We start from the raw sequence: 108,715 nt of genomic DNA on the forward strand, positions 1-108,715 counted from the left end.
CAGCTATAACAACTACCTGTCGCCAATAGCTATGGAGCAACAGGCAGCGTGATCACCGTAATCGGTGTCCGGCAAAACTTGACCAGAACACCTTGCCGGCGATAGGGCCCTTGAATGTTACTCGGGCGGCAAGACCAACCGTTGCCCGGCCATCAACAACGACAACCGCGACAATCCTGTCCACGGCGATCCTTCGGCTTGCCCTTTGATCTGCGCATCGATGCGCTGGGCATCCTGCAGCAATTGCGCCCAACGCTGTGCGGAAAGCCGTTGCAGGGCCTTGCTGACCAACGGTCGACGCTTGTCCCACACCGGCGGCCGGGCCTGGCTGAAGGCCTTGTCCAGCGGCACGCCCTGGCTGAACTGTTGGGCCAAGCCAGCCAGCAGCCGCAGTTCACGGGCAAGCGCCCAGAGGATCACCGGTGGCTCGACCCCTTCGCCACGCAGGCCCTCGAGCATGCGCAGGGCATGCGCGGCTTCGCCATTGAGAATGGCATCGACCAGGCCGAAGACATCGAAGCGCGCACTGTCGGCTACGGCGCCCTGGACCGTTTCCACGGTGATCTGGTTGCCCTCGGCAAGCAGCTTGAGCTTTTCGATTTCCTGGGCAGCGGCCAGCAAGTTGCCTTCTACCCGCGCGGCGATCAGGTCGACCGCATCGCGTTGCGCAGAAAGGCCAGCCTGGGCCAGGCGCTGGTTGATCCACTGCGGCAACTGCTGGGCATCCACCGGCCAGATCTGGATGAACTGGCAGTGAGCGCCTTCGATCAGCGCCTTGCCCCACTTGGTCTTCTGCGCGCTGCCATCGAGCTTGGGCAGGCTGATCAGCAGCAGCGTGTCTTCGGCAGGCCTGGCGCAGTATTCCATGAGCGCTGCAGCGCCCTTGTCGCCGGGCTTGCCGGACGGCAACCGCAGTTCCAGCAAGCGGCGCTGGGCAAACAGGGACAAACTGGCACCGGCCTGGAGCAGGGTGCCCCAGTCGAAGTTGGCGTCGGCACTGAACACCTGGCGTTCGTCGAAACCTTGCTGGCGAGCAGCATTGCGGATGGCGTCGGCGGCTTCCTGGCACAGCAGCGGGTCGTCGCCGCTGACCACGTAGACCGGGGCCAGGCCACCTTGCAGGTGCTTGTTAAGTTGGGCGGGGGCGAGTTTCATGGGAAACAGGCGGGGCACCGAAGTGCCCCGCACGGGCTTACTGGCCCGGGATTTCCAGTGGAGACTGTTGAGGCGTTTCCGCCTGCTGGCGGCGCGCGGCCTCCAGTGCCTCGGCTTCGGCCTTGGCGCGTTCGTCGGCCTTGCGCTGCAGCTCGTCCAACTGAGTTGGCGTCAGGACCTGCAGGCGCGCGACCATCGACTGCACCAGGTCGCGACGCATTTCCGTGCGTGCCTGGGTGGCTTCCTGGTCGGAACCTGTGATGTTGGAGCTGTCACGCACGTAGATCTTGCGTACTTCAACCTTGTCGTTGAGCAGTTCGAGGTTGTTCAGGCCCAGAATGCTGTACTTGAGCGTGGTGGTGAGCTCGTATTCGGCGGTACGGCTGCCGCCACCGTAACTGGCGGCACGCTGATTTTCCTGTTCGTCGGTCAGCACCAGGCGGTAAGGCGCGCCTGCGTGGACGTTGACGCCGCTATGCTCCAGCACCTGGCGCAACTGAACCACCGTCTGGCCGTAGGCGTTACGCGCGCTGACGTCCATTTCCTTGATGCTCAGTTCGTTGGTGCCGGTGCCGCGCAGCTGGAAACCGCAGGCGCTGAGCATGATGGCCAGGCCCATTACCAGCAGATTGCGTTTGATCATGTTGTTGCTCCCTTGTGGGCCGATACCGCCCACCCGCATTGGCTGCGGGTGGGCGTTGCCATCAGTTGGCGACGATGTTGACCAGTTTGCCCGGTACCACGATGACCTTGCGGATGGTCAGGCCATCGATGAAGCGCAGGACATTCTCGTTGCTGCGGGCGGCGGCTTCGACTTCTTCGCGGCTGGCAGCGGCAGGCATCTCGACCTGGCCACGCAGTTTTCCGTTGACCTGTACCACCAGGGTAATGGTGTCCTGCACCAGCGCTTGTTCGTCGACGCTTGGCCAGGTGGCATCGATGACCGACTCGGCGTGGCCCAGCGCCTGCCACAGTGCGTGGCTGATGTGCGGGGTGATCGGCGCCAGCAGCAGGGTGACGGCCTCCAGGCCTTCCTGCAGCAGGGCACGGTCTTGCTCGCTGGCCTGCGGCGCCTTCTCCAGCACGTTCATCACGGTCATCACCTGGGCGATGGCGGTGTTGAACTTGTGGAACTGGCCGACATCGGTGCTGGCCTGCTTGATCGCGGCGTGGATAGCCCGGCGAATGACCTTCTGCTCGTCGCTCAGGGCGGCGATGTCCAGTTTCCCCGGCAAGCCTTGGCTGACGTGGCCCTGGGCCAGGCGCCAGACGCGGCGCAGGAAGCGGCTTGCGCCTTCGACGCCGGAGTCGGACCACTCCAGGCTCATGTCGGGCGGCGAGGCGAACATCATGAACAGGCGGCAGGTATCGGCGCCGTAGGCTTCGATCATCGACTGTGGGTCGACGCCGTTGTTCTTCGACTTCGACATTTTCTCGGTGCCACCGATTTCCACCGGCAGGCCGTCGGTCATCAGGCGTGCGCCAATGATCTTGGCCTTGGCATCCCGTTCCACTTCGACGTCGGCCGGGTTGAACCATTCACGGCCACCATTGCTGGCGGTGCGGAAGTAGGTCTCGGCGACCACCATGCCTTGGGTCAGCAGATTCTTGAACGGCTCGTTGGAGGTGACCAGGCCTTCGTCACGCATCAGCTTGTGGAAGAAGCGTGCATACAGCAGGTGCAGGATCGCGTGCTCGATACCGCCGATGTACTGGTCGACCGGCAACCAGTGGTTGGCCGCTTTTGGATCGACCAGGCCCTTGTCGTAGTTAGGCGAGGCGTAGCGGGCGAAGTACCAGGACGACTCGACGAAGGTGTCCATGGTGTCGGTTTCACGCTTGGCCGCGGTGCCGCATTTCGGGCAGTTGCAGTCGTAGAACTCAGGCATGCGCGCCAGTGGCGAACCGGCGCCGTCCGGCACCACGTTCTCCGGCAGCACGACCGGCAGTTGGTCTTCCGGCACTGGCACGTCGCCGCACGACGGGCAGTGGACGATCGGGATCGGGCAGCCCCAGTAGCGCTGGCGGCTGATGCCCCAGTCGCGCAGGCGGAACTGGGTGCGCGACTTGCCCAGTTCCTTGCGGATCAGGGCAGCTTCGATAGCGTCGAACGCACCGGCGAAGTCCAGGCCGTCGAACTCGCCAGAGTTGATCAGCTGGCCGTGCTCGCCGTAGGCGGCCAGCCACTCGCTGCCGACTTCATCGCCAGCGCTGGTGCGGACCACCGCCTTGACCGGCAGGTTGTACTTGTGGGCGAACTCGAAGTCGCGCTCGTCGTGGGCCGGCACGGCCATCACGGCGCCATCGCCGTAGTGCATCAGCACGTAGTTGGCGACCCATACCGGCAGCTTCTCGCCGGTCAGCGGGTGCTCGACCAGCAGGGAAGTGGCCATGCCCTTCTTCTCCTGGGTGGCCATGTCGGCTTCGGCGACGCTGCCGCTCTTGCACTCGTCGATGAACGCCTGCAGCGCCGGGTTGCCCTGGGCAGCCTGGGTGGCCAGCGGGTGTTCGGCGGCCACGGCGACGTAGGTCGCGCCCATCAGGGTGTCCGGACGGGTGGTGAAGACTTTCAGGGTGCCTTCATGGCCGATGCTCGCCTGGTCGTACGGGAACTGCACTTCCATGCCGCGCGACTTGCCGATCCAGTTGCGCTGCATGGTCTTGACCTGCTCAGGCCAGCCCGGCAGCTCGTCGAGGCTTTCCAGCAGCTCGTCGGCGTAGTCGGTGATGCGGAAGTAGTACATCGGGATTTCGCGCTTCTCGATCAGCGCGCCCGAACGCCAGCCGCGGCCGTCGATGACCTGCTCGTTGGCGAGCACGGTCTGGTCGGCCGGGTCCCAGTTCACGGTACCGTTCTTGCGGTAGATGATGCCTTTCTCGAACAGGCGGGTGAACAGCCACTGTTCCCAGCGGTAGTAATCCGGCTTGCAGGTAGTGACTTCACGTGCCCAGTCGACGGCCAGGCCCAGGCTCTTGAGCTGGGTCTTCATGTAGTCGATGTTTTCGTATGTCCACTTGGCCGGGGCGACGTTGTTTTTCATCGCCGCGTTTTCCGCGGGCATGCCGAAGGCGTCCCAGCCCATCGGCTGCAGGACGTTCTTGCCCAGCATGCGCTGGTAGCGGGCAATCACGTCGCCGATGGTGTAGTTGCGCACGTGGCCCATGTGTAGCTTGCCGCTCGGGTACGGGAACATCGATAGGCAATAGTAAGTGTCTTTGCCTGGCTGTTCGGTAACAGCGAACGATTGTTGCTCGTCCCAGAACTTCTGGGCGGCGGCTTCGATATCACGGGGCGTGTATTGTTCGTGCATGGCTACTTTTTGGCTGAGAGATAAGAGACCTTGTTCCAGGCAGCGGAACCTCGCTGCGTCCGGCACTCCGGTGTCGTGAGGGTGAACGCCGTAGCATACAGCAGCGCCGCGTATCGTGGGAAACCCTGATTGCGAATGGCCGCTGGTCGCTGCAACCGGCTGCTTTTTGCAGCGACGCTAAGCTCATGTGTGGGGGGAGATATTCTTTATCTTCAATGAGGTGAACGGATGGGAGAGACGCAGCTACCCGCAATCAAACCGGAGCTTTACGAACGCCTGATCGACCGTCTTGGCCTGGCACTGGAAGTCGCCAGAACTTCGGTGCGATTACGCGACGAGATGCCAGCCGAGCTGGAGTTGCGTGGCCTGAGCCATGCAGAGTTCGAAGTGATCAAGGCCTACCTGGATTCCCTCCCGGAACGCCGAAATGCCTGCGCCGGTACTTACCCAAAAGCGGAACCGAGCACGGCAAAGATCATCTGGCTCAAGGACAAGCAACGCCCCGCCAATACGGCGAGATCCAGGACGCTGCCGCATCGCTAGCCGTTCAGGACGCCAGGCGCAGGCCATCGCGCGCCGGTTCTTCTACACACTTCTCACGATCGGCGCCTGCCGCCTACTTGTTGGCTGGCGCCGATCCTCTTAGGCTGCACGCCGTCCATGGAGGTGTAGCCGATGCCAATTCGATACTTCATCAAGCAATGGTTGATGCCGCCGGGCGTCCTGTTCCTGCTGTTGCTGCTTGCCTGGTGGCTGCGCGCACGGCGGCCCCGGCTGGCGGCGTTGTGCTTTGCGCTGGGGCTGGGCGGTTTGTGGCTGATGAGCCTGCCGCTGGTGGTGCAGCAGGCTGCTCGCCTGCTGGAGACCGAACCCGCCGTGCCGGTGAACGAGTGGGCGGGCCTGGCGGGCAGGGCGGACGCGATCGTCGTGCTGGGAGCGGGGCGCGAGCGCGGTGACCCGGCCTGGGGTGGTGCCGACCAACCCACCGCTACGGCGCTGGAGCGCATGCGCTTTGCCGCAGCGCTGGCCAAGGCCTCGGGCTTGCCGGTGCTGACCAGCGGCGGGCTGCACTTTGGCACACCGCCGAGCGAGGCGCGGCTGATGGCTGACCGCCTGCGTGAGGATTTCGCTGTCGAGGTCAAATGGCAGGAGGGCGCTAGCCGCACTACCTGGGAAAACGCCCTGTTCAGTGCCCAGATTTTGCAGCCGCTGGGGATTCGCCGAGTGATCGTGGTCACCCAGGCCTGGCATATGCAGCGCTCGCGCTGGAGCTTCGAGCGCGCGGGTTTCGAGGTGGTACCTGCGCCGGTGGGGTTCCTAGGGCGCGATCATGCGCGGCCGTTTGGCGGGTTGCTGCCGGAGAGTCGGGCGATGTGGCAGAGCGGACAGTTGCTTAATGAAGCGGTGGGGTTGGTGGGGTATCGGTTGTTTTATTGAGAGTTGTATTGCCTGTACCGGCCTTATCGCCGGCAAGCCGGCTCCCACAGGTACGGCACAGCTTTCGAATCCTGTGCTGTACCTGTGGGAGCCGGCTTGCCGGCGATGAGGCCAAAACAGTCAACTTCAAACGGTCTTGGCGATACGCCCCGCCAGCAGCGCCCACCCCAGCAGCAGCACACAGACGATCGCCAGCGGCCACGAGCGCCATTGCAGATAAGGCGTCAGCTGCTGCATCGGCACCACTTCCCCATACAGCACCGCCCGCTGGAACTGCGGCACTTCGACGGTGATCTTGCCAAACGGGTCGATCAAGGCGGTCACACCGTTGTTGGTGGCCCGAATCATCCAGCGCCCCGCTTCAAGCGCCCGCATCTGAGCCATCTGCAAATGCTGCAGCGGGCCGATGGAGGTGCCGAACCAGGTGTCGTTGCTGATGGTCAGCAACAGGTCGCTACGCGCGGCAAGGCCTGCGGCGAACTCTGGGTAGACCACCTCGTAGCAGATGTACGGGGCGATCTGGTAGCCCTTGGCCTGCAGCAGCGGCTGGTCTTCAGGGCCACGGGCAAAGTCCGACATCGGCAGGTTGAAGAACTCGATCAGGCCGCGGAGCATGTCCTGCAGCGGCACGTACTCGCCGAACGGCACCAGCTTTTGTTTGAGGTAGGTGCCGTCGCCTTCGCCGGTGACGGTGATGCCGTTGTAGTAACGGCGCTGGTGGTGCACCACCTCACGCACGGGCACGCCGGTGATCAGCGCCGAGTGGCGGTCGGCGGCAAAGCGGCCCATCACATCGATGTAGCCCTGGGCCTGATCCTTGAGGATCGGCACCGCCGTTTCCGGCCAGATCAGCAGGTCCACCGGCTTGGAGCTGAAGCTCATGTCGCGGTACAGGGCCAGCTGCGCATCGATATGTGCCGGGTCCCATTTCAGTTCCTGCTCGACATTGCCCTGCAGCGCGGCGACCTTCAGCGGATCGCCAGCGGGCTTGGTCCAGGCGTGGCCTTTGAGGGCCATGCCCACCACCCACGGCGCCAACAGCAGCGCGACGCCTACGGCCAGGAACGACGGGCGGGCGCGCAGGCGCTGCAGGTTGCACAGCAGTGCCGCGCTCAATGCCAGGGTAAACGAGATCAGCCACACGCCACCGAGTGGCGCCAGGCCGGCCAGTGGGCCGTCCAGCTGGCTGTAACCGGCATACAGCCAGGGGAAACCGGTCAGGAACCAGCCGCGGAACGCCTCTTGTAGCAACCACAGGGCCGCGAAGCACAGGGCGTCGGCCAGGGGCGCTTCGTTGCGTCGCAACCAGCGCGCCCAGAGCCAGGTGGGCAGGGCGAAGAACCAGGCCAGGGCGGCGAAGAACGCCAGAAGCAGCACGATGGCCAACAGCGGCGAGGCGCCGCCGTAGGTGTTCATGCTGACGTAGATCCACCAGGTGCCGGCACCGTACAGACCGAAGCCGAACCACCAGCCGCGCCACATGGCCTGACGCGGGCTGAGCTCGCGCAGGCCGAGGTAGAGCATGGCGATCGATAGCAAGGCCAGCGGCCAGATGTCGAATGGCGCCAGGGCCAGGAGGGTAGATGCGCCGGCCGCCAAGGCCAGCAGGTTACCGGGCCAGCCGGGGCGGGTGATCCAACGCATGTTTGTCCTTAGCGGGTGATCGGTGTCAGGCGCAGCAAGTGTATCCGCCGGCTGTCGGCGTTGAGAATACGGAACTTGTAGGCGCCGATCTCGGTGGTTTCGTTGCGCTTGGGCAGGTGGCCGAAGGCGCTCATCACCAGGCCGCCAACGGTGTCGAATTCGTCGTCGGAGAATTCGCTGTCGAAGAACTCGTTGAAGTTCTCGATCGGCGTCAGGGCCTTGACCAGGAAATCGCCGCTGGGCAGTGGCTTGATGTAGCTGTCTTCCTCGACATCGTGCTCGTCTTCGATGTCGCCGACGATCTGTTCGAGCACGTCTTCGATGGTCACCAGGCCCGCCACGCCGCCATATTCGTCGATGACGATGGCCATGTGATTGTGGTTGGCGCGGAACTCGCGCAGCAGCACGTTCAGGCGCTTGGACTCCGGCACGAAGGTGGCCGGGCGCAGCAGGTCCTTGATGTTGAAGCTGTCGCCGTTCTCCTTGAGGATCAGCGGCAGCAGGTCCTTGGCCAGCAGGATCCCGAGCACATCGTCATGGCTTTCGCCGATCACCGGATAGCGCGAGTGCGCGGCGTCGATCACCGCTGGCAGGAACTCGCGAGGCGACTGGGTAGCCTTGATGCTCATCATCTGCGAGCGCGGGACCATGATGTCGCGCACCTGCAGGTCGGCGACCTGGATGGCGCCTTCGACGATGGTCAGCGCTTCGCTGTCGAGCAGCTTGTTCTGATGGGCTTCGCGCAGCAGCTCCAGTAGCTGCTGGCGGTTTTTCGGCTCATGGGCAAAAGCCTGGGTCAGTTTACCCAACCAGGACTTCTGCCCGTTGCTCGATCGATCTTCGCTCATGGCGGTTCTCGTGATCCTTGGTGTATCAGTGTGTGATTGATTCGGTTTCATCGTCGGCATACGGGTCAGGGTGACCCAGTTCTGCCAGCAATTCCCGTTCCAGCGCTTCCATTTCTTCGGCCTCATCGTCCTCGATGTGGTCGTAGCCGAGCAGGTGCAGGCAGCCGTGGATGACCAGGTGTGCCCAGTGCGCTTCCAGCGCCTTGCCCTGTTCGGCGGCCTCGCGCTCGACCACTGGCACGCAGATCACCAGGTCGCCCAGCAGCGGGATATCGAGCAGTTCGTCGGGCACGTCGGCAGGGAAGGACAGCACATTGGTCGCGTAGTCCTTGTGCCGGTAAGTGTGGTTGAGCTCGCGGCCTTCGGCTTCGTCGACCAGGCGAATGGTCATTTCCGAGTCGGCGGTGCGCTGGCGCAAGGCCAGCTCGCACCAGCGGCGGAAGGCAGCGTCATCCGGGGCAGCGGCATCCGTGGCCCGTTGCAGGTCAAGTTCAAGCATCTTTGCCGGGCGCCTCGGGGTTGGCCTGGCGTCCCTCGAAGCGGTCGTAGGCTTCGACGATACGCTGCACCAGTGGGTGACGAACCACATCTTTGGGTTGGAAGTGGGTGAAGCTGATCCCCGGAACGTCCCGCAGGACCTCGATCACATGGGCCAGGCCCGACCTGGTGCCGCGGGGCAGGTCGACCTGGGTGATGTCGCCGGTAATCACCGCGGTGGAACCAAAACCGATGCGGGTGAGGAACATCTTCATCTGCTCGAGCGTGGTGTTCTGGCTTTCGTCGAGGATGATGAAGCTGTTGTTCAGGGTACGACCGCGCATGTAGGCCAGCGGGGCGATTTCGATGACCTGGCGCTCGATCAGCTTGGCCACGTGTTCGAAGCCGAGCATTTCATACAGGGCGTCGTACAGCGGGCGCAGGTACGGGTCGATCTTCTGCGCCAGATCGCCGGGCAGGAATCCAAGCTTCTCGCCAGCCTCGACCGCCGGGCGTACCAGCAGGATGCGGCGGACTTGCTCGCGCTCCAGGGCGTCCACGGCGCAGGCCACGGCCAGGTAGGTCTTGCCGGTACCGGCCGGGCCGATGCCGAAGTTGATGTCGTTGGCCAGGATCTCCTTGACGTAGCGCTGCTGGTTGACACCGCGCGGGCGAATGTTGCCCTTGCGCGTGCGCAGCGAGACGCTGACCTCGTTGACGGCCGGGTTGTCGATGTTCTCGACGGTCGACTCCTGCAGGTACAGGTGCACGGTCTCCGGCGACAGCTCGGTGGCCTTGGCTTCGCGGTAGAGGCGGCGCAGCAGTTGCTCGGCAGCGGAAGTGGTCTTGGGTTCGCCGATCAGCTCGAATTGATTGCCGCGGTTGCGGATCTCGATAGCCAGGCGTTGTTCGATCAGGCGCAGGTGCTCGTCGAACTGGCCGCACAAGTTGGCGAAACGGTGGGCCTCGAAAGGTTCGAGGATGAAGCGATGAGGTTGTATGGGTGCGTTCAAGGTCGTTTTTAGCCGCTCGACGGCAATGTAGGTGAACTCAAGAATAACCCTTGAAGGGCAGTGGTGAAAGCACTGAAACGTTCAACGGTAGTGCAACCTGTGCGGGCCTCATCGCCGGCAAGCCGGCTCCCACAGGTACAGCACCGCGCTTCAGGCCTGTGCTGTACCTGTGGGAGCCGGCTTGCCGGCGATGAGGCCAGTACGGGCAGCCCAGCTCAACAGGCCTGTCTGCTATGATGCGCGACTTTTCTTACGCATGTGTTATCCCGCCCACCATGAGCAAACGCGAACCCGCCATCTATAAAGTGATCTTCCTCAACCAGGGGCAGGTCTTCGAGATGTATGCCAAGCAGATCTACCAGAGCGACCTGTGGGGTTTTCTGGAAATCGAGGAATTCGTCTTCGGTGAGCGCACCCAGGTGGTGGTCGATCCGAGCGAGGAAAAGCTCAAGAACCAGTTCGAAGGCGTGATCCGCAGCTTCGTGCCGATGCATTCGATCGTGCGTATCGATGAGGTGGAGCGCCTGGGGACGGCAAAGATCAGCGAGGCCAGGGGGGGCGGCAATGTCATGCCGTTCCCGGTGCCGATGCCCGAGAAGTGATCAGGGGAGGGGCGAGAACGGCGTGCGCCCTTCGGCGCTCTGCAGTTCCAGCAGGTATTTGCGGAAGATCTGGCCGAGTACCTGGGTGGCATGCTCCAGCTCGTCGCGGGGCATTTGCTCGGTCACTTCGTCGGCCATGTCCAGCGCATCTTCTGCGCCGTTGACCGCGGCCATCTTCAGCAGGATATAGGCCTGCACGTTGTTGGCCTTGACCCCTTCGCCATGAAAGAACATGGCACCGAGGCGGTACTGGGCTTCGGCATGGCCTTGCAGCGAGGCTTTCTCGAACCAGTCCAGGGCCTTTTTCAGGTCCTTGGGCGTTTGCGTGTAGTAGTACTCACCCAATTCGAACTGCGCCTGGGCATCCCCGGTCGTCGCCGTCTGTTCGCATGCCTTGAGGGCATTTTCCAGGTCTTCTGGCTGAACATTGAGCGTGCAGCGGCCCGTTGCCGGAATCAGCAACGAGTTACCGCCCTCCGCCAGGGCCAGCAGAGGCGAAAGAAGCAACAGGCAGCCCAAGGTCAGGGCGCGGCCGGTGCGGTTCATGGGGATCGACTTACCTCTGCAAAGCTGCGGCCAATGTCTCTGGTGGCACATTATGGGATAAGCAGCGCCAACCTTACAAAGTTTTACTCGAATTTCTGTGTTGGTGGGGAAACTTGCTCATGGCTGAAGGACTTTTATTGCCCTGACCGGCCTCGTCGCCGGCAAGCCGGCTCCCACAGGTACCCCACATATTTCAGTAACTGTGGGTCATCTGTGGGAGCCGGCTTGCCGGCGATGAGGCCGGTACAAGCGCCAAATTACTTCAGTTTGGCAAACGCCCGCTCAGCCGCATCCAGGGTGATCTGCAGCTCTTTTTCGCCGTGAGCGATAGAAGTGAACCCTGCCTCGAACGCGCTCGGTGCCAGGTAAACCCCGCCTTCGAGCATCAGGTGGAAGAACCGCTTGAAGCGCTCGGCATCGCTGGCCATCACGTCATCGAAGGTGACGATGTCGTCGGCACCGCTGAAGTACAGGCCGAACATGGCACCTGCCTGGGTAGTGACGAACGGTACGCCAGCGGCATCGGCGCGCTGCTGCAGGCCATCGAGCATGCGGCTGGTGTAATCGGTCAGCTCGGCATGGAAGCCTGGGCGGCTGATCAGCCTCAGGGTGGTCAGGCCGGCGGCCATGGCCAGCGGGTTACCCGACAGCGTGCCGGCCTGGTAGACCGGGCCGAGCGGGGCGATGCAACCCATGATCTCGCGCTTGCCGCCGAAGCAGCCGACCGGCATGCCGCCACCGACGATCTTGCCGAAGGTCGACAGGTCCGGCTTGATGCCGTAGTAGCCCTGGGCGCCACCGAGCGAGACGCGGAAACCGGTCATCACTTCGTCGAAGATCAACACCACGCCGTGCTTGTCGCACTGCTCGCGCAGGCCTTCGAGGAAGCCCGGTGCCGGGGGAACGCAGTTCATGTTGCCGGCCACGGGTTCGACGATGATGCAGGCCACGGTCTGGCCGACCTCGGCCAGGGTCTTCTCGACCTCGGCGATGTCGTTGAACGGCAGGGTCAGGGTGTGCTTGGCGAAGTCCGCCGGTACACCGGCCGAGCTCGGTACGCCCTGGGTCAGCAGGCCCGAGCCGGCCTTGACCAGCAGGCTGTCGGAGTGACCGTGGTAGCAGCCTTCGAACTTGATGATGGCGTCGCGGCCGGTGTAGCCACGGGCCAGGCGAATGGCGCTCATGGTCGCCTCGGTACCCGAGCTGACCATGCGCACCATTTCCATCGACGGCACCAGCGAGCAGACCAGGTCGGCCATCTCGGTTTCCATGGCGGTCGGTGCGCCGTAGGACAGGCCGTGCTGCAACTGGTTGCGCACTGCATCGAGCACGTCCGGGTGGCCGTGGCCGAGGATCATCGGGCCCCAGGAGCCGACGTAGTCGACGTAGCGCTTGTCGTCTTCATCGACTACATAGGCGCCTTCGGCATGCTTGAAGAACAGCGGGGTGCCACCCACGCTCTTGAAGGCGCGGACCGGCGAGTTGACGCCGCCCGGGATGTGCTTCTGGGCTTGGGCGAACAGGGTTTCGGAACGGGACATGGGATCTTCTCTCGAAATCAGGAAGCGAACAGGGCGTTGAAGGCGCGGGCGCGGCGGGTGACTTCCTGCGCGCTGTCGGCACCGAACAGGCCATGGATCACCGCCAGCAGGTCAGCGCCATGGGCGACCAGCGGGGCGGCGTTGTCGAGGGTGATGCCGCCGATCACGGCGATCGGCAGTTTGACCTCGGCGCGGGCCTGCTCCAGCAGCTCGACATTGGCGGCGGGTGCGCCCGGCTTGGTCACGGAATTGAAGAAACGGCCAAAAGCCACGTAGCTGGCGCCTTCACTGGCGGCCTGCCGGGCCAGGTCGAGCTGGGCATGGCAGGTCGAGCCGATGATGGCCTGGCGGCCGAGCAGGGCACGGGCCGGGGTCAGCGGGCCGTCGGTCTGGCCCAGGTGAACACCGACGCCCAGGCGCGCGGCCAGCTCGGCATCGTCGTTGATGAGCAGCTGGGTGCCGTAGCGCTCGCACAGCTTCATCAGGGCTTCAGCCTCGCGCAGGCGACGGGCAGCGTCGTCACTTTTGTCGCGGTACTGCAGCAGGCACACGCCGCCTTCCAGCGCCGCTTCGACATGGGACAGGAAACGGCCGGCGAGCAGCTGGCTGTCGGTGATCGCGTACAGACCGCGTAGCTTCATCTGAAGGCCTCGTATCAGGAGCAGAAGTCCAGGGGCAGGCGGCGCGGGACGAACTGGCCTTTGCCCAGTTGTTCTGCGTCACGCAGGGTGCGCCAGGTGTAGTCCAGGGCGCTGCGTACTGCGCTTTGCAACTGCTCGCCCAGGGCCAGGCGGCCGGCCAGGGCGCTGGCCAGGGTGCAGCCCGAGCCGTGGTAGCTGCCGGGCAGGCGCTGGCAAGTCCAGGTGTGGCTTTGGCCGTCGCGGCTGTACAGGCGGTTGTGGATTTCGTCTTCGTCGCCGTGACCACCGGTAATCAGCAGGTGTCTACAGAACGGCAACAATTTTTCTGCACATTCGTCTGCCGTACCTTCAGGCAGCTCGGCGAGGATGCGTGCTTCGGGCAGGTTCGGCGTGGCGATGGTCGCCAACGGCAGCAGGCGTTCGCGCAAGGCATAGCCGACTTCGTCCTTGCCCAGGCGGCCACCGCCACCGGCACGCAGTACCGGGTCGCAGACCAGCGGCAGGTGCGGGTGGGCAGCCAGCAGTTCGGCGACGGTGTCGACCATGTCGATCGAACCGAGCATGCCTAGCTTGACGGCAGCGACCCTGGAGTCGGCCAGCACGACGTTGGCCTGGGCCAGCACCCACTCGCGGTCGAGCACGCGGAAGTCGGAAACATTGACGGTATCCTGCACGGTCAGGGCGGTCACGGTCGGTGCGGCGTGACAGCCTTGGGCGATCAGGGCTTCGATATCTGCCTGCAGGCCGGCGCCGCCACTTGGGTCGTGGCCGGAGAGACAGAGGACAACGGGGCGGGAGCTGTAGGTATTCATGGTCGGCGAGCTTACCACCAATCCCATTTGTGCGGATCGTCCTACAAGCGAGATTTGTTGATCATGCGGTCAGCTTTAATCGTTAATATTGTCTGAAAGCATTGCCCTAGAGCCTTTTCGTTAAAAAACGAGGTGCCCCATTGCGACGCTTGAAAGCTATGTTAGAGTGCGCGGATAACTCGACAAACGGGCGCTGCTGGATTTCGTCGTCTCACAAGGATCAGTGGCCATTGCGACGCAACCGGACAGGCCATGCTGGGGCTGTATGCGCTATTTGCTGATTGTGCTTCTAGGTTTGCTGCCCGTGCTGGCCACTGCGGTCGAATTCAACGATGCCACCCGGTACCTGCCGCTGGGCAAAACCATGCAGGTTTATGAAGACCGCGATGGCAGTGCCAGCATCGCTCAAGTCAGCGCACCCACCTTTGCCAGTCGTTTTCGCACCCACCACGAAGACGTCCTTAATGCGGGCTATTCGACTTCGGTGTTCTGGCTGAAGCTCGACCTGCACTACCTGGCCTCTGCCAACGCCTCGCCCCGCCCATGGCTGCTGGAGCTGGCCTACCCGCCACTGGATCACCTCGAGCTGTACCTGCCCGGCAGCGATGGCGTCTATCGCCTGGCCCAGCGTACCGGTGATGCGTTGCCCTACGACAGTCGGCAGATCCGCCAGAACAACTACCTGTTCGAATTGCCCATGCAGCCTGGTCAGGCAACCACGGCCTACCTGCGTTTGCATAGCCAGGGCTCGGTGCAGGCGCCGCTGGCGCTGTGGTCTGCCGAGGCTTACCTGGAAGAGCAGCCCACCCGACTGTACGTGCTGGGGATGATCTATGGCGTGTTGCTGGTGATGCTGGTGTACAACCTGTTCATCTTCATCAGCGTGCGCGACGTCAGTTATCTCTATTACATCCTCTATATCGCCTCGTTCGGCCTCTATCAGGTGTCGGTCAATGGCGCTGGCGTGGCCTACTTCTGGCCGGACAGCCCTTGGTGGGCGAACGCTGCGACGCCGCTGTTCATTGGCGCGGCAGGTTTGTTCGGTTGCCAGTTTGCTCGCCACTTCCTGCGCCTTGGCCAGATCAGCCGGGGCTTGGATCGCTTGCTGCAGCTGTTGATGCTGGGCGGCGTGCTGGTCATGGTGCTGTCGGTGAGCATGCCCTATGGCATTGCCCTGCGCATGGCCACGGTGCTGGCGTTGTTGTTCACCGTGAGTATTTTTAGCGCAGGGCTGTACGCCTGGAACCGGGGCTTGCGCGTGGCGCGCTGGTTCATCATTGCCTGGACGGCGTTCCTGCTCGGAGGGCTGGTCAACACCTTGATGGTGCTGGGCTACCTGCCGAACGTGTTCATCACCATGTATGCCAGCCAGCTCGGTTCGGCACTGGAAGTGGCGCTGTTGTCACTGGCCCTTGCCGACCGCATCAACAGCATGCGCGAACAACAGGCGCAGACCCTGCGCGAGACCGGGCGCACCCTGGAGCAACTGAACCAGCAACTGGCCAGGAGCAACCTGCTCAAGGACGAGTTCCTCGCCACCGTCACCCATGAGTTGCGCACGCCGATGAATGGCGTGATCGGCTCGCTGGAATTGATGCAGACGTTGCCCATGAGCGCCGAAATGGCCCAGTACCAGCGCACGGCGGTCGGCTCGGCCCAGGACATGATGGGCATGGTCGACGATATCCTCACACTGACCGAACTGCAGGCGGGCCGCCTGCGTGCGCAACCTGCACCCTTCAGCTTGCGCCGCATGCTCCAGGAGCTGCGCGCAGGCCACGCCGGCACGGCCCTGGGCAAAGGTCTGTACCTGAGCCTGGACATCCCCGCCGAGCTGCCGGACGAGCTGCTGGGGGATGCGCAGAAGTTGGCCCGGTGTCTGTGCTGCCTGGTGGACAATGGCCTGAAGTTCACCCACCAGGGTGGCGTGATGGTGCAAGTGCGCGGGCGCCGCCTGGGGCCGGACAGCCTGACCCTGACCTTCACCGTGAGTGACAGCGGTATCGGTTTCGATGACCTTGACCAGGCGATCCTGTACCAGCGGTTCTTCCAGGTCGATGGCTCGATGACCCGGCGTTATGGCGGGCTGGGCATCGGGCTGTCGATTTGCCGGCAGATGGGCGAACTGCTCGATGGCAGGCTGTCCCATGAATCGACGCGGGGGCTGGGTAGCCGGTTCGAGTTGACCCTGAATGTGGCGATTGCACAGATACAGATGCCGCCAGGTCGGGCGGCGTCGGGGGCGATCCGTTTTTGACGGCCTGCGCCACCCCAGGCTTAGTCATATTTGTCACTTTGACTGACTGACAGGGAGTGCTTCACTGGGGCTTTCAGGCATACCCGGCACGGAGCTCCCGATGAACCTGCACCAGTACGCTGAAACCCACGAAGTCACCAACCAGCCGCCGTCACTCGATGGCGCCAACCTGTACCGCCTCGATGTGCCGCTGCAGGAGTGGTCGCGGCGCTTCGGCGCCGGCTGGGCCGAGTCGCGGATCGATGCCTACGGTGCCTTGGCCGGCGGACCGCTGATGGCGGCAGGCTTCCTGGCCAACGCGCACAAACCGCAGTTCAGTAGCCATGACCGTTATGGTCATCGGATCGACCTGGTGGAATTCCACCCCGCCTACCATGAATTGATGCGCACAGCCGTCGAGCACGGCCTGCCGTCGTTGCCCTGGGCCGAGCCACGGGCTGGCGCCCACGTGGCCCGGGCGTCGATGACCTACCTGCACAGCCAGGCCGAAGCCGGCACCGGTTGCCCGCTGACCATGACCTTCGCCGCCGTCCCCGCGCTGCGCTTGCAGCCGGAGCTGGCCGAGTACTGGCTGCCGAAGATCCTCGCCCGCGAGTACGACCCGCGCAATGTCGGCGACCGGCACAAGGCCGGGGTGACCATCGGCATGGCCATGACCGAGAAACAGGGCGGCACCGATGTGCGCGCCAATACCACCCGCGCCTACCCGGTCGGTACGCCCGGCCCTGGCCAGCCCTATGAACTGGTCGGGCACAAGTGGTTCTGTTCGGCACCGATGTGCGATGCCTTCCTGACCCTGGCCCAGACCGACAAAGGCCTGACCTGCTTCCTGCTGCCGCGTCATCGCCCGGACGACCAGCGCAACCAGTTCTACATCCAGCGCCTGAAGAACAAGCTTGGCAACAGCTCCAACGCCTCCAGCGAGGTGGAGTTCCGCGGTGCCCTGGCGTGGATGGTGGGCGAGGAGGGACGCGGCGTGCCGACCATCATCGAAATGGTCGCCATGACCCGCTTCGACTGCATGGTCGGCTCCAGCGCCCTGATGCGCCAGGCCTTGACCCAGGCCACCCACCACTGCGCGCACCGCAAGGTCGGCGGCCGGCTTTTGAGCGAGCAGCCGCTGATGCAGAACGTGCTGGCCGACCTGGCACTGGAGAGCGAAGCCGCCTTGGCCTTGAGCCTGCGCATGGGGCAAGCCCTGGAGCAGCTCGACGACCCGCAGCAGGCGCATTTCTCACGGCTGGTCACGGCGGTGGGCAAGTACTGGATCTGCAAGCGCGCGCCCGCGATGATCAATGAGGCGGCCGAATGCCTCGGTGGCGCCGGCTATGTCGAAGACAGCATCCTGCCGCGCCTCTACCGCGAGGCGCCGGTCAACTCCACCTGGGAAGGCTCCGGCAACGTGCAGTGCCTGGATGTGCTGCGGGCGTTGTCCAAGGAGCCGGGCGTGCTGGATGCGCTGTTCGCCGAGCTGGGCGATGGGCATGGCGATCCTCGGCTGGCGGCGCACATAGGCAACCTCAAGGGGGCATTTGCCGACACCAGCGATATCCAGTACCGGGCACGGCAGCTGACCGAGGACATTGCCGTGGCCTTGCAGGCCAAGTTGCTGCTCGAAGCGGGTAACACGGTGGTGAGCGATGCGTTCATCGGCAGCCGTCTGGCAGGCGGCGGGCGTGTGTACGGGGCGTTGCCTCGCGGGGTGGATGTCGAGGCGCTGGTGGCGCGGGCTACGCCGGGCTGAGGGCGCTATCGCCGGCAAGCCGGCTCCCACAGGTACGGCACAGTTTGCAAACCCTGTGGTGTACCTGTGGGAGCCGGCTTGCCGGCGATGAGGCCCTCCAGACCACCGGGGATGTATTTGCCATGAAACGCAGGCAAGATGTTCCCATGCATGTCCAGACAGGAAGCTTAGTGTGAGCCACGCTTTTGTAGTCGTTGATACCCCCGAACAGGCCGTCGATCGTCTGGCGGCCCTGCATGAACAGGCCACCGGGGCCCTGAGCCAGGCCCTCAAGCGTTACCTGAAGGACCGTACCGAGCCGGACGCCGATGAGCGCGCCTTGTACCGCTACCCGGCGCTGCGCCTGACCTACTACAGCCACGGCGAAGTTGCCGCTACCACCCGCGCCTATGCCAAGGTCCAGGTGGCGGGCACCTACAGCGTCACCGTCACCCAGCCTGCGGCGTTCCGTGGCTACCTGCTCGAACAACTGCGCCCGCTGATGCATGACTACACGGTGACCGTGGAAGTCGGCGTCAGCGAACAGAACATCCCGTACCCCTACGTGGTCGACCAGGGCGATGAGCTGGCCGGCAGCGGCATCACCGCCGCCGAGCTGGCGCGGGTGTTCCCCAGCACCGACCTGTCGGCCGCTACCGACAACATCGCCGACGGCCTGTGCGACTGGGGCAGCGCCGAAACCCTGCCGCTGGCGTTGTTCGACGCCGCCCGGGTGGATTTCTCCCTGCGCCGCCTGGTGCACTACACCGGCAGCGACTGGCGCCACATGCAGCCGTGGATCCTGCTGACCAACTACCACCGCTATGTCGACCAGTTCATCAGCCACGGCCTCGAGACCCTGCGCGAAGACCCACGTTTCGTGCGCATGGTGCTGCCAGGCAACGTCGAGATCGAAAAGGGCATGGACCACGGTGAAGCGCAGGCCCTGGTGGCCAGCGTGGTCTGGCACCGCTACCAGATGCCGGCCTATCACCTGATCGCCGCCGATGGCGACGGCATCACCCTGGTCAACATTGGCGTCGGCCCGTCCAACGCCAAGAACATCACCGACCACCTGGCTGTCCTGCGCCCGCACTGCTGGCTGATGATCGGCCACTGCGGCGGCCTGCGTCAGTCGCAGACCATCGGCGACTATGTTCTGGCCCACGCCTACATGCGCCGCGATGGCATCCTCGACCGCGTGGTGCCGCCGAACATCCCGATTCCCGCCCTGGCCGAAGTCCAGCTGGCGCTGCAGGAAGCGGCGGCGCAGGTGACCGGCGAGCGTGGCGAAGAGCTGAAAAAACGCCTGCGCACCGGCACTGTGCTGACCTACGACGACCGCAACTGGGAGCTGCGCTGGGCCCAGGAACGGCCGTTGATCAACCTGTCGCGCGCCGTGGCAGTGGACATGGAAAGCGGCACCATCGCCGCCCAGGGCTATCGCCTGCGGGTACCCTACGGCACCTTGCTGTGCGTGTCCGACAAGCCGCTGCACAGTGAAATCAAGCTGCCCGGCTCGGCCAACGCCTTCTACAATCGCGCTGTCAGCCAGCACCTCAAAATCGGCATCGCGGCGCTCGATCTGCTGCGCACCGAGCTCAATTCGCTGCACTCGCGTAAACTGCGCAGCTTCGACGAGCCGCCGTTCCGCTGAGGATCCATGTCACTGCCACCCCGTTCCAAGCCGCGCCGCCCCCAGGCGCGGCCTGCCGGCCCAAGGCGCCAGCCCAAGGCGCCACCGGCCGAGCCACGCCTGATCCTGTTCAACAAACCGTTCGACGTGCTGACCCAGTTCAGCGACGGTGAAGGGCGCGCAACGCTCAAGGATTACATCGATATCCCAGGCATCTACCCGGCCGGGCGGCTGGACCGCGACAGTGAAGGCTTGCTGTTGCTGACCAACGATGGCCAGTTGCAGGCGCGCATCGCCGATCCCAAGCACAAGCTGGCCAAGACCTACTGGGTGCAGGTGGAAGGTGAACCGAGCGATGAGCAGCTAAAGCGCTTGCGCGAGGGCGTCGAGCTCAATGACGGGCCGACCCTGCCTGCCGAAGCACGGCGTCTCGAAGAGCCCGAGCTGTGGCCGCGCAACCCGCCGGTGCGGTTTCGCAAGAGCGTGCCGACCAGTTGGCTGGAGCTGGTGATTCGCGAGGGGCGCAACCGCCAGGTGCGGCGCATGACGGCGGCGGTGGGGCTGCCGACCTTGCGCCTGGTGCGGGTGCGGATCGGCGATTGGGCGCTGGATGGGTTGGAGCAGGGGTGTTGGCGCGAGGTGCCGGCAAGGCTGTAACGCTCAGGGGTCTCATCGCCGGCAAGCCGGCTCCCACAGGTACCCCTTAGCAATTGAGGCTTGTGGGGGCTTTGTGGGAGCTGGCTTGCCAGCGATAGGGCCCGAGAGACCGCTAAACCCCTTCCAGAAACCCCACCACCACGCTCTTGATGATGAAGGCCAGTACCCCCAGGCCCAGCACGAAGAACAGGATCATCGTGCCGAAGCGCCCCGCCTTGGACTTCTTCGCCAGGTCCCAGACGATGAAACCCATGAAACCGATCAACACGGTCACCAGGATGATCATCATCCACTCTTCAAATACGGCGGGATCCATCTGAGTTCTCCAGGCAGGCTGAGCGGCCGATTATACGCCGGCCAGCGAAAGCAGTTAGCGAAGGTGGGTCAAAGGCAGTTCGGTACTCGCCAGCACCTGGTTGAGCACGAAGCTTGAACGCACGCTGGTGACGCCTTCGATGCGGGTCAGGCTGCCTAGTAGTAATTTCTGGTAGTGATCCATGTCCGGTACCACCACCTTCAGCTGGTAGTCGGCATCCATTCCGGTGACCAGGCTGCATTCGAGCACCTGCGGCAGGTTGCGAATGGCGGCCTCGAAGGTCTCGAAGCGTTCCGGGGTGTGCCGGTCCATGCCGATCAACACATAGGCGGTCAGGCTCAGCCCGAGTTTCTTGCGATCGAGCAGGGCGACCTGACGCGAAATGTAGCCGTCGTCTTCCAGTTGCTTGACGCGACGCGAGCAGGGTGAAGGCGACAGGCCGATGCGCTCGGCCAGCTCCTGGTTGGAAATGCGGGCGTCGCGCTGCAATTCGGCGAGGATGCTCAAGTCATAGCGGTCAAGCTTGCTCATGGGAAAGGCCTTTTCTGTTCGGATTGCTGCGAATTATCGATCCAGGGTTAAAAATTGCGCAAGGGCTATTTATCTGAGCAATTTTCGCAATCCTCTGCCGCCACCTCTCCCGTAAAGTTAACCCCAGAATCACTGCCCGGACATCAGTCCACGGCGACGCGCCCTAGGCGGGCGGTCGCGGCCAGCGCTCCAACAGGAGCCGCCAGGCCCCCGGGCTACACACCGTCCAGAAGACGGGGTGAGGTGAGCCGGCGCCACAAGCGCCGAGCACGGACGACATTTTCCAAAGGGAGGCCCAGCGGCCTCCCTTTTTTCATGTCCGCGATTTCACCTGCCGGTGCGCGACAGGCGCGGTAGACTCGCAGCAAGCCGTTTTCTTTACCGCGAGGAACAACATGAAGTCGCGCATCTGGCCCTTGGCAGGTGTTGGTCTGCTGGGTTTGAGCATCAGCCTCGGGGCCCTGGCCCAAGGCCCGGACGAAGGGCACGGCGGGCACGGTGGCAATGGCCCGCATGACCCCAATGGGGTAGCCACGGGCAGCTCGCCATTGAACTCGCGTGACGAAGTGCGTCAGACCCAGCCCCCGCGACAAGGCTATTACCAGGACATTCCTCGGCGTCCGGGCGGCGACTGGCAAGGTCGCCCCGACGGCCATGGCAATGGCTGGGGGCCAGGCCCGCAGTATCGCCCCGGGCATACCATCGATCAGTTCCCCGACCGTTACTGGAAGGTACCGTACCGCGGGCAGGACTACTTCTACTCCGGGGGCTACTGGTATCGCCCGCACGGCGGCAACTACGTGGTAGTGGCGCCGCCCTATGGTGTGCGGGTCGGTTACTTGCCGCCCTATGCGCGTGAGGTCTGGGAAGGAGGGGCGCTGTACTTCCTGGTGGCCGACACCTATTACCAGTACCTGGCCGATACCCAGGAATACGTGGTGGTCAACCCGCCCGCCATAGCGCCTTCAGCGCCAGCCGTGGCACCGCCAGGCAACGCCTATGATGTGGTGGCCTATCCGATGTACGGGCAGGGCCAGGAGCAGCAGGACCAGGACCGCTACCAATGCCACCGCTGGGCAGTGAGCCAGTCGGGCTTCGATCCGGCGACGGCGACCTATGCGCCTGCGGCCAACATTGCCGACACCTACCGGCGGGCCCTGGGCGCCTGCTTCAGTGGGCGTGGATACAGCATCAACTGAGGTTCACACAGGGTCGGCATGCACCAGCACATCCGCCTTTGGATAACGCTGGCGGATGACGTGCGATGCCTGGACGCACAGGGCATGTGCCTGATGCAAAGGCAGCTGCCCTGGCAGTTCCAGGTGCAACTGAACGAACCACTGGTTGCCTGACACCCGTGTACGCAGGTCATGCACACCTTTGACGCCGGGGATGGCCAGCACCAGTTCGCGCATGCCCTCGCCGATATCGCCCGGCAGTTCCTTGTCCATCAGGATCGCCGTGCTCTCCCGGGCGATCTGCAGCGCACTCCAGAGGATGTACAGGGCAATGCCCAAACCAAACAGCGCGTCCAGTTGCGGCCAGCCAAAGCGCGCCAGCAGCAATGCCAGCAGGATGCTGCCATTGAGCAGCAGGTCCGAGCGATAGTGCAGTGAGTCGGCCCGCACGGCGGTCGATCCGGTCAGGCGAATGACTTTGCGCTGCAGGGCCAGCAGTGCCAGGGTCAGCACCAGCGAAAGCAGCATCACACCGATGCCGATGGCCGTGTCACCCAGCGGCTGCGGTGCCTGCAGCCGCTGCGCCGCCTGAACACCGATCAGCACCGCGCTGACGCCGATGAACAATGCTTGGGCCATGCCCGCCAACGCCTCGGCCTTGCCATGACCGAAGCGATGGTCGTCGTCTGCCGGGCGCAGTGCGTAGTGCACGGCCAGCAGGTTGAGGAACGACGCGACCGCATCCAGGGCCGAGTCGGTCAGCCCCGCCAGCAGGCTGACCGAACCGCTCAGCCACCAGGCCACGGCCTTGCTCAGGACCAGAATGCTGGCCACCGCCAGCGAAGCACGGGTGGCCAGGCGCAGCAGGCGTTGGTGTTCGGCCGAGGTGGTCATGCCGTGGTGGATGTCCTTGTACGGTTCAGGCCGCCGGTGCCAGGCCCAAGGCCGCCAGTTGCTCGACGCTGCCACGGTGCTGGATCAGCCGCGGGTCGTTCAGCGGCAGACGCTGGCCCAGTTCGCTTTCGAGAATGGCCTGGAGCTTGAGGTTGTCGACTGTGCCATCAGGTTTGACGGCTTCACGCAGTTTTACCGGGTCGACCTGGGCGGAGCGCCCGCCTGGGTAGTAGATGGCGCCCGTGGCGAAGTCGATGCCAAAGGCGATCAGACCCGGGATCACGTAGAACAGGATGCCGATAGCATCCATCGCGGCAACCACGGGGTCGATCTTGCCGCCGATCTGGCCACGGCGATCTGGATAGAAAATCGTGCCACAGGCCGTCAGCTGGGTCAGCAGGGTGACGACGAGGACGCCACCAATGACGCGGGATGTGTTGCGCATGTAGATCTCCGAAAAGGTGTTCAGCAGGGCAAGCGAAGCGCCAGCACCTGATGCTAAGACCATGATAGAGCAGGCTGGGTTCGCCGTTATACTCGCGCGACTGTTCGAGGACCACCATGATCTCATTACCCATTGATGCCGCCTTGCCCGCCCTGCGCCTGGCGCTGGAAAACCGCGACGAAGCCGTGCTTGAGGCACCGCCCGGCGCCGGCAAGACCACCCGGGTGCCGCTGGCGCTACTGAATGAGCCTTGGCTCGCCGGCCAGACCATTCTCATGCTCGAACCCCGGCGCCTTGCCGCGCGCGCGGCGGCCGAGCGGCTGGCCAGCGAGCTGGGCGAAAAGGTTGGCGAAACCGTGGGTTATCGCATCCGCCTGGACAGCAAGGTAGGCCCAGGTACGCGCATCGAGGTGGTCACCGAGGGGATTCTCACCCGTCGCCTGCAAAGCGATCCTGCGCTCGAAGGCGTGGGCCTGGTGATCTTCGACGAATTCCACCTGCGCAACCTCGACGCCGATCTGGCCCTGGCACTCACGCTCAATGGTCGTGAGCTTTTCCGCGACGATGCGCCGCTCAAGGTCTTGCTGATGTCGGCCACCCTTGAGGGGGAGAGGCTGTCGCGCTTGCTGGACGATGCCCCGATCGTGACGAGCGAGGGCCGGATGTTTCCGGTCACGACGCTCTGGAGCAAGCCTCAGCAACCCGGTGAACACATCGAACCCAGGGTCATTGGCGCTTGCCTTGATGCGCTCGCGGAGCAGAGCGGCAGCGTGCTGGTGTTCTTGCCGGGGCAGGCGGAAATCCGCCGGGTTGTGGCGGGGCTGCAAGAAAGCCTCAACGCCTCTGCGTCGTTGCAACGGGATGTCCTGCTCTGCCCGCTGCATGGTGAGCTCGACCTGAATCAGCAGCGAGCAGCGATCGACCCCGCGCCGCCCGGAAAACGTAAAGTGGTGCTGGCCACCAACATCGCCGAGACCAGCATCACCATCGATGGCGTGCGCGTGGTGATCGACGCCGGCCTTGAGCGTGTACCGCGATTCGACCCGCGCAGCGGGATGACCCGGCTCGACACCCAGCGGATTTCCAAGGCCAGTGCCACGCAGCGTGCAGGCCGTGCCGGACGACTCGAGCCCGGTGTCTGCTATCGGTTGTGGTCTGAAGCGCAGCACGATCAGATGGCAGGTTTCAGTGCCCCCGAAATCCAGCAAGCAGACCTCACGGGCCTGGCACTGCAGTTGGCCAAATGGGGCGTCCGACCGAGCGAACTGAGATGGCTGGATTCGCCACCCTCGGCGGCTTATGCCCAAGCGTGCGATCTGCTTCGTCGCCTGGGTGCGCTGCAGCAAGACGGGCAACTCACCCGGCATGGCCAGGCGATGGCGGAGCTCCCCAGCCATCCGCGCATCGCCCACCTGTTGCTGCGTGGCCATGAACTGGGGTTGACGCAGACCGCGTGCGACATTGCTGCCTTGCTCGGCGAGCGGGATATCCAGCGCGGCGGCGGAGCGGACCTGCACAGCCGGCTGGCCATCTTGTCCGGTGAGCAACGCGCTCAACGTGGCGAACAGGGCGGCGCGCAACGCGCGAAGCAGCTATCCAGGCAATATCGCGCGTTCTTGCGCGGGTCGGCATCGCAACCGGTCGCTGATCCGGATCATCCAAGGTGGGTGGGTGCCCTGCTGGCACTGGCTTACCCTGATCGCGTTGCCCAACAGCGCCGCGCGGGGGGCGCGGACTACCGTCTGGCCAATGGCCGTGCGGCGATGTTCACCGAGTCCGACGCGCTGATGAAGCAGGCGTGGCTGGTGGTGGCCGATCTCGGCAGCCGGCAGGGTCAGCGGGAAGAGCGGATCTACCTGGCAGCTGAACTGGACGAAGTGTTGTTCGACACCGTCCTCAAGGAACAGGTCAGCCAAGTGGATGAACTCGATTGGGATGATCGCGAGGGTGTCCTTCGGGCCGAACGGCAGCGGAGGGTGGGAGAGCTCGTCTTGTCCAGTGCGCCGTTGGCGAACCTGGACGACGAGGCACGCGTGCAGGCGCTGACCCACTACGTTCGGCGCAAAGGGCTGGCGCTTCTGCCCTGGACGCCCGAGCTGCGTCAGTGGCAGGCGCGCGTTGAGCTGATGCGCGTGCTGGATGAAGAAGCGGGTGTCGCGAGCGAGTGGCCCGATCTGCGTGACGAGGTATTGCTTGAATCGCTGGAAGCCTGGCTGGGGCCGTACGTGGGCAGCGTCACGCGGCTCAGTCATTTCGGCCAGCTTGATCTCTCCTCCATCCTGCGCAATCTGCTGCCTTGGCCATTGCCGCAGCAACTCGAAGCTCAAGCGCCCCAAACGTTATCGGTGCCGTCAGGTTCGAACATTCGAATCGACTACAGCGAGCGACCTCCCGTTTTGGCCGTAAGGCTTCAGGAGTTGTTCGGGCAGGCCGACACGCCACGCATTGCCAATGGCCGCCAGGTGCTCAAGCTGCATCTGCTGTCGCCTGCTCGACGTCCGGTACAGGTGACCCAGGACCTGGCGAACTTCTGGAAGTCGACCTACGGCGAGGTGAAGAAGGATTTGAAGGGGAGGTACCCCAAGCACTTTTGGCCGGACGACCCGTTGGTGGCGCAGGCCACCGCCCGAGCCAAGCCGAGGGGCACCTGAAGCTACCGACTGGCAGCAGAAAAGGTGCGTTGGAAGTGTGCTACGAGTTCCGCGACCAATGTGCTGTCGCGCGCGCGGTAGGCGAGGGCTACCGTACTCGAGCAGCCCTCATCCAGTATTTCGATTGCATGCAGTGACGATGCATGAACACTTGAAATCGGTAGCAGCGCGATGCCAAAACCCGCCTGCACAAGCATGGGTTGTGTGCTTTTCAACGAGTAGACCTGGGCGGGCTTCGGCGAAAACCCTGCGCGAGCGCAGAGTTCGAATGAGAGGTAACTGAGCCCGCCACGTTTAGGATGGGTGATAGAAACAAAACGCTCATCTCTTAGCTCGGCAAGCGTGATACGGGTTCTGCTGGACAGCGGGTGAGTGGCCCCCACGGCCACCACGACCTGCTCCGTGAAAAGCGCAAGCAGCGTGATGTCGCTGGGCTGATGTAGCACTGGCAATCTAAGTAGACCGACATCGATACGGTTGTTTACCAGATGGGTCAATTGGGTTTCCGAAGATTCATTCGATACCTCGACACACACTTCTGCGTGTTCATCCAGGTAAAGCTCCAGCGCTCCCTTCAGTTTGCCAATCAGCGGCACTGTGCTGGCATGGCCAAGTCGCAGGGTTCCGCTTTGGCCGTGGCCTATCGATGTAGCGAGGCCGCTCGCGCTATCGACATCAATCAGGATGGCCTTGGCTCTGGGTAAGAACGCCAACCCGGCAGGGGTGAGGTGTGGTTGGCGGGCGGTGCGTTCGAACAACGGTGTCTGCAGCTGACTTTCCAGCTCTTTTATCTGTCGGCTCAGTGCTGACTGGGCGATGAACAACTTCTCTGCTGCTGTACTGAAGCTCCCGCTTTCAGCAATCTCCACGAAATACCGCAACTGCTTCATCGAAACCATGTGAGCCATGCCGAAATAAGATGGGTCGAGTGTTTTTTCGATATTAGTAGAGAGCCATTCGTTTAGGTAGGGTGTGAAAAAACGACAGGGAAGTCCCGACAATGCCAGATGCATTCCTTCACGCCCCGTTTGCCGACTTGAGCCTGGTGGTGATGTTTCTAACCATCAGCACGGCTTACGTGATCTTTGGTATCGCAGGCTTCGGCACCGCACTGGTGGCAGGCCCGGTGTTGGTCTGCTACATGCCGTTATCCCACGCTATTGCGTTACTGGTGCTGCTGGATTGTGTGGCGGCGCTGGGGAAACTGGTGCGTTATCACCGCCATGTCGTGCGCAGCGAACTGGTCAGGCTATTGCCGTTCATGATCGTTGGCAGCGTGGCTGGCATAACCGTGCTGCTGAACACCCATTCGCAAGCGCTGTTGCTGATGATGGGCTGCTTCGTAACTTCGTATGCCCTGTACATGTTGGCAAGGCCAGTACGGCAGGCTGATTTGTCTGCTCGGTGGGCTGCGCCATTGGGTATCGGCGGCGGTCTGTTCGGTGCGCTTTTTGGTAGTGGCGGGTTTCTCTATGCGATTTATCTGAACGGTCGAATAGAGGCCAAGGTAAAGGCAAGTTCCACGCAGAGCACCCTGATCGGCATAAGTACGTTGCTACGCTTGGGCATGCTCACCCTGGCAGGCGTATACGCAGACTTCACGCTACTCGCAACAGCGATCTATCTATTGCCGGCTATGGTCATCGGTCTCTGGATCGGCGGGCACATCAATCTGAAAATGTCCCGAGACGCGTTCACCAGGCTGATTAATCTAATCGTCCTGGTGAGCGGCATTACGCTTATTTGTCGGGCTTACGTGGGCGGTATTTAACTTAGAAAGGGCTAATGTCAGCCAACTTGCTTGAGCAGGAAGGTGAGCGTATCGCCTTCCCGGGTGTTGAGCAGGTACAGGGTTTGCCCGCTACGGTGGGGCGTGTCTTGGATGGCGCCTGCCCGGTAGCCTTCGTGGTCGCGCAAATGGCAGATCAGGCCTTGGTCTGTCTCCTCCAGCGGTTCGATTTTCCAGCAGTCGGTGATGTCGGCCATTTCGTAGAAGCCCAGGTAGTGGTTCAGGCTCTTGCCGAGCTTCTTGGGCTTTGAGTGGCCAGGGATACTGATGTGGTAATGCAGGCGGTCCTCCGTGAGGGAGTCGAAGGTAAAGTCCATGCAAAGGGAGCTACGGTTGCCGCCTGCCATCAGCCAATCATCCTGAGGGGTGATGCCCCAGTGCCATTTGTCGCTGCTGCGGCTCAGCCGCAGCGGGACAAGACCGTCGGCACTGATCGCATGGAGCGTGCCGCGGAAAGAAGTAGCGTAGGTATTTTCAATGGTGTGGTTCATGCGAGGGCTCGGCAGTAAATGGGGTATTTACCTTAGGGCCCTGGCGCAAACCGCAGCAGGCCGAAGCGTATCCGAGGGGAATGACGGAGGATCAGCTACGTATCCGGGTAATACGGAAAATAGCCTCCTTGCCTTCGAGGACCCGCAGGTATTTGAAAAAGGGCTTGGCCACTGCCGGATCGTGATGGGTTCGAACCCTTTGGCCTTCATGGTCTCGCCAGCGGCAGATCAAGGTGTCGTCAGTCCAGTGCAGCGGCTCGAACTTGAAGTAGTCGGTCACCTTGGCGTAGCGGTACAGCCCAAGATAGCCGTTGCGGCTGATGCCCATCGTCTTGTCATGGTCCTGGCCGCTGCCTGTGATCATGAAGTGCAGGCGATTCGTACCCTTGGAGTGATACAGGAAACGAAACGCGCAGGCCGGCTTTTGCAGGCCGCTGACCACCCAATCACTCTGGCCACCGATCGTGGCCCCCTGCGCATCTTTGAGCAGGCTGAGATAGACGGGCTCAAAGGCCTCTTCTGGCAGGTTTTCAAACGTTGTAGCCGTATCATCGATGACGTGCAGGTTGCCGAGGAAAACCTCGGCATCTTCTGCCCAGGCGTTGCCGGTCTCGAATGTGCTCATGGGAAACTCCGTGCTGGCTGGTGATGGGCCAGCCACATTCACAGAGGTGCCTTGAGCCCGGCAGCCGGCAGGCCTACCCGGTGCGTCGCCCAGGGTTTCAAGCGCTTTCTTGCGCTTCCAGCAGCATGAACAGGCGATACAGCACCACGGTGCTGAACAGCTGGAGGAAGCCGCTCAGGCTGTCCATGGCCAGTTGCATACCTGGCGCAGGCTCCGGGAACGCCATCAGCAACAAGCCGTCGATCAGCCAGATCGGCGCCAGTACGCCGAGCACGCAGACCATGATGCGCATGAAGTGCCCGGTGGTCATCCGTGCGCTTTCGCGCATCGACTGCACCACCGGCAGGCCACGCAGCACCAGCAGGTACTCGGCGAACACCAGGTTGATCATGATCCACACGCCCGGGAAGATGAACAGCGCCAGGCCCGCCATGATCAGCAGCGAGCTGATCAGGATCAGCAGGGCCAGTTGTGGCCACAGCTGCACGGCACGGGCGAACAGGTCGCGCCTGGGGATGTCCTGGCCGTTGCTGCGGGTGTCGAGGTAGAGGATCAGCGCTGCGCTGTACAGCGGATAGAACAGCAGGCTGACCAGCATGCCGTAGGCCGGCGAAGCCTGATCACCCAACTGCCGGTACAGTAGTTGCGTCAGCAGGGCCTCGAGCACCACCAGTGGCAGGCACAGCGGGATGATGCTCGGCAGGTGGAGGCGGAAGAAGTACAGGGAGTCGCGCAGAACGCTCAGCGGATTCATCGGTCAACATCGCATGGCAGTAAAAGCAGGGGCCTAACTTTAGCCCAGAGCTGTCATGTGCTGAAAAAAGTTTCACCCAATGGGTAATTGAATCTCACGCTCGTGCGCCCCATCTTTGACGCTGTCCGATGTCCCGCTTGCCCACGAGGAAGCCCATGAACACTGAAGAACAAACCCTGATCGACGGCCTGTTCGGCCGCATCAAGCAAGCCGAAGACCCGAACCAGCCGCGCGATGCGCAGGCTCAGGCGCGGATCGAGGATCACCTGCGCCAGCAACCGGCGGCGTCTTACTACATGACCCAGGCGATCCTGGTTCAGGAAGCGGCGCTCAAGCGCCTGGATGAGCAGAACAAGCAGCTGGAAAACGAGCTCAAGCAGGCCCGTGCCGAGCTGGAGGCTTCCCGTGGCAACACTGCCAGCACCGCCAACAGCGGGGGTGGTTTCCTTTCCAGCGTCTTCGGCTCGGGCGCACGCAACCCAGCGCCCGCGCCACAACCCCAGCGCGCCGCTGCACCGGTAGCTTCAGCGGGCGGGTGGCGTGAACCGCGTGCTCCGGGCTTCTCCCAGCCCCAGGCCGCGCAGCCCGGTTTCGGTGCCGCGCCGGCCCGTGGTGGTGCCAGCAGCTTCCTCGGTGGCGCGATGCAGACGGCCGCCGGTGTTGCCGGTGGTGTGTTGCTGGCGCAAGGCATCAGCAGCCTGTTCAATCAGCATTCGCAGCCGGAAGAAGTGGCCGAGGTGATCAAGGAAGAGCCGGCACCGGCCAGTGACACCGGCGGCTGGAACGACGCGGGTGCGCAGCAGCAGGTGGCCGACAATGGTGGCTGGGGCAACGACCAGGGTGGGTTCACCGAGACCGACTATGGCAGCGATGATGGCGGGTTCTTCTCGGACGACGACACCTTCGTCTGATCGCTCTGGCATACTGCCGGCATTTGGGGGCGCCTTGCGCCCCTTTCGGTCGAGGGTATGTAGTGAAGAAAATCGCGCTGTTCGCCGATGTGCAGAACCTCTACTACACCGTGCGCCAGGTCCATGGCTGCCATTTCAACTACAGCGCGCTGTGGGCCGAGGTCAGCCGCGAGGGCGAGATCGTCGAGGCCGTTGCCTATGCCATCGATCGCGGCGACAGCAAGCAGCAGCAGTTTCAGCAGATTCTGCGCAACCTGGGGTTCGAGGTGCGGCTCAAGCCCTTCATTCAGCGCAGCGATGGATCGGCCAAGGGTGATTGGGATGTGGGTATCACGCTGGACGTGATCGATGCCGCCAGCCGTGTCGACCAGGTGGTGCTGGCATCCGGGGACGGTGATTTCGACCTGTTGCTCGAGCGGGTGATTCAGCGTCACGGGACCGAAGCAGTGGTGTATGGGGTGCCTGGTTTGACTGCGATGTCATTGATCCGGGCAGCCAGCCGCTATGTGCCGATCGAGGGGCGGTTGTTGTTGCGGCATTGAGCAACTGCTCTGTACATCATCTAAAAGTTTGTCCCATCCCTGTGGGAGCCGGCTTGCCGGCGATAGGGCCCGAACTGGCGTTTGCCTGCCCTGGCCTCATCGCCGGCAAGCCGGCTCCCACAAGGGCACGGCTTGCCTTCTTCATCCCTTCTTGCCATTCCCGTGCAAATGATCCAACGGCACCCGCCGTTCCACCGCACTGGACAGAATGATCGACGTCTTGCTGAACCCCAACTGCGAGACCCTGTTGATCAGCGCTTCCAGCTCCCCCATCGACCCCACCGCCGCCTGCATGATCACGCACGGGTCGCCTGTCACCCGGTGGCACTCGGTCAGCTCGGGTATGCGCGCCAGCGCATCGTAAGCCTGCTGGTTGCCATGACTGGCCAGGCGCAGTTCGATCACGCACTGGATCGGCAGGCCGATCTTCTCCAGGTCGACCTTCGCCGCGTAGCCGGTAATGACGCCGCTGGCCTCCAGCTTCGCCACCCGCTCGGCCACTGCCGGCGCCGACAGATTCACCTGGCGCGCGAGCTGCGCGAACGTGGCGCGGCCGTTGTCCAGCAGGGCGCCAAGCAGCATGCGGTCGTACTTGTCCATGGGGTGTTTCCTGTCAGCCTTGGATTCGATGGAAAAGCACCTGAACAACCATGCATTGCAAAGTGTTCTGGCGATTTAAAGCCGTTTTGTAACTTAAGTTTGCACGAAGCCCTTTCTAAACTAAGTCACCCGTAAACGGATTTCGAGTCTTTTCCCATGTCAGCCTCCCGTCGTTTCCCGTTGTTGCTCATTGGCGCCTTCCTGGCCTTGTATCTGGTCTGGGGCTCTACCTACCTCTTTATCCGCATTGGCGTCGAATCCTGGCCGCCGATGTTGATGGCGGGGGTGCGCTTCGTGATCGCGGGCGGCCTGCTGTACGGGTTCTTGCGCTGGCGCGGCGTGCCTGCGCCTACCTGGCCGCAATGGCGGGCGGCAGGGGCCATTGGCTTTCTGCTGCTCAGCTGCGGCAACGGTGGCGTGACCGTCGCCGAGCATGCCGGCGTGGCATCGGGCGTGGCCGCACTGGCGGTGGCCACGGTGCCGCTGTTCACACTGTTGTTCGGGCTGTTGTTCGGCCAGCGCAACTCGCGCCTGGAGTGGGCGGGCATCTTCATGGGGCTGGTCGGTATCGGCTTGCTCAACCTCGGCTCCAACCTGCAGGCCAGCCCCATCGGTGCTGCGCTGATCGTGTTCGCTGCAGCTTCCTGGGCCTTCGGTTCGGTATGGAGCAAGACCCTGCCGCTGCCCCAGGGCCCGATGGCCAGCGCCGCCGAGATGCTGGTCGGCGGTGCGGTGTTGCTGCTGGGCAGCGCCCTGTCGGGTGAACGCATGACCCAGATGCCGACCGCGGCGGGCTGGGGCGCGTTGGCCTATCTGGTGTTGTTCGGCTCGATCCTGGCCTTCAGTGCCTACATGTACCTGCTCAAGAACGTGCGCCCGGCCGCGGCGACCAGCTATGCCTACGTCAACCCGGCGGTGGCGGTGATGCTGGGTATCGTCTTCGCTGGCGAGCAGATCGGTGCCGAGGAATGCCTGGCCATGGCGGTCATCATCGGCGCCGTGGTGCTGATCGGGCTGCCGCAGTGGCGCAGGCCGGCGCAAGCGACGCCACCGCTGAAGGGCGAAATCTGCAAGTAGGCGGGGGCGTTGCGGTAAACTTGCCGCCTTCGCTGAACCCCCTGACGGTATTGCCATGAATTTCGCCAAACTCGGCCTGATCGAACCCTTGCTGCGCACCTTGCAGCAACTGGACTACACCACCCCGACCCCGGTCCAGGCCCAGGCCATTCCCGCCGTGCTGGCCGGCCGCGACCTGATGGCCGCGGCCCAGACCGGCACCGGCAAGACCGCCGGCTTCGCCCTGCCGGTGCTGCAGCGCCTGGCCCTGGAAGGGGAAAAGGTCGCCAGCAACTCGATTCGCGCGCTGGTGCTGGTGCCCACCCGCGAGCTGGCCGAGCAGGTGCATAACAACGTGCGCGAGTACGCCGAGAACCTGCCGCTGAGCACCTATGCGGTCTACGGCGGGGTCAGCATCAACCCGCAGATGATGCGCCTGCGCCGTGGCGTCGACTTGCTGGTGGCGACGCCGGGCCGGTTGCTCGACCTGTTCCGCCAGAACGCGGTCAAGTTCAACCAGGTGCAGACCCTGGTGCTCGATGAAGCCGACCGCATGCTTGACCTGGGTTTCGCCGAAGAACTGCAGTCGGTGTACGCAGCGCTGCCGCGCAAGCGCCAGACCTTGCTGTTCTCCGCCACCTTCTCCGAGCAGATTCGCATGCTGGCAGGGCTGGCGCTGAATGACCCGTTGAGCATCGAAGTGAGCCCGCGCAACGCCGCCGCCACCACGGTCAAGCAATGGCTGGTGCCGGTGGACAAGAAGCGCAAGGCCGACCTGTTCTGCTACCTGCTGCGCAAGCAGCGCTGGAAGCAGGTGCTGGTGTTTGCCAAGACCCGCAATGGCGTCGACCAGTTGGTGGAGCGCCTGCTGGCGGAAGGCGTGAACGCCGATGGCATTCACGGTGACCGGCCGCAAGCCACGCGCCAGCGCGCGCTGGACAGTTTCAAGGCCCGCGAGATCCAGGTGCTGGTGGCCACCGACGTGGCCGCCCGTGGCCTGGACATCGATGACCTGCCGCTGGTGGTCAACCTCGACCTGCCGATCGTGGCCGAGGATTACGTGCACCGCATTGGCCGCACTGGCCGTGCCGGCAACAAAGGCGAGGCGATCTCGCTGGTGTGCGCGGATGAAGTGCAATTGTTAGCGTCGATCGAGACCTTGATCCGCCAGACCCTGCCGCGCCACGAAGAGCCGGACTTCATCCCGGATCACCGGGTACCGATGACCGACGCCAGCGGGCAGGTGATCAAGAAGCCGAAGAAGCCCAAGAAGCCGAAGGAGAACAGCGCCAAGCGTGGTCTGGGGCGCTGGATGGACAGTGGCGACGAAGCGCCGGTCAAGTCGGTGCGCAAGGTGCCGAGCTTCAATACAGGGCCGAAAAAGCGCAAGCCTTGATAGCTGGGCTGCCTTCATCGCCGGCAAGCCGGCTCCCACAGGGGTCAGTGGAGTACCTGTGGGAGCAGCTGTCTTGCTCAATTTCTAAAAGTTGACGCAGTTCCTGTGGGAGCCGGCTTGCCGGCGATTGGGCTGCAAAGCAGCCCCGGCATTCTGTCAGTCAGATCGCTCAAGCCAATCCGCCGCCGCCCGCCCAGCGCGCAACCCACTGGCAAAACACGCCGTCAGCAGATACCCCCCAGTCGGCGCTTCCCAGTCCAGCATCTCGCCGGCACAGAACACCCCCGGCATGCCCTTGACCATCAGCCCCTCATCCAGCCCCTCGAATCTCACCCCGCCCGCACTGCTGATCGCTTCGTCCAGCGGCCGCGTACGCACCAGCGTGATCGGCAATGCCTTGATGGCCCGCGCCAGCGCAGCAGGATCAGCAAAGGTCACCTGATCAGTCAGCTCACGCAGCAACGCCGCCTTCACGCCATCGATGCCCAACTGGCTGTGCAAGTGCTTGGCCATGGAGCGCGATCCCCGTGGCTTGGCCAGCGCGCTGGCAATTTTATCCACAGCCTTGTCTGGCAGCAGATCGAGCAGCAAGGTGGCATGACCATCACCGTTGATTGCCTCGCGCACCAGCGCCGACCAGGCATACACCAGACTGCCTTCGACACCTTGCGCTGTGAGGATGAACTCGCCCTTGCGCGGCGACTGGCCCGGCACACTGAGGGCAATGTTCTTCAGCGGCGCGCCGGCGAACTTGTCCTTGAGCAGGGCACTCCAGCCCTCGACTTCAAACCCGCAGTTGCTCGGTTGCAGCGCCGAGATATCCACAGCCCGATCTTTCAGCAACGGCTGCCAGGCACCGTCTGAGCCCAGCCTCGCCCAACTCCCACCACCCAGCGCCAGCACCACAACGCTGGCGTTTATCTGCAATTCACCCTGTGGATAAGCGATCCGCAGGCTGCCCTCGGCGTTCCAGCCCAGCCAGCGGTGCCGGGTGTGGATAACTACGCCGCTGTCGCGCAGGCGCTTGAGCCAGGCGCGCAGCAGCGGGGCGGCTTTCATGTCAGTGGGAAACACGCGGCCCGAGGTGCCGACGAAGGTTTCGATGCCCAGGCCGTGAATCCACTGGCGCAGGGCCGTAGCATCGAAGTCCCGCAGCAGGGCGTCTATCTCGCCTTGGCGCTCGGCATAGCGCGCCACGAACTGTGGATAAGGTTCGGAATGGGTGATGTTCATACCGCCCACACCGGCCAGCAGGAACTTGCGGCCTACCGACGGCATGGCGTCGAACACCTCCACGGCCAGGCCGCGCTGGGCCAGTGCCTCTGCAGCCATCAAGCCGGCGGGGCCGGCGCCGATGACAACGGCGCGGGGAGGGGAGGCAGGGGATAAATCGGACATGATCGGCGGCAGGCTGTGGAAAAAGACCCGGCATTCTACCGCAGCGCGACCCGGATAAGCACTGCACAAAAAATGATCAGTTCTCTGCAGGCTAGGCGGAACAAGGGATACAGCGCCTTTCCCGCAGGTTATCCACAAGCGGTTCCACAGTCATTGTGAACAACCGATGACCTTTGCAGCCGTGTGATGGAGTATGCCGTGGCGCCTGGCCAAGGCTTCTCGGTCTTTGCTGTAGCCGCCGCCGATCACGCCGACCACCGGGATATCGCGGCCCAGGCAATGGCGCATGACCAATTCGTCGCGCGCGGCCAGGCCGGCATCGGTCAGTTGCAGGTAGCCGAGGGCATCGTCCTTGTGCACATCCACCCCGGCGTCGTACAACACCAGATCAGGTTGATACAGCGGCAGCAGGTAATTGAGCGCGTCGTCCACCACCTTCAGGTAGGCCGTATCGCCCATGCCGCGAGGCAGGGGGATGTCCCAGTCGCTGTGGGCCTTGCGCGCCGGGAAGTTCTGCTCGCAGTGCAGCGACACGGTGATGGCGTCCGGGGTGTCCTGGAGAATGCGCGCGGTGCCGTCACCCTGGTGCACGTCGCAATCGAAGATCAACACCCGATGCACGCGCCCGGCTTCGAGCAGGTAGCGGCTGATCACTGCCAGGTCGTTGAAGATGCAGAAGCCGGCAGGGTGGTCATAGTGGGCATGGTGGGTGCCGCCCGCGAGGTGGCACGCGAGGCCATGCTTGAGCGCCATCTCGGCTGTCAGCAGCGAGCCACCCACCGCGCGCACGGTGCGCCGGGCCAGGGCCTCGCTCCAGGGCAGGCCGAGGCGGCGCTGGTCTTCGCGGCTCAGGTCGCCGTTCATGTAGCGCTCGATGTAGCCGCGATCATGGGCCAGGGCGAGGATGTCGTTGGGGCAGATGTCCGGGCGCAGCAACGCCTGGTCGCTGGTTAAGCCGCTGTCGATAAGGTGGTCGCGCAGCAGGCGGAACTTGTCCATGGGGAAGCGGTGCTCGGCGGGGAATTCCGGGCTGTAGTCGTCGTGGTAGATCAGCGGCAACATGGTGGGTTCGCAATCGGGGCCAGTGCTGATCTTGCCATGGTTGGGGCCGCTTTGCGGCCCAATCGCCGGCAAGCCGGCTCCCACAGGTACACCGCAGGTCTTGAGGGCGGTGCTATCCCTGTGGGAGCCGGCTTGCCGGCGATTGGGGCGAAGTCATTTACCCGCGCTAGCCAGCACCCGCTGCCAGTCCGGCTCATTCAGGCGGCCAAGAATCCGCGCCTTGCCATTGCCATCCACCGAAACGAACAGCGCACTGGCATAGCCACTCTCACGCCCGCCACCCACAACACGCTGCTCGCGCTGAAAGTGATCGATACAACCGTTGTGCGTCACCAGCACCAAGTTGTGCCCAGGCCGTTTGTGCGCCAGGGCTTGCTGGGCGAACTGCTTGTCACAGTTTTCCAGCCAGTCTTCACTGGGCACCGCCCGGCCCAGGATGAAATGCGCGGTCTGTCGGGTGCGCAATTTCGGGCTGCTGAACAGGTCGGCATTGGCCAGCCCCAGCTCATTCAAGCCCTGGCCCACTTGGGTGGCGGCTGCGCTACCGGCCACGGTGATGCCAGTGGGATCGTCGAGGCACGGGCCGGGTGCGCTGTCGCAGCGCTCGGCATGGCGGATCATCACCATCACTGCGCCCTCGGCCCAATCCTGTAGCAGGCCGCTGTCGCTCAATTGCCGTTCATTGCCAAGGTCCACGATGGTTGTCCTCGTCGCCAGCCAGGTGCTCAACCCCGCTACTACCAAGCACAGGCCGAGGGCGGCACCGAGGGCTTTGCGTGACAAACGCCGCTTGCGACGGGCGTGGATGGCGGTGTGTCCCAGGGTGTTGCTCGACTGCATGCTGCACTCCGATGGCATGGCCGCTTCCTGCGCGGCGGTGGATGGCGGCATTCTGCGAAGCGACCTGTCGGGGGCCGGTGAAGGGCATGTGAAAATTGCATTTCGCCTACGCTGTAGACTGCAGGACACGCACCGGAGCACACCCCATGACCCGCATCCTGGAACTTGAAAGCGCGCGGCTGGTACTGCGCCAATGGCACGACGAAGACCTGCGCGAATTCGCCGCGCTGTGTGCTGACCCGCAGGTGATGCGCTACTTCCCGGCACCGCTGACGCGGCTGGAAGCGGCGGCGCTGATTGGCCGGGTGCGTGGCCATTTCAATGAATACGGCTTCGGTCTGTGGGCGCTGGAACGCAAAGACAGCGGCGCCTTTATCGGCATGACGGGGCTGCTCAACGTCAATTTCGAGGCCCCCTTCGCACCGGCGGTGGAGATCGGCTGGCGCCTGGCCCGACGTCACTGGGGCCTGGGTTTTGCCAGCGAGGCGGCATGGACGTGCCTGCGTTGTGCTTTCGCCCAATTGCGCCTGGCGGAGGTGGTGTCGTTCACTACCGAGGGCAACTTGCCGTCACAGAAAGTCATGCAGGCCATCGGCATGGTCCACGACCCGCAGGGCAACTTCGAACACCCCCGCCTGCCCAGCGGCCACCCGCTGCGCCCCCATGTGCTGTACCGCATCGACCGCGCCCGCTGGGAACAGACACAGCGCGCTGAATAGGCAGGCATGCGCGGCGGCGATGACAAACCCTGTATCATTTGCCTTCATGAGAGCGCCGTAGAGCTGTGATGCCTTGCTAGGAGAAACCCCGATGAGTCATGTGTTGGACGACCTGGTCGATCTGTTGAGCCTCGAGTCGATCGAGGAGAACCTGTTTCGTGGGCGCAGCCAGGACCTGGGCTTCCGCCAGCTGTACGGTGGCCAGGTATTGGGCCAGTCACTGTCGGCGGCCAGCCAGACGGTCGAGGACGCGCGCCATGTGCACTCCCTGCACGGCTATTTCCTGCGTCCCGGCGATGCCAGCCTGCCGGTGGTCTACTCGGTCGACCGCGTGCGCGATGGCGGCAGTTTCAGTACCCGGCGGGTAACGGCCATTCAGAAAGGCCACACCATCTTCACCTGCAGCGCCTCGTTCCAGTATGACGAGGAAGGTTTCTCCCACCAGGCGCAGATGCCGCAGGTGGTGGGGCCGGAAAACCTGCCGACCGAAGTGGAGCTGGCCACCGCCATGGCCGACCAGCTGCCCGAGCGTATCCGCGACAAGGTGCTGTGCGCCAAGCCGATCGAGATTCGCCCGGTCACCGAGCGCGACCCGTTCAACCCCAAGCCCGGCGACCCGGTGAAGTACGCCTGGTTCCGCGCCGACGGCAACCTGCCGGACGTACCGGCGCTGCACAAGTACCTGTTGGCCTACGCTTCCGACTTCGGCCTGTTGACCACCTCGCTGCTGCCCCATGGCAAGTCGGTGTGGCAGCGTGACATGCAGATCGCCAGCCTCGACCATTCGCTGTGGTTCCATGGCAACCTGCGCGCCGATGAATGGCTGCTGTACGCCATGGACAGCCCTTGGGCCGGCAACGCCCGTGGCTTCTGCCGTGGCAGCATCTACAACCGCGCCGGGCAACTGGTGGCCTCGTCCAGCCAGGAAGGCTTGATCCGCCATCGCAAGGACTGGGCATGAAACTGAGCGAAGTGCGCAACTGGGTGTTCGACATGGACGGCACCCTGACCGTGGCGGTGCACGATTTTGCGGCCATCCGCGAGGCACTGGAGATTCCCGCCGAGCACGACATCCTCACCCACCTGGCGGCGCTGCCGGCGGCGGAAGCGGCCGCCAAGCATGCCTGGTTGCTGGAGCACGAGCGTGACCTGGCGATCGCCTCCACGGCGGCCAGTGGGGCGGTGGAGCTGGTGCGGGCGCTGGCCGAGCGGGGTTGCCGGCTGGGGATCCTCACCCGTAATGCGCGTGAGCTGGCGCATGTCACCCTCGAGGCCATTGGCCTGGCGGACTGCTTTGCGGTCGAGCATGTGCTGGGGCGTGACGAGGCAGAGCCCAAGCCGAGCCCGGATGGTCTGCTGAAGATCGCCAGCGCCTGGGGCGTGGCGCCTAGCGAGCTGGTGATGGTGGGCGACTACCGCTTCGATCTGGATTGCGGGCGGGCTGCCGGGGCGCGCACGGTGCTGGTGAATCTGCCGGATAACCCATGGCCGGAGCTGGTGGATTGGCATGCGGTGGATTGCCGGGCATTGCGGATGATGCTGGGCTGAGTTTTTGTGGGGGTTTTGCGGGCCCTATCGCCGGCAAGCCGGCTCCCACAGTGACCTTCACGGCCTTTGAGAATACCTGTGGGAGCCGGCTTGCCGGCGATAAGGCCACCACTGTCTATGCTGAACTCCAGTCTTTCCCCAGAACTGGAGACCCAGCCATGACCAGCAAGGCCATCTATGTGAAACCCGGCGGCGGCTACGACAAGGTCGAAGTCGGCACCAGCAAGGCTGCGGCACCCAAGCCCGGCGAAATCACCGTACAACTGCACGCCAGCTCCCTCAACTACCACGACTTCGCCGTGGTCAGCGGCATGTGGGGCCCGAGCGAGCGGCGCATTCCCATGGCCGATGGCGCAGGCGAAGTCATCGCGGTAGGCGAGGGCGTCACTGAGTTCAAGGTCGGCGACAACGTCGTCAGCACCTTCTTCCCCGATTGGATCGACGGCCAGGCCCTGCTCGAAGGCTTCGCCAGCGTGCCGGGCGACGGTATCGACGGCTATGCCCGCGAGCAGGTCACCGCACGCGCCACCTCTTTTACCCTCGCACCCAAGGGCTACAGCCACGCCGAGGCGGCCACCCTGACCACCGCCGGCCTCACCGCCTGGCGCGCGCTGATGAGCGATGATCACCTCAAGCCCGGCGATACCGTGCTGGTGCAGGGCACCGGCGGTGTGTCGATCTTCGCCCTGCAGTTCGCCAAGCTTGCCGGTGCCACGGTGATCGCCACCTCGTCCAGCGATGCCAAGCTCGAACGCCTGAAGGCCCTGGGCGCCGACCACCTGATCAACTACAAGGGCACGCCGGCCTGGGGCGAGAAAGTGCGCGAGCTCACCGACAACCGCGGCGTCGACCATGTGATCGAAGTCGGCGGGCCGGCGACCCTGGAGCAGTCGATGATCGCGGCACGGATCGGCGGGCATGTGTCACTGATCGGCATCCTCACCGGCGTCGCCGGGCAGCTGCCGCTGGTCCAGGCACTGGTGCGGCAGATCCGCCTGCAGGGCGTGCTGGTGGGCAGTCGCGCGCAGCAGCAGGCGATGGTCCGGGCCATCGATGCCAACGGTATGCGTCCGGTGGTGGACAAGCATTTCGAGCTGGAGCAGATCGTCGAAGCCTTCCGCTACCAGGAGAGCAACCGCCATTTCGGCAAGATCTGCCTCACCTGGTAATAACCCCGCCCCCTGTGGGAGCCGGCTTGCCGGCGATTGGGGCTGCAAAGCAGCCCCTAGTCCGGCAACAACCGATCCCGGCTATTGGACAAATGCAGGCAAATCGCCGCCCGCGCCGCATCCGGGTCCTGCCGTCGTATTGCATTGAGGATCGCCTCATGCTCCAGGTTGGCCAGGTAAGCATGCCGCGCCAAGTTAGCCCCGGCGCGCTCGGCCAGTGCCATGCGGTTGCGCGGTATCAAGCCATTGCCCAACTGCGCCATCATCTCGCTGAAGTACAGGTTCCCCGTGGCCTCGGCGATCAACAGGTGAAAGCGCCGGTCCGCCTCGATACAGCTGTCGCCAGCGGCCGCCAGGTCCTGGTAGTCGTCCAGCGCCTGGCGCATGCGGGCCAGCTGCTGGTCGTTGCGGCGCACGGCGGCGAGGGCAGCAGCCTGCCCCTCCAGGCCGATCCGCAGTTCCAGCAGGTCGCGCACGCTCGCGGCATTCTCCGCCCCCACCCGCAAGCCGGCCTGCGCCGGGCGCGGCATCACGAACGACCCAATACCGTGGCGCGGCTCCACCAAGCCTGAAGCCTGCAGCTTCGACAAGGCTTCGCGCACCACCGTGCGGCTCACGCCATGCTCGCGTACCAACGTGTTTTCCGAAGGCAGTTTGTCGCCCGGCTTGAAGGTGCCCAGCAGTATCTGCTGGGTCAGGCTGGACACCAGATCGTGGGCACGGCTGTGGCTACGTGGGCGAGGGGGCTGAGACATGGGACAGGCTCCGGGCGGCAAGCTAGCTTGTACGACAAGTTAGCCGACAAAATTATTTTTCGCCCGTTTTTTCGCTGCGCGGTGCAAACATGATTGTCTCGATGGCGGCGAGATCGATGATTTTGTGCTGTTTATCAGCTTGTATTTTGCAATTTAGCCGACGCTAATGATCTTGTCGTACAACTTCGCCGGGCCTATGCTCCGCTCCATTGTCTTTGCCAGACAACCTCGACCCGCACAAAAACAATTAGTGGGAGACCCGCAAGTGAACGACACCCTCGATCCGTCTGCCCGGAATGAAGGCGACGTGCTGGCCAGTGCTGTATCCAAGGTCAAGCGCCACGTGCTGCCGTTGTTCGTCATCATGTTCATCGTCAACTACCTCGACCGCGTCAACATCGGCTTCGTCCGCCCGCACCTGGAAAGCGACCTGGGCATCAGCGCCGCGGCCTTCGGCTTTGGCGCCGGGCTGTTCTTCATTGGCTATGCCCTGTTCGAAGTGCCGTCGAACATGTTGCTGCAGCGCGTCGGCGCGCGTCTGTGGCTGACCCGCATCATGTTCACCTGGGGGCTGGTGGCCACGGCCATGGCCTTCGTCCAGACCGAAACCCAGTTCTACGTCCTGCGCTTCCTGCTAGGGGTGGCCGAGGCCGGCTTCTTCCCCGGTGTGATCTACTACTTCACGCGCTGGCTGCCCGCCGCCGAACGCGGCAAGGCAATCGCTATCTTCCTTAGTGGTTCGGCGCTGGCCTCGCTGATTTCCGGCCCGCTGGCCGGGGCGCTGATGCAGATCCAGGGCCTGGGCCTGCACGGCTGGCAGTGGATGCTGTTCATCGAAGGCATGGCCTCGGTCACCCTGTGCTTCTTCGTGTTCTTCTGGCTCGACTCGAAACCGCACGATGCCAAGTGGTTGAGCAAGGCCGAGCAGGACGCGCTGGTCGATACCATCGATCGCGAGCAGCGTGAGCGCGAGGCGATCGGTGCGGTCAGGCCGTCGTCCTGGAGCCTGCTCAAGGACCGCCAGATCGTGCTGTTCTGCCTGATCTACTTCTGCATCCAACTGACCATCTACGCCGCCACCTTCTGGCTGCCGAGCATCATCAAGCGCATGGGTGACCTCAGCGACCTGCAGGTCGGCTTCTTCAACTCGATCCCGTGGCTGATCTCGATCCTGGCCATGTACGCCTTCGCCGCCGGCTCCACTCGCTGGAAATTCCAGCAGGCCTGGGTAGCGGGCGCGCTGGTGATCGCCGCCATCGGCATGTTCATGTCCACCACCGGTGGGCCGGTGTTCGCCTTCGTTGCCGTGTGCTTCGCCGCCATCGGCTTCAAGTCGGCCTCGTCGCTGTTCTGGCCGATCCCCCAGGGCTACCTGGATGCACGCATCGCCGCCGCCGTGATCGCGCTGATCAACTCGGTCGGCAACCTGGGCGGGTTCGTCGCGCCGACCACCTTCGGCCTGCTGGAGCAGCACACCGGTTCCATCCAGGGTGGCCTTTATGGCCTGGCCGTGACCTCGGTGCTGGCCGCCATTGCCGTGTTCTTCATCCGTACTCGCCCAAAGGGCGCCGCCTCTCCTGAAGCCAAGGCGCCTTCGGCGCTGGGCCAGACCCACTGATTGACTGCGAGACAACAACCATGACCCAGCAGACGACTCCCGCTTCTCACACCCCCGTGGTCACCGACCTGCGCGTGATCCCGGTGGCCGGCCACGACAGCATGCTGCTCAACCTCAGTGGCGCCCATGGCCCGTTCTTCACCCGTAACGTCGTGGTGCTGCGTGACAGCGCCGGCAATACAGGCCTGGGTGAAGTGCCGGGTGGCGAGAGCATTCGCCAGACCCTGGAAGACACCCGCAGCCTGGTGGTAGGCCAGCCGATCGGCCATTACCAGCGCGTGCTCAACGCCATGCGCCAGACCTTCGCCAACCGCGACTCGGCTGGCCGTGGCCTGCAGACCTTCGACCTGCGCATCACCGTGCATGCGGTAACGGCCATCGAATCGGCACTGCTCGATTTGCTTGGCCAGCACCTCAACGTACCGATGGCGGCGCTGCTCGGTGAAGGCCAGCAACGTGAACGCGTGAAGATGCTCGGCTACCTGTTCTACATCGGCGACCGTCAGCAGACCGACCTGGCCTACCGCAACGAGGCCGACGCCGATGACGACTGGTTCCGCTTGCGTCACGAAAAGGCGCTGACGCCTGAGGCGGTGGTACGCCTGGCCGAGGCGGCCAAGCAGCGCTATGGCTTCAGCGACTTCAAACTCAAGGGCGGCGTACTGCGCGGTGAAGAGGAAATGGAAGCAGTGACGGCGTTGGCCGAGCGCTTCCCGGAAGCGCGCATCACCCTTGACCCTAACGGTGCCTGGTCATTGAAAGAGGCCATCGCCCTGTGCCGCGACAAGCACCAGGTACTGGCCTACGCCGAAGACCCCTGCGGCGCCGAGAACGGCTACTCGGGCCGAGAAGTGATGGCCGAGTTCCGCCGCGCCACCGGGCTGCCGACCGCCACCAACATGATCGCCACCGACTGGCGGCAGATGGGCCATGCGATTCAGTCGCAGGCGGTGGACATCCCCTTGGCCGACCCGCATTTCTGGACCTTGCAAGGCTCGGTACGGGTGGCGCAGATGTGCAACGACTGGGGCCTGACCTGGGGCTCGCACTCGAACAACCACTTCGATATTTCGCTGGCGATGTTCACCCAGGTGGCCGCTGCGGCGCCGGGAGAGATCACGGCTATCGACACCCACTGGATCTGGCAGGACGGCCAGCGCCTGACCCGCGACCCGCTGCGCATCGTCGAAGGGCATGTGCGTGTGCCCGCGCGGCCGGGGCTGGGGGTGGAGCTGGATGAAGACCAGTTGGCCAAGGCCCATGAGTGTTATCGCAACATGGGGCTGGGGGCGAGGGATGACAGCGTGGCGATGCAGTTTCTGATTCCGGGGTGGCGCTTCGATAACAAGCGGCCTTGCCTGGTGCGGTAGTTACCTGTTGCTGGCCCGGCGCTTCGAGCGTACCGGGCAGGCGTAGGCAGACGCCTGAGCAACAGAGGCCCCGGGAGACCGGGGCTTTTTTTTTGCCTGTACTGGCCCTATCGCCGGCAAGCCGGCTCCCACAGGATCACCACAGATTTCAAAAACTGTGGCGTGCCTGTGTTCCCACAGGATCACCACAGACTCCAATAACACTGGAGTCCCTGTGGGAGCCGGCTTGCCGGCGATAGGGCCGGTACAGGCACAACACATCCGGATGAAAAACAAAACCTTCAAATGGCCATCAGACGTATTTGGACATGCCATTCACGACATCTGGCGCAATTGGAAATCCCCTGTCGTGATCAAACAGTTCCAAGGCGTTCTCGTGTAATTTCCCACAGCCTTGCAAGGCTTAAATGAACCCCGAATTGCACCGGCACGTTGCTCTGTGACGCGTGCCAAAGATCAATAACAGAGCACCGGAAACGTGCCGTTTTCTTGATTTCAAAAGGAGATATTTTTCGCCTACGCCTGCCCGTCCTTTCCTTGTGTCAGCAAAAAGAGAACAACATCAATGAACACCGTGGGATCTGATGGCAACCTTGCACAAGGTTTCAAGCCACGTCATGTAACGATGCTGTCCATCGCGGGCATCATCGGCGCCGGACTCTTCGTCGGCTCCGGGCACGCCATTGCGGCGGCCGGGCCAGCCACCATTGTTTCTTACTTCGTAGCCGGCACCCTGGTGGTGCTGGTCATGCGCATGCTCGGCGAAATGGCCGTGGCACACCCCGACACCGGTTCGTTCTCCACCTACGCCGACCAGGCCATCGGCCGCTGGGCCGGCTACACCATCGGCTGGTTGTACTGGTGGTTCTGGGTGCTGGTGATCCCGATCGAAGCCTTGGCCGCCGGGCATGTGCTCAACGCCTGGTTCCCCCAGGTGGACAGCTGGATCTTCGCCCTGGCGTCGGTGCTGCTGCTGGCCGGCACCAACCTGTTCAGCGTGGCCAAGTACGGCGAGTTCGAATTCTGGTTCGCCATCCTCAAGGTCACCGCGATCCTCGGTTTCATCGGCCTGGGTTTCGCCGCGCTGATGGGCTGGCTGCCCAACCGTGAAGTCAGTGGCTTGAGCGGGCTGATGGCCGAGTACGGCGGCTTTGCGCCCAAAGGCTGGTCGGCCGTGATCGGCGCGTTCATCACCGTGATGTTCAGCTTCATCGGCACCGAGGCCGTGACCATCGCCGCCTCCGAATCCAGCGACCCGTCACGCAACATCGCCAAGGCCACCCGCTCGGTGATCTGGCGCATCAGCACGTTCTACATCCTGTCGATCTTCGTGATCATCTCGGTGGTGCCGTGGAACGACCCGCAGCTGGCGGTGGTGGGCTCGTACCAGCGCGCGCTGGAAATCATGAACATCCCCAACGCCGGCTTCATGGTCGACCTGGTGGTGCTGGTGGCGGTGACCAGCTGCATGAACTCGTCGATCTACATCGCCTCGCGGATGATGTACTCGCTGGCCAAGCGCGGCGACGCCCCGGCCTTCCTCAACAAGACCTCCAAGGTCGGCGTCCCGCGCGCCGCCGTGTTCGGCAGCACCCTGATCGGCGCGGCCATCGCCATCCTCAACTACTTCGCGCCCAAGGGCGTGTTCGAGTTCCTGCTGGCCAGCTCCGGCGCCATCGCACTGCTGGTGTACATGGTCATCGCCATCTCCCAGCTGCGCATGCGCCGCCGCCTGGAGCGCGAGAACGCCGAGCTGAAGTTCCGCATGTGGCTGTTCCCGTGGCTGACCTGGGCGGTGATCCTGTTCATTGGCGGGGCGTTGGCGGTGATGATGTATACGCCTGAGCATCGGGCGGAAGTGAGTTCGACGTTGGGCTTGGCGATCGTGATTTCCTTCCTGGGGATTGTCACGTCGCGGGGGCATGCGCAGCCGGTGGGGGCGCGGACGATGGGGTGATTGGGTTCACCGGGTGGTAAGGGTGAAGGGCACCAGTGGAGGGTGCCCTTTGCTTTTTGCAACACTTGTTCGGTGATGTGGCCCGCGGAAGGGCAGTTAGCCGGGGTTAGACTGCCTGTCGAATTCATACAGGGAGTCGATGCATGAGCGCGAACAATCAAGACCTACAAGCGCCAACGTCTTCTCATGCGGTAACGGAGGACCGCTTCGAGGAAGTACTGACGCTGATCCAGAATGCCAGGCAGCGTGCGGTGCAGGCGGTGAATACCCAGCTGATTGACCTGTACTGGCAGGTAGGGGGCTACATCAGTCGGAAGCTGGAGCGGGCTGAGTGGGGGGATTCGGTGGTGAGTCAGCTGGCGCAGCACCTGGCTCGGACTCAGCCGGGATTGCGGGGTTTCACCCGGGCGAATCTGTTCCGGATGCGCCAATTCTACGAGGCATATCGGCACGATGAAAAAGTCTCGGCACTGCTGAGACAATTGCCGTGGACTCACAATGTGATCATTCTCAGCCAGTGCAAGCTCTCTCAAGAGCGTGAGTTTTATCTCCACCTGGCCATACAAGAGAAATGGTCCAGCCGAGAATTGGAGCGGCAACTCAAATCTGCGCTTTTCGAGCGCAGCATTGCCAATCCTGCAAAAGTCTCAGCGCCGCTGAGACAAAATTATCCAGCGGCAATGGACGTTTTTCGTGATGCCTACATGGTTGAGTTTCTGGGGCTTCCTGGAGACCACGCCGAAGCGGACCTGCATCGTGGTCTGATGCAACGCCTCAAAGAATTCCTGATCGAGCTTGGCAGGGATTTCTGCTTCGTGGGCTCGGAATACCCCTTGCAGGTCGGCAGCCGCGACTTCGCACTTGACCTGTTGTTTTTCCACCGAGGCCTCAACTGCCTTGTCGCCATCGAGCTCAAGGTCGGTCGTTTCGAGCCCGAGTACCTGGGTAAACTCGACTTCTATCTGGAAGCCCTGGATCGCAACGAGCGAAAGCCACACGAAAACCCGGCCATCGGGGTGCTCCTGTGCGCCAGCAAGGATGATGAAGTGGTCGAATACGCACTCAACCGCAGCTTGTCCCCAGCATTGATTGCCGAGTACCAGACACGCTTGCCGGACAAGGCACTGCTGCAAGCCAAACTGCATGAGTTCTATACGCTGGGCACAGCAGAGGATGCTGATCGGTAACGGTGTCGTTCAGATTCCTTGGCTCATCATTTCGATATACCTGGTCACCGCCGGCGCCTTCTCAAAGCGCCGGTAGATCAGGCTCAACCACGAACTGGCCTGGCAATCGGCAATACGCCGGTAGTTCACCTGTGGCAGGCTGATGCGCTGCACCACCGACTCCGGCACCACGGCGATGCCCTGGCCTAAAGAAACTAAGGTAATCACCGCAACAAGGCTGCCAGGTTGCGGGCCTAGGCGTGGCACGAACCCACCCTGCGCCGCCGCCTCCAGCGTGCCGGAGATCTGCTCGGGAAGGATGAAGTTTTCGCCGGCCAGACGTGAAGCCGGGATCTGCTGCAGCTCGTTGATCCGTGAGCTGGCGGGCAGGGCGAGGACGAAGTCTTCCCGGTGCAGGGCAATGGCCTCGAGTTCTTCAGGCAGCTCCATCGGCGAGCGCACATAGGCAAGGTCGAGCAGACCATCGCGAACCATGCTGGGCAGTTCGGCCATGGGCAGTTCACGGATGTTCAGGCGCACGCCGGGGTGAGCGTCACTGAAGCTGATCACCTGCCGTTGCAGCATCCCCGAATACGCCGCCGAAGCCACGTAGCCCATTTCGATACTGCCACTTTCGCCACGGCCGGCCCGTTGCGCGCCCAGCTGCGCGGCATCGAACTGGCGCACGGCCTGCTCCGCTTCGATCAGCAGCGCCTGACCGGCAGCCGTGAGGTTGACCTCGCGCTGATTGCGCTCGAACAGGCGCACGCCCAGCTCGCGCTCCATGTCCTGGATCTGCCGGCTGAGGGTCGGCGGGGCGATGCCCAACTGCTCGGCGGCACGGGTGAAGTGGCCGTGCCGGGCGACGCAGAGGAAGTAGCGGAAATGACGGATTTCCATGCGGTGTTACCTGCAAGCTAATGACGCCGGCCGTTGGGGCTAACACGCTTCGGGGCTGGCGGCGTTATGGTGAAGCAAACATTACAAGGCTGGTGTCTTGGCGGCAAAGATTGCCTGTGAGATTGCAGGGGACCGCTTCGCGGTCCATCGCCGGCAAGCCAGCTCCCACAGGAACAACAGCGTTCTGCGTGGGAGCTGGCTTGCCAGCGATGGGCTGCAAAGCAGCCCCGGCGATCACCCAGACTGCCCCCCCAAGCCAACCCGCTCTGCTTCCGGAGCCCCCGTCATGCCCTCTGCGCGCTTCACCCTCCTGACCGCCTCCCTGGTCTGCGCCCTGATCATCCTCGACACCAACATCGTCGCCGTCAGCCTGCCCAGCATCGCCCGCGACCTGTCCGGTTCCTTCGCCGATATCGAATGGGTAGTCAGCGCCTACCTCCTGGCCTTCGCCGCCTGCCTGCTCCCCGCCGGCAGCCTCGCCGACCGCTTCGGCCGCCAGCGCATGCTGCTGATCGGCCTGGCCGTGTTCGGCGCCGCCTCACTCGCCTGCGGCGCAGCCCCCAGCCTGCTGTTCCTCGATCTAGCCCGGGCCGCCAAAGGCATCGGCGCCGCCCTGCTGCTGACCGCCGCACTGGCCGCCATCGGCCACCGCTTCCACGAACCCCAGGAACGCATGCGCGCCTGGGCCTTCTGGGGCGCGTGCATGGGCGCGACCATCACCTTCGCGCCATTGCTCGGCGGCCTGATCGCCAGCACCCTCGGCTGGCGCTGGATCTTCTACATCAACCTGCCCCTGGTCGCGTTGCTCGCCCTGATGGTGCTGCGCAGCATCGAGGAATCCCGCGACAGCGCTGCCGCCCGGCTCGACCCCATGGGCAGCCTGACCTTCGCCGGCAGTCTGGGCTGCCTGATCTGGGCGATGATCGACGCCAACCAGGTCGGCTGGACCAGCGTGGACACGATTGGCCGGCTGCTGGTTAGCGCCTTCCTGTTTGGCCTGTTCATCATGATCGAGAGCAGCCAGGCGCGGCCCATGATCGACCTGAAGCTGATGCGCAGTCCCCGTTTCATCGGCGCCTTGCTGGGCATGTTCGCCTACGCTGCCTGCGCCCAGGTGATGATGACCTTGCTGCCGCTTTACCTGCAGAGCGGCTTGCAGCTGTCGGCGCTGGCGGCAGGGGCGGGGATGTTGCCGTTTGCTGTGGCGATGTTGCTGACGCCGCGGCTGGGGATGCGGTTGGCTAGTCAGTGGAGCCCTGCGCAGGTGTTCTCCTTGGGCCTGGTGTTGGTGGGCACGGGCAACCTGCTGTGCGCCTGGGCGGTCGGCCACGGTGGCTACCTGGTCTTCGCCCTCGCCAGCTTGGTGCTGGGGGCGGGCGCAGGGCTGCTCAATGGCGATACGCAGAAGAACATCATGGCCTGCGTGCCTCGCGAGCGTACTGGAATGGCGTCGGGGTTGAGTACCACGACTCGGTTTGGCGCGATTGTGATTGCGATTGGGCTGTTGGGCGGGGTGCTCGCGGCGCGTAGCGCGCAGCTGTTGCGCGAGGCCATGGCCGGGTTGGCGCCGGAGCAACTGGGCAAGGTTAGCGCCATGGCCACACGCGTGGCGGCGGGCGATCTGCCTGCGGCCCTGGCGATGCTCGATCCGAGTCTGCGGGACACGGTGGCACCGCTGGCGCGCGAAGCCTTCGCCGGCGGGTTCGAAGCCGTGTTACTGACGGCGGGCTGTGTGGCGTTGGTCTTCGCCGTGGTGGTGGGGTTGCTGTTGGGTCGACCGCTGCCGAGCCATGGCACGCTCGCCGCGCGAGCCTGAAAAAGACAATTGGCTGAGCGGGTACCTCGACTGACGTACGCAAGCAGCTGCTCCGATGGTGGGCCTTGGCCCATCAGCACGAGAACTGGGTTAAGATCAGGGCAATTTGCCATCACTGGCGTGGCTTGTGAGCCAAGCGCCTCATGGAACATGGCAACTCATCAGAAAATCCCAGGAAGGAAGCAATGCGCACACAGGTCATCATCGAGGATCACGTTCTACCGCAGTTGCTCACTTCGGCCATTGAGGCTTACGAAGTGACACACAGAACGCATGCTGGGGGACAAAGCAAAAAGAAACTCGAGACATTCGGCTTGCTGTGGGGGTACGCATTGCCGGTGCGCAACGGCGTGCCGGCGCGTCTGGTCGCCGTGGTCGCCACTGTCGAGACCTCGGCAATGAGGCACACCGACTGGGTGCGGCCTGATTTCGAGTCCATCGTGATGAAGCGGGATTTCTTCGGCGAGTACTGGCCGCAGTTGGAACTGATCGGCACGTTCCACTCGCACCCTTACGAAGATCTGAGCGAGGTCAATGACGTCAAGGGGTGGCGCGCTTCGAAGGAAGACATGGAGTTTTGGCCGGCCTTCCATGAGTTCGTTTGTCCGGACATGGATGAGCTGGCACATCTGGTGATCGCAATCACTGAGTTGGCACGTAAGGGAACTGCGCTACCGGATCGCCTGGCAGGCGGTGAATACACCTCCGGTTATGTCGTCAGCGCCGACAAGCGCAAGTTGTGGATCAAGGGTTATACAACCGCGTTGTACGAAGAGATCGACGAGGATGCGCCGTTCGATGAGGCGTTCATGGAGGGGGACATTGAGATGGAGCGCTCCTATGACGTTTATGAGGATGAAGACGTGCTGCTGGAAATACCGTCGCTGGAGGCGCGGTTCCGGCATGAGTTGCTGCGTAAGTGAGGTCGCGCTTGGGGCGCCGGGGTAATTTGAAACGAGTGGGTATCTAACTGTTTTGTTTAATTAATAATTGATTGGTCAACTTGCTTGGAATACCAGTTGGAACGCTGCGTGGTCTGGATTCCGATGGACGGTGCGTTTTGAGAACCGTCCCCAAAAACGAATCGGGGCCAATCTATCAAGCAAATGGACGCGCTGCTGATTGTTGCCCCTGGGCTCGCAGGTCAGGGGCTCCTAGTCTGGTGTTTCAGAAATACCCCTGGAAATCAGGCCACCGCTTTACCCGTGCTCTTCCAGCCGATAAGGTGGCGCGCGTTGCAAAATGATGGCGGCTTGCGTGGTCCAGGGATGGCTCTCTGAATGAAGCGGTGCATTAAAGCGCTGTTTTGAGGCTTTCTCAGGTTCCCTCTCGTTTGTTCATTGCCCGTTTGAGTATTGGCCGGCCCATCTGATGGTGGACGGTATGGGAGTGTTATGCATGAGTGAATTGGCCCAGGCGTTGCTGGCAGCAGTACCGGAAGATGGCGGCAGCATCGGCAATCAGGCCCTTTATGAGCGACTCAAGAGCCAGTTCACCGGCCTGAGTGAAGAGCAATTCTGGGAATTGCGCGACGCGCTGATCGGTGAGGGTGTTCTGGTCAAAGGCCGCGGGCGCGGTGGTTCTGTGCTGCGCGCCCAGGCTGCAGGTGCCAGCCTGGCGGCGCAGGCTCTGAGCAAGGCGCGTGAGCGTTTCGAGCCGGCCGTGGCCGAAGTATCTGCTAGCTATGTCGTCGAGACGGCAGCCAGCAAGGGCAAGGTGGTCAAGGTACAGGCTGCCACCAGCATCGAGGCCATGGAGAAAACCCTCTGGGCCACCGCCGACAAGCTGCGCGCCAATATGGATGCCGCCGAGTACAAGCACATCGTGCTCGGGCTGATCTTCCTCAAGTACATCTCCGACAGCTTTGCCGGCCGCCGCGCCGAGCTGGAGCGCAAGCTCACCGACGAGAATGACGAATACTACCTGGGTGATGATGATCCCGAGGTGCTCAACGCCGAGCTGGAAGACCGCGACTACTACCGTGAGGTCAACGTGTTCTGGGTGCCGGAAGTGGCGCGCTGGGAGTCGATCCGTGCCGCGGCCAAGCAGGTAGATATTGGCAAGCGCATCGATGAAGCCCTGGCTGCCATCGAGGCGGAAAACCCCAAGCTGAAGAACATCCTCGATAAGCGTTTTGCACGCGCGCAATTGCCCGACGGCAAGCTCGGTGAGCTGGTGGATTTGATTTCCACCATTGGGTTCGGTGACGATGCAGGCAAGGCACGCGATCTGCTCGGCCAGGTCTATGAGTACTTTCTTGGCCAGTTTGCACGTGCTGAGGGAAAAAACGCTGGGCAGTTCTATACGCCGGCTAGCATCGTGAAAACCCTGGTGGCCATTCTCAATCCGCACCACGGCAAGGTCTATGACCCTTGCTGTGGCTCGGGCGGCATGTTCGTCCAGTCGGAAAAGTTCATCGAGACCCACGGCGGCAAGCTTGGCGACGTATCTATCTACGGCCAGGAATCCAACCCCACCACCTGGCGCCTGGCGGCGATGAACATCGCCATTCATGGTTTTGAAGGCAATCTGGGCAAGGAGCCCGCAGACAGCTTTCTACGCAATCAGCACAGTGATCTGCGTGCCGACTTCGTGCTAGCCAACCCGCCGTTCAATATCAGCGACTGGTGGCACGGCAGCCTGGAGGGCGACCCGCGCTGGGTGTATGGCACCCCGCCGCAAGGCAACGCCAACTACGCCTGGTTGCAGCACATGCTCTACCACCTCAAACCCAGCGGTCGCGCCGGCATTGTGTTGGCTAACGGCTCGATGAGCTCCAGCCAAAACAGCGAAGGTGATATCCGCCGCGCCATGGTCGAGGCCGATGTGGTGGAAGTGATGGTGGCCTTGCCGGGCCAGTTGTTCTTCAACACCCAGATTCCCGCCTGCCTGTGGTTCTTGGCCAAGGACAAGCGCCACGTCCTGAGTATCGGTGGTATTGATCGCAGCGGCCAGGTGCTGTTTATCGATGCGCGCAAGCTCGGCACCAGCATAAGCCGTGTGCAGGTCGAGCTGACCGATGCCGATATCGAGCGTATCGCCAGCACTGTGGCGGCCTGGCGCGGCGAGGCATTAGACGAGGGCGGGCAAGTCGGTGAGTACGCCGATGTACCCGGCTTCTGCCGCAGCGTGACTCTTGCCGACATCGCTGAGCATGGCCATGTGCTGACACCGGGTCGCTATGTCGGTGCCGAAGAGGTAGAGGATGACGACGAGGCGTTTGCCGAGAAGATGCAGCGGCTGACGCAGCAGCTTGGCGAGCAGATTCAGAAGGGCGAGGTGCTCGATCAGTTGATCCGGCAGAAGCTGGGAGGGCTGGGGTATGAGTTCTGAGTGGCGTGTAGCGAAAGTCGAGGAGATCGCTGCTCCCTATTCAACAGCATTAGCGACAGGGCCATTTGGATCGGCTATCAGCTCGAAATACTTCGTCGATTCAGGTGTGCCGGTTATTCGTGGGTCTAACCTGAGTGCCGATACATCTACAAGGCTCATTGATGCTGATTTGGTCTTTGTCTCTCATGAGAAGGCAAATGAATTCCAGAGATCGGTGGCTAAGCGTGGTGATCTTGTCTTTACGTGCTGGGGCACCATCAACCAGGTTGGTCTGATTGATGGTCGCTCGAAATTCGACAGCTACATTGTTTCGAATAAACAGATGAAGCTAACGATTAATCCTGCTAAGGCGGATCATCGTTTCATCTATTACGTGTTCTCCGGGCCTGCTAAGCAAAATGAAATTCTCGAAAATGGCATCGGCAGCTCGGTGCCAGGTTTCAATCTTGGGCAATTGAAACGACACGAAATCTTACTGCCTCCAGTTCAAGAGCAAATACGGATTGCTGACTTCTTGGAGACGCTCGACGACCGCATCACCCTGCTACGCGAAACCAACGCCACTCTGGAAGCCATCGCCCAGGCGCTGTTCAAGTCCTGGTTCGTTGATTTCGACCCCGTGCGCGCCAAGGCCGAAGGCCGCCAGCCGGAAGGCATGGACGCCACCACCGCCGCCCTGTTCCCCGACAGCTTCGAAGAGTCCGAACTAGGCTCGGTACCGAAGGGGTGGGAAGTTCTCCCGTTGAGGCAGTTGTGTGCATTCCAGAAGGGGTGCTCATACAAGGGAGATGGTCTGGCGGATGGAGAGGGGGCTTATATGTTCAATCTCGGCTGCTTCAATGAGCCGAGGGTTTATGCGTTTCAGAAGGTCAAGAGGTATGTAGGTGACTACAAGCCTAAGCATCAGGTTAATCCAGGTGACTTAATTATTGCCAACACTGATATGACGCAGCAGCGAGATATTCTTGGTCGGCCACTATTGGTTCCAAGTGGCATGGAGCCAGGGTTCATTTCTCACCATGTGTTCAAGGTTGAAGTGGGAGAGAGGTTCGGTAACCAGATAAGAGATTTCCTCTTCTTCTCTTTCCAGCAGGCCGTATTTAGGGAACGTGCAGTAGGGTATGCAACTGGTACCACTGTCTTGGCGTTGCCGAGGGATGCGCTGGAGGAGCACTGCGTAGTGCTTCCATCTCAGTCACTATTGATGGCGTTTTCAGATGTTGTTTCTCCTTTACTATCAACTATCCATGAGAATGAAGAGCGTGCAACATTGCTTACCCAACTCCGCGACACCCTCTTACCCCGCCTGATCTCCGGACAACTGCGTTTGCCTCAGGCCGCAGCGCTGATCGAGGAAGCGGTATAAGCATGAGTGTTGATGCCGATTTCTCCCGCCTGCTGGACTATTTGAGGGCGCAGGGGGCTGCTGCACAAAAGCGCACCGAGGATTCCCAGGAGTACCAGGACTTTCTGCAAGCCTTTCCTCTGAGCCGCCTCAACCAGTTAACGCTGGATGAGTACTGTGTAGGCAAGGGCGACGGGGCTTCGTTCTGTTGGTGGATCGAGCGCGGACTGGTACCGGTATTGGGCCGCTACATGCCCGGCACCGCCAAGGGACATCTCCTGTATTTTCAGGAAGATGGCAGCCTGTATAAGAACCGTCGCCTGCTGGATCTCGGTGATGAAGAGGCGCTGCGCTATACGCTGAGCATCCAAAGCACCATCGCTGCAGCTGATCCCACTGATCTGCTCTGGGTGGATGACGACAAGGAAATCTACCGCCGCGCCGGTGTAGAGCCGCGTGTCACGGTCGGCGCAGGACGCAAGCTGCGCCTGTTGTCCTGCTATCACCCGGCGCACACCTTGCCGATTTCCTCCAGCGATCACTTGGGGCATTTCCTGCAGAGGCTGGGTTGCCCGCCAGCGCTTATCCCATCGGCCAAGTTGCCGTTGGCGCGCATGCTGAAGTTGCGCGAGTACTACTTGCTCGCCTGCGAGTCGGTGCCGGGTCTTAGCCCCTATGGATTTATGCGCGGACTGTACAGTGAGGAGCTAGGATTGCGCCCGACCAAGCCCGAGCTTGAGCAGGACGTGCAGCCGGGGCAGCCAAGCTACCTGCTCACGTGGAACCCGGCGCATTTCAAGTTGGGTGGAGACGCCGGTGTTGAGTTGGGGCAGGAGATTGATTGGAGCTGCCATTCGAAACAGCCGCAACTGGGCGATGTGGTTTATCTGGTGCGGTTGGGGCAGGAACCACGGGGCATCGTAGCGCGCGGCCTGGTGACGGAGGGGGCGCATGACGGGCCTGACTGGAAGGATTCGAGTAAAACCCGCAACTACATCCGCTTCCGCATCGATGAGCATCGTCCCGACTGCGCGCGTGGCTTGGTGCCCATGCTGCTGCTCAACAAGGCCATGCCTACCCAGCGCTGGAACCCACAGAGCTCGGGCGTCGAGATTGCTCCGGCCATTGCAGCCCGGCTGGAGCTGCTCTGGCAGGCGGGCGAAGGGCAGCACAGTCTGAGACAGTACGTGGCCTGGAGTTCGGCGGATCGTAAGGAGTCCTGCCCGGGATGGCTGAGGATTTATCAGGAGGTCACCGCGCTGGCCAAGGCCCTGCGCACTGGTCAGGCGCCTCTGGACCAGGCCGTCCTAATCCGGCTGTGGATTGAGCGCGAAAACGGGGTTTCCAGCTTGAAGCTGGGGTTGTTCTCTCGGGATGAGCTCAACGAACAACAAGCCGTTATTCGGGAAATCACGCAGCGCATCATGTCTGCGCCTACGGCGCAGACTCACGCACAGGTGATGAAGGATTGGCGTCTGGCGGTTGAGAGCAAGCAGTTTAGCTCCAACCGACCGGCCATGGTCAATCGTGTGTTTGCCGCCTTTGCACCGGAGCGGTTCACCACACTGCTGAAGCCTGAGGATTGCCAGCGACTCTTGCAGGGCTTGCGTGAGCTTTTCCAGCTGGATGTGGCTCACGAACAGCAGGACTGGTGTGCGCTGAATGAGCAGATCATGGCGTGCATGAGTATGGCCGGGCTGGATACAGGTGCCGTCCTGTCAAACAACATTGCCATGTGGCAGTTGCTAGAGGCGCTGCAGGGGGCGAAAGGCGATGTACTTGAAGACGTGCAAGAGGGAGATGCCAGGGTGGCCGCCAAAGATATTCCGCTGAACCAGATTCTTTTCGGCCCACCGGGAACGGGCAAGACGTTTTCCGTCGTGGAGGAGACTCTGAAGATTCTGGCTCCAGAGGTGCTGGAGACACCCACGCGGGAGACTTGGAAGAACGCGTTCGATCAGTTGGTGCTGGACGGTCGAGTGCGTTTCGTCACGTTTCACCAAAGCTTCAGCTACGAAGATTTCGTTGAAGGTTTGCGAGCCGTATCAGAGGGCGGGCAGCTGCATTACAAAGTTGAGCCGGGTGTATTCAAACTGCTCTGCGATGACGCACGCCACCAGGAAGGAGCGCAGACAGAAGATGACGTGCTCAATGCGTTTTTGGAAGAGGTCACTGAGGCTCCCGCCACGCTGACTACGGTGCGTGGCAAGTCCTTTGATGTTCGCTACAGGCCCGGCAATGGGACTTTCACCTGTCAGCCCAAGGCGTCGGAAAATGCGCTGGAGCTGCCAGCCAACATCGAGCATGTGCGCTTGTTCATGCGTGGCGAGAAGCCTGCGTCGGTCTATTGCGAAAGCTATGTGAGAGGGATCGCCGAGCACTTGCGCGGCAAGCTGGAGAACGGCGGAGCTGGGCAGTCGAATGGCGAGAGGCTGCCGTATGTGCTGGTGATCGATGAGATCAATCGGGGCAATGTTTCGCGCATCTTTGGTGAGCTGATCACCTTGATTGAAACCTCTAAGCGAGACGGTGCGGCGGAGAGTTTGTCCGTCACCTTGCCGTACTCGAAGGAGCGTTTCACGGTGCCGGATAATGTCTATCTGATCGGCACCATGAACACTGCAGACCGTTCGCTGGCTGGGCTGGATATAGCCTTGCGTCGCCGTTTTATCTTCAAGGAAATGATGCCCAATCCTTCTTTGCTCAATGGCGTGGTGTTGGAGGGCATCGACATTGGTCAGCTTTTGGCAGTAATGAACCAGCGTATCGAGGTGCTGCTCGATCGTGATCATTGCCTCGGACATGCCTATTTCATGTCGCTCAAGAGTGGAGACTCGTTGCCGCAGCTGGAGGTGATTTTCCGCAATCAGATACTGCCGCTGCTGCAGGAGTATTTCTTCGAGGATTGGCAGCGTATCCAGTGGGTGCTTAATGACCACCGCAAGCCTGCGGCAGACCGTTTCGTGGAGCAGGACAAGCAAGATGTGGATGCTTTGTTTGGCAACATTAGCGTGCCGGCGCAAGGTGGGGTTTGGCGGATCAATGCGGCTGCATTCTTGCGAGTTTCTGCGTATGCCGGTGTAATTGCAGTGCAGGCCAAGGCTGAGGCTCCAGTAGAAGAGGCGGGTGCGTGAGCGTATTCGTTACCGTGCGTGAATATGCGCGTCTGACCACGGCAGCTGTTGCGTCCGGCAACCTCGATTGTGCGCAGATTTCCGAAAGTGCCTTCGACTGGTTGTGTGAGCTGAGCGCTAGCTTCAATCGCAGCGGTGCGACTCTGCTGCAGGTTGAAGGTCGGCGTGCCCTTAAGTGGGATTCCTACGTGGGCGTATTGGAAACGCCTTGTGGCACGCGGCTGGAGATTCTGCCCAAGCACCATGAGCAGGACGATTGCCTGGTCAAGAGCCGCCTGTTGCTGCGCAAGCTCATTCAGCGGGCTCTGCAACTCGAGCCTCGTGAGGGTTCAGTAGCCAGCCTTGAGCTGTTCGATGCGCCACTCAGCGAGTGGGTGATGGGGCAGTTCCTGGCGGAGCTGGATTTGTTGGTGAAGCGTGGAGTGCGCTTCGACTATCAGCGAATCGAGGAGGAGCAGCGCTTTCTCCGTGGTCAGCTCAATGTGGTGGCACAGATGCGCCAGCCGCCTGGGCGGCAGCATCACTTCCAGATTCGCCACGATGTATTCCTGCCGGATCGGGCAGAGAATCGCTTGCTCAAGTTGGCGTTGGAACAGGTGGCAACAAGCACACAAGATGCCTCCAACTGGCGCCTGGCCAATGAGTTACGCGCCATGCTGGCGGAGGTGCCTGCCAGCCGGAAGGTGAGCCAGGATTTGCGCGCCTGGAGCCGCGACCGGCTGATGGCGCATTACCAGGCGATCAAGCCCTGGTGTGAGTTGATCCTCAATCAGCAGATGCCGATAGCCGTGAGAGGTGAGTGGCGCGGCGTGAGCCTGCTGTTCCCGATGGAAAAGCTGTTCGAGCGGTATGTGGAAGGCTGGTTGCATCAGAAACTGCTGCCCAGCGCTCGTTTGAAAGCGCAGTCAGCTAGCCAGTACTTGTGTGCACATAGCAGTGATCGGATGTTCTGCTTGAAGCCTGATTTGCTGATCGATACAGCGGAGCAGCGCTGGATTCTTGATACCAAGTGGAAGCGTATCGATGCCGGTAAACCTGAGAAGAACTATGACCTGAGTCAGAGCGATTTCTATCAGCTGTTTGCCTATGGACACAAATACCAAAGAGGCGATGAGGTGCCGGGGCTGGTGCTGATTTATCCGTATTGGTCTGGACTCCAGAAAGCGCTACCGCTGTTTGATTACGGTAAGGGAATGCAGTTATGGGTGTTGCCTTTTGATCTGGATGCTGAGTGCTTGGTAGAGATGGAGAAAGCGACTTTGCCTTTGAGCCTTGAATCATTTGCTCGCGACAGCTAGGCGCGCTTGCTGCTCAAGGGCGGCTGTAAGTGGTTGATGGGGTAGTCACGGCAGCCGCTGATTTGGGGTAGATAGCCCGTTATCGCAACTGTAATCGACTAAGTGGATCGCATTGAGCTTGCACAGATGCCAGGTAAGGCTCGTTAAGGACGGATATGACCGAAGACCAACTGGAACAGGAAACCCTCGGCTGGCTCACTGAGCTGGGTTACGCGCACCTCTATGGGCCGGACATTGCCCACGACGGCGACAACCCCGAGCGCGAGAGCTATCGCGACGTGCTGTTGACCATGCGCCTGCGCACGGCCATCGCCCGGCTAAACCCGCAGATCCCACTGGCGGCGCGTGAGGACGCCTTGCGCCAGGTGCTGGAGCTGGGCGTGCCGGTGCAGCTGTCCGCCAACCGCCTGTTTCATCGTCTGCTGGTCGGCGGTGTGCCGGTGCAATACCAGAAGGACGGCGAGACCCGTGGCGATTTCGTGCGGTTGATCGACTGGATAGATGTGCGGGCCAACGAGTGGCTGGTGATCAACCAGTTCAGCATCCAGGGGCCGAAACATACGCGCCGGCCGGACATCATCCTGTTCGTCAACGGCCTGCCACTGGTGCTGCTGGAGTTGAAGAACCCGGCGGATGTGAATGCCGATTTGGTAAAGGCGTTCGACCAGCTCCAGACCTACAAGGAGCAGATTCCGGACGTCTTTCACTACAACGAGATTCTGGTGATCAGCGATGGCAGCGAGGCGCGCATGGGCTCACTGTCTGCAGATATCGAGCGCTTCGCCCGCTGGCGCACCATCGATGGGGTCACGGTGGATCCGCTGGGTGAGTTCAACGAGCTGGAGACGCTGGTGCGTGGCGTGCTGCAGCCGGCGATGCTGCTGGATTACCTACGCTACTTCGTGCTGTTCGAGGATGACGGAAGGCTGGTGAAGAAGATTGCCGGCTATCACCAGTTCCATGCCGTGCGTGCGGCGATCCAGCAAGCGGTGATCGCCTCGCGCCCCGGCGGCACGCACAAGGGCGGGGTGGTCTGGCATACCCAGGGCTCGGGCAAGAGCATCACCATGACCTGCTTCGCCGCCCGAGTGATGCAGGAAGCGGCGATGGAGAACCCGACCATCGTAGTGATCACCGACCGCAACGACCTGGATGGCCAACTGTTCGGCGTGTTCTCGCTGTCGCAGGATCTGCTGCGTGAACAGCCAGTACAGGCGCTTACCCGCGGTGATCTGCGCGAGAAACTGGTCAACCGCCCCAGTGGCGGCATTGTCTTCGCCACCATCCAGAAGTTCATGCCGGGCGAGGATGAAGACAGCTTCCCGGTGTTGTCCACGCGCTCGAACATCGTGGTGGTGGCCGACGAGGCGCACCGCACCCAATATGGCTTCAGTGCTTCGCTGAAGGTGCAGGACTTGAAGGTGGCCGAGGTCAGTGCTCGCTATCAGGTGGGTTATGCCCAGCATCTGCGCGACGCTCTGCCCAACGCTACCTTCGTGGCCTTTACCGGTACGCCGGTGTCCAGCGAAGATCGTGATACCCGTGCGGTGTTCGGCGACTACATCCACATCTACGACATGCAGCAGGCCAAGGAAGATGGCGCCACCGTGGCCATCTACTACGAGTCGCGGTTGGCCAAGCTGTCGCTCAAAGACTCGGAGCTGGCGCATATCGACGACGAGGTCGACGAGCTGGCCGAGGATGAGGAAGAGGATCAGCAGTCACGCTTGAAGTCGCGCTGGGCCGCGTTGGAAAAAGTCGTGGGAGCCGAGCCGCGTATCAAGAGCGTGGCGGCCGATTTGGTGGCGCACTTCGAGGAACGCAACCAGGCGCAAAACGGCAAGGCCATGGTGGTGGCCATGAGTCGTGAGATCTGCGTGCACCTGTACAACGAGATCATCGCCCTGCGCCCCGAATGGCACGATGAGGATCCGGAGAAGGGCGCGGTGAAGATCGTCATGACCGGTAGCGCATCGGACAAGGCACTGCTGCGCCCGCATATTTACCCGGGGCAGGTGAAGAAGCGCCTGGAGAAACGTTTCAAGGACCCTGCCGATCCGCTGCAATTGGTGATCGTCCGCGATATGTGGCTGACCGGTTTCGATGCGCCCTGCGTGCATACCCTGTATGTCGACAAGCCGATGAAGGGCCATAACCTGATGCAGGCCATCGCCCGGGTGAACCGGGTGTTCAAGGACAAGCAGGGCGGCCTGGTAGTGGATTACATCGGCATTGCCAACGAGCTGAAGGCGGCGCTCAAGGAATACACCGCCAGCAATGGCAGGGGGCGCCCCACCGTCGATGCCCATGAAGCCTATGCGGTGCTGGAGGAAAAGCTCGATGTGCTACGTAGCCTGCTGTATGGTTTCGATTACGGCGACTTCCTGACTGGCGGGCACAAGCTACTGGCCGGTGCCGCCAACCATGTGCTGGGGCTGGAGGATGGCAAGAAGCGATTTGCCGACAATGCCCTGGCCATGAGCAAGGCCTTTACCCTGTGCTGCACCCTGGACGAGGCCAAAGTCGTTCGGGAGGAAGTCGCTTTCCTACAGGCCATCAAGGTGCTGCTGACCAAGCGTGACATTAGCGCCCAAAAGAAAACCGACGAAGAACGTGAGCTGGCGATCCGCCAGATCATCGGCAATGCCGTAGTCTCCGGCGAGGTGGTGGATGTGTTCGAGGCGGTCGGTCTGGACAAGCCCAACATCGGCCTGCTCGATGACGAGTTTCTTGCCGAGGTGCGCAACCTACCGGAGAAAAACCTGGCGGTTGAGCTACTGGAGCGCCTGCTGGAGGGTGAGATCAAGAGCAAGTTCGCCAGCAACCTGGCCCAGGAGAAGAAGTTCTCCGAGCTGCTCGATAGCGTGATCAAGCGCTACCAGAACCGCTCCATCGAGACCGCCCAGGTCATCGAAGAGCTGATCGAGATGGCCAAGAAATTTGCCGCAGCGAGCAAGCGTGGAGATGTGCTGGGCCTGAATGATGACGAGTTGGCTTTCTACGATGCGCTGGCCAATAACGAGGCCTCGGTGCGAGAGTTGGGCGATGAGATCCTAGCCAAGATCGCCCATGAGCTGACAGATAGCCTGCGCCAGAACGTGACCGTGGACTGGAGTAATCGTGACAGTGTGCGGGCCAAGCTGCGGCTTCTGGTCAAGCGCATCCTGCGTAAATATAAGTATCCGCCGGATCAGCAGGAGGCGGCGGCACAACTAGTGCTGGCGCAGGCTGAGACGCTCTGTGAGGCATGGATGTAGGACTGGCTGCCGGTATGTACCTACAAATGCCATGACGGTCACCTCATCGCTCGCTCGCCAACTTGGAAATGTCGAGGTTTCTTTGCAAAATGGCTTACGAGGCGGTTGCAGAGTTGTTCTGCGAAAGCTCCCAAGGCCCATATCATTTGAGTAACGAGCCTTTCTTTGACAACGTTCGCGAATACGCTCGGTATGGAAACAATTTTAAAGAATGGCCATTTTCGCAGAGACGCGTGTTCCCCCACGATACATTGATGCAACACCCTCTCACGAATGAATGGGTTCAAGCCGGCTTTGGCTTTGGGCTTTTTATGAACAGGCGGCAGGAAACACTTTTTTGCTTTCTTTTCTATGGCGTCGAGTTCGTCATAAATGTAGGCGGACCATCAATTTCTGGCTATAACGAGTGGATCGATGAGCATGCGGGAATCAGTCCAATGGTTGAGCGCTTAGGTTGTCGCTTAGCACAAGGAGAGGATCGCAAGCACTATCTCCACGGCAGCTTTGAAATATCCAAAGGTCTTGAGTTTGATAAAAAGCATGGCTACTGTCCTTTCCTCCCGTAGCTCATTGACGTCTAACAACTGGTTAAAACCTTTCGCCTCGCTCACTAGGACGGGCTAAAGCCCCTCTCAACCAAACGTAAGCTGTCTGAGGTGAGCGACCCTTCTGGTCGATTGCTGCCCTTCGCGAGAGGCAGCTATGGGTCCAGGCTGTGTGAAAACCCCCGCTGCTTTCGATGATCGCGCTCGTACGTTAAATCTGAATAGAGATGGCGGCTCAGCAGACCCAGATTTTGCGTAGGCGCGCAATTTTTAGGATGTTTTTTGAACAGCCACATCGGTCGAGAGGTTTTCACACAGCCTGGGTCGGTTGCGGTCGGTCGTGATTGTCAAAGTCACACCTTCTTAGCACTTGAAGACCCAAGCTCTTTCTAAACGGCGGGCCAGCAGCCGCACGGTCAGCAGGTAGTAATATCGAGTTGCCTTGCATCGTCCCGCTAGTCGGTGGTCGAGAAACCAAGCAAGATGTTTTTTCTTCCAGGCCCAAGGTGTTTCCAGCTGCCAGCGTTCAGATATCCCAGCTTGAATCATCTTTGCTTGCCGTAAATGACGCTGCCGCGTTGCGTTCGATCCCGTCAGCACAGCAGCCAAGAACAGCTCCATGTCGAATGGCTTGCTCATGAGCGCCCTCCAATGTAGGCCGCGACCACGTCGATCCGACCGTGCCCCAGCTCGTAGCTGATTTTCTTTCGGGCCTCACGATTTAGATTCCTATCTGCCTGGCAACATTGGCCGCCGTTGATAGGCGCAGGGTGCTGGGTGATTTGCTCATAGCGTTCGCATGCGTACGCTGCTCGTAGCTCATGGAAGCCTTTAAGGTTGTGTGCATGCAGGATGTCCCGCGCAGGGCGGATGATGTCTTGCAGAAGACTTAGGTAGCTTTCGTGTGGCGCAATCAGGTTGCGGCTGCCCGCAGGCGACACCTGCCGTGCAAACCCAAGCGCACCTCGAATATGGTCGTCCACCGCAATCCAACGCGGTGCCGAAGCGCCAGCGCGGCCGCCTTTAGTACCATCTTGAATGTTAATCCTGCCTAGGTCGTTAGCCTCACGGCTTAGCCGGGGTAGGTCAGCCAAAATGGCCTCACGCAAGCGCATGCCGGTGGCTCGTGCCAGCAGAACGATCGCGGCGGAGCGTTGTTGATGTTGGCGGCAAAGTGCATCGACGATCTGCATAACCTGTTCGCGGTCTTGGCCCTGTGGCATCGACTGGCGAACTACGGTGCGTTGCATACCCAACGCCTTGCTCGGGCTTGGCAATTTCACGCACTGATCACCGCGAAGCGCCGCCATGGTCCTGTTAATGCTGGATAGCCGATTTTGTGCTGTGCTGACGGCGAGATCACCGCGCCTAACAAGGCCGTGCAGATACGCCGCATAGTCGGACAACACTTTCCGATCAATCTGCCGCGCATCATTGATACCGGGCCCCTGTTCGGAGCGGCACCACTTCACGAATGTCTGCCACCGATCAGTGTGCGCCTTGACCGTGCCGTAATGACCGCCGCCGAACATGTCCTTCAGTGCCTGCGGCCCTGCGTAGCTCAATTGTCTGCCGTACCCAAAATTACGGCCGTCACGCCTACCCACCAATGCCATGTCGGTCACCTCATCTTCTGCACTCCACTCCTCGCCCCACGTCATCCCGCCAAGAATGCTGAGTGTTATCAGGGATCAAGGCCCCTGCGACCTGTGGGGAATGTCCTCTTCGCGGGACTGGCGGCTCCTTACAACCGGGAGCAAGGGCATCTCATGATCTGGCCTCCTGAGCACCGTTACCGGTGGGCGGGTGGAGGCTGCATTGGCTGACGAGACCATTGCCGCGAGATCCTGAGCCAGGTGCAAGCAGTAATGCGATGACCGGGGCATGCCTGACTGTCAGTCAGGTGCAGTCCATTCCTTGGTCTGCGGCACCATCATCTACAGCGCTGTTGCTGGTGACATCGGCGTTTGTCACGCCGATTGTCACGAGGGGGATTGCCGCAAAGCCATATGCGATCAGGGCTGCAGCAGCGTTAGAAGTGCCCGTCTCTTTCCACAGAAAGAGACGGGCACAGGTTGGCGCAATAGTCGGCCAAGCGGATAGGTTGCTGCAGTGCAGCGAGGTCCGGTGTATCTGGCGCACGAGGGCCATAGGTGTAAGAGCATCCATCACCGGGGAGGTGACCGGGCGAGCTGCCGGATGCGAATCGCCTTTGGGAAGAACCACCGCGGGAGCGGCGTGACCTTTAAGGTTCGGGTCACCTGGGGTGCTGTCATCGACAGCGCTTGCAGGGCCAGTTCTACGCCTGTGGATAAACCCGGTCAAGGGCCGAAGCTCAGCGCTCTTGGGGACGTGAAAAGAGGTTATCCATCGGTGGAATTCCGTGGTAAATCCTGGACAACGTCGTGGCTTTTAGCTCTTCAAAGTGAGGTCCATCCAAACAGGGCGGCTTTGCAGCCCTGTTTGGATGGACCCGTGCTGAAAAGCGGAAAAACGAGGCTGCTTTTCCTGAATCTTGACCGCTCAGTTGCTGTCGCCGCCGTTATTGCGCCTTTACAGCGCTAGCGGATCGGCACCACGTTCTTGTCTCTGACTTGGCCGTATGCTGAGGCAAGCAGACTGCCGGTGGCGGCCTTCTGGATGTACTCACTCCACCACGCCATCATCGGGCGCCGGCGCTCGATGTAGTCGGCCCGGTTGTAAGCGCTCCGCACTTCATCCTTGTCGACATGCGCCAGTGCGACCTCAATGAGTTCCGGGTCCCACCCATGTTCATTCAAGATGGTGCTGGCCATCGAGCGCATACCGTGGCTGACCAATCGATCCTGAAAGCCCATGCGTTTCAATGCCATGTTGGCGGTCTGGCTATTGGCGTGGGTGCGTGGATTTCTATCGGCCGGGAAGACGTATTCGCGATGGCCGCTGTGAGTCTTCAGTGACTCCAGCAGTGCGACAGCGTGATCACTCAACGGGATGCTATGTGGGCGGCGCTTCTTCATCCGCTCCGCCGGGATAGTCCAGACACGCCTTTCAAAATCGATGTCTGCCCAGCGAGTAGTTGCCGCCTCAGCGGGGCGAGTCATCGTGTGTAACTGCCATTCGATCAAGCAGCGGGTCGTGCGTTTGATACTGGCGTTCGCAATCTCCAGCATGAGCTCGGGGAGCTCCTCAGGTGGGAGCGCAGCCATGTTCTCTTTCTTGGGTTTTTTGAATACTGCCCTGATGCCGCTAAGAGGGTTGGCGAAGATCAGGCCTGAGTTCACGCCGTAGGTCATGATCTCGTTTAGCCGCTGGCTAAGGCGTTTCACCGTCTCCAAGCTGCCTTTCGCTTCGATTGGACGAAGCAATCCGATCACCATCGGTGCGGTGATTTTCGTCAGTGGTGTCGTCTTCAAATCGGGGAACACATGCAGCGTGAGCGACCGCCAAATATCCTCGGCGTAGGCCGGGGTCACCGAGTCTTTCTTGAGCTCGAACCAGGCGGTGGCTACGTTCTCGAAGGTGTGTTCAGTTTCTGCGCGCTTGGCTTCATTCAACGTATTGCGCTGCACCTTTGGATCGATGCCTTGGGCGAGCAGCTCGCGGGCTTCGACTGCCTTCTTTCGTGCGTTCGCCAGTGACAGTTCGGGGTAGGTCCCGAAGCCGATGTTGATGCGCTTTTTGGTCACCGGTTCGCGGTAGTTGAAATTCCACAGCAACGAGCCGTTGCTGCGTACGCGGAGCTGCAAACCGTCGCCGTCAGTGAGGACGTAATCCTTGGACGCGGGTTTGACTCCCTTGAGCTGTCGATCGGAGAGACGGAGGTTCTGAGCAGGCATGAGATTCTCCTCAGGCACTGATTCGGTATTCCAAAGATTAGCACCGGGTGAGGTGGAATACCGCCTGGAATACCCGAATGGCTGGAACTCAAAAACTTTCAAAAGACCGCAAAAGCGCTGTAAGCCGCGTATTTACTGGCTTACAGGCACAAAAAAAGACGTCCGTGGACGTCTTTGATTGATCATTTGGTGGAGCCGGGGGGATTTGAACCCCCGTCCGCCAGTACTCCGCTGTCGGTACTACATGCTTAGCCGTGTCTACTGAGTTAATCCGCAGCCGCCCGACGGGCAGGGTGCTTTGGACGAGTTGGGTAAGTTTTAGTCGCTTTGCCCCCAACGTGCTACACGACGATCCTGTTCTGTATGACAATCATTTCGGGTTTACAGGCATCCCCTGATGATTGCTGGAGCCGAAGCTACCAGGAGAGCGGGCTCAGCTGCTTACGCAGCGAGAGCGTAACCCTCGTAGTTTTCGTCATTGGCAACTATAGAAAGTTGCAACAGTGGATTTACGAGTTCTGTTACCAACTCGGCATGCACCTAGAGTTTCGCTACCGGCGTCGAATCCTAATCGGCCCCACGCTTACAGCTGTCTAAGCTCACGTACCTTTCGGCACGCTGAGCGAAGTATACGCCTTTGTGCGGGCGGCGTCGACAGCAGGTTCCGTCGCCGCCCGCTCAGGCTCAAGCACCGCCGGACGAGCCGCCGCCTTTTTCGGTTTTCTCCAGGCGCTCCAGCACTTTGCTGGTGATGGCGATGCATTGCTTGTCGTCGCCCGCGGCTTGGGCGGCCTTGGCTTTGTCGACGTGCTCGGTCAGGGCCTTGTCCAGGCCTTCGGAGGTGGCGCCGGCGGTGGTCATGCTGTCGTTGATCTTCTGCAGGTTGGCGGCGCAGAGGTCGTCGGCGGCGAACACCGGGGACGCCAGGAGGGTGGCGGCCGCGAAGAGGGCGGAAAGCGCAGTACCTTTCATGGGTGTCTCCTTTGCAAGGCCTCTGGAGGGTGGGCCTGTAAGGGTGGACTGCTGGGGCTTGAAGAGGGTTCCATTGGGGTGGTGGCTTGGCGACATGAGGGGTGTCTGTGCTGGCCTCATCGCCGGCAAGCCGGCTCCCACACCGGTCGCGGGGTGGGGGCCGGTTGCGGTGGGGGTCAGGGGTGTTTGTTCATGCCGAGTTCCAGGTCGTCGATCAGGGCCTTGGCCATTTCGCTGAGGATTCTGGCAGCGCTGCCGGCTTTGCGGTCGTTTTCCATTTCGGCTTCGGTGGTCAGGTGGCGGATGCAGCCGAGTAGGACCGAGAGCTGGCTGAAGGCGTGGTCGAAGGGGACGCCGGGTTGCAGGCGGAAGAGGTCGAATGTCTCGTGGCCGGCGGTGGTCGCGTGCTTGAGTGGGTCATTCATGGCTTCACTCCTGGGCTTTCGATTGGTGCAGGCCGGTCAAGGCATGCTCGATCAGGGCTCTTGAGGTCTCGGAGGCGTGCGCGGCGTTGCCGAGCATGCTCAAGCCTGATTCGCCGGAATGGATGCGGCAGTGTTCGTCGATGGTTTCGGCGACGCCGCGTAGGAGCTCGCTGGCGTGGGCCAGGGCGTCGGGTGGGGGCATGTCGCTGTGGATGGAGAAGTAGGGGGTGAGGCGGGGTGGGTCGGGGACGATTTTCTTCATGGTGGAGTTCCCAGTTTGTTTACGCAACGGGAGCTGCCATTTCGATCCTTCTCACGGGATTGGGGTGGCAGCCATGCGCGGGGTGAGAAACCGGTAAACATGGGAAAGCCGGCCAGACCGAGGTCTGCCCGCGCAAGGCTGCCATAACGAGGCTGCTGTCATGTTTACAGGGTTCTCACACCCACATCGTTCGAAAACGACTCTGGGAAATTAGCCCTGATGCTCGTAGGCAACAACAGCGAAACTTCAGTAGCGATCGTAGGATAATTCCCAAAGTGTCCAATTCAGAAGCATTTGGTTGCAGATTGGGAAAAGTCTTACGGCTGGAGGGGGTAGGCGAGGGCTGCGCCCTCGATCGCTGGCAAGCCAGCTCCTACAGGAGGGCGGCGTTGGGGCATGAATTTGGGCTAGTCAGTTACTGCCGCAGGTAGAGCGCTACTTTTGAGAGCGGCGCTGTACCTGTGGGAGCCGGCTTGCCGGCGATTGGGCCGCAAAGCGGCCCCGGGATGGCTCAGAGAGTGCGCGGTCGGGTAACGCGATCAACCAGGTAAACCAACCCGTGATAGTCGATCCCGCTATGGCTGGACAACCCAATCTCACACGTCCGGCTGGTAGAAATCCCTTCACTGCAATACTGCACCGCATCCTTCAGGCTCCGCAGCGAATGCGCATTCAGCTCCGGCGTGGTGAACCCCTTGTCCCCCGCAAACCCACAACAGTGAATCCCTTCCGGAATCACCACCTGCTTGCTGCACCGCCGCGCCAGGTCAATCAGCGCCTGGCTCTCGCCAAGGTGCTGGGTGCTGCAGGTCACATGCACGGCCACCGGTTCGTCCTGCGGAGTGAACTCCAGCTTGTCCACCAGATGGGTACGGATGAAGCGCACCGGGTCGTAGAGGTCCAAGCGGGTGTCGCCCAGATCCTGCACCAACCGCAGGGTACAGGGGCTGGTGTCGCAATAGATCGGATCAAGCCCGCCGCGGCTGGCGTGCAGCAGCGCGTTGATCAGCTCCTGGCGCTTGTGCTCGGCCTGCTCGGGGTAGCCCTTGGACGCGAACGGCTGGCCACAGCACAGGCTGTCGGCGTTGTCGGGGAACACTACCTGATAGCCGGCCTTCTCCAGCAGGGCGCGGGTCTTGTCGAGCAGTGAGCTTTGCTCGCGGTCGTCGTAGGCGGGGCCCATCACCCGCGATACGCAGGCGGCCAGGTACACCACCCGTGGCCGGGCGTCGTTGCTTGCCGGGCCGATGTCGATGCTGCGCAGGGGCTGCGGCATGGCCGGGGTCCATTGCGGCAGGCGACCTTTGCTGACCTTGCTCAAGGTCGCGCTCAGACGGCTTAGGCGCGGGGCGCCCAGCAATTTGCGGGCGGTGTTGGCGGCAGTGAGGGTCAGGCGTGCGCCGCTCAGTGCGGTGTGGAAGTGCTCGGCCAGCCAGTCGGCGGCCTTGCCATGCTCGGCCGCCTGGCTGCGCAGCTTCTTAACCAGCTCGCCGGTGTTGATGCCCACCGGGCAGCGCTGGGCGCACAGGCCGGTGGCGGCGCAGGTGTCGATGCCCTGGTATTGGAAGGTCTGCAGTAGCTCGCGGGTATCGATGCCGGCGCGTTTCTTGGCCTGGATGTCGCGCCACATGACGATGCGCTGGCGCGGGCTGAGGGTCAGGCCCTTGGACGGACAGACCGGTTCGCAGAAGCCGCATTCGATGCACTTGTCGACGATCTCGTCGGCAGCGGGCAGCGGCTTGAGGTTTTTCAGGTGGATGTCCGGGTCTTCGCTCAGCACCACGTCGGGGTTGAGGATGCCGTTGGGGTCGAGCAGGCGCTTGAGCGCCCACATCAGTTGGTAGGCATCGTGCCCCCACTCCAGCTCCACGAACGGCGCCATGTTGCGGCCGGTGCCGTGCTCGGCCTTGAGCGAGCCGCCGAACTCCACGGCCACCAGGTGCGCCACGTCGTCCATGAAGGCCTGGTAGCGCGCGACTTCCTCGGCACTGTTGAAGCCCTGGGTGAAGACGAAGTGCAGGTTGCCCTCCAGGGCATGGCCGAAGATGATCGCTTCGTCATAGTGGTGCTTGTCGAACAGTTGGATCAGGCGGTTGACGCCCTCGGCCAGTTGCTCGATGGGGAAGGTCACGTCTTCGATGATCACCGTGGTGCCGGTCTGGCGCACGGCGCCGACGGCGGGGAAGGTGTCCTTGCGGATTTTCCACAGCTGGTTGTACACCGCTGGGTCTTCGCTGAAGTCGACCTTCTGTTCCAGCGGGTATTCGGCGATGGACGCCATGACCTGCTGCAGCTGCTCGTGCAGCAAGCTCTGGCTGGCGGCGCGGGATTCGATCAGCAGGGCGCAGGCGTTGTCCGACAGGCCCTTCACCCACAGCGGCATGCCCGGCATGTTCTGCACCGAGCGCAGACTGCGACGGTCCAGCAGCTCTACTGCGGACACGGGCTGGCGCTTGAGCACGGTGACGGCGCGGCAGCAGCTTTCCACGCTGGGGAATACCAGCAGTGCGCTGGCCTTGTGCGGGTGATCGGGCACGGTGTCGTAGGTGACGGCACTGATGAAGCCCAGGGTCCCTTCGGAACCGACCAACAGGTGCTGCAGGATATCCAGCGGCTGGTCGTAGTCCACCAGCGCGTTGAGTGACAGACCTGTGGTGTTCTTCAGCCGGTATTTGTGCCGGATGCGGCCGGCCAGTTCGGTGTTGGCGCGGGTTTCACGACCCAGGCGGGCCAGCGATTCGAGCAGGACGGCGTGGCTCTTCTCGAAGGCGGCGACGCTGGCCGGGTCTTCGCTGTCGAAGCGAGTGCCATCGGCCAGCACCAGGCGCAGGCCGGCGAGGGTGTGGTAGGTGTTCTGTGCAGTGCCGCAGCACATGCCGCTGGCATTGTTGGCGACGATGCCGCCGATCTTGCAGGCGTTGATCGACGCCGGGTCCGGGCCGATCTTGCGCCCGTAGGGGGCCAGCCAGGCGTTGGCCTGGGCGCCGATCACGCCGGGCTGCAGGCGGATCTGCTCGCCCTGGCCACGAATTTCTTTACCGCCCCAGTTGTCGCCGAGCACGATCAGCACCGAGTCGCTGATGGCCTGGCCGGAGAGGCTGGTGCCGGCAGCGCGGAAGGTGACCGGCACGCGCTCGCGTTGGGCCAGCTGGATCAGGCCGACCACTTCGTCTTCGGACTCGACGCGCACCACCAGCTTGGGGATCAGCCGGTAGAAGCTGGCGTCGGTGCCGAAGGCCAATGTCGAGGTCGGGTCGTCGAAGCGGCGTTCGGCGGGAATCAGGTGCTCGACATCACGCAGGAACGCGGCGGGCAGGCTCATGCAATCTCCTCGCGGGGCCACGGCGTCTGGCGCGCCGTGTGCCCCGGTCATTCAGGCGGTGGTGTGGCGGGCGCTCAGGCGCCCAGTTCGCGGACCAGCGAGTCGCGGCTGATCTCGCTGATCGACTTGGCGCCGGTCAGCACCATGGCCACGCGCATTTCTTTCTCGAACAGTTCGAGCAGGTTCTTCACCCCGGCCTGGCCATGCACGGCCAAGGCCCAGAGGAAGGCGCGGCCGATCAGCACGGTGTCGGCGCCCAGGGCGATCATGCGCACCACGTCGAGGCCGCTGCGGATGCCGGAGTCGGCGAGGATCTTCAGGTCGCCTTTCACCGCGTCGGCAATCGCCGGCAGGGCGCGGGCGCTGGACAGCACGCCGTCGAGCTGGCGGCCGCCGTGGTTGGAGACGACGATGCCGTCGGCGCCGAACTTGACCGCGTCACGGGCGTCGTCGGCGTCGAGGATGCCCTTGATGATCATCGGGCCGTCCCAGAACTCGCGGATCCACTCCAGGTCCTTCCAGGAGATCGACGGGTCGAAGTTGTTCCCCAGCCAGCCGATGTAGTCGGCCAGGCCCGTGGGGTTGCCGCGGTACTTGGAGATGTTGCCCAGGTCATGCGGGCGGCCCATCACGCCAACGTCCCAGGCCCATTCGGGGTGGGTCATGGCCTGCAGCACGCGGCGCATCGGCCCGTTGGCCCCGCTCATGCCGGAGTGGGCGTCGCGGTAGCGGGCACCGGGTACCGGCATGTCGACGGTGAACACCAGGGTTTTCACGCCGGCGGCCTTGGCTCGCTCCAGGGCGTTGCGCATGAAGCCGCGGTCCTTGAGCACGTACAGCTGGAACCACATCGGCCGGTTGATGGCGGGCGCGACTTCTTCAATCGGGCAGACCGAAACGGTCGACATGGTGAACGGAATGCCATGGGCTGCCGCGGCACGCGCCGCCTGCACTTCGCCACGGCGGGCGTACATGCCGGTGAGGCCGACCGGGGCCAGGGCCACGGGCATGCTCAGGGTTTCGTCGAACAGCTTGGTTTCCAGGCTGAGCTCGGACATGTTCTTCAGCACGCGCTGGCGCAGGGCGATGCTGGCCAGGTCCGAGACGTTGTGGCGCAGGGTGTGCTCGGCGTAGGCGCCGCCGTCGGCGTAGTGGAAGAGGAACGGGGGCAGCTTGCGTTGGGCCGCGGCGCGATAGTCGGTGGAGGCGGAAATGATCATGGATTCTCGCAGCGTGGGTTGAAGGAGATGCCGGGCGCGCTCGGGCGCCCGGCCCCTTTCACTTTAGTGATGAACCAGCATGCCGGTCAGCCAGTAAGCCTGGATCAGGGTGATCAGGCCGACGATGGTGGCGAAGAACAGGCTGTGCTTGACGGTGAAGCGGAACAGGTCCGATTCCTTGCCGACCAGGCCGGTGGCGGCGCAGGCCACGGCGATGGACTGTGGCGAGATCATCTTGCCGGTCACGCCGCCGCTGGTGTTGGCGGCCACCAGCAGGGTGTCGTTGACCCCGATCTGGTGCGCGGTGGTGGCCTGCAGCGAGCTGAACAGGGCGTTGGACGAGGTGTCCGAGCCTGTCAGGAATACGCCCAGCCAGCCGAGGAACGGCGAGAAGAACGGGAACGCGGCGCCGGTGCCGGCCAGGACCAGGGCCATGGTCGAAGACATGCCCGAGTAGTTGGTGACGAAGGCGAACGCCAGCACCATGCCGATCGACAGGATTGGCCAGCGGAGCTCCCAGAAGGTTTCCTTGAAAGTGGTCAGACCAGTTTTGAAGTTGATCTTCAGCACGGCCATGGAGATCAGCGCGGAGAGGAAGATCGCGGTGCCGGTGGCGGAGATCGGGTCGAGCTTGAACACCGCTGGCATGGCGGTTGGCGCGGTGACGATCGGGGCGGTCTTGATCACCAGTTGGTCAAGGTGCGGGATGGCGAAGTTGAACACGAAGTTGTACATCGCGCCGCCTGGGGCGAAGGCCGCCTTGAACGGTTTCAGGGTCCAGATGGTGACCAGCACGGTGAGGATCAGGAACGGCGACCAGGCCTTGAAGATCTCGCCGAAGCTGTACGGGCTCGGCTGGCTGCCGCTCGGTTGCACCACGGCGGCGCCGACGCTGCCCTTGGCCTGGGCGAACGAGCGCTTGGGCTGCCACACTTTCAGGAACAGGGTGAGGCAGATCAGGCTGGCCAGGGCCGAGGTGATGTCTGGCAGCTCAGGGCCGATGAAGTTGGACGTGAAGTACTGGGTCACGGCGAAGCTCAGGCCGGCGACCAGCGCTGCGGGCCAGGTTTCCTTGACGCCGCGCAGGCCGTCCATCATGAACACCAGCCAGAACGGCACGAACAGCGACAGCAGTGGCAGCTGGCGGCCGGTCATGGCGCCGATGTGGAAGGCGTCGATGCCGGTGACCTGGCCGGCCACGATGATCGGGATGCCCAGGGCGCCGAAGGCCACTGGTGCGGTGTTGGCGATCAGGCACAGGCCGGCGGCGTACAGCGGGTTGAAGCCCAGGCCCACCAGCAGTGCAGCGGTGATGGCCACCGGGGCGCCAAAGCCGGCCGCGCCTTCGAGGAAGGCACCGAAGCAGAAGCCGATCAGCAGTACCTGCAGGCGCTGGTCGTCGGTGATCGACAGCACCGAGCTGCGGATCACTTCGAACTGGCCGCTCTTGACCGTGAGTTTGTACAGGAACACCGCGGCAACGATGATCCAGGCAATCGGCCAGAGGCCGTAGAGGAAGCCGTAGCCCGCGGCGGCGAGGGCCATGTCGACAGGCATCTGGAAGGCGAAGATCGCCACCAGGATCGACAGGGCCAGGGTGATGCTGCCGGCGACGTGGCCTTTGAGGCGGAACACGGCGAGGGCGAGGAAGAAGAACACGATAGGGATGACCGCCGCCAGTGCGGACAGACCAAGACTACCAAGCGGGGAATAGAGTTGTTGCCAGGTTTGCATATGGGGTGGCCCCTAATTGTTGTTGGTGTTCGCACTGGCATTGGATAATTGGTAAGACCAATTTACAATGTCTGGTCGCTAGGTTAAAAGCGCCGTTGTCGGTGTGTCAATTTGTCCCGCGCAAAACTTTGGTCGCGTGCCGATGAATGGCTGGCTGATCGCCCGGGAAAATCCGTGGCTGATGGGTGCTGGCGTGGGCCGGATCGGCGAGAATAGGCGCCCCCTGAAATCTGCCGGGGGTTTGTGGAGAGCATGTGATGGTTTTTGATCAGGTCCGCCAACGGCGCCTGTCCGACGACATCGTCGATCGGTTGGAAGGGATGATTCTCGAAGGCACGCTGACCTCCGGGCAGCGGCTGCCGGCCGAGCGCGCCCTTGCCGAACAGTTCGGCGTGTCGCGCCCGTCACTGCGCGAGGCGATTCAAAAGCTGGTGGCCAAGGGCTTGCTGGTCAGTCGCCAGGGTGGCGGCAACTATGTGGCCGAGTCGCTGGGCTCGACGTTCAGTGATCCGCTGTTGCAGTTGCTCGAGCACAGCCCCGAGGCGCAGCGTGATCTGCTGGAGTTTCGTCATACCCTCGAAGCTTCCTGCGCGTATTACGCGGCCCAGCGCGCCACCGAGCCCGATCGTGTTCGGCTGAAAGCGGCTTTCGATACCTTGCAGGACTGCTATTCGCGGGCGGATGAGGTAACGCGTGCGGAGGAGGGTGCGGCGGATGCGCGGTTTCACCTGGCGATTGCCGAGGCCAGCCACAATGCCGTTTTGCTGCATACCATTCGCGGGTTGTTCGACCTGCTCAAACGCAATGTGGTGACCAACATTGGTGGCATGTACCAGCAGCGTACCGAGACGCGCGACATGCTGATCAGTCAGCACCGCGAGTTGTACCTGGCGATTGTCGAGGGCAGGGCGGAGGATGCGCGGGAGGTGTCCAGCCGGCACATTCTGTATGTGCAGGAGGTGCTGGAAGAGGCGCAGGACGAGGCCCAGCGGGTGGCGCGGGCGGAGCGGCGCAGCGGGCGGTGATATTCAGCGGCCCTATCGCCGGCAAGCCGGCTCCCACAGGTTTCGGCGCATGTCTCAAGACATGTGCTGCCCCCCTGTGGGAGCCGGCTTGCCGGCGATAAGGCCGCAACAGGCTAAAAGAAGTCTTACTCTTCCTTGCCCTTGTTGCGCACCGCACGCTGCAGCTCGCGGTTGGAATCGCGCTCGCGCACAGTGTCGCGCTTGTCGAATTCTTTCTTGCCCTTGCCCAGCGCGATCTCGCACTTGATCAGGTGCTTGCTCCAGTACAGCGCCAGGGCCACGCAGGTGTAGCCCTTTTGCGCCACCGCCGCTTCCACGCGCTCGAGCTCGCGCTTGTTCAGCAGCAGCTTGCGACTACGGATCGGGTCGGCGATGACGTGGGTGCTGGCGGTAGTCAGCGGGGTGATGTGGCTGCCGAACAGCCAGGCTTCGCCATCCTTGAGCAGCACGTAGCTGTCGGTCAGGTGCGCCTTGCCGGCCCGCAGGCTTTTTACTTCCCAACCGGACAGGACCAGTCCGGCCTCGAACTTGTGTTCGATGAAGTAATCGTGTCGCGCTTTCTTGTTTTGCGCGATGGTCCCGGTCGGATGTTTCTTTTGCTTAGCCATAGGGGCGGCATTATAGGCAAGTCACAGCGTCGTCGGCTATGGGATTTCGGTGTGCTTGAGCCACTGCATTGAATACCGGACAATACAGGCCCTGTCATACGCACAGAACCTGTTTTCGGCACGCTGCGAAGCGCCGCCACCCAGCCTTGGAAGTGACGCCTGGATGACTACCCATATTCAACGCTCCGCCCTGCTGCCGTACCCTGCCCAGGCGCTTTACGATCTGGTCAACGATGTGGCCAGCTACCCGAAATTCTTGCCCTGGTGTTCGGCCTCGACGGTGATCGAAGCCAGCGATACGCACATGCGCGCCAAGCTGGAGGTGGCCAAGGGCGGTATGAGCCAGCATTTCGTCACGCGCAATGTGCTGGTCCCGGGGCAGTCCATCGAGATGAACCTGGAAGAAGGGCCGTTCACTCAGCTGCATGGCGTGTGGGTGTTCAAGCCGCTGGGTGAAAAGGCCTGCAAGATCAGCCTGGACCTGTCCTTCGATTATGCCGGGCCCATCGTGCGGGCTACCTTGGGGCCACTGTTCAACCAGGCGGCCAATACCCTGGTAGATGCGTTCTGCCAGCGGGCCAAGCAGCTCCATGCCTGATCGCCCCTGAAGAGCGAACACAAAAAAGCCCGGACTTGTCCGGGCTTTTTCATGTCGCCTGCATTTACTGCGGCGAGGTTTCCAGCGGCGCGGGGGTCGGCACCGGAGTGGTTTCGATGGTGTCGATTTCGCGCTGGATGGATTCTTCCACCGAGCCTGGTTTGGCTGGTTTCTCAGGTTGTTCAGGCTGCTGCGTGGGCTGCTCGGACTGGGTTGCCGGGCTGACCGTGGTGTCGCTGCTGCCACCCAGGATTTCCTGGTCGCGGCTCACGCCTGGCATGAAGTCTCCGGACAGGCTGACCAGTTGGTCGCTGTCGTTGAAGAAGATACTCATGCGTTCTTGCTGGCGTTGTCCGCCACCTGGCTGCAAACTGTACAGGTAGTCCCAACGGTTGGTGTTGAACGTATCCTGAATCAGCGGGTTGCCCATGATAAACCTTACTTGCCGACGGGTCATTCCGGGGCGTAATTGGTCTATCATGTCTTGCGTAACGACATTGCCCTGCTGGATGTCGATTTTGTAAACCCCGGGAAACGAGCAACCGGCGAGTGCGAGCAGTCCCACTAGGGTGAGGCTGGTTAGCAAGAGCTTGGTGTTTTGCATCGGTGGGCGACTTCCACTATCTTGGCTGGACAACGTAAACCCCGATCATACCCGTATTAAGAGAAGCTGCGAAGCAGCATCGGCGAGAAAGCTGACCATGGTTGAAAATAGCGAATTGCGCAAAGCCGGTCTCAAGGTGACCCTGCCTCGAGTCAAGATCCTACAGATGCTCGATTCGACCGAGCAACGTCACATGAGCGCCGAGGATGTCTACAAGGCGCTGATGGAGGCTGGCGAGGATGTCGGTCTGGCAACCGTCTATCGCGTACTGACCCAGTTCGAAGCGGCGGGTTTGGTAGTGCGTCACAACTTCGATGGCGGTCACGCGGTGTTCGAGCTGGCGGACGGCGGTCACCACGACCATATGGTCAACGTGGAGACCAGCGAAGTGATCGAATTCATGGATGCCGAAATCGAGCGGCGTCAGAAGGAGATCGTGGCCGAGCATGGCTACGAGCTGGTGGACCATAACCTGGTCCTGTATGTGCGTAAGAAAAAGTAACGATTTAGATCGTTATGAATAGCGAAGGCGACCCTAGGGTCGCCTTTGTGCTTTCTGGAGAATGTATTGTCGGGTATTCCTGTAGGAGCGGCCTTGTGTCGCGAAAGGGCTGCAAAGCAGCCCCAGCAATTTACGCGGCGCCACTGGATTCCGGGGGCCGCTTTGCGGCCCTTTCGCGACACAAGGCCGCTCCTACAATTACCGCGCTAGCGAGCGACATCAAGCCTTGCCAGACACCACCATCTTGCGCGCATGGGCCAGCGATTCCTTGGTCAAATCGATGCCACCCAGCATGCGCGCCACTTCCTCGACCCGCTCGCGCTTGCCCAGGCTGGCCACTGCGGTATGTGTGGTGTCGCTCTTGCGCACCTTGTGCACAAATAAATGATGATGCCCTTGCGCGGCCACCTGCGGCAGGTGGGTCACGGTCAGCACCTGGCCGCGCTCGCCCAGCCGGCGCAGCAGCTGCCCGACGATCTCGGCTGTCGGCCCGCCGATGCCCACATCAACTTCGTCGAACACCAGTGTCGGAATGCGCGAGGTCTGCGCGGTGATGACCTGGATCGCCAGGCTGATACGTGACAGTTCACCACCCGAAGCGACTTTTGCCAGGCCCTTGAGCGGTTGCCCGGGGTTGGCGCTGACCAGCAGCTCGATCTGCTCCAGGCCGTGTGGGGAAAGGTCGCTGCCTTCGTTAGGCGTGAGCTCGATGCAGAAGCGCCCGCCCGGCATGCCCAGGCGCTGGACTTCCTGTTCCACGGCAATCGCCAATTGCTGTGCAGCCTGTTGGCGCAGGGCGCTCAGCTCGATGGCCCGTTGTTGGTAATGCTGCGCGAAGGCCGCCAATTCTTCACCTAGCCGCTCGATCGACTCATCGCTGGCATTCAGGCCTTCCAGTTCTTCCATCAGCCGCTGCTGCAGGTGCGGCAGCTCGGTGGGGTGCACCCGGTGTTTGCGCGCCAGGGTATAGATGGTGTCGAGGCGTTCCTCGAGCGCTTGCAGGCGCATCGGGTCGGCATCGAAATTGTCGAGGAAGCGGTTGAGCTCACCCATCGCTTCTTCTATCTGGATCTGTGCGCTGGCGATCAGGTTTGACGCCTCGCCCAATGCCTTCGGCGAATTGGTCGCGGCGCCCAGGCGGTTGAGGCTGGAGGTCAGGGCGCTGAGCACGTTGCCCGAGTCGCTCTCGCTGCATTGGTCGATGACCTGGCGGCAGATGCCGAACAGGGCTTCGGCATTGGTCAGGTTCTTGTGCTCCTGTTCCAGTTGCTCCAGCTCGTTTTCGCCAAGGCCCAGGTTGTCCAGTTCTTCCAGCTGGTAGCTCAGCAGCTGATGACGGGCGCGCTGTTCGTCACCGGAGTTGGACAGACGCTCCAGTTCCAGGCGTGTCTGGTTCCAGCGCTTGGCCGCAAGCTGCACCTGGCGAGCCAGGTCGATGGCGCCCGCGTACTCGTCGAGCAGGCGGCGGTGGGTGTCGGTCTTGAGCAGCGATTGGTGCTCGTGCTGGCTGTGGATATCGATCAGTAGCTCGCCGAGCGCCTTCAGGTCGCCAAGGGGGCAGGGCGTGCCGTTGATGTAGCCACGGCTGCGACCCTCGGCCGTGATGACGCGGCGCAGGATGCACGGCCCGTCGTTGTCCAGGTCGCGCTCGGTGAGCCAGGTGCGTGCTTCGGGAATGTCCGCCAGGTCGAAGGTGGCGAGGATGTCCGCCTTGTCGGCGCCGGGACGCACCACGCCGCTGTCGGCGCGATCGCCCAGGGCCAGGCCGAGGGCGTCGAGCATGATCGATTTGCCGGCGCCGGTCTCGCCTGTGATGACCGACATGCCACGGGCAAGTTCGAGGTCGAGGTGTTCGACGATGGCGTAGTTGTGAATGGACAGGTGCACCAGCATGGGGGCGGCTCCCGAAGATCAAGTCTGGTTATTTATACAGTACTTTTTTTGACCCTGCCAATGCCCTCCGGCAGATTTTGTGTGTGCCCGGAAAAGCCACTTGCCCCTTGAAGCTGCTTTTTCCGGCCCCATATAGCCGGCAGACACGGCGAGCTTTGCTCGTACAACAGAAATTACGGAGGAGAGACCCCATGGCTGACGAACAGCTGGATCAAGAAAACCTTAACGCCGAAGCGGCAGGTGCAGAGGATCTCGGTACCCGCGTGCAGGTGCTCGAGGAGCAGCTGGCCGCCGCCAAGGATCAGTCCCTGCGTACCGCTGCCGAGGTGCAGAACATCCGCCGCCGCGCCGAACAGGACGTGGAAAAGGCGCACAAGTTCGCCTTGGAGAAGTTCGCTGGCGACCTGCTGCCGGTGATCGACAGCCTGGAACTGGCCCTGGCCCACTCCAGTGCCGAAGACGAGCAGGTCAAGAAGATCCGTGAAGGCGTCGAACTGACCCTGAAGATGTTCCAGGACACCCTCAAGCGTTACAACCTCGAAGCCATCGACCCGCGCGGCCAGCCGTTCAACGCCGAGCATCACCAGGCGATGGCCATGCAGGAAAGCGCCGAGCTGGAGCCGAACAGCGTGCTGAACGTGTTCCAGAAGGGCTACCTGCTCAACGGCCGCCTGCTGCGCCCTGCCATGGTGGTGGTCAGCAAGGCGCCGGCCGCGCCGCAACCTTCGATCGATGAGAAGGCTTGAAATCCGCTGGGGCATCCCCATCTAAGTGTCAAGCCTTCAAGTATTTCCGCAGTTGGCCAACGTAGTCGCTGCTACCAAATTCAAGTTTCGGGAGAGTAAACATGGGCAAAATCATCGGTATCGACCTGGGGACCACCAACTCGTGCGTCTCCATTCTGGAAAACGGTAACGTCAAGGTCATCGAAAACGCCGAAGGTGCGCGTACCACCCCTTCGATCGTGGCCTACGCCAACGACGGCGAAATCCTGGTCGGTCAGTCGGCCAAGCGCCAGGCTGTGACCAACCCGCACAACACCCTGTTCGCAGTGAAGCGCCTGATTGGCCGCCGCTTCGAAGAAGATGTCGTGCAGAAAGACATCAAGCTGGTGCCCTACAAGATCGTCAAGGCGAACAACGGTGACGCCTGGGTCGAGGCTGCTGGCAAGGAAATGGCTCCGCCGCAGATCAGCGCCGAAGTCCTGAAGAAAATGAAGAAGACCGCCGAAGACTACCTCGGCGAGCCAGTTACCGAAGCGGTCATCACCGTTCCGGCCTACTTCAACGACAGCCAGCGTCAGGCCACCAAAGACGCCGGCCGCATCGCGGGCCTGGACGTAAAACGTATCATCAACGAGCCGACCGCCGCTGCGCTGGCTTACGGCATGGACAAGGCCAAGGGCGACCACACCGTCATCGTTTATGACCTGGGTGGTGGTACCTTCGACGTATCGGTCATCGAAATCGCCGAAGTCGACGGTGAGCACCAGTTCGAAGTACTGGCCACCAACGGCGACACCTTCCTGGGTGGCGAAGACTTCGACATGCGCCTGATCGACTACCTCGTCGACGAGTTCAAGAAAGAGTCCGGCATGGACCTGAAGAACGACCCGCTGGCCCTGCAGCGTCTGAAAGAAGCCGCTGAAAAGGCCAAGATCGAGCTGTCGTCCACGCAGTCGACCGACGTCAACCTGCCGTACATCACTGCAGATGCCACCGGTCCTAAGCACCTGAACGTGAAGATCTCCCGCGCCAAGCTGGAGTCGCTGGTCGAAGACCTGGTCAACCGTACCATCGAGCCTTGCCGCATCGCCCTGAAAGATGCCGGCATCGACGCGAGCAAGATCGACGACGTGATCCTGGTCGGCGGTCAGACCCGTATGCCGATGGTGCAGAAGGCCGTTGCCGACTTCTTCGGCAAGGAAGCACGTAAAGACGTCAACCCGGACGAAGCGGTTGCCATGGGTGCTGCCATCCAGGGCGCGGTGCTGGCCGGTGACGTGAAAGACGTACTGCTGCTGGACGTCAGCCCGCTGACCCTGGGTATCGAAACCATGGGCGGCGTGATGACCGCGCTGATCGAGAAGAACACCACCATCCCGACCAAGAAGTCGCAGGTGTTCTCGACTGCCGACGACAACCAGGGCGCCGTGACCATCCACGTGCTGCAAGGTGAGCGTAAGCAGGCTGCGCAGAACAAGTCGCTGGGCAAGTTCGACCTGGCTGACATTCCGCCAGCACCACGTGGCGTTCCGCAGATCGAAGTGACCTTCGACATCGACGCCAACGGCATCCTGCACGTGGGTGCGAAAGACAAGGCTACTGGCAAGACTCAGTCGATCGTGATCAAGGCCAACTCCGGTCTGTCGGACGAAGAGATCGAGCGCATGGTGCGTGACGCCGAGGCCAACGCCGAGGAAGACCGCAAGTTCGAAGAGCTGGCCGCTGCCCGTAACCAGGGTGACGCGCTGGTTCACTCGACCCGCAAGATGGTCGTTGACGCCGGTGACAAGGTCACTGCCGAAGAGAAGACTGCCATCGAAGCGGCTGTGGTTGCCCTGGAAGCCGCTGTCAAAGGCGACGACAAGGCTGCCATCGACGCCAAGGTCGAAGAGCTGTCGAAAGTCTCGGCTCCGGTTGCTCAGAAGATGTACGCCGAGCAACAGGCTGAACAGCCTCAGGGCGGCGCCCAGCAGGCCGAGCCGGAAGCCAAGCACGATGACGTGGTTGACGCCGAGTTCGAAGAAGTAAAAGACAACAACAAGCAGTAATCCCTGCATGTTGTCGGCCAGCTCACCGCCGTTTGGCGGTGAGCTGGTAGGATGTCGCCGCGCGGGGGCTTGCTCCCGCGTTGGTGTGTCTGGAATACGAGAATTTTTACAGCATCTGTCAAAGCCCACGGGGCGGCAGGTGCTGCGGCACAGCGCATAGCGCAGAGGTATGCCGAACGCCCTCAAGAGTGCAAATGACCTATGGCAAAGCGTGATTATTATGAGGTCCTCGGCGTCGAGCGTGGCGCCAGCGAAGGTGATCTCAAAAAGGCCTATCGCCGCCTGGCGATGAAGTACCACCCTGACCGCAACCCGGGTGACAAAGAGTCGGAAGAGCAGTTCAAGGAGGCCAACGAGGCCTACGAAGTGCTGTCCGACGCCAGCAAGCGCGCGGCATACGACCAGTACGGTCATGCCGGCGTCGACCCGAGCATGGGTGGCGGTGGTGCCGGCTTCGGCGGCGCCAACTTCTCCGACATCTTCGGTGATGTCTTCAGTGATTTCTTCGGTGGCGGCCGCGGCGGCTCGCGTGGCGGCGCCCAGCGCGGCAGCGACCTGCGCTACACCCTGGAGTTGAACCTGGAAGAAGCGGTGCGTGGCACCACGGTCAATATCCGCGTTCCCACGCTGGTCAACTGCAAACCCTGCGATGGCTCCGGCGCCAAGAAGGGCTCGACCCCGTCCACTTGCCCGACCTGTGGCGGTATCGGCCAGGTGCGCATGCAGCAAGGCTTCTTCTCGGTGCAGCAGACCTGCCCGCGCTGCCATGGCCAGGGCAAGATCATCACCGACCCGTGCGGCTCGTGCCACGGCGAAGGCCGCGTCGAGGAATACAAGACCCTGTCGGTCAAGGTGCCGGCTGGCGTCGATACCGGCGATCGCATTCGTCTGTCTGGCGAAGGCGAGGCGGGCACCCACGGTGGCCCGACCGGCGACCTGTATGTAGTGATCAATGTGCGCGAGCACGAGATCTTCCAGCGTGACGGCAAGCACCTGTATTGCGAAGTGCCGATCAGCTATACCGATGCCGCCCTGGGTGGTGAGCTGGAAGTGCCGACGCTGGATGGTCGGGTGAAGCTGAAAATCCCGGAAGGCACCCAGACCGGCAAGCAGTTCCGTCTGCGCGGCAAGGGTGTGGCGCCGGTGCGTGGCGGTGGTGCGGGTGACCTGCTGTGCCGCGTCGCGGTCGAGACCCCGGTCAACCTCAGCCGTCGTCAGCGCGAGCTGCTCGAAGAGCTGCGTGATTCGCTCGAGGGTGACAGCTCTCACTCGCCAAAGGCCAGTGGCTGGTTCGATGGCGTGAAGCGCTTCTTCGGCGATCTCTGATAAGGAAATGGCTATGCGACGTATTGCAGTGATGGGCGCGGCTGGGCGGATGGGCAAGACCCTCGTCGAGGCCGTGCAGCAACAGGCACCGCTGGCCGGCTTGACCGCCGCGGTCGATCGCCCCGACAGCTCGCTGGTCGGCGCCGATGCAGGCGAGCTGGCGGCCCTGGGCCGTATCGGTGTGCCGATCTCCGGCGACCTGACCAAGGTGGCCGAAGAGTTCGATGTGCTGATCGACTTCACTCATCCTTCGGTAACCCTGAAGAACCTGGCGTTCTGCCGCAAGGCGGGCAAGGCCATGGTGATCGGCACCACGGGCTTCACGCCCGAGGAGAAGCAGCTGCTGGTCGAAGCGGGCAAGGAAATCCCCATCGTGTTCGCGGCCAACTTCAGCGTTGGCGTCAACCTGTGCCTGAAGTTGCTGGATACCGCAGCACGGGTGCTGGGTGATGACGTGGACATCGAGATCCTTGAGGCGCACCACCGGCACAAGGTCGATGCGCCGTCGGGTACCGCGCTGCGCATGGGTGAAGTGGTTGCCCAGGCCCTGGGCCGTAACCTGCAGGAAGTGGCCGTTTACGGTCGCGAAGGGCAGACCGGTGCGCGCGAGCGTCAGACCATCGGTTTTGCCACGGTGCGTGCCGGGGATGTGGTCGGTGACCATACCGTGCTGTTCGCTGCCGAAGGCGAGCGTGTGGAGATCACCCACAAGGCGTCCAGCCGCATGACCTTTGCCAAGGGTGCGGTGCGTGCGGCGCTGTGGCTGGAAGGGCGCGAGCCGGGCCTGTATGACATGCAGGATGTGCTTGAGCTGCGCTGAGTCTTGCGGCGTTGCTGATGGCCTTATCGCCGGCAAGCCGGCTCCCACAGGTACGGCGCATGCCTTGAGTTTTGCGGGGTGCTTGTAGGAGCTGGCTTGCCGGCGATGGGGTGCAAAGCACCCCTTGTCGCAATCATGTGTTTTAGAGACACATATACGGTAGACCCAAAACGCACTTTTCTGTAAGCTACAGCTTTAGTGTGTCCACTAAAAGCGCGCAGCGAATTGAATTCAGCACATAAAAGCGGGGTGACGTGTCCATACGTCACTCCGCTTTTTTGCAACCTGCGATCGCCCTTTCATGCTTGATTTACGGGAGGTCTTCTTGACAAAGCCAGCCATACTCGCCCTTGCCGACGGCAGTATTTTTCGCGGTGAAGCCATTGGTGCCGACGGTCAGACCGTTGGTGAGGTGGTATTCAACACCGCTATGACCGGCTACCAGGAAATCCTTACAGACCCTTCCTACGCGCAGCAAATCGTTACCCTGACCTACCCGCACATCGGCAACACCGGCACCACGCCGGAAGACGCCGAGTCGGACCGCGTCTGGTCCGCTGGCCTGGTCATTCGTGACCTGCCGCTGCTGGCCAGCAACTGGCGTAACACCCAGTCGCTGCCTGAATACCTCAAGGCCAACAATGTCGTCGCCATCGCTGGCATCGACACCCGTCGCCTGACCCGTATCCTGCGTGAAAAGGGCGCCCAGAACGGTTGCATCCTCGCCGGTGACAACATCAGCGAAGAAGCCGCCATCGCCGCTGCCCGCGCCTTCCCAGGCCTGAAGGGCATGGACCTGGCCAAGGTCGTTTCCACCAAGGAACGCTACGAGTGGCGCTCCAGCGTGTGGGAGCTGAAAACCGACAGCCACCCGACCCTCGAAGCCGCCGACCTGCCGTACCACGTGGTCGCCTTCGACTACGGCGTCAAGCTGAACATCCTGCGCATGCTGGTTGCCCGTGGCTGCCGTGTGACCGTGGTGCCTGCCCAGACGCCGGCCAGCGAAGTGCTCGCCCTCAACCCTGATGGCGTGTTCCTGTCCAACGGCCCTGGCGATCCCGAGCCATGCGACTACGCGATCCAGGCGATCAAGGAAATCCTTGAAACCGAGATCCCGGTATTCGGCATCTGCCTCGGCCACCAGCTGCTGGCCCTGGCCTCCGGCGCCAAGACCGTCAAGATGGGCCATGGCCACCATGGTGCCAACCACCCGGTCCAGGACCTGGACACCGGCGTGGTCATGATCACCAGCCAGAACCACGGCTTCGCCGTCGACGAAGCTACCCTGCCGGGCAATGTCCGCGCCATCCACAAGTCGCTGTTCGACGGTACCCTGCAGGGCATCGAGCGCACCGACAAGTGCGCGTTCAGCTTCCAGGGCCACCCTGAAGCGAGCCCAGGCCCGACCGACGTCGCGCCACTGTTCGATCGTTTCACCGATGCCATGGCCAAGCGCCGCTGAGCATCCTGCATCAAGGCCCCGGGGCGGCTCGCGCCGCGCCCGGAAGCGCCTGACCCAGATTGTTCAAGACGGCTTGCCGACTGACCCGCGGATTTGAGTGACAACCATGCCAAAACGTACAGACATCAAAAGCATCCTGATTCTCGGCGCTGGCCCGATCGTGATCGGCCAGGCCTGCGAATTCGACTACTCCGGCGCCCAGGCCTGTAAAGCCCTGCGCGAGGAAGGTTTCCGCGTCATCCTGGTGAACTCCAACCCAGCCACCATCATGACCGACCCGTCGATGGCCGACGCTACCTACATCGAGCCGATCAAGTGGCAATCGGTGGCCAAGATCATCGAAAAAGAACGCCCAGACGCGGTACTGCCGACCATGGGTGGCCAGACCGCACTGAACTGCGCCCTGGACCTGGAGCGCCATGGCGTTCTGGAGAAGTTCGGCGTAGAGATGATCGGCGCCAACGCCGACACCATCGACAAGGCTGAAGACCGTTCGCGCTTCGACAAGGCGATGAAGGACATCGGCCTGGAGTGCCCGCGCTCCGGTATCGCCCATAGCATGGAAGAGGCCAATGCGGTCCTCGAAAAGCTCGGCTTCCCGTGCATCATTCGCCCGTCGTTCACCATGGGCGGCACCGGTGGTGGTATTGCTTACAACCGTGAAGAGTTCGAAGAAATCTGCACCCGTGGTCTGGACCTGTCGCCGACCAAAGAGCTGCTGATCGACGAATCGCTGATCGGCTGGAAAGAGTACGAGATGGAAGTGGTCCGCGACAAAAAGGACAACTGCATCATCGTCTGCTCGATCGAGAACTTCGACCCGATGGGCGTGCACACCGGTGACTCGATCACCGTTGCTCCAGCGCAGACCCTGACCGACAAGGAATACCAGATCATGCGCAACGCCTCGCTGGCGGTGCTGCGTGAAATCGGTGTCGAAACCGGTGGTTCCAACGTGCAGTTCGGTATCTGCCCGAACACTGGCCGCATGGTCGTGATCGAGATGAACCCGCGCGTATCGCGTTCGTCCGCCCTGGCTTCCAAGGCCACCGGCTTCCCGATCGCCAAGATCGCCGCCAAGCTGGCCATTGGTTACACCCTCGATGAGCTGCAGAACGACATCACTGGCGGCCGCACCCCGGCTTCCTTCGAGCCATCGATCGACTACGTCGTCACCAAGCTGCCGCGCTTTGCCTTCGAGAAATTCCCGAAAGCCGACGCCCGCCTGACCACCCAGATGAAATCCGTGGGTGAAGTCATGGCCATCGGCCGTACCTTCCAGGAATCCCTGCAGAAAGCCCTGCGCGGCCTGGAAGTCGGTGCTTGCGGTCTCGATCCGAAAGTCGACCTGGCCAGCCCTGAAGCTGCCGCCATCCTCAAGCGCGAGCTGACCGTGCCGGGTGCCGAACGCATCTGGTACGTGGCTGACGCCATGCGCTCGGGCATGACCTGCGAAGAAATCTTCGCCCTGACCGGCATCGACATGTGGTTCCTGGTTCAGATGGAAGATCTGATCAAGGAAGAAGAGAAGGTCAAGACCCTGGCCCTGTCGGCCATCGACAAAGACTACATGCTGCGCCTCAAGCGCAAGGGCTTCTCGGACCAGCGTCTGGCCAAGCTGCTCGGCATCACCGACAAGAACCTGCGTCGTCACCGCCACAAGCTGGAAGTGTTCCCGGTGTACAAGCGCGTCGACACCTGCGCTGCCGAGTTCGCCACCGACACCGCCTACCTGTACTCGACCTATGAGGAAGAGTGCGAGGCCAACCCGTCGACCCGCGACAAGATCATGATCCTGGGTGGCGGCCCGAACCGTATCGGCCAAGGCATCGAGTTCGACTACTGCTGCGTGCACGCGGCCCTGGCGCTGCGTGAAGACGGTTACGAGACCATCATGGTCAACTGCAACCCGGAAACCGTCTCCACCGACTACGACACCTCCGACCGCCTGTACTTCGAGCCGCTGACCCTGGAAGACGTGCTGGAAGTCTGCCGCGTCGAGAAGCCGAAGGGCGTCATCGTCCACTACGGTGGCCAGACGCCGCTGAAACTCGCTCGCGCCCTGGAAGAGGCCGGCGTACCGATCATCGGTACCAGCCCGGATGCCATCGACCGCGCCGAAGACCGCGAGCGCTTCCAGCAGATGGTTCAGCGCCTGAGCCTGCTGCAGCCGCCAAACGCCACCGTGCGCAGCGAAGACGAAGCCATCCGCGCCGCGGGTGGTATCGGTTACCCGTTGGTCGTGCGTCCGTCCTACGTACTGGGTGGCCGTGCCATGGAGATCGTCTACGAGCTGGACGAGCTCAAGCGCTACCTGCGTGAAGCGGTACAGGTTTCCAACGACAGCCCGGTGCTGCTCGACCACTTCCTCAACTGCGCCATCGAGATGGACGTGGATGCGGTCTGCGACGGCACCGACGTGGTGATCGGCGCGATCATGCAGCACATCGAACAGGCCGGCGTTCACTCCGGTGACTCGGCGTGCTCGCTGCCACCTTACTCGCTGAGCAAGGAAGTGCAGGACGAAGTCCGCGTACAGGTCAAGAAAATGGCCCTGGAGCTGGGCGTTGTCGGCCTGATGAACGTGCAGCTGGCCCTGCAGGGCGACAAGATCTACGTGATCGAAGTCAACCCGCGCGCCTCGCGTACCGTGCCGTTCGTCTCCAAGTGCATCGGCACCTCCCTGGCGATGATCGCGGCCCGCGTCATGGCCGGCAAAACCCTGAAAGAGCTGGGCTTCACCCAGGAAATCATCCCGAACTTCTACAGCGTCAAGGAAGCCGTCTTCCCGTTCGCCAAGTTCCCAGGGGTTGACCCGATCCTCGGCCCTGAGATGAAATCCACCGGTGAAGTCATGGGTGTCGGCGACAGCTTCGGAGAGGCCTTCGCCAAAGCCCAGATGGGTGCCAGCGAAGTGCTGCCAACCGGCGGTACCGCGTTCATCAGCGTGCGTGACGACGACAAGCCACAAGTGGCTGGCGTTGCCCGCGACCTGATCGCCCTGGGCTTCGAAGTGGTCGCCACTGTCGGTACCGCCAAGGTCATCGAAGCGGCCGGCCTGAAAGTACGCCGTGTGAACAAAGTGACCGAGGGTCGCCCGCACGTGGTCGACATGATCAAGAACGACGAAGTGTCGCTGATCATCAACACCACCGAAGGCCGCCAGTCGATCGCCGATTCCTACTCGATTCGTCGCAATGCGTTGCAGCACAAGATCTACTGCACCACGACCATTGCGGCAGGTGAAGCCATCTGCGAAGCGCTGAAATTCGGCCCTGAAAAGACCGTTCGTCGCTTGCAGGATCTGCATGCAGGACTTGAAGCATGAGCATTACCAAATACCCGATGACCGTCCAGGGCGCTCGCGCCCTGGAAGAGGAGCACCTGTTCCTGAGCAAGACCGAGCGCCCGCGCCTGAGCCAGGCGATCGGTGAAGCGCGTGAGCTGGGCGACCTCAAGGAAAACGCCGAGTACCATGCCGCCCGTGAGGAGCAGGGCATGGTCGAGGCGCGTATCCGCGATATCGAAGGCCGTCTGCAGAACTCGGTAGTGATCGATGTGACCACTATCCCTCACACCGGCAAGGTCATTTTCGGCACCACCGTGGTGCTGGCCAATACCGAAACCGATGACGAGGTGACCTACCAGATCGTCGGCGAGGATGAAGCCGACGTGAAGCAGGGCAAGCTCTCGAGCGGTGCGCCCATTGCTCGTGCCATCATCGGCAAGGAAGAAGGTGATACTGTCGTCGTCAAGACGCCGAGTGGCACGGTCGAGTACGAGATTGTCGAAGTCAAGCACATCTGACCGGCGCCTGCGGGCGCCATCCCTTGAGGGGATCCTCTGGCAACTGGCCCAGGTATTCTGGGTCGGTGGCCTGTGGGTTTTCCATGTAGGGTTGGTGCCGGCGCTCAAGGTCAGTGGCCTGGCACCCTTGCTGGTACAGGACATCGCCGGGCAGATTGACCGCTGGTTGATTGGCGTGGCGTTGCTCGGGCTGCTGACGCAGCTGGCGGTACTGGCGAGGGTCGACGGGCTGTCAGCCTGGTGGCGGCAGTTCCGCGGCCAGATGCTGTTGCTCGGCTTTGCGGCCTGCGTGGGGTACTACTTCCTGCGCTATGGCATCTCGGTCGGCGAGCGCTGGCAGATGTTCTGTTTCCTGGTGCTGGGCTTCTCCGGCATCGTGCTGGTAGCTCAGCCAGTCCCGGTCAGGGCGCGCAAAGCGCGCCACTGACAAGGCTATGCTGCGGCCCTTGTGGGAGCTGGCTCCCACACTGGGTTGGGCAGCAGTTCCCTGAACCGTTACTTGTAACGGTGGATGTTGGACAGCTGCTTGTTCGGCTGTGGGTTCTTGCGGTAGATCAGCGCTTTCTTGCCGATGGTCTGCACCAGCTCGGCGCGGCCGGCCTTGCACAGTTCGGCAATGGTGGCGGCACGTTCTTCGCGATCTTCCGAACGAATTTCGACCTTGATCAGCTCATGGTCGGCCAGGGCGCGATCCAGTTCGGCGACGACGCCTTCATTCAAACCGTTGCCAGCAACGATCAGGACCGGCTTCAGGTCATGACCAATGGACTTGTATTGCTTCTTCTGCTCGTTATTGAGCGGCATAATCTGACCCTTTCCGTCTGATTCTGTAAAATTGACCGGCATTTTACCCGAGGGCCACCGGCTCCGCCCAGTCAATCACGACGCATATCATCGAGGTGCCCCGTGGTACAACGTTCCAAAAGCAGCGCAAACTGGCTGCGAGAGCATTTTAACGACCCTTTTGTGAAGCAGGCGCAGAAGGATGGCTACCGCTCGCGTGCGAGCTACAAACTGCTGGAGATCCAGGAGAAAGACCGCCTTATTCGCCCAGGCATGAGTGTAATCGACCTTGGCGCGGCGCCCGGTGGCTGGTCGCAGGTGACCAGTCGTCTGATTGGTGGCCAGGGCCGGTTGATCGCATCCGACATCCTGGAAATGGACTCGATCCCTGACGTGACCTTCATCCAGGGTGATTTCACCGATGACGCAGTGCTCCAGCAGATTCTGGAGGCGGTCGGTGATTCGCATGTAGACCTTGTGATTTCCGACATGGCCCCCAATATGAGTGGTACGCCCGAAGTGGACATGCCGCGCGCCATGTTCCTCTGCGAGCTGGCGCTGGATCTGGCAACCCGCGTGTTGAAGCCTGGCGGTGATTTTCTGATCAAGATTTTCCAGGGCGAAGGCTTCGATATGTACCTGAAGGATGTGCGCACCAAGTTCGACAAGGTACAAATGCGCAAGCCGTCCTCCTCGCGGGACCGTTCCCGTGAGCAGTACCTGTTGGGCAAAGGTTTCAAAGGCGTTTGAAAAACGTGCTGCGGGTGGTCGATAGTTATTTCCAATCGGCCCTCCCGTCTGGATCGTCCGAACTTCGTGTAGTCTAGCTTCACAAAGGGTTACAGACGGTGCCTGCGGCTGCGTAGGTAATGTAGTAAGTTAGGGCGATGAATATCATGCGAGGCACGGCTGCGTCGTGCGCCGGCCTCAGAGGGTAGCGAATTGAACGACATGGCAAAGAATCTGATCCTGTGGTTGATCATCGCAGCTGTCCTGGTGACAGTGATGAACAACTTCTCCAGCCCTAACGAGCCGCAGACCCTCAACTACTCCGACTTCATCCAGCAGGTCAAGGATGGCAAGGTCGAGCGTGTGACCGTCGACGGCTACATCATTACCGGCAAGCGCGCCGATGGCGACAACTTCAAGACTGTTCGCCCGGCCATTACCGACAATGGCCTGATCGGCGACCTGGTCGACAACCACGTGGTCGTCGAGGGCAAGCAGCCTGAGCAGCAGAGCATCTGGACCCAGCTGCTGGTAGCGAGCTTCCCTATTCTGGTGATCATTGCCGTATTCATGTTCTTCATGCGCCAGATGCAAGGTGGCGCGGGCGGCAAGGGCGGCCCGATGAGTTTCGGCAAGAGCAAGGCGCGCCTGCTGTCCGAAGACCAGGTCAAGACCACGCTGGCTGACGTTGCAGGTTGCGACGAGGCCAAGGAAGAGGTTGGCGAGCTGGTCGAGTTCCTGCGCGATCCGGGCAAGTTCCAGCGCCTGGGTGGCCGCATCCCGCGCGGCGTGCTGATGGTCGGCCCGCCCGGTACCGGTAAGACCTTGCTGGCCAAAGCCATCGCGGGTGAAGCCAAGGTGCCGTTCTTCACCATTTCCGGTTCGGACTTCGTCGAGATGTTCGTCGGTGTGGGTGCCAGCCGTGTGCGTGACATGTTCGAGCAGGCCAAGAAGCATGCGCCGTGCATCATCTTCATCGACGAAATCGACGCCGTTGGTCGCCACCGTGGCGCCGGCATGGGCGGCGGTCACGACGAGCGTGAGCAGACCCTCAACCAGCTGCTGGTAGAGATGGATGGCTTCGAAATGAACGATGGCATCATCGTCATTGCCGCCACCAACCGTCCGGACGTCCTCGACCCGGCGCTGCTGCGTCCCGGCCGTTTCGACCGTCAGGTGGTGGTTGGCCTGCCGGACATCCGTGGTCGTGAGCAGATCCTCAAGGTGCACATGCGCAAGGTGCCGATCGGCGAGAACGTCAATCCGGCGGTCATTGCCCGTGGTACCCCAGGCTTCTCCGGTGCCGACCTGGCCAACCTGGTCAACGAGGCATCGCTGTTCGCCGCTCGCTCCAACAAGCGCCTGGTCGAAATGAAAGAGTTCGAGCTGGCCAAAGACAAGATCATGATGGGCGCCGAGCGCAAAACCATGGTCATGTCCGAGAAGGAAAAACAGAACACCGCTTACCACGAGGCGGGCCACGCCATCGTTGGTCGCCTGGTGCCTGAGCACGACCCGGTCTACAAGGTCTCGATCATCCCGCGCGGTCGTGCGCTGGGTGTGACCATGTTCCTGCCCGAGGAAGACCGTTACAGCCTGTCCAAGCGTGCCCTGATCAGCCAGATCTGCTCGCTGTACGGCGGCCGTATCGCCGAAGAGATGACCCTGGGCTTCGACGGTGTCACCACCGGTGCCTCCAACGACATCATGCGGGCCAGCCAGATCGCCCGTAACATGGTCACCAAGTGGGGCCTTTCCGAGAAGCTCGGCCCGCTGATGTACGCGGAAGAAGAGGGCGAGGTATTCCTCGGCCGCAGTGCCGGTAGCCAGCACGCCAGCGTTTCCGGTGAAACCGCCAAGCTGATCGACTCCGAAGTGCGCAGCATCATCGACCAGTGCTATGCCACTGCCAAGCAGCTGCTGACCGAGAACCGCGACAAGCTCGATGCCATGGCCGAAGCGCTGATGAAGTACGAGACCATCGACGCCGAGCAGATCGAAGACATCATGTCTGGTCGCACGCCGCGTGAACCGCGTGACTGGGATGACGACAAGACTTCGGGCACTCCTGCTGCTCAGAACGATCGTCCGGAATCGCCGATCGGCGGACCAGCGGCTCAACACTAAGGGCACTTATGAGCTCACAGCTGTACCCGACCCGGTTGCCTTGCGGCAACCGGGTTCTTGATTTGTCCCGTACCCATGTCATGGGTATTCTCAATATCACCCCCGACTCCTTCTCCGATGGCGGGCGCTTCAATCGGCGCGATGAAGCGTTGCGCCATGCCGAGGCCATGGTCGCGGCGGGCGCCACGCTGATCGATATCGGTGGCGAGTCGACCCGGCCCGGTGCCCGGGCGGTCTCCGTGACCGAAGAGCTGGAGCGGGTGGCGCCGATGGTCGAGGCCATCAACAGCCGCCTGGACGTGGTGATCTCGGTCGATACCTCTACGCCTGCGGTGATTCGTGAGTCGGCGCGCCTTGGTGCTGGCCTGATCAACGACGTGCGAGCTCTGGAGCGCGATGGCGCCCTGGATGCGGCAGCGGATACCGGTTTGCCGGTGTGCCTGATGCATATGCGCGGCGAGCCGGGGACTATGCAGGATGACCCGCATTACGAAGATGTCACCGCAGATGTGACGCGTTATCTTGAGCAGCGTATGGCAGCTTGCGCGGCGGCGGGCATTGGTGCGGAGCGCATCATTCTCGATCCGGGCTTCGGCTTCGCCAAGACGCTGGCGCATAACCTGAGCCTGTTCAAACATATGGAGGCGCTTTATCGCCTCGGGCGTCCGCTGCTGGTGGGCGTTTCACGCAAGAGCATGATCGGCCTGACGCTGGATCGTCCGGTCGCAGAGCGGTTGTATGGCAGCCTGGCGCTGGCGGCATTGGCCATGACCAAGGGGGCCAGTATCCTGCGCGTCCATGATGTGGCCGAAACCGTCGATGTCGTACGTATGATCGCTGCAGTACAGAACGCCGAATAAGAACATTGGAGTACCTATGAGCAGAAAATACTTTGGTACCGACGGCATCCGTGGCCGCGTCGGCGAATACCCGATCACTCCCGACTTCATGCTGAAGCTGGGTTGGGCTGCGGGCATGGCCTTCCGCAAGCAGGGCAATTGCCGCGTGCTGGTGGGCAAGGACACGCGTATTTCCGGTTACATGTTCGAATCGGCACTCGAGGCCGGCCTGTCCGCGGCAGGTGCTGACGTGCTGCTGCTCGGCCCGATGCCGACCCCGGCGATCGCCTACCTCACTCGCACCTTCCATGCCGAAGCAGGCATCGTCATCAGTGCTTCGCACAACCCGCACGATGACAACGGGATCAAGTTCTTCTCGGGCCAGGGCACCAAGCTGCCGGACGAGGTCGAGCTGATGATCGAAGAGCTGCTCGACCAGCCGATGACCGTGGTCGAGTCCGGCAAGCTGGGCAAGGTTTCCCGCATCAACGACGCCGCTGGCCGCTACATCGAATTCTGCAAGAGCAGTGTGCCGAGCAGCACCAGTTTCGAGGGGCTCAAGCTGGTGGTCGACTGTGCCCACGGCGCCACCTACAAGGTTGCGCCTAGCGTATTCCGTGAGCTGGGCGCCGACGTCACGGTGCTGCACGCGCAGCCCGATGGCCTCAACATCAACGAAGGCTGTGGCTCGACCCACATCGAATCGTTGCAGGCCGCGGTGCTTGTGGGTCATGCCGACCTGGGCATCGCCTTCGACGGCGATGGCGACCGGGTACTGATGGTCGACCACACCGGGGCCATCGTCGATGGCGACGAGCTGCTGTTCATCATTGCCCGCGACCTGCATGACCGCAATAAGCTGCAGGGTGGCGTGGTAGGTACGCTGATGAGCAACCTGGGCCTGGAGCTGGCACTCAAGGATCTGGGTATCCCGTTCGTGCGCGCCAAGGTTGGCGACCGCTACGTGATGGCCGAGTTGCTCGAGCGTGACTGGCTGTTGGGCGGGGAGAACTCCGGTCATGTGGTGTGCTGCAACCACACAACCACCGGTGACGCGATCATCGCCGCGCTGCAGGTGCTGATGGCCCTCAAGCGCCGTGGCGAGACCCTTGCTCAGGCCCGTCAGGCCCTGCGCAAGTGCCCGCAGGTGCTGATCAACGTACGTTTCGGCGCGAGCAAGGTCGACCCTCTGGAGCACCCTGCGGTGAAAGAGGCCAGTGCCAAGGTCACCGAGGACATGGCGGGTCGTGGGCGGGTGCTTCTGCGCAAGTCGGGTACCGAGCCGCTGGTGCGGGTGATGGTCGAAGGCGACGACGAAAGCCAGGTGCGCACGCATGCCGAGGCCCTGGCCAAACTGGTCGCAGAAGTTTGTATCTGAAAGAGGCTTGCCAGCGCAGATCGGGTTGGGTAAGATCTGCGCCCACTTTGACCGACGAGGTAAAGCATGCGTCGCCCTATGGTAGCTGGTAACTGGAAGATGCACGGTACCCGCGCCAGCGTCGCTGAGCTGATCCAGGGCTTGGGCAATATGCCCGTGCCGAACGGTGTTGAAGTTGCGGTGTTTCCGCCTGTCTTGTTCATCAATCAAGTAGTTGATGGCTTGCAAGGCAAGGGGATCATCGTCGGAGCACAGAATTCTGCTGTACAGCCCGAACAGGGCGCGCTGACCGGTGAAGTTGCACCTAGTCAGTTGGTTGAAGCAGGTTGCAAGTTGGTGCTGATTGGCCACTCCGAGCGCCGCCAGATCGTTGGCGAAAGTGACGAAGTGCTCAATCGCAAGTTTGCAGCGGCTCAACTTAGTGGTTTAATGCCGGTGCTCTGCGTAGGGGAGACCCTCGAGGAGCGCGAAGCAGGCAAGACACTCGAAGTTGTCGGGCGTCAACTAAGCAGTATCATCGATGCATTCGGTGTTAAGGCTTTTGCCAATGCTGTAATTGCCTATGAGCCTGTTTGGGCCATTGGTACAGGTTTGACAGCCTCGCCTCAGCAAGCCCAGGATGTGCATGCAGCCATCCGGGCGCAGTTGGCGGCCGAGGACGCCGAAGTTGCCGCGAATGTGCAGCTTCTATACGGCGGCAGCGTGAAGGCGGCCAATGCGGCCGAACTGTTCGGCATGCCGGATATCGATGGGGGGCTCATTGGTGGAGCGTCCCTGAACGCAGACGAATTCGGTGCAATTTGTCGCGCCGCAGGAAACTGAACAAATGCTGGAAACAGTCATCGTTGTTTTTCATCTGTTGGCAGCGCTGTCGCTTGTAGTGCTGGTTCTGCTGCAACAGGGTAAGGGTGCGGAAGCAGGTGCATCTTTCGGCGCAGGTGCTTCTAATACTGTGTTCGGAAGCCAGGGTTCTGCCACCTTCCTAAGTAAATTCACTGCTATACTTGCTGCCACTTTCTTTTTGACAGCACTTGGGTTAGGATACTTCGCGAAGCAACAAGCTCACCAGCTGAGCCAAGCGGGTCTCCCAGATCCGGCGGTCTTGGAAGTGAAACAGCCAAAGCCGGCAGTAAATGATGATGTACCGGTGCTCCAGGAGCAGAAGAGCGAAACCACCAACGCTGGTGATGTACCTCCTCCGACCGAAGAGCAGAAGTAACGGGTTTCAAGAAGTAGTATTGCCGAGGTGGTGGAATTGGTAGACACGCAACCTTGAGGTGGTTGTGCCCATAGGGTGTAGGGGTTCGAGTCCCCTTCTCGGTACCAATTAAAGCTTGAGAGCCCGCTTTAGCGGGCTTTCTTGTAGGTGGAGGTTAGATTGACCCAGCAATGGGTTCGGTCTTATACTTTCGCCCCAGCTTTGTCGCGGGGTGGAGCAGCTTGGTAGCTCGTCGGGCTCATAACCCGAAGGTCGTTGGTTCAAATCCAGCCCCCGCAACCAGCTATAGCGGAGCCCCTTTTCAGGGGCTTTTTGCTAGCCGAACAGTTTTCGGCGCCGTTGTCCTACGGCGCTTTCAGGGATGGGCGCTTCGCCCATTTTTTATTTGCACAGCATGCACGAGGGGGTTCAGGTGTCGAGCAAGCTAGAACAGTTGCAGGCCTTGTTGGCCCCGGTGGTCGAGGGTCTGGGCTATCAGTGCTGGGGGATCGAGTTCGTATCCCAGGGTAAGCATTCGGTATTGCGCATCTATATTGACAAGGAAGGCGGCATCCTGGTGGACGACTGCGAAGCAGTCAGTCGTCAGGCCAGTGCCATCCTCGATGTCGAAGATCCGATCAGCAGTGAATATACCCTTGAGGTGTCCTCACCAGGCATGGATCGCCCGCTGTTCACTCTGGAACAGTTTGCCTCGCATGCCGGCGAACAAGTGAAGATCAAGCTGCGTACGCCCTTCGAAGGTCGTCGTAATTTCCAGGGCCTTCTCCGCGGTGTGGAGGAACAGGACGTTGTGGTCCAGGTGGACAATCACGAATTCCTGTTGCCGATCGACTCGATCGACAAGGCCAATATTATTCCCAGTTTTGACTGAGACGTGCCGGGCCCGGCGGACTTTCCGGGCCCAATGGCTTGCGCAAGGCGAGGCGTACGATGAGCAAAGAAGTACTGCTGGTTGTTGAATCGGTATCCAACGAAAAGGGTGTACCGCCCGGCGTCATTTTCGAAGCGCTGGAAGTGGCCCTGGCCACTGCAACCAAAAAACGTTTTGAGGACGAAGTCGACCTGCGTGTGGAAATCAACCGCCACACCGGTAGCTACGAAACCTTCCGTCGCTGGACTGTGGTCGACGAAGCCGATCTGGACGATCCGGCCATCGAGACCTGGTTGGCGAAGATTCACGAGACCCACCCTGAGGCCAAGGTGGGTGATGTGATCGAAGAGAAGATCGAGTCCATCGAATTCGGTCGTATCGCCGCCCAGACCGCCAAACAGGTGATCGTGCAGAAGGTCCGTGAGGCCGAGCGCGCCCAGGTGGTCGACGCCTACCGCGAGCGTGTGAACGAGATCATCTCGGGCACCGTCAAGAAGGTCACCCGCGACAACGTCATCGTCGACCTGGGCAACAACGCCGAGGCGCTGCTGGCTCGCGAAGACATCATTCCACGTGAGACCTTCCGGGTTGGCGTGCGCCTGCGTGCGCTGCTCAAGGAAATCCGCACCGAGAACCGCGGTCCTCAGCTGATCCTGTCGCGCACCGCGCCGCAGATGCTGATCGAACTGTTCCGTATCGAAGTGCCGGAAATCGCTGAAGGCCTCATCGAAGTCATGGCCGCATCCCGTGATCCGGGATCGCGTGCCAAGATCGCCGTCCGCTCCAAGGACAAGCGCATCGACCCGCAAGGTGCCTGTATCGGCATGCGCGGTTCGCGCGTCCAAGCCGTATCCGGCGAGCTGGGTGGTGAGCGTGTGGATATCGTCCTGTGGGACGAGAACCCGGCGCAATTTGTCATCAACGCCATGTCGCCGGCCGAAGTCGCGGCGATCATCGTTGATGAAGATGCCCATGCCATGGACATCGCTGTTGCCGAGGACAACCTGGCCCAGGCCATTGGCCGTGGCGGTCAGAACGTTCGCCTGGCCAGTCAGTTGACCGGCTGGACCCTGAACGTGATGACCGAAAAGGACATCCAGGCCAAGCAGCAGGCCGAAACCGGTGACATCCTGCGCAATTTCATCGAAGAACTGGAAGTCGACGAGGAGCTGGCCCAAGTGCTGGTCGACGAAGGCTTTACCAGCCTCGAAGAAATTGCCTACGTACCGTTGGAAGAAATGCTCAACATCGATGGCTTTGACGAGGACATCGTCAATGAGCTCCGCGCTCGAGCCAAGGACCGTTTGTTGACCAAGGCCATCGCTACCGAAGAAAAACTGGCAGACGCCCATCCGGCCGAAGACCTGCTCTCCCTTGAGGGCATGGACAAGGACCTGGCGGCGGAACTGGCGGTGCGCGGCGTGGTTAACCGCGAAGACCTGGCCGAGCAGTCGATTGACGACCTGCTCGACATCGACGGCATCGACGAAGAGCGTGCCGGCAAGTTGATCATGGCCGCCCGAGCCCACTGGTTCGAGTAATTAGGCGCGGCCTGAGGAGAGAAGTGCATGACGCAAGTCACGGTGAAAGAACTGGCCCAAGAGGTCGAGGCACCGGTAGAGCGCCTGCTGCAGCAGATGCGTGAGGCAGGTCTGCCGCACACCGACGCCGGTCAGGTAGTGACCGACAATGAGAAGCAGACTCTGCTGACTCATTTGAAGAGCAGCCACAAGAGCAAGGCGGAAGAGCCGCGCAAGATTACCTTGCAGCGCAAGACCACCAGCACCCTGCGTGTCGCCGGTAGCAAAAGCATCAGCGTAGAAGTACGCAAGAAGAAAGTATTCGTGCAGCGCAGCCCTGAAGAAATCCAGGCTGAGCAGAAGCGTGAGCAGGAAGAGCGCCGTGCGGCCGAAAACGCCGCGCGTGAGAAGGTCGAAGCTGATGTTCGCCAGCGCAACGAAGAGCAGGCTCGCCGTCAGGCGACCGATGCCCCTGCGGCTGCTCCTGCGCCGGCTGCCAAGGCTGAGCCGGCTCCTGCCGCCGCTCCGGCACCGGTAGTCGCCGAGGCGCCAGCGTCGGAAGACGCAGCCGCCCGCGCTGCCGAGCGCAAGAAAGACGAGACCCGTCGCAACGAAAACCGCACTCGCGATGACGACCGTCGTCGTGGCGAGGCGCCGCGTGTTTCGATCAAGGTCAAGGTCAAGGAGAAGGAAAAGGCTCCGACTCCACGTGCCGCTCCGCGCACTACCGATGAAGAGAGCGATGGCGCTCGTCGTGGTCGTGGTGGCAAGGGCAAGCTGAAGAAACGCAATCAGCATGGCTTCCAGAACCCGACCGGCCCCGTCATCCGTGACGTGACCATCGGCGAGACCATCACGGTCTCCGAACTTGCCAACCAGATGTCCGTCAAGGGCGCTGAAGTGGTCAAGTTCATGTTCAAGATGGGCACCCCGGTTACCATCAACCAGGTGCTCGACCAGGAAACCGCTCAGCTGATCGCAGAAGAGCTGGGCCACAAGGTCACCCTGGTCAGCGATACCGCCCTGGAAGACTCCCTGGCCGAATCGCTGAAATTCGAAGGCCAGACCGAGTCGCGTGCACCGGTGGTTACCGTCATGGGTCACGTTGACCATGGTAAGACCTCGCTGCTCGACTACATCCGTCGTGCCAAGGTTGCCGCTGGCGAAGCCGGTGGTATTACCCAGCACATCGGTGCCTACCACGTGGAAACCGACCGCGGCATGGTCACCTTCCTCGACACCCCGGGCCACGCAGCTTTCACTCAGATGCGTGCACGTGGTGCCAAGGCGACCGACATCGTCATCCTGGTGGTGGCGGCGGACGACGGCGTGATGCCGCAAACCCGCGAAGCCGTCCAGCATGCCAAGGCAGCTGGCGTTCCGCTGGTGGTCGCGGTGAACAAGATCGACAAGCCGGGTGCCGACCTCGATCGCATCCGTAACGAACTGGCCGTCGAAGGCGTGACCTCCGAGGACTGGGGTGGCGACACCCCGTTCGTCAAGGTTTCGGCGAAGATGGGTACCGGTGTCGACGAGCTGCTCGAAGCCGTTCTGCTGCAGGCCGAGATCCTCGAACTGACCGCTACTCCGACCGCTCCAGGTCGTGGTGTTGTCGTCGAATCGCGCCTGGACAAGGGCCGCGGCCCAGTGGCTACCATCCTGGTTCAGGACGGTACCCTGCGTCAGGGCGACATGGTCCTGTGCGGCTCCAACTATGGCCGCGTGCGTGCCATGCTCGACGAGAACGGCAAGCCTGTGAAGGAAGCTGGCCCGTCGATCCCGGTCGAGATCCTCGGTCTGGACGGTACGCCGGAAGCCGGTGACGAGCTGTCCGTGGTTGCCGACGAGAAGAAAGCCCGCGAAGTTGCCCTGTTCCGTCAAGGCAAGTACCGCGAGGTCAAGCTGGCCCGTGCTCACGCCGGCAAGCTGGAAAACATCTTCGAGACCATGGGTCAGGAAGAGAAGAAGACCCTCAACATCGTCCTCAAGACCGACGTGCGCGGTTCCCTGGAAGCACTGCAGGGTTCGCTCGGCGGCCTGGGCAACGACGAAGTTCAGGTTCGCGTGATCGGTGGCGGCGTCGGTGGTATCACCGAAAGCGACGCCAACCTGGCGCTGGCGTCCAACGCGGTGCTGTTCGGCTTCAACGTGCGTGCCGATGCCGGTGCGCGCAAGATCGTCGAGCAGGAAGGTCTGGATATGCGTTACTACAACGTGATCTACGACATCATCGAAGACGTCAAGAAAGCCCTGACCGGCATGCTCGGCAGCGATGTTCGCGAGAACATCCTGGGTGTCGCTGAAGTACGTGACGTGTTCCGTTCGCCGAAGTTCGGCGCCATCGCTGGCTGTATGGTCATCGAGGGTACCGTGTACCGCAACCGTCCGATCCGCGTACTGCGCGACGACGTGGTGATCTTCGAAGGCGAGCTGGAATCGCTGCGTCGCTTCAAGGACGACGCCTCCGAAGTGCGTTCGGGCATGGAGTGCGGTATTGGCGTCAAGAGCTACAACGACGTCAAGGTCGGCGACAAGATCGAAGTCTTCGAGAAAGTCCAGGTTGCTCGTACCCTTTAAGGGCGGGCATGGCGCCAACCCCCGTCGCAGGGCGGTGGGCGGCGCCTCAGAAGGCAGCGCCCGGTCAGGCTTCAGCTTGACCGGGCGTTTGCCGCTTTAAGTTACAGGTAGCAAGAATGGCCAAAGAATACAGCCGTACCCAACGTATCGGTGATCAGATGCAGCGCGAGCTGGCAGAACTGATCCGCCGTGAAGTCAAGGACCCACGCGTCGGTCTGGTGACCATCACCGCCGTGGACGTCAGCCGCGACCTCGGCCATGCCAAGGTCTTCATCACCGTCATGGGCGAAGAAACCCCTGACGCCGTGCAGCAGTCGCTCAAGGCACTGAACAGCGCCGCCAGCTTCCTGCGCCTGCACCTGGGCCGCTCGATGCAGCTGCGCAGCGTGCCGCAATTGCACTTCCACTTCGATGAAAGTGTCAGCCGTGGTGTACACCTGTCGGCACTTATCGAGCGTGCGGTGGCCGAAGACCGCCTGCACAAGGATACCGACGAGCTGGACACCAAGGAGTAAGCGGTGGCCCAGGTCAAACGTATCCGCCGCAACGTCAGCGGCATCATCCTGCTCGACAAGCCGCTGGGGTTCACCTCCAACGCTGCGCTGCAGAAAGTTCGCTGGTTGCTCAATGCCGAGAAAGCCGGGCATACCGGCAGCCTCGACCCGCTGGCCACTGGCGTGCTGCCACTGTGCTTCGGTGAAGCGACCAAGTTCTCGCAGTACCTGCTCGATTCCGACAAGGGTTACGAAACGGTCATGCAGCTGGGGCAGACTACCAGCACTGCGGACGCTGAAGGCGAAGTCCTGCAGACCCGCGAAGTGACCGTTGGTCGCGCCGACCTGGAAGCGGTTATCCCGCGTTTTCGGGGTGAAATCCTTCAAGTACCGCCGATGTACTCGGCGCTCAAGCGCGATGGCCAGCCGCTGTACAAACTGGCACGTGCAGGAGAGGTAGTGGAGCGCGAGGCGCGTTCTGTTACTATTGGTCGCTTGGAGTTGCTCGAGTGCGAAGGCACCCGTGCGCGACTGTCGGTCGGTTGCAGCAAAGGCACCTATATCCGCACCCTGGTGGAGGATATTGGTGAAGCCCTGGGCTGCGGCGCCTATGTCGCCGAGCTGCGCAGGACCCAGGCTGGGCCCTTCGTGCTGGCACAGACGGTCACCCTCGAGGAACTCGAGCAGGCCCACGCCGAAGGCGGCAACGAAGCGCTCGATCGCTTCCTGATGCCGTCCGACAGTGGGCTGCTGGACTGGCCGCTGGTCTGCCTGTCCGAGCACAGTTCGTTCTACTGGCTGCATGGCCAGGCAGTACGTGCACCGGATGCGCCGCAATTCGGCATGGTCCGGGTGCAGGATCACAATGGTCGCTTCATCGGTATCGGTGAAGTGAGCGAAGACGGGCGTATTGCGCCGCGTCGACTGATTCGGTCGGAATGACCGGAACCGCAGGTGGAGGCTTCGGCTGAAACCGGCGGGTACAAGGGTGGCTGTCAGTAGGCACGGTCACACCTTTTTTATTAATACAGGGTTTTGTCCCTGGCCTATTGGACCCCGGTAACGGGATCCGTTTAATCAGGAGTAGCCTCATGGCCCTCAGCGTTGAAGAAAAAGCTCAAATCGTTACCGACTTCCAGCAAGCTGCTGGCGACACTGGTAGCCCGGAAGTTCAGGTTGCTCTGCTGACCGCGAACATCAACAAGCTGCAAGGCCACTTCAAGGCCAACGGCAAAGACCACCACTCCCGTCGTGGCCTGATCCGTATGGTTAACCAGCGTCGTAAGCTGCTGGACTACCTGAAGGGCAAAGACACCACTCGTTACAGCGCCCTGATCGGTCGCCTGGGCCTGCGTCGCTAATAGCGGCCTGGTCAGTGGTGTGCATGGCGTGTCGCATGCTTCGGGAATGCTGCCTGGCAGCGTTTTCGTTGGACACGTCACGCGTATCTCCGAGGTTGGCAGCCTGGCAGTGCTGAGCGGATTTTCCGCTCGGCGCCAGGCTCCCAGCCTCGTGTTGTATCTGGACGGTCAATGGGGCCGATTCCCCGTTCTGCCCAAGAATTCGCAAGAAACCAGTTCCCCCAGAGCCACTGAAAAAGGTAGGAAACCGTGAACCCGGTAATCAAGAAATTCCAGTTCGGTCAATCGACCGTTACTCTCGAAACGGGCCGCATCGCCCGTCAGGCGACCGGCGCCGTGCTGGTGACCGTCGACAACGACGTGACCGTGCTGGTGACCGTGGTCGGCGCCAAGCAGGCAGACCCGGGCAAGGGCTTCTTCCCGCTGTCGGTCCACTACCAGGAAAAGACCTACGCCGCTGGCAAGATCCCTGGTGGCTTCTTCAAGCGTGAAGGCCGTCCTTCCGAGAAAGAGACCCTGACCTCGCGCCTGATCGACCGTCCGATCCGCCCGCTGTTCCCTGAAGGCTTCATGAATGAAGTCCAGGTCGTCTGCACCGTGGTTTCCACCAGCAAGAAGACCGATCCGGACATCGCTGCGATGATCGGTACCTCGGCTGCCCTGGCTATTTCCGGCATTCCGTTCGAAGGCCCGATCGGCGCTGCCCGCGTTGCTTTCCACGAAAGCACCGGCTACCTGCTGAACCCGACTTACGAGCAGCTGCAGGCTTCGAGCCTGGACATGGTCGTAGCCGGTACCGAATCCGCTGTACTGATGGTTGAATCGGAAGCCCAAGAGCTGACCGAAGACCAGATGCTGGGCGCCGTACTGTTCGCCCACGACGAATTCCAGTCGGTCATCCAGGCTGTCAAAGAGCTGGCTGCCGAAGCGGGCAAGCCGACCTGGGACTGGAAACCGGCCGTTGCCAACACCGAACTGTTCAACGCCATCCGCGCCGAATTCGGCGAGGGCGTTTCCCAGGGCTACACCATCACCGTCAAGGCCGACCGTTACGCGCGCCTGGGCGAACTGCGCGATCAGGCGATCGCCAAGTTCTCCGGTGAAGAAGGTCAGCCTTCGGCTGCTGAAGTCAAAGAAATCTTCGGCGAAATCGAATACCGCACCGTTCGCGAAAACATCGTCAACGGCAAGCCACGTATCGATGGTCGTGACACCAAGACCGTTCGTCCGCTGAACATCGAAGTTGGTGTTCTGCCGAAGACTCACGGTTCGGCCCTGTTCACCCGTGGCGAAACCCAGGCCCTGGTCGTCGCGACCCTGGGTACTGCCCGTGACGCCCAGCTGCTGGACACCCTCGAAGGCGAGAAGAAAGACCCCTTCATGCTGCACTACAACTTCCCACCGTTCTCGGTAGGCGAGTGTGGTCGCATGGGCGGTGCTGGCCGTCGTGAAATCGGTCACGGTCGTCTGGCCCGCCGTTCGGTTCAGGCCATGCTGCCTGCTGCCGACGTGTTCCCGTACACCATCCGTGTAGTGTCGGAAATCACCGAGTCCAACGGTTCCAGCTCCATGGCTTCGGTTTGCGGTGCATCCCTGGCCCTGATGGACGCCGGTGTACCGATGAAGGCACCGGTTGCCGGTATCGCCATGGGTCTGGTCAAGGAAGGCGAGAAGTTCGCAGTCCTGACCGACATTCTGGGTGACGAAGACCACCTGGGCGACATGGACTTCAAGGTAGCCGGTACCGCCAAAGGCGTCACCGCGCTGCAGATGGACATCAAGATCAACGGCATCACCGAAGAGATCATGGAAATCGCCCTGGGCCAGGCCCTGGAAGCGCGCCTGAACATCCTCGGCCAGATGAACCAGATCATTGGTCAGTCGCGTACCGAGCTGTCGGCCAACGCACCGACCATGATCGCGATGAAGATCGACACCGACAAGATCCGTGACGTCATCGGTAAAGGTGGCGCCACCATCCGCGGCATCTGCGAAGAAACCAAGGCCTCGATCGACATCGAAGACGATGGCTCGATCAAGATCTTCGGCGAAACCAAGGAAGCGGCCGAGGCAGCTCGCCAGCGCATCCTGGGTATCACCGCCGAGGCCGAGATCGGCAAGATCTACGTGGGCAAGGTCGAGCGCATCGTCGACTTCGGCGCCTTCGTCAACATCCTGCCTGGCAAGGACGGTCTGGTGCACATCTCCATGCTGAGCGACGCTCGCGTAGAGAAAGTGACCGACGTGTTGAAAGAAGGTCAGGAAGTCGAAGTACTGGTACTGGACGTGGACAACCGCGGCCGTATCAAGCTGTCGATCAAGGACGTTGCCGCAGCCAAGGCTTCGGGCGTCTAAGCGACTGACACGCAGTGAAAAAGGGCCCTTCGGGGCCCTTTTTTATTGGCCCTGCGGAACCTTTTGCGCACTTGCATCTTGCATGCAGGTTTACCGCGCGGATTGCAAAATGCACGACCAAGGACTTTGGCTGAATCAGCTAAGTCATTGATTTATAAGAAAACAAGCGAGGCGGAAAAGCTGGCACACGGCGTGCAACTACACTCTTACCTGCCGCCACGAGACACGGCGCAGACCTTTCGAATAACAGGAGTGACCCACATGAAGAAGTTCGCCATTGCTGCCGCTACTGCTACCGCTCTGACCCTGACCATGGCTAACGCGGCTTTCGCCCAGCAGTCCACCCAGGCCCCGATGACACTGGCAGCCGGTGAGATGACCGAAGCCAAGGAAGCGACCTCCGACACCTGGATCACCACCAAGGTTAAATCGGACCTGATGACTGAAAAAGGCATCCCAGGTACTGACATCAAGGTCGAGACCAACAAAGGCGTGGTTTCGCTCTCTTCGGATACTGCCGTTACCAAGTCTCAAAAAGAGACCGCGGTTGCGATCACCAAGAAGATCAAAGGTGTTCAGGCCGTTTCGGCTGACGGCCTGAAAACCGAATAAGGGATGTCCCGTCGGCCAAAAGGATTTGGCCACCACTTCAAAAAAGCCCCGGCCTTGGCCGGGGCTTTTTCATCAAGCTCAATTCACCGGGTTACGCGCTATCACATCACTTTCGAAGCATTCCTGCTCAAGTATCAGGGGTTCGACCAATGGTCGGCTGTCGCGAAAGTGCGCCGTGTGGGTATGCGCTTCATAGGCCTCATCGTCGCGGTAGATCTCGTAAAGGTAGATCACATCGGCATCAACCCGGTCCTGGCAAACATCGAACACCAGGCAACCGGGCTCGCTGGCCACCGAGGCCGCGGCATTGACGTTGATTGCAGCAAGAAAGGCTTCGGCGCAGCCGGGTTTCACGCGAGTCTTGATGAACAGGCTGTACACAAGTGGCTCCTTTTGTTTTAAATTCAGTTTTGAATTGTATACAAAAATGGAGCCGCGCCAATGTCCGAATTACCTGCACGCCCGGGTCGCCTAAACGGCCTGCGTCATATCGCCTTGCTGGTGCCCAACTTGGAGGAGTGCGAGCGCTTCTATGTCGATGTACTGGGCATGGAGGTGCTGAACCGGGCCAACGAGGATCTGGTGTACCTGACTTGCGGCAACGACAACCTGTCGCTGGGGCGGGGTGCGGGGGCGGCCAATGGGCTGCAGACCCTGGACCATTATGGGTTCATCGTCGACAGCGTCGAGGAGCTGGAGGCTTGGTATCAGTACTTCAAGGCGCATGGGGTGACCCTGCTAGATCGTCCCTTCAACCATGGTGATGGGGCGCGCAGCTTCCATTTGCTGGACCCTGCCGGGAACAAGGTGCAGCCCTTGTATCATCCGGCGGTGTCGGGGCAGCGCCTGGTCTGAAATTGTCAGCGACCCTATCGCCGGGGGGGGGGGGGGGGGGGGGGGGGCGCGGCGGGGGGGGGGGGGGGGGGGGGGGGGTGTGTGGGGGGGGGGGGGGGGGGGGGGGGGGGCCGCG

95 protein-coding genes, 2 tRNA genes and 1 other RNA gene are annotated in these 108,715 nt (G+C 61.9%); 58 read left to right on the forward strand and 40 right to left on the reverse strand.

What is annotated here, in order from left to right:
- Positions 1-117: 117 nt before the first annotated feature.
- From holA to leuS, 3 genes are all read right to left on the reverse strand, one after another.
- The gene (holA, locus tag ACIPZB_RS22060; protein WP_008100482.1) at positions 118-1,155 is read right to left on the reverse strand and encodes a DNA polymerase III subunit delta; all 1,038 of its coding nucleotides are present in this window, start codon (positions 1,153-1,155) and stop codon (positions 118-120) included.
- Between the two features lie 37 nt (positions 1,156-1,192).
- Positions 1,193-1,798 (reverse strand): LPS assembly lipoprotein LptE, encoded by a 606-nt coding sequence (lptE, locus tag ACIPZB_RS22065; protein WP_400642640.1) that lies wholly within the window; start codon positions 1,796-1,798, stop codon positions 1,193-1,195.
- Between the two features lie 61 nt (positions 1,799-1,859).
- Complete coding sequence (gene leuS, locus ACIPZB_RS22070) at positions 1,860-4,466, reverse strand: leucine--tRNA ligase (protein ID WP_400642641.1); 2,607 nt, start codon at positions 4,464-4,466, stop codon at positions 1,860-1,862.
- Positions 4,467-4,694: 228 nt separating this feature from the next.
- Here leuS and ACIPZB_RS22075 point away from each other — a divergent pair, with 228 nt between their 5' ends.
- Both ACIPZB_RS22075 and ACIPZB_RS22080 read left to right on the forward strand, forming a co-directional pair.
- On the forward strand, positions 4,695-5,009 hold the full coding sequence (locus tag ACIPZB_RS22075; protein WP_400642642.1) for a hypothetical protein: 315 nt from the start codon (positions 4,695-4,697) through the stop codon (positions 5,007-5,009).
- A 132-nt stretch (positions 5,010-5,141) separates the two neighbouring features.
- Positions 5,142-5,903 carry a YdcF family protein gene (locus tag ACIPZB_RS22080; RefSeq protein ID WP_400642643.1) on the forward strand — a complete coding sequence of 254 codons (762 nt, stop codon included), beginning with the start codon at positions 5,142-5,144 and terminating at the stop codon, positions 5,901-5,903.
- Between the two features lie 126 nt (positions 5,904-6,029).
- Here the strand turns inward: ACIPZB_RS22080 and lnt are convergent, their stop codons facing one another.
- From lnt to ACIPZB_RS22100, 4 genes are read right to left on the reverse strand one after another with little or no spacing between them, the layout of a single operon-like run.
- Entirely contained in the window at positions 6,030-7,547 is a 1,518-nt protein-coding gene (lnt, locus tag ACIPZB_RS22085; RefSeq protein WP_400642644.1) for an apolipoprotein N-acyltransferase, read from the reverse strand.
- An 8-nt stretch (positions 7,548-7,555) separates the two neighbouring features.
- Positions 7,556-8,395: an HlyC/CorC family transporter gene (locus tag ACIPZB_RS22090; protein WP_008099804.1), complete on the reverse strand. Its 840-nt coding sequence runs from the start codon at positions 8,393-8,395 to the stop codon at positions 7,556-7,558.
- Between the two features lie 25 nt (positions 8,396-8,420).
- On the reverse strand, positions 8,421-8,894 hold the full coding sequence (ybeY, locus tag ACIPZB_RS22095; RefSeq protein ID WP_400642645.1) for an rRNA maturation RNase YbeY: 474 nt from the start codon (positions 8,892-8,894) through the stop codon (positions 8,421-8,423).
- A complete protein-coding gene (locus ACIPZB_RS22100; RefSeq protein WP_400642646.1) occupies positions 8,887-9,885 on the reverse strand; it encodes a PhoH family protein in 999 nt (332 codons plus the stop codon). The genes ybeY and ACIPZB_RS22100 overlap by 8 nt, the downstream gene beginning before the upstream one ends.
- Positions 9,886-10,160: 275 nt before the next feature.
- On the opposite strand from ACIPZB_RS22100, the gene ACIPZB_RS22105 reads away from it, so the two are divergent.
- Positions 10,161-10,487: a DUF1820 family protein gene (locus ACIPZB_RS22105; RefSeq protein WP_400642647.1), complete on the forward strand. Its 327-nt coding sequence runs from the start codon at positions 10,161-10,163 to the stop codon at positions 10,485-10,487.
- Here ACIPZB_RS22105 and ACIPZB_RS22110 read toward each other — a convergent pair whose 3' ends face one another.
- The 4 genes from ACIPZB_RS22110 to ACIPZB_RS22125 form a co-directional block, all read right to left on the reverse strand.
- Positions 10,488-11,033, reverse strand: coding sequence for a tetratricopeptide repeat protein (locus ACIPZB_RS22110; protein ID WP_008101205.1), 546 nt, complete (start codon positions 11,031-11,033; stop codon positions 10,488-10,490).
- Between the two features lie 257 nt (positions 11,034-11,290).
- The gene (gene hemL, locus ACIPZB_RS22115) at positions 11,291-12,574 is read right to left on the reverse strand and encodes a glutamate-1-semialdehyde 2,1-aminomutase (protein WP_400642648.1); all 1,284 of its coding nucleotides are present in this window, start codon (positions 12,572-12,574) and stop codon (positions 11,291-11,293) included.
- 17 nt (positions 12,575-12,591) lie between these two features.
- Positions 12,592-13,215 (reverse strand): thiamine phosphate synthase, encoded by a 624-nt coding sequence (gene thiE, locus ACIPZB_RS22120; protein ID WP_008092871.1) that lies wholly within the window; start codon positions 13,213-13,215, stop codon positions 12,592-12,594.
- A gap of 14 nt (positions 13,216-13,229) precedes the next feature.
- Positions 13,230-14,027, reverse strand: coding sequence for a hydroxymethylpyrimidine/phosphomethylpyrimidine kinase (locus tag ACIPZB_RS22125; protein ID WP_400642649.1), 798 nt, complete (start codon positions 14,025-14,027; stop codon positions 13,230-13,232).
- 265 nt (positions 14,028-14,292) lie between these two features.
- On the opposite strand from ACIPZB_RS22125, the gene ACIPZB_RS22130 reads away from it, so the two are divergent.
- The 4 genes from ACIPZB_RS22130 (at position 14,293) to ACIPZB_RS22145 (ending at position 20,300) form a co-directional block, all read left to right on the forward strand.
- Positions 14,293-16,284 (forward strand): 7TM diverse intracellular signaling domain-containing protein, encoded by a 1,992-nt coding sequence (locus ACIPZB_RS22130; RefSeq protein WP_400642650.1) that lies wholly within the window; start codon positions 14,293-14,295, stop codon positions 16,282-16,284.
- A 100-nt stretch (positions 16,285-16,384) separates the two neighbouring features.
- The gene (locus ACIPZB_RS22135; protein WP_400642651.1) at positions 16,385-18,028 is read left to right on the forward strand and encodes an acyl-CoA dehydrogenase family protein; all 1,644 of its coding nucleotides are present in this window, start codon (positions 16,385-16,387) and stop codon (positions 18,026-18,028) included.
- A 172-nt stretch (positions 18,029-18,200) separates the two neighbouring features.
- On the forward strand, positions 18,201-19,664 hold the full coding sequence (gene amn, locus ACIPZB_RS22140; RefSeq protein ID WP_008092863.1) for an AMP nucleosidase: 1,464 nt from the start codon (positions 18,201-18,203) through the stop codon (positions 19,662-19,664).
- A 6-nt stretch (positions 19,665-19,670) separates the two neighbouring features.
- Positions 19,671-20,300, forward strand: coding sequence for a pseudouridine synthase (locus ACIPZB_RS22145; RefSeq protein WP_400642652.1), 630 nt, complete (start codon positions 19,671-19,673; stop codon positions 20,298-20,300).
- A gap of 112 nt (positions 20,301-20,412) precedes the next feature.
- Here ACIPZB_RS22145 and ACIPZB_RS22150 read toward each other — a convergent pair whose 3' ends face one another.
- Together ACIPZB_RS22150 and ACIPZB_RS22155 are read right to left on the reverse strand one after the other, a co-directional pair.
- Positions 20,413-20,616 (reverse strand): DUF2788 domain-containing protein, encoded by a 204-nt coding sequence (locus tag ACIPZB_RS22150; protein ID WP_008092861.1) that lies wholly within the window; start codon positions 20,614-20,616, stop codon positions 20,413-20,415.
- 54 nt (positions 20,617-20,670) lie between these two features.
- Positions 20,671-21,147: an Lrp/AsnC family transcriptional regulator gene (locus ACIPZB_RS22155; RefSeq protein ID WP_003249795.1), complete on the reverse strand. Its 477-nt coding sequence runs from the start codon at positions 21,145-21,147 to the stop codon at positions 20,671-20,673.
- 395 nt (positions 21,148-21,542) lie between these two features.
- Between ACIPZB_RS22155 and ACIPZB_RS22160 the strand changes: the two genes are divergently transcribed.
- Positions 21,543-22,346, forward strand: coding sequence for a DUF6515 family protein (locus ACIPZB_RS22160; RefSeq protein WP_400642653.1), 804 nt, complete (start codon positions 21,543-21,545; stop codon positions 22,344-22,346).
- A 3-nt stretch (positions 22,347-22,349) separates the two neighbouring features.
- On the opposite strand, the gene ACIPZB_RS22165 is transcribed toward ACIPZB_RS22160, so the two are convergent.
- Together ACIPZB_RS22165 and ACIPZB_RS22170 are read right to left on the reverse strand one after the other, a co-directional pair.
- Positions 22,350-23,219, reverse strand: coding sequence for a cation diffusion facilitator family transporter (locus tag ACIPZB_RS22165; RefSeq protein ID WP_400642654.1), 870 nt, complete (start codon positions 23,217-23,219; stop codon positions 22,350-22,352).
- A 25-nt stretch (positions 23,220-23,244) separates the two neighbouring features.
- Entirely contained in the window at positions 23,245-23,664 is a 420-nt protein-coding gene (locus ACIPZB_RS22170) for a polyribonucleotide nucleotidyltransferase (protein ID WP_400642655.1), read from the reverse strand.
- 116 nt (positions 23,665-23,780) lie between these two features.
- Here ACIPZB_RS22170 and hrpB point away from each other — a divergent pair, with 116 nt between their 5' ends.
- Complete coding sequence (hrpB, locus tag ACIPZB_RS22175) at positions 23,781-26,315, forward strand: ATP-dependent helicase HrpB (RefSeq protein ID WP_400642656.1); 2,535 nt, start codon at positions 23,781-23,783, stop codon at positions 26,313-26,315.
- A gap of 2 nt (positions 26,316-26,317) precedes the next feature.
- Here the strand turns inward: hrpB and ACIPZB_RS22180 are convergent, their stop codons facing one another.
- Positions 26,318-27,214 carry a LysR family transcriptional regulator gene (locus ACIPZB_RS22180; RefSeq protein ID WP_400642770.1) on the reverse strand — a complete coding sequence of 299 codons (897 nt, stop codon included), beginning with the start codon at positions 27,212-27,214 and terminating at the stop codon, positions 26,318-26,320.
- Between the two features lie 101 nt (positions 27,215-27,315).
- Between ACIPZB_RS22180 and ACIPZB_RS22185 the strand changes: the two genes are divergently transcribed.
- A complete protein-coding gene (locus ACIPZB_RS22185; protein ID WP_400642657.1) occupies positions 27,316-28,086 on the forward strand; it encodes a sulfite exporter TauE/SafE family protein in 771 nt (256 codons plus the stop codon).
- Between the two features lie 17 nt (positions 28,087-28,103).
- Here ACIPZB_RS22185 and ACIPZB_RS22190 read toward each other — a convergent pair whose 3' ends face one another.
- The 3 genes from ACIPZB_RS22190 to ACIPZB_RS22200 all read right to left on the reverse strand — a co-directional run bounded on the left by ACIPZB_RS22190 (position 28,104) and on the right by ACIPZB_RS22200 (position 29,974).
- Positions 28,104-28,595, reverse strand: a complete 492-nt coding sequence (locus tag ACIPZB_RS22190; RefSeq protein WP_400642658.1) for a hypothetical protein — start codon at positions 28,593-28,595, stop codon at positions 28,104-28,106.
- A gap of 91 nt (positions 28,596-28,686) precedes the next feature.
- Complete coding sequence (locus ACIPZB_RS22195; protein ID WP_400642660.1) at positions 28,687-29,220, reverse strand: hypothetical protein; 534 nt, start codon at positions 29,218-29,220, stop codon at positions 28,687-28,689.
- 97 nt (positions 29,221-29,317) lie between these two features.
- Positions 29,318-29,974: a YciC family protein gene (locus ACIPZB_RS22200; RefSeq protein ID WP_400642662.1), complete on the reverse strand. Its 657-nt coding sequence runs from the start codon at positions 29,972-29,974 to the stop codon at positions 29,318-29,320.
- Positions 29,975-30,129: 155 nt separating this feature from the next.
- On the opposite strand from ACIPZB_RS22200, the gene ACIPZB_RS22205 reads away from it, so the two are divergent.
- Positions 30,130-30,885, forward strand: a complete 756-nt coding sequence (locus tag ACIPZB_RS22205) for a DUF2076 domain-containing protein (protein ID WP_400642664.1) — start codon at positions 30,130-30,132, stop codon at positions 30,883-30,885.
- Between the two features lie 62 nt (positions 30,886-30,947).
- The gene (locus ACIPZB_RS22210; RefSeq protein WP_008092833.1) at positions 30,948-31,427 is read left to right on the forward strand and encodes an NYN domain-containing protein; all 480 of its coding nucleotides are present in this window, start codon (positions 30,948-30,950) and stop codon (positions 31,425-31,427) included.
- A gap of 141 nt (positions 31,428-31,568) precedes the next feature.
- Here the strand turns inward: ACIPZB_RS22210 and ACIPZB_RS22215 are convergent, their stop codons facing one another.
- Positions 31,569-32,027, reverse strand: a complete 459-nt coding sequence (locus ACIPZB_RS22215; RefSeq protein ID WP_400642666.1) for an Lrp/AsnC family transcriptional regulator — start codon at positions 32,025-32,027, stop codon at positions 31,569-31,571.
- A gap of 156 nt (positions 32,028-32,183) precedes the next feature.
- On the opposite strand from ACIPZB_RS22215, the gene yedA reads away from it, so the two are divergent.
- Together yedA and ACIPZB_RS22225 are read left to right on the forward strand one after the other, a co-directional pair.
- Positions 32,184-33,104: a drug/metabolite exporter YedA gene (yedA, locus tag ACIPZB_RS22220; protein WP_008092829.1), complete on the forward strand. Its 921-nt coding sequence runs from the start codon at positions 32,184-32,186 to the stop codon at positions 33,102-33,104.
- Between the two features lie 55 nt (positions 33,105-33,159).
- Positions 33,160-34,479 (forward strand): DEAD/DEAH box helicase, encoded by a 1,320-nt coding sequence (locus ACIPZB_RS22225; protein ID WP_236238302.1) that lies wholly within the window; start codon positions 33,160-33,162, stop codon positions 34,477-34,479.
- A 156-nt stretch (positions 34,480-34,635) separates the two neighbouring features.
- On the opposite strand, the gene ACIPZB_RS22230 is transcribed toward ACIPZB_RS22225, so the two are convergent.
- The 3 genes from ACIPZB_RS22230 to ACIPZB_RS22240 all read right to left on the reverse strand — a co-directional run bounded on the left by ACIPZB_RS22230 (position 34,636) and on the right by ACIPZB_RS22240 (position 37,779).
- Positions 34,636-35,877, reverse strand: a complete 1,242-nt coding sequence (locus tag ACIPZB_RS22230; RefSeq protein ID WP_400642668.1) for a TIGR03862 family flavoprotein — start codon at positions 35,875-35,877, stop codon at positions 34,636-34,638.
- Between the two features lie 150 nt (positions 35,878-36,027).
- A complete protein-coding gene (locus tag ACIPZB_RS22235; RefSeq protein ID WP_400642670.1) occupies positions 36,028-36,939 on the reverse strand; it encodes a histone deacetylase in 912 nt (303 codons plus the stop codon).
- A 153-nt stretch (positions 36,940-37,092) separates the two neighbouring features.
- On the reverse strand, positions 37,093-37,779 hold the full coding sequence (locus tag ACIPZB_RS22240; RefSeq protein WP_400642771.1) for a histidine phosphatase family protein: 687 nt from the start codon (positions 37,777-37,779) through the stop codon (positions 37,093-37,095).
- A gap of 146 nt (positions 37,780-37,925) precedes the next feature.
- Between ACIPZB_RS22240 and ACIPZB_RS22245 the strand changes: the two genes are divergently transcribed.
- The 4 genes from ACIPZB_RS22245 (at position 37,926) to ACIPZB_RS22260 (ending at position 41,215) form a co-directional block, all read left to right on the forward strand.
- Positions 37,926-38,498: a GNAT family N-acetyltransferase gene (locus ACIPZB_RS22245; protein WP_400642672.1), complete on the forward strand. Its 573-nt coding sequence runs from the start codon at positions 37,926-37,928 to the stop codon at positions 38,496-38,498.
- Between the two features lie 91 nt (positions 38,499-38,589).
- A complete protein-coding gene (tesB, locus tag ACIPZB_RS22250) occupies positions 38,590-39,459 on the forward strand; it encodes an acyl-CoA thioesterase II (RefSeq protein ID WP_008092822.1) in 870 nt (289 codons plus the stop codon).
- Positions 39,456-40,046: an HAD family hydrolase gene (locus ACIPZB_RS22255; protein ID WP_400642674.1), complete on the forward strand. Its 591-nt coding sequence runs from the start codon at positions 39,456-39,458 to the stop codon at positions 40,044-40,046. Before tesB ends, ACIPZB_RS22255 begins: the two co-directional genes overlap by 4 nt.
- 158 nt (positions 40,047-40,204) lie before the next feature.
- Positions 40,205-41,215, forward strand: a complete 1,011-nt coding sequence (locus ACIPZB_RS22260; RefSeq protein WP_400642675.1) for an NAD(P)-dependent alcohol dehydrogenase — start codon at positions 40,205-40,207, stop codon at positions 41,213-41,215.
- Between the two features lie 56 nt (positions 41,216-41,271).
- On the opposite strand, the gene ACIPZB_RS22265 is transcribed toward ACIPZB_RS22260, so the two are convergent.
- Positions 41,272-41,970: a FadR/GntR family transcriptional regulator gene (locus tag ACIPZB_RS22265; RefSeq protein ID WP_400642677.1), complete on the reverse strand. Its 699-nt coding sequence runs from the start codon at positions 41,968-41,970 to the stop codon at positions 41,272-41,274.
- Between the two features lie 265 nt (positions 41,971-42,235).
- Here ACIPZB_RS22265 and ACIPZB_RS22270 point away from each other — a divergent pair, with 265 nt between their 5' ends.
- The 4 genes from ACIPZB_RS22270 to ACIPZB_RS22285 all read left to right on the forward strand — a co-directional run bounded on the left by ACIPZB_RS22270 (position 42,236) and on the right by ACIPZB_RS22285 (position 48,102).
- A complete protein-coding gene (locus ACIPZB_RS22270; RefSeq protein WP_400642678.1) occupies positions 42,236-43,588 on the forward strand; it encodes an MFS transporter in 1,353 nt (450 codons plus the stop codon).
- Between the two features lie 20 nt (positions 43,589-43,608).
- Positions 43,609-44,958 carry a glucarate dehydratase gene (gudD, locus tag ACIPZB_RS22275; protein ID WP_400642680.1) on the forward strand — a complete coding sequence of 450 codons (1,350 nt, stop codon included), beginning with the start codon at positions 43,609-43,611 and terminating at the stop codon, positions 44,956-44,958.
- Positions 44,959-45,523: 565 nt separating this feature from the next.
- Complete coding sequence (locus tag ACIPZB_RS22280) at positions 45,524-46,915, forward strand: amino acid permease (RefSeq protein ID WP_400642681.1); 1,392 nt, start codon at positions 45,524-45,526, stop codon at positions 46,913-46,915.
- Between the two features lie 143 nt (positions 46,916-47,058).
- On the forward strand, positions 47,059-48,102 hold the full coding sequence (locus ACIPZB_RS22285; RefSeq protein WP_400642683.1) for a YhcG family protein: 1,044 nt from the start codon (positions 47,059-47,061) through the stop codon (positions 48,100-48,102).
- A 9-nt stretch (positions 48,103-48,111) separates the two neighbouring features.
- Here ACIPZB_RS22285 and ACIPZB_RS22290 read toward each other — a convergent pair whose 3' ends face one another.
- Positions 48,112-48,981 (reverse strand): LysR family transcriptional regulator, encoded by an 870-nt coding sequence (locus ACIPZB_RS22290; RefSeq protein ID WP_400642685.1) that lies wholly within the window; start codon positions 48,979-48,981, stop codon positions 48,112-48,114.
- A 286-nt stretch (positions 48,982-49,267) separates the two neighbouring features.
- Between ACIPZB_RS22290 and ACIPZB_RS22295 the strand changes: the two genes are divergently transcribed.
- The 8 genes from ACIPZB_RS22295 (at position 49,268) to ACIPZB_RS22330 (ending at position 63,730) form a co-directional block, all read left to right on the forward strand.
- Positions 49,268-50,797 carry an MFS transporter gene (locus ACIPZB_RS22295; protein WP_400642687.1) on the forward strand — a complete coding sequence of 510 codons (1,530 nt, stop codon included), beginning with the start codon at positions 49,268-49,270 and terminating at the stop codon, positions 50,795-50,797.
- Positions 50,798-50,982: 185 nt separating this feature from the next.
- Positions 50,983-51,720, forward strand: coding sequence for a hypothetical protein (locus ACIPZB_RS22300; protein ID WP_400642775.1), 738 nt, complete (start codon positions 50,983-50,985; stop codon positions 51,718-51,720).
- 475 nt (positions 51,721-52,195) lie between these two features.
- Complete coding sequence (locus ACIPZB_RS22305; RefSeq protein WP_400642688.1) at positions 52,196-54,130, forward strand: type I restriction-modification system subunit M; 1,935 nt, start codon at positions 52,196-52,198, stop codon at positions 54,128-54,130.
- Complete coding sequence (locus ACIPZB_RS22310) at positions 54,120-55,496, forward strand: restriction endonuclease subunit S (RefSeq protein WP_400642690.1); 1,377 nt, start codon at positions 54,120-54,122, stop codon at positions 55,494-55,496. The genes ACIPZB_RS22305 and ACIPZB_RS22310 overlap by 11 nt, the downstream gene beginning before the upstream one ends.
- A gap of 2 nt (positions 55,497-55,498) precedes the next feature.
- A complete protein-coding gene (locus ACIPZB_RS22315) occupies positions 55,499-58,609 on the forward strand; it encodes an McrB family protein (RefSeq protein WP_400642692.1) in 3,111 nt (1,036 codons plus the stop codon).
- The gene (locus ACIPZB_RS22320) at positions 58,606-59,907 is read left to right on the forward strand and encodes an McrC family protein (RefSeq protein WP_400642693.1); all 1,302 of its coding nucleotides are present in this window, start codon (positions 58,606-58,608) and stop codon (positions 59,905-59,907) included. The genes ACIPZB_RS22315 and ACIPZB_RS22320 overlap by 4 nt, the downstream gene beginning before the upstream one ends.
- A gap of 155 nt (positions 59,908-60,062) precedes the next feature.
- The gene (locus ACIPZB_RS22325) at positions 60,063-63,164 is read left to right on the forward strand and encodes a type I restriction endonuclease subunit R (RefSeq protein ID WP_400642695.1); all 3,102 of its coding nucleotides are present in this window, start codon (positions 60,063-60,065) and stop codon (positions 63,162-63,164) included.
- A gap of 89 nt (positions 63,165-63,253) precedes the next feature.
- Entirely contained in the window at positions 63,254-63,730 is a 477-nt protein-coding gene (locus tag ACIPZB_RS22330; RefSeq protein WP_400642696.1) for a hypothetical protein, read from the forward strand.
- A gap of 342 nt (positions 63,731-64,072) precedes the next feature.
- On the opposite strand, the gene ACIPZB_RS22335 is transcribed toward ACIPZB_RS22330, so the two are convergent.
- The 10 genes from ACIPZB_RS22335 to ACIPZB_RS22380 form a co-directional block, all read right to left on the reverse strand.
- A complete protein-coding gene (locus ACIPZB_RS22335) occupies positions 64,073-64,348 on the reverse strand; it encodes a hypothetical protein (RefSeq protein ID WP_400642697.1) in 276 nt (91 codons plus the stop codon).
- Positions 64,345-65,325, reverse strand: a complete 981-nt coding sequence (locus tag ACIPZB_RS22340) for an integrase domain-containing protein (protein WP_400642699.1) — start codon at positions 65,323-65,325, stop codon at positions 64,345-64,347. The genes ACIPZB_RS22335 and ACIPZB_RS22340 overlap by 4 nt, the downstream gene beginning before the upstream one ends.
- 945 nt (positions 65,326-66,270) lie before the next feature.
- Entirely contained in the window at positions 66,271-67,527 is a 1,257-nt protein-coding gene (locus tag ACIPZB_RS22345) for an integrase domain-containing protein (protein ID WP_400642701.1), read from the reverse strand.
- Between the two features lie 187 nt (positions 67,528-67,714).
- Positions 67,715-68,106, reverse strand: a transfer-messenger RNA (tmRNA) gene (gene ssrA / locus ACIPZB_RS22350).
- Between the two features lie 105 nt (positions 68,107-68,211).
- On the reverse strand, positions 68,212-68,499 hold the full coding sequence (locus ACIPZB_RS22355; protein ID WP_400642703.1) for a hypothetical protein: 288 nt from the start codon (positions 68,497-68,499) through the stop codon (positions 68,212-68,214).
- 176 nt (positions 68,500-68,675) lie between these two features.
- Complete coding sequence (locus ACIPZB_RS22360) at positions 68,676-68,924, reverse strand: DUF3077 domain-containing protein (protein ID WP_400642704.1); 249 nt, start codon at positions 68,922-68,924, stop codon at positions 68,676-68,678.
- Positions 68,925-68,928: 4 nt separating this feature from the next.
- A complete protein-coding gene (locus ACIPZB_RS22365; RefSeq protein WP_400642705.1) occupies positions 68,929-69,186 on the reverse strand; it encodes a hypothetical protein in 258 nt (85 codons plus the stop codon).
- A 511-nt stretch (positions 69,187-69,697) separates the two neighbouring features.
- On the reverse strand, positions 69,698-72,508 hold the full coding sequence (locus tag ACIPZB_RS22370; RefSeq protein ID WP_400642707.1) for an FAD-binding and (Fe-S)-binding domain-containing protein: 2,811 nt from the start codon (positions 72,506-72,508) through the stop codon (positions 69,698-69,700).
- 74 nt (positions 72,509-72,582) lie between these two features.
- Positions 72,583-73,728, reverse strand: coding sequence for an FMN-dependent L-lactate dehydrogenase LldD (gene lldD / locus ACIPZB_RS22375; protein ID WP_008096246.1), 1,146 nt, complete (start codon positions 73,726-73,728; stop codon positions 72,583-72,585).
- 63 nt (positions 73,729-73,791) lie between these two features.
- Complete coding sequence (locus ACIPZB_RS22380; protein WP_400642709.1) at positions 73,792-75,462, reverse strand: lactate permease LctP family transporter; 1,671 nt, start codon at positions 75,460-75,462, stop codon at positions 73,792-73,794.
- Positions 75,463-75,719: 257 nt separating this feature from the next.
- Here ACIPZB_RS22380 and ACIPZB_RS22385 point away from each other — a divergent pair, with 257 nt between their 5' ends.
- The gene (locus tag ACIPZB_RS22385; protein ID WP_008096244.1) at positions 75,720-76,487 is read left to right on the forward strand and encodes a GntR family transcriptional regulator; all 768 of its coding nucleotides are present in this window, start codon (positions 75,720-75,722) and stop codon (positions 76,485-76,487) included.
- Between the two features lie 125 nt (positions 76,488-76,612).
- Here the strand turns inward: ACIPZB_RS22385 and smpB are convergent, their stop codons facing one another.
- A complete protein-coding gene (gene smpB / locus ACIPZB_RS22390) occupies positions 76,613-77,095 on the reverse strand; it encodes an SsrA-binding protein SmpB (protein WP_008096242.1) in 483 nt (160 codons plus the stop codon).
- A gap of 163 nt (positions 77,096-77,258) precedes the next feature.
- Here smpB and ACIPZB_RS22395 point away from each other — a divergent pair, with 163 nt between their 5' ends.
- On the forward strand, positions 77,259-77,693 hold the full coding sequence (locus ACIPZB_RS22395; RefSeq protein WP_400642712.1) for a type II toxin-antitoxin system RatA family toxin: 435 nt from the start codon (positions 77,259-77,261) through the stop codon (positions 77,691-77,693).
- 64 nt (positions 77,694-77,757) lie between these two features.
- Here the strand turns inward: ACIPZB_RS22395 and ACIPZB_RS22400 are convergent, their stop codons facing one another.
- The gene (locus ACIPZB_RS22400) at positions 77,758-78,297 is read right to left on the reverse strand and encodes an outer membrane protein assembly factor BamE (protein ID WP_400642713.1); all 540 of its coding nucleotides are present in this window, start codon (positions 78,295-78,297) and stop codon (positions 77,758-77,760) included.
- Positions 78,298-78,394: 97 nt separating this feature from the next.
- Between ACIPZB_RS22400 and fur the strand changes: the two genes are divergently transcribed.
- Positions 78,395-78,799 carry a ferric iron uptake transcriptional regulator gene (gene fur, locus ACIPZB_RS22405; protein WP_008096237.1) on the forward strand — a complete coding sequence of 135 codons (405 nt, stop codon included), beginning with the start codon at positions 78,395-78,397 and terminating at the stop codon, positions 78,797-78,799.
- 219 nt (positions 78,800-79,018) lie between these two features.
- Here fur and recN read toward each other — a convergent pair whose 3' ends face one another.
- Entirely contained in the window at positions 79,019-80,692 is a 1,674-nt protein-coding gene (gene recN / locus ACIPZB_RS22410; RefSeq protein ID WP_400642715.1) for a DNA repair protein RecN, read from the reverse strand.
- A gap of 191 nt (positions 80,693-80,883) precedes the next feature.
- Here recN and grpE point away from each other — a divergent pair, with 191 nt between their 5' ends.
- The 8 genes from grpE (at position 80,884) to ACIPZB_RS22450 (ending at position 91,307) form a co-directional block, all read left to right on the forward strand.
- A complete protein-coding gene (grpE, locus tag ACIPZB_RS22415; RefSeq protein WP_400642716.1) occupies positions 80,884-81,438 on the forward strand; it encodes a nucleotide exchange factor GrpE in 555 nt (184 codons plus the stop codon).
- A 101-nt stretch (positions 81,439-81,539) separates the two neighbouring features.
- On the forward strand, positions 81,540-83,465 hold the full coding sequence (gene dnaK, locus ACIPZB_RS22420; RefSeq protein WP_008096230.1) for a molecular chaperone DnaK: 1,926 nt from the start codon (positions 81,540-81,542) through the stop codon (positions 83,463-83,465).
- A 201-nt stretch (positions 83,466-83,666) separates the two neighbouring features.
- A complete protein-coding gene (gene dnaJ / locus ACIPZB_RS22425) occupies positions 83,667-84,791 on the forward strand; it encodes a molecular chaperone DnaJ (RefSeq protein WP_008096229.1) in 1,125 nt (374 codons plus the stop codon).
- Positions 84,792-84,804: 13 nt separating this feature from the next.
- Positions 84,805-85,611, forward strand: coding sequence for a 4-hydroxy-tetrahydrodipicolinate reductase (gene dapB, locus ACIPZB_RS22430; RefSeq protein ID WP_400642717.1), 807 nt, complete (start codon positions 84,805-84,807; stop codon positions 85,609-85,611).
- A 325-nt stretch (positions 85,612-85,936) separates the two neighbouring features.
- Positions 85,937-87,073: a glutamine-hydrolyzing carbamoyl-phosphate synthase small subunit gene (carA, locus tag ACIPZB_RS22435; RefSeq protein ID WP_400642718.1), complete on the forward strand. Its 1,137-nt coding sequence runs from the start codon at positions 85,937-85,939 to the stop codon at positions 87,071-87,073.
- Positions 87,074-87,179: 106 nt separating this feature from the next.
- Entirely contained in the window at positions 87,180-90,401 is a 3,222-nt protein-coding gene (gene carB, locus ACIPZB_RS22440; RefSeq protein WP_400642719.1) for a carbamoyl-phosphate synthase large subunit, read from the forward strand.
- Positions 90,398-90,880 carry a transcription elongation factor GreA gene (gene greA / locus ACIPZB_RS22445; RefSeq protein ID WP_008098898.1) on the forward strand — a complete coding sequence of 161 codons (483 nt, stop codon included), beginning with the start codon at positions 90,398-90,400 and terminating at the stop codon, positions 90,878-90,880. Before carB ends, greA begins: the two co-directional genes overlap by 4 nt.
- Entirely contained in the window at positions 90,858-91,307 is a 450-nt protein-coding gene (locus ACIPZB_RS22450) for a hypothetical protein (protein WP_008098900.1), read from the forward strand. Before greA ends, ACIPZB_RS22450 begins: the two co-directional genes overlap by 23 nt.
- Positions 91,308-91,375: 68 nt before the next feature.
- On the opposite strand, the gene yhbY is transcribed toward ACIPZB_RS22450, so the two are convergent.
- Positions 91,376-91,684, reverse strand: coding sequence for a ribosome assembly RNA-binding protein YhbY (yhbY, locus tag ACIPZB_RS22455; protein ID WP_008098902.1), 309 nt, complete (start codon positions 91,682-91,684; stop codon positions 91,376-91,378).
- Positions 91,685-91,786: 102 nt separating this feature from the next.
- On the opposite strand from yhbY, the gene rlmE reads away from it, so the two are divergent.
- From rlmE to ACIPZB_RS22535, 16 genes are all read left to right on the forward strand, one after another.
- A complete protein-coding gene (gene rlmE / locus ACIPZB_RS22460) occupies positions 91,787-92,413 on the forward strand; it encodes a 23S rRNA (uridine(2552)-2'-O)-methyltransferase RlmE (protein WP_008098904.1) in 627 nt (208 codons plus the stop codon).
- 201 nt (positions 92,414-92,614) lie between these two features.
- Complete coding sequence (gene ftsH / locus ACIPZB_RS22465; RefSeq protein ID WP_043274065.1) at positions 92,615-94,519, forward strand: ATP-dependent zinc metalloprotease FtsH; 1,905 nt, start codon at positions 92,615-92,617, stop codon at positions 94,517-94,519.
- Positions 94,520-94,527: 8 nt separating this feature from the next.
- The gene (folP, locus tag ACIPZB_RS22470) at positions 94,528-95,379 is read left to right on the forward strand and encodes a dihydropteroate synthase (RefSeq protein ID WP_008098908.1); all 852 of its coding nucleotides are present in this window, start codon (positions 94,528-94,530) and stop codon (positions 95,377-95,379) included.
- Positions 95,380-95,395: 16 nt separating this feature from the next.
- Positions 95,396-96,736, forward strand: a complete 1,341-nt coding sequence (glmM, locus tag ACIPZB_RS22475) for a phosphoglucosamine mutase (RefSeq protein ID WP_400642723.1) — start codon at positions 95,396-95,398, stop codon at positions 96,734-96,736.
- A 66-nt stretch (positions 96,737-96,802) separates the two neighbouring features.
- Positions 96,803-97,558 (forward strand): triose-phosphate isomerase, encoded by a 756-nt coding sequence (tpiA, locus tag ACIPZB_RS22480; protein ID WP_400642724.1) that lies wholly within the window; start codon positions 96,803-96,805, stop codon positions 97,556-97,558.
- Between the two features lie 4 nt (positions 97,559-97,562).
- Positions 97,563-97,955 (forward strand): preprotein translocase subunit SecG, encoded by a 393-nt coding sequence (gene secG / locus ACIPZB_RS22485; RefSeq protein WP_400642726.1) that lies wholly within the window; start codon positions 97,563-97,565, stop codon positions 97,953-97,955.
- Between the two features lie 21 nt (positions 97,956-97,976).
- Positions 97,977-98,062 (forward strand) — tRNA-Leu (locus tag ACIPZB_RS22490).
- A 98-nt stretch (positions 98,063-98,160) separates the two neighbouring features.
- Positions 98,161-98,237, forward strand: a tRNA-Met gene (locus tag ACIPZB_RS22495).
- A 130-nt stretch (positions 98,238-98,367) separates the two neighbouring features.
- A complete protein-coding gene (rimP, locus tag ACIPZB_RS22500; RefSeq protein ID WP_043274067.1) occupies positions 98,368-98,826 on the forward strand; it encodes a ribosome maturation factor RimP in 459 nt (152 codons plus the stop codon).
- Between the two features lie 59 nt (positions 98,827-98,885).
- Positions 98,886-100,367: a transcription termination factor NusA gene (gene nusA, locus ACIPZB_RS22505; RefSeq protein ID WP_008098919.1), complete on the forward strand. Its 1,482-nt coding sequence runs from the start codon at positions 98,886-98,888 to the stop codon at positions 100,365-100,367.
- A 27-nt stretch (positions 100,368-100,394) separates the two neighbouring features.
- Entirely contained in the window at positions 100,395-102,923 is a 2,529-nt protein-coding gene (gene infB, locus ACIPZB_RS22510; protein ID WP_400642728.1) for a translation initiation factor IF-2, read from the forward strand.
- Positions 102,924-103,039: 116 nt separating this feature from the next.
- On the forward strand, positions 103,040-103,438 hold the full coding sequence (gene rbfA / locus ACIPZB_RS22515; protein ID WP_008098923.1) for a 30S ribosome-binding factor RbfA: 399 nt from the start codon (positions 103,040-103,042) through the stop codon (positions 103,436-103,438).
- A 3-nt stretch (positions 103,439-103,441) separates the two neighbouring features.
- A complete protein-coding gene (gene truB / locus ACIPZB_RS22520) occupies positions 103,442-104,359 on the forward strand; it encodes a tRNA pseudouridine(55) synthase TruB (RefSeq protein ID WP_400642730.1) in 918 nt (305 codons plus the stop codon).
- Positions 104,360-104,508: 149 nt separating this feature from the next.
- Positions 104,509-104,778 carry a 30S ribosomal protein S15 gene (gene rpsO / locus ACIPZB_RS22525; protein ID WP_012274241.1) on the forward strand — a complete coding sequence of 90 codons (270 nt, stop codon included), beginning with the start codon at positions 104,509-104,511 and terminating at the stop codon, positions 104,776-104,778.
- Between the two features lie 249 nt (positions 104,779-105,027).
- Positions 105,028-107,133 (forward strand): polyribonucleotide nucleotidyltransferase, encoded by a 2,106-nt coding sequence (gene pnp, locus ACIPZB_RS22530; RefSeq protein ID WP_400642732.1) that lies wholly within the window; start codon positions 105,028-105,030, stop codon positions 107,131-107,133.
- Positions 107,134-107,394: 261 nt separating this feature from the next.
- Positions 107,395-107,745 carry a BON domain-containing protein gene (locus ACIPZB_RS22535; RefSeq protein WP_008098929.1) on the forward strand — a complete coding sequence of 117 codons (351 nt, stop codon included), beginning with the start codon at positions 107,395-107,397 and terminating at the stop codon, positions 107,743-107,745.
- Positions 107,746-107,823: 78 nt separating this feature from the next.
- On the opposite strand, the gene ACIPZB_RS22540 is transcribed toward ACIPZB_RS22535, so the two are convergent.
- The gene (locus ACIPZB_RS22540) at positions 107,824-108,126 is read right to left on the reverse strand and encodes a putative quinol monooxygenase (RefSeq protein WP_400642734.1); all 303 of its coding nucleotides are present in this window, start codon (positions 108,124-108,126) and stop codon (positions 107,824-107,826) included.
- A gap of 60 nt (positions 108,127-108,186) precedes the next feature.
- On the opposite strand from ACIPZB_RS22540, the gene ACIPZB_RS22545 reads away from it, so the two are divergent.
- Positions 108,187-108,600, forward strand: a complete 414-nt coding sequence (locus ACIPZB_RS22545; RefSeq protein ID WP_010955354.1) for a VOC family protein — start codon at positions 108,187-108,189, stop codon at positions 108,598-108,600.
- The last annotated feature ends 115 nt before the right edge of the window (positions 108,601-108,715 follow it).

The sequence above is a fragment of the Pseudomonas sp. NPDC089396 genome, from assembly GCF_044749545.1.
Classification (GTDB): domain Bacteria; phylum Pseudomonadota; class Gammaproteobacteria; order Pseudomonadales; family Pseudomonadaceae; genus Aquipseudomonas.

Bases quoted from the DNA above. Each gene is read 5' to 3' on its own strand.
- carB (WP_400642719.1), top strand. From the start codon at position 87,180: ATGCCAAAACGTACAGACATCAAAAGCATCCTGATTCTCGGCGCTGGC.
- ACIPZB_RS22150 (WP_008092861.1), bottom strand. From the start codon at position 20,616: ATGGATCCCGCCGTATTTGAAGAGTGGATGATGATCATCCTGGTGACC.
- ACIPZB_RS22160 (WP_400642653.1), top strand. From the start codon at position 21,543: ATGAAGTCGCGCATCTGGCCCTTGGCAGGTGTTGGTCTGCTGGGTTTG.
- folP (WP_008098908.1), top strand. From the start codon at position 94,528: ATGAGCTCACAGCTGTACCCGACCCGGTTGCCTTGCGGCAACCGGGTT.
- ACIPZB_RS22105 (WP_400642647.1), top strand. From the start codon at position 10,161: ATGAGCAAACGCGAACCCGCCATCTATAAAGTGATCTTCCTCAACCAG.
- ACIPZB_RS22330 (WP_400642696.1), top strand. From the start codon at position 63,254: ATGGCTTACGAGGCGGTTGCAGAGTTGTTCTGCGAAAGCTCCCAAGGC.
- ACIPZB_RS22300 (WP_400642775.1), top strand. From the start codon at position 50,983: ATGCGCACACAGGTCATCATCGAGGATCACGTTCTACCGCAGTTGCTC.
- greA (WP_008098898.1), top strand. From the start codon at position 90,398: ATGAGCATTACCAAATACCCGATGACCGTCCAGGGCGCTCGCGCCCTG.
- smpB (WP_008096242.1), bottom strand. From the start codon at position 77,095: ATGGCTAAGCAAAAGAAACATCCGACCGGGACCATCGCGCAAAACAAG.
- ACIPZB_RS22365 (WP_400642705.1), bottom strand. From the start codon at position 69,186: ATGAAGAAAATCGTCCCCGACCCACCCCGCCTCACCCCCTACTTCTCC.
- ACIPZB_RS22285 (WP_400642683.1), top strand. From the start codon at position 47,059: ATGAGCGCGAACAATCAAGACCTACAAGCGCCAACGTCTTCTCATGCG.
- holA (WP_008100482.1), bottom strand. From the start codon at position 1,155: ATGAAACTCGCCCCCGCCCAACTTAACAAGCACCTGCAAGGTGGCCTG.
- ACIPZB_RS22345 (WP_400642701.1), bottom strand. From the start codon at position 67,527: ATGCCTGCTCAGAACCTCCGTCTCTCCGATCGACAGCTCAAGGGAGTC.
- ACIPZB_RS22310 (WP_400642690.1), top strand. From the start codon at position 54,120: ATGAGTTCTGAGTGGCGTGTAGCGAAAGTCGAGGAGATCGCTGCTCCC.
- ACIPZB_RS22125 (WP_400642649.1), bottom strand. From the start codon at position 14,027: ATGAATACCTACAGCTCCCGCCCCGTTGTCCTCTGTCTCTCCGGCCAC.
- ACIPZB_RS22355 (WP_400642703.1), bottom strand. From the start codon at position 68,499: ATGAAAGGTACTGCGCTTTCCGCCCTCTTCGCGGCCGCCACCCTCCTG.
- ACIPZB_RS22230 (WP_400642668.1), bottom strand. From the start codon at position 35,877: ATGTCCGATTTATCCCCTGCCTCCCCTCCCCGCGCCGTTGTCATCGGC.
- ACIPZB_RS22200 (WP_400642662.1), bottom strand. From the start codon at position 29,974: ATGAATCCGCTGAGCGTTCTGCGCGACTCCCTGTACTTCTTCCGCCTC.
- dnaJ (WP_008096229.1), top strand. From the start codon at position 83,667: ATGGCAAAGCGTGATTATTATGAGGTCCTCGGCGTCGAGCGTGGCGCC.
- ACIPZB_RS22535 (WP_008098929.1), top strand. From the start codon at position 107,395: ATGAAGAAGTTCGCCATTGCTGCCGCTACTGCTACCGCTCTGACCCTG.
- ACIPZB_RS22165 (WP_400642654.1), bottom strand. From the start codon at position 23,219: ATGACCACCTCGGCCGAACACCAACGCCTGCTGCGCCTGGCCACCCGT.
- infB (WP_400642728.1), top strand. From the start codon at position 100,395: ATGACGCAAGTCACGGTGAAAGAACTGGCCCAAGAGGTCGAGGCACCG.
- leuS (WP_400642641.1), bottom strand. From the start codon at position 4,466: ATGCACGAACAATACACGCCCCGTGATATCGAAGCCGCCGCCCAGAAG.
- ACIPZB_RS22370 (WP_400642707.1), bottom strand. From the start codon at position 72,508: ATGAGCCTGCCCGCCGCGTTCCTGCGTGATGTCGAGCACCTGATTCCC.
- ACIPZB_RS22315 (WP_400642692.1), top strand. From the start codon at position 55,499: ATGAGTGTTGATGCCGATTTCTCCCGCCTGCTGGACTATTTGAGGGCG.
- ACIPZB_RS22090 (WP_008099804.1), bottom strand. From the start codon at position 8,395: ATGAGCGAAGATCGATCGAGCAACGGGCAGAAGTCCTGGTTGGGTAAA.
- ACIPZB_RS22135 (WP_400642651.1), top strand. From the start codon at position 16,385: ATGAACCTGCACCAGTACGCTGAAACCCACGAAGTCACCAACCAGCCG.
- yhbY (WP_008098902.1), bottom strand. From the start codon at position 91,684: ATGCCGCTCAATAACGAGCAGAAGAAGCAATACAAGTCCATTGGTCAT.
- ACIPZB_RS22265 (WP_400642677.1), bottom strand. From the start codon at position 41,970: ATGTCTCAGCCCCCTCGCCCACGTAGCCACAGCCGTGCCCACGATCTG.
- ACIPZB_RS22080 (WP_400642643.1), top strand. From the start codon at position 5,142: ATGCCAATTCGATACTTCATCAAGCAATGGTTGATGCCGCCGGGCGTC.
- ACIPZB_RS22360 (WP_400642704.1), bottom strand. From the start codon at position 68,924: ATGAATGACCCACTCAAGCACGCGACCACCGCCGGCCACGAGACATTC.
- ACIPZB_RS22145 (WP_400642652.1), top strand. From the start codon at position 19,671: ATGTCACTGCCACCCCGTTCCAAGCCGCGCCGCCCCCAGGCGCGGCCT.
- ACIPZB_RS22260 (WP_400642675.1), top strand. From the start codon at position 40,205: ATGACCAGCAAGGCCATCTATGTGAAACCCGGCGGCGGCTACGACAAG.
- dapB (WP_400642717.1), top strand. From the start codon at position 84,805: ATGCGACGTATTGCAGTGATGGGCGCGGCTGGGCGGATGGGCAAGACC.
- ACIPZB_RS22130 (WP_400642650.1), top strand. From the start codon at position 14,293: ATGCGCTATTTGCTGATTGTGCTTCTAGGTTTGCTGCCCGTGCTGGCC.
- ACIPZB_RS22195 (WP_400642660.1), bottom strand. From the start codon at position 29,220: ATGAGCACATTCGAGACCGGCAACGCCTGGGCAGAAGATGCCGAGGTT.
- ftsH (WP_043274065.1), top strand. From the start codon at position 92,615: ATGGCAAAGAATCTGATCCTGTGGTTGATCATCGCAGCTGTCCTGGTG.
- ACIPZB_RS22240 (WP_400642771.1), bottom strand. From the start codon at position 37,779: ATGCAGTCGAGCAACACCCTGGGACACACCGCCATCCACGCCCGTCGC.
- secG (WP_400642726.1), top strand. From the start codon at position 97,563: ATGCTGGAAACAGTCATCGTTGTTTTTCATCTGTTGGCAGCGCTGTCG.
- tpiA (WP_400642724.1), top strand. From the start codon at position 96,803: ATGCGTCGCCCTATGGTAGCTGGTAACTGGAAGATGCACGGTACCCGC.
- ACIPZB_RS22170 (WP_400642655.1), bottom strand. From the start codon at position 23,664: ATGCGCAACACATCCCGCGTCATTGGTGGCGTCCTCGTCGTCACCCTG.
- tesB (WP_008092822.1), top strand. From the start codon at position 38,590: ATGAGTCATGTGTTGGACGACCTGGTCGATCTGTTGAGCCTCGAGTCG.
- lldD (WP_008096246.1), bottom strand. From the start codon at position 73,728: ATGATCATTTCCGCCTCCACCGACTATCGCGCCGCGGCCCAACGCAAG.
- ACIPZB_RS22155 (WP_003249795.1), bottom strand. From the start codon at position 21,147: ATGAGCAAGCTTGACCGCTATGACTTGAGCATCCTCGCCGAATTGCAG.
- ACIPZB_RS22325 (WP_400642695.1), top strand. From the start codon at position 60,063: ATGACCGAAGACCAACTGGAACAGGAAACCCTCGGCTGGCTCACTGAG.
- lnt (WP_400642644.1), bottom strand. From the start codon at position 7,547: ATGCGTTGGATCACCCGCCCCGGCTGGCCCGGTAACCTGCTGGCCTTG.
- ACIPZB_RS22225 (WP_236238302.1), top strand. From the start codon at position 33,160: ATGAATTTCGCCAAACTCGGCCTGATCGAACCCTTGCTGCGCACCTTG.
- ACIPZB_RS22235 (WP_400642670.1), bottom strand. From the start codon at position 36,939: ATGTTGCCGCTGATCTACCACGACGACTACAGCCCGGAATTCCCCGCC.
- thiE (WP_008092871.1), bottom strand. From the start codon at position 13,215: ATGAAGCTACGCGGTCTGTACGCGATCACCGACAGCCAGCTGCTCGCC.
- ACIPZB_RS22380 (WP_400642709.1), bottom strand. From the start codon at position 75,462: ATGCAAACCTGGCAACAACTCTATTCCCCGCTTGGTAGTCTTGGTCTG.
- ACIPZB_RS22400 (WP_400642713.1), bottom strand. From the start codon at position 78,297: ATGCAAAACACCAAGCTCTTGCTAACCAGCCTCACCCTAGTGGGACTG.
- fur (WP_008096237.1), top strand. From the start codon at position 78,395: ATGGTTGAAAATAGCGAATTGCGCAAAGCCGGTCTCAAGGTGACCCTG.
- ACIPZB_RS22075 (WP_400642642.1), top strand. From the start codon at position 4,695: ATGGGAGAGACGCAGCTACCCGCAATCAAACCGGAGCTTTACGAACGC.
- ACIPZB_RS22335 (WP_400642697.1), bottom strand. From the start codon at position 64,348: ATGAGCAAGCCATTCGACATGGAGCTGTTCTTGGCTGCTGTGCTGACG.
- recN (WP_400642715.1), bottom strand. From the start codon at position 80,692: ATGCTGGTGCACCTGTCCATTCACAACTACGCCATCGTCGAACACCTC.
- rbfA (WP_008098923.1), top strand. From the start codon at position 103,040: ATGGCCAAAGAATACAGCCGTACCCAACGTATCGGTGATCAGATGCAG.
- grpE (WP_400642716.1), top strand. From the start codon at position 80,884: ATGGCTGACGAACAGCTGGATCAAGAAAACCTTAACGCCGAAGCGGCA.
- ACIPZB_RS22545 (WP_010955354.1), top strand. From the start codon at position 108,187: ATGTCCGAATTACCTGCACGCCCGGGTCGCCTAAACGGCCTGCGTCAT.
- ACIPZB_RS22340 (WP_400642699.1), bottom strand. From the start codon at position 65,325: ATGGCATTGGTGGGTAGGCGTGACGGCCGTAATTTTGGGTACGGCAGA.
- ACIPZB_RS22280 (WP_400642681.1), top strand. From the start codon at position 45,524: ATGAACACCGTGGGATCTGATGGCAACCTTGCACAAGGTTTCAAGCCA.
- ACIPZB_RS22395 (WP_400642712.1), top strand. From the start codon at position 77,259: ATGACTACCCATATTCAACGCTCCGCCCTGCTGCCGTACCCTGCCCAG.
- yedA (WP_008092829.1), top strand. From the start codon at position 32,184: ATGTCAGCCTCCCGTCGTTTCCCGTTGTTGCTCATTGGCGCCTTCCTG.
- ACIPZB_RS22215 (WP_400642666.1), bottom strand. From the start codon at position 32,027: ATGGACAAGTACGACCGCATGCTGCTTGGCGCCCTGCTGGACAACGGC.
- hemL (WP_400642648.1), bottom strand. From the start codon at position 12,574: ATGTCCCGTTCCGAAACCCTGTTCGCCCAAGCCCAGAAGCACATCCCG.
- ACIPZB_RS22190 (WP_400642658.1), bottom strand. From the start codon at position 28,595: ATGAACCACACCATTGAAAATACCTACGCTACTTCTTTCCGCGGCACG.
- rpsO (WP_012274241.1), top strand. From the start codon at position 104,509: ATGGCCCTCAGCGTTGAAGAAAAAGCTCAAATCGTTACCGACTTCCAG.
- ACIPZB_RS22295 (WP_400642687.1), top strand. From the start codon at position 49,268: ATGCCCTCTGCGCGCTTCACCCTCCTGACCGCCTCCCTGGTCTGCGCC.
- ACIPZB_RS22180 (WP_400642770.1), bottom strand. From the start codon at position 27,214: ATGGTTTCGATGAAGCAGTTGCGGTATTTCGTGGAGATTGCTGAAAGC.
- ybeY (WP_400642645.1), bottom strand. From the start codon at position 8,894: ATGCTTGAACTTGACCTGCAACGGGCCACGGATGCCGCTGCCCCGGAT.
- ACIPZB_RS22290 (WP_400642685.1), bottom strand. From the start codon at position 48,981: ATGGAAATCCGTCATTTCCGCTACTTCCTCTGCGTCGCCCGGCACGGC.
- nusA (WP_008098919.1), top strand. From the start codon at position 98,886: ATGAGCAAAGAAGTACTGCTGGTTGTTGAATCGGTATCCAACGAAAAG.
- lptE (WP_400642640.1), bottom strand. From the start codon at position 1,798: ATGATCAAACGCAATCTGCTGGTAATGGGCCTGGCCATCATGCTCAGC.
- ACIPZB_RS22255 (WP_400642674.1), top strand. From the start codon at position 39,456: ATGAAACTGAGCGAAGTGCGCAACTGGGTGTTCGACATGGACGGCACC.
- ACIPZB_RS22385 (WP_008096244.1), top strand. From the start codon at position 75,720: ATGGTTTTTGATCAGGTCCGCCAACGGCGCCTGTCCGACGACATCGTC.
- dnaK (WP_008096230.1), top strand. From the start codon at position 81,540: ATGGGCAAAATCATCGGTATCGACCTGGGGACCACCAACTCGTGCGTC.
- ACIPZB_RS22110 (WP_008101205.1), bottom strand. From the start codon at position 11,033: ATGAACCGCACCGGCCGCGCCCTGACCTTGGGCTGCCTGTTGCTTCTT.
- gudD (WP_400642680.1), top strand. From the start codon at position 43,609: ATGACCCAGCAGACGACTCCCGCTTCTCACACCCCCGTGGTCACCGAC.
- ACIPZB_RS22185 (WP_400642657.1), top strand. From the start codon at position 27,316: ATGCCAGATGCATTCCTTCACGCCCCGTTTGCCGACTTGAGCCTGGTG.
- hrpB (WP_400642656.1), top strand. From the start codon at position 23,781: ATGATCTCATTACCCATTGATGCCGCCTTGCCCGCCCTGCGCCTGGCG.
- ACIPZB_RS22205 (WP_400642664.1), top strand. From the start codon at position 30,130: ATGAACACTGAAGAACAAACCCTGATCGACGGCCTGTTCGGCCGCATC.
- ACIPZB_RS22305 (WP_400642688.1), top strand. From the start codon at position 52,196: ATGAGTGAATTGGCCCAGGCGTTGCTGGCAGCAGTACCGGAAGATGGC.
- glmM (WP_400642723.1), top strand. From the start codon at position 95,396: ATGAGCAGAAAATACTTTGGTACCGACGGCATCCGTGGCCGCGTCGGC.
- ACIPZB_RS22245 (WP_400642672.1), top strand. From the start codon at position 37,926: ATGACCCGCATCCTGGAACTTGAAAGCGCGCGGCTGGTACTGCGCCAA.